Raw genomic sequence first — 115,343 nt, 5'->3', positions numbered from 1 at the left:
CCTAATCAAACACCCCGCCAGTTTTCCTATTGTTCTTAACCTTGCTGGCGCCGCCTCCTATGGACTTTTTATTAGGAATTAGCTTTCCACCTTTGGAGGAACCATTTTTCTTCTTTTCTTCTATAAGCTTTTTCATCATTTCAATGTTTTTATCTGACATTAATGTTCACCCTTTAATATTTATTTTATTCTTTCAGAAAGCGGCATACCACCAACACTGATATTATATAAGGAATATCTTCTTCTGACAACTTATTTTGTTTTATTCCTGACTTGTGAATAAATACTTTCCGGTGGCAGGGACCTCGTGGGTTATAAATAAATTATGTAAAAAACAACTTATAAACAAACTTTCCCTATTAATTTAACTAGGAAATTATTACAATTAGTTTATACCATTAAATGGATATGGGGGTTGATTTTATGGCTATAACTTTTAGAAATTATAAATTATTATGTGACTTTGAACCTGTTAGTGAGTTTCTTCGTCATAACTTTGTTAAGTATCAGCAGAATGGAAATATACAGCAGCCTTATTTTGAGTATGCTCATACTCATCCGTACTTTGATCATAAAATGACTCACAGATTTGGAATATGGGAAGAGAAGGGTGAAATAGTTGCAGTTGCAGCTTATGAAATGCGCTTAGGAGAAACCTTTATGATGACAAAGCTTGGCTATGAATACATGAAGCCTATGATGCTGGAGTATTCTGAAAGAGAGTTGTCTAAAGTAGTTGATGGCAAAAAAAGTCTTGATGTGTGGCTGTTCGACTATGAGACAGAGCTTAGGGAGCACCTTGCAGAAAGAGGCTATAAGAAGGAGTATACTGGAAATATTACAGTATTTAAATATGAAAAGGGCTTTAAGGAATGCAAGCTGCCTGAAGGATTTTCAGTTATATCCTTAGAGGATGAAAATGATTTTAAGAAGATTAATGATGTGCTCTGGAAAGGTTTTGACCACGGAGATGAGCCGGATGATGACTTAGATTGCAGAAGACTTATGCAGAGCGGTCCTCATTTTAGAAAGGATTTAACTACTATTATTAAAGCTCCAAATGGTGAATATGCCTGCTTTGCTGGAATGTGGATGGATGGAGTTAATGACTATGCCTATCTTGAGCCCTTGGCAACAGACCCTAAGTATAGAAGAATGGGGCTTGCAACCATAGCACTTACAGAAGCAATGAAGAAAACTCAAAAATATGGAGCTACCTACTGCTTTGGCGGTAACCGTGAGTTTTATCAGTGCATAGGCTTTGAAGTAGTATGCCATCGTGAAAAATGGAATAAGGTATGGTAAATAGTAAAACAAGAAGCCAAGCGGTATAACACACTGCTTGGCTTTTTTGTGCTGCTATTTGCATGCTTTCCAAAAAGTATCTATAGGGTTTTAATGTGAAACTTAACTTAAAGCCCTATAGATACTGTTATTACTTCCGAAAAATATTATATTTCACAAGCCTTTTGTATATAAAATCTCCTAGGTAAGAGTAAATAACATTATACAAAACAGAAACCAAAAATAGTATAAACAATTGAAGATACAGTGCTCCTGGAAGCTTAGTTCCAAATACAGGTATTCCAATGCCGTAATTCATTATGCTTAGCGTTACTGTAAGAATAATAGAGCTTGAAGCCCAAATTATAGCTTTTTTATTTGTATAGCTGCTGGAGATTCCAAGCGAACATCCGATAGCTCCATTAGTAAATAAAAAGAATAGGCCTTCATGAGTACTTATAATCATAATGAGCATAGCAGCTACAAGATAAGATAAAACACCAGCCTTAGGGTTAATTCTTGCGACTATATAAATTGGAATAGCACTGAATATAGTGAAAAGCACAAATACTTCAGAAAATATAACAGGCAAGGATTGAAATAAGGCTGCCATAATTGCAAATAATGCTCCAATCACAAGGGGTTTGGTATTTGACATAGAATGCCTCCATTAATTAATCCTTAATATTATATGATTTTAAAGCGGAATTTGTTATCACTGCTTAATCCTAAGTTTCTCTTTAAAATGAACCAAAAAATATACTGAACATATACTATTATGAATGTATTAAATTTGGGGGAGTTTCTGAGTGAGACAAATGGAACAATACTCTACTTCTGCTCAGGGCATGGAAGTAAAAACAACTGCCGCTAAAAGAAAAGTAAATCCTGCAGATATTAAACTGCCGCCCGGATATAAAATAGAAGTATTTGCAGAAGAATTAAACACGCCAATAAGCATGATTATTACGGATAAAGGGGAAATGCTTGTTGCCGATGCTGGAGTTACCTCAGGAAATGGTAAGGTTTTACGGCTTACAAAGGATGGTTTTAGGGTAATTGCTGATGGTTTTAATCCTCCTCTTACCGGTATTAATTATTACAATGGAAATATTTATGTGTCTCATCGAGGTAACTAACAGTTACAAAAAAGTTGTAAAAGTTTGTTGAAAACTATAAATTTTTATAACACCTAAGTAATGTTGACAGCCTCCCAAGTTCGTAAAGAGCTTGGAGCGATAGAATAGAATTCTATCCAAAATCCTTTGAATTGCTGGAAGTCCTTAAAGTTAGCTAAACCACAAAGTAAGTATGAAATAGACTAAGCTTGAAGGTTGCGAAAGCAGAAAAAATTAGCTAAATGGCACAGGGTTAAATCCTAAATGCTAAATAACAATAGGTAATCAGCAGCGAAGCTCCGAAAAGGAGAACGTTCAACGACTATCCCGTCAGGGAGTACACTGAAGTCAGTGGAAGTGGAGGACACCTAAGTTGCATTTAAGAATCAAATTCTTATCTGTAACAGGTGATGATATAGTCTACGCTCATATGAAAGTATGAGAAGTTCATAAGCTTTTATACAATGCAAAAGTTCTAATACGTTAAGGATGCCCTAAAAATCCTTAAAGATTAGATATTTTGTGACATCCTTAACGTAAGAGCTTTATTGCATTGTATATAGCTTTGAGAACTGCGTATATCTAACAAATATATGTGAATGAGCATAAAACTTGTAAAAGAATATAAGTATATAATTTATTTTGTGTAGTCCTTTTAGCATCTATTGACTAACCCCTTCTATGCATAATCGAACACTTGTTTGGTTATACTAACTATAGAAGGAGGTGAGAAAATGATAAAGTCCATAAAAATAAGACTGCTTCCTGCAAAGGAACAAGAGTTATTGATGTATAAGTCCTGCGGAGTAGCAAGGTTTGCTTACAACTGGGCACTTGCTAAATGGGAAGAACAGTATAAGCAAGGATTAAAACCTTCAAAGTACAGCTTAAAGAAAGAATTTAACAATACCATAAAGAAAAATCCAAACTACAGCTGGCTTTATGAAGTAAGCGGACAGATAACTGTTCAGGCTTTTGAGGATTTAAATACTGCTTATACAAACTTTTTTAAAGGTTTATCGAAGTATCCTAGATTTAAAACAAAGAAAAGCTCTAGGAAATCCTTTTATGTTAGATATGATGCTGTAAAGTTTAAAGATGGGAAAGTAAATATTGAAAAGGTAGGCAAGGTAAAATATAAAACAAATTATGATATACCTAACTTAGATAAATGTCATAATCCTAGATGCAGTTTTGACGGCAAGTATTGGTATTTAACATTTGGGTATGAAGAAAGCAAAAACCAAGCGGAGCTAAATAAAGATTTAAGTATAGGAATAGATCTAGGCGTAAAGGACTTAGCAGCGGTAAGCTACATGGATAAGCCCATTAAAAACATCAATAAGTCAAAGAAAGTAAGGAAGCTTAAAAAGAAGCTAAAAGGACTGCAAAGAAAGCTATCAAGAAAATATGAAGCAAATAAACAAGGCAATAAATTTGTTAAAACAAACAATATTATTAAACTTGAAAAGACGATAAAACTAATTCATAGAAAGCTTGCTAATATTAGAAATAATCATATTCATCAGGCTACCGCCAATATAGTAAAACTAAAACCTTACAGGGTAGTTATGGAAGACCTAAATGTAAGCGGAATGATGAAGAATAAGCACTTAGCTGAAAAGATAGCAGAGCAGAAATTCTATGAATTTATAAGGCAGATGAAATATAAATGTGAGTTTAATAATATAGAGTTTATACAGGTAGACAGGTTTTATCCTTCCAGCAAGCTATGCTCCTGCTGTGGAGAGAAAAAAGAAAGCTTAAAACTAAAAGATAGAATATTTACCTGTGAAAGTTGTGGTTTAACAATAGACAGAGATAAAAATGCTTCATTAAATCTTGGTAAGTATAAATCGGCATAACTAAAATAGGTTAGTGCAGAGCGTTATGCTGATATGTAGGGTGCGTTGTACCCGAATTTAAGCCCTTGGAGTGTCATACCAAACTAGATTAGACTTTAGTCGAAATAGGATACGTAGAAGAGGGAATACAAAATAAAATTTATATATATTTATATATTTTTATAAGTTTTATGCAACGGCTTTATCACAATAATAAAACCAGATGGCACAAAGGAGGATATAATATCAGGCCTACCAAGCCTTGGGGATCACCATAATAACCAAGTTGTGTTTGGACCGGATGGAAAGATGTATTTTGGGCAAGGGACAGCCACTAACTCAGGTGTTGTAGGATTAGATAATGACTGGTTTAAAAAATATCCCTTTTTCCATGACTATCCTGGAGGCAATATCTATGTAAAGGGACAAAACTTTATAACTGAAAATGTTCAAACAAAAGCACCTAATGATTATGCGTATACAGGCGCATTTTCACCCTTTGGTGTGCCAAATATTGCTAATGAGTTTAAAAAAGGAATTGTAAGAGCGAGTGGAAGCATACTTAGCGCTAACCCTGATGGTTCAAACCTGGAGCTTGTAGCATGGGGGCTTAGAAATCCGTTTAGATTAAAGTTTGATAGATTTAACAGACTCTTTTCCACAAACCATGGGGCTGATGTTAGAGGCAGCCGTCCTATTGACAACTCTCCTGATGAGTTTCAATTGATAATGCCAGGTGCATGGTATGGATGGCCAGATTATACTGGAGGTATGCCGATTACATTGCCAATGTTTAAAGCTGAAGGAAGGCCTCAACCAGAATTTTTGCTTGCAAAGCATCCAATGAAGCCGCCTAAACCTTTTACACTTTTTACTCCTCACGCAGCTATAATGGGCTTTGATTTTAACTATAACAGGGATTTTGGGCCATACGGAGATGTCTTTATAGCTGAATACGGCAGTGAAGCTCCTGAAACGACAGGTGGAAAGCCATTGCCTAGAGTAGGCCATAGAGTTTCAAGAATTAATATGAAGACGGGTACAGTAGATACCTTTGCAATAAATAAGTCAGGCTTTGCTGCATCCTATACAGGCGGTGGCGGATTTGAAAGACCTATTGATGTGGTTTTCGATAAAGCTGGAGCAATGTATGTATTAGATTTTGCTATTAACCCTGAGGGAGAACCGGATGAGTTCGCACCTAATACAGGTGTTATATGGAAGATAACCAGATTATGATTAAAAACTCCAGTATAGATGCTGGAGTTTTTTAACTGCTATTAATTTCAAGCCGCTGACCATCAACTGGAGGATATATAAGTTCCTCTAACCTAACCGTGCCTTTTCCAGAGCAGCTATATCAAATTTCTTCATTTTTAAGAAGGCTTCTGTGATACGGCTTATTTCTTCTGGTGTGCCCTTCGACATCATTTCGTTCATATTGGCAGGTACGATTTGCCAGGATACTCCGAACTGATCTTTTGCCCAGCCGCACTGTTCCGCTTCTGGAACAAAAGAAAGTTTATTCCAATACCTATCAATTTCTTCTTGAGTATCGCACATCACCATAAAGGAAAAGGCCTCATTAAAGGTATAATCCTCACCAAAGCCATGATCCATAGCAATTAATTCAAGGCCGCGAATATTAAATTCTGCATAGTTAACCTTCGCCCTGGTGTCCGATGCTTCACCTTCTCCATAGTAGTTGATAAATCCTTTATTTGAATTATCAAAAACAGAAACATAATAGTTGATAGCCTCTTCAGCCTTGCCACAGGCCACTCCGGAAAATAACAAGGATGGTCTTATCTTTTGCTTAAGCTCTTCAATATTCTCTACTAACATAAGCTGCCAGTTAACCCCAAATCTATCCTGAACCCAAGCATATCTCTTGCTGAAGGGATATTCTCCGAGAGGCATTAATTCTGTTCCATTATTGACTAGTGCAGTATGTAGTCTATCTACTTCTTCTGAAGTGCCGCAAGCTACCATTAAAGATATGGATGGGTTTAATTTAAAATAGGGGCCGGCACTTATTGCAGAGAGTTCAAGATTAGCAAGCTGAAAATCTACAGTCTCAGCATCGCCTGATGGGGTATCCGGAATGATTGTAGTGTTAATTATTTTAGAATTCTCAAACAAGCTGACATACAATTTGGCAGCCTCTACTGCTTCTTTATCAAACCATAAGTATGGAATTATTCTTTGCATAATAAAGTCCTCCTAAAAAATTCATATTAGTATTATTATCCCACAATTCCAGATGAAAAAACACTAAGGAAGCAATACTTAAAACGAGAAAATCCAGTAGGTGTATTTTCGAAGAGAAATTGATAAACTACTATAATTTATTTCCATTAATTGACAATTACGTATATTTTCAGTATAATAATATTAAAGTTGCGTGTAACTTCTAAAACAGAAGGCATGAGCAAAAGGGTTTAGATACCTATAATGCTCGTGCCTTCTGTTTTTTAGCTTAGACTCTTAAATTATTTCTTTGGGGGTGATAAATGTAATATTGGAGCTATTCATATGTAAATTAAATAAAAAAGGAGGATTCCTAATGAAAAGACGTAATCTATTAAAAACATTTTCTGTGGCTTTATCCTTACTCTTAGCAGTACCGGCAATTAATATTCACGCTAATACAACCGATCCAGTGAAACCAGGTTGGAAAGACGAAAAGGCTCAAAGGGGCTGGATTGAAAGTAAAATTCAGCATATGACTCTTGAAGAAAAAGTTGGGCAACTATTTATGATCCATGTTTATGGAAAGACACCAACAGATCCTAATTATGAACAAACGAACTTAAGTAATAACCGTGGTGCAAAAAACTTTGAAGAAGCAATACAAAAGTACCATATAGGTGGTATTATCTACTTTAACTGGTCTGATAATATTGGTACGCCTGTTGATTTTGCACAAGTAAATGCTCTTTCTAATGGAATTGAGAAAATAGCTATGGATCAAAGAATGCCTATCCCACTTCTTATAGCTACAGACCAGGAAGGTGGAATTGTTGCAAGGGTAACTGAGCCTGCAACAGTATTCCCAGGCAACATGGCGTTGGGAGCAACCCGCTCAGCAGATTATGCAACAAAGATGACCAGCATCATGGGCTCAGAATTAAGAAAACTAGGCATAAATTTTGACTTGGCTCCTGTGCTTGATGTTAATATAAATCCTGATAATCCAGTTATCGGTGTTCGCTCCATGTCAGAAAATGCTGGCTTGGTAGCTCAGCTTGGAGCAGCCCAAATAAAGGGTTATCAAAGTCAAAATATTATAGCTAGCGCTAAACACTTCCCTGGTCATGGCGATACTAATACCGATTCACATTATGGTCTTCCAATAATAAATCATGATTTGCAAACACTTAATGAAATCGATTTAAAGCCTTTTAAGGCTGCAATAGCTGCAGGGATAGATTCCATAATGACAGCTCATATAGTTGTACCTGCTCTAGATAACTCCGGACTTCCTGCAACACTTTCAAAACCTATATTGACTGACCTTCTTAGAAACAAGCTCGGATATGAAGGAATTATTATTACAGACAGTCTTGGAATGTCTGGAGCTAATGTAGTGCCAGCTGACAGAGTTGCTGCAGAGGCCTTTTTAGCAGGCGCGGATATATTATTAAATCCCCCAGATGTAGATGTTGCTTACAATGGTGTATTAAATGCAGTAAAGAGCGGAGAAATAACTGAAAAGCGACTTGATGAATCTGTATTTAGAATTCTAAAGGTAAAAATGAAGAGCGGATTATTCAGCGATCCTTATGCAGCCCCTGAAAAGCTTAATCAGATAGGTACTGCAGAAAACTTAAAGTTCGCTGATGAATTGACAGATAAGAGCATAACACTCATTAAAAATGAAAATAGTTTATTGCCACTTAAGCAAGGAACGAAAGTACTAGTAACAGGTCCAGCTACCGGAAATCCAGCTTTACTATCAGACCAACTTACTAGTAAGGGCTTTACAAGCAGTTCCTATCAAACAAGTGCTACTCCAACTACTGCTCAGATTAATACTGCTAAAACAAAGGCAGATGCTGCTGATGTTGTAATTGTTACCACATATTCCTCCAGTTCGACTATAGCTCATAAAGATCTAGTAAATGCTCTGACAGCTGCCGGAAAGACTGTTATAGTTGCAGCTATGAGAAATCCTTATGATTTAAATGCTTTCCCTCAGGTTAATGGATATGTTGCAACCTATGGTAATAAAGCTATCTCAACAAAAGCTCTAGCCAGAGTATTAACCGGTGAAGTTAACCCAACTGGAAAACTTCCCGTAACTATTAGAGGCTTATTTGATTATGGTTTTGGTCTAGGCTATTAGAACATTAAAAAAGGAAGTGTAAGAAGAAATGACTAAATCATCAAAAAGGTTTGTAAGCATTCTTGCAGCAAGTATGATGGTTACAGGCCTAATAAAGTTTAATGTTGCATTAGCTGCAGATAACTCAAATTCCTCGGGTCAGTACAAATTAAGCATTTCACCAACACCTCAACTTGTAAAGCAAAATCCAGGTGGATTTGAAATTACACCGGAAGTTGGATTAGTAAGCAGCGATAAAACGGACTCCTATGCACTGCAAGTAGTAAAGGAAGCACTAAAATCAGCTGGTGTATCGAAAATAGTAGAAAAAAAGGCAGAAGACCCTCAGGTAAGCAACCAAGTTACAGTTTGGGTAGGAGGTCCGTCTGAGATACCTGGCACGGATAAAATCTTAGGAACGCTTGGTATAGAAGGTCCAGATAAACTACCTGCAGAAGGGTATGTACTGGCAGTGGGAAAAGACAGCAATGGTAATAGAGATATAGTTCTGGCGGGGAAAGACAATACAGGTACTTTCTATGCTGCTCAGACCTTAAGACAGATAATAAAGGGCAATACACACAATGTATGGGTACCAAGTGTTGAAGTGCGCGATTATCCAACTATGCCATACAGAGGTTCAATAGAAGGTTTCTACGGTACTCCTTGGTCACACCAAAACAGACTTGACCAGATTGATTTCTATGGAAGAATGAAGATGAATACTTATATATATGCACCAAAGGATGATCCATACCATAGAGAGAAGTGGAGAGAGCCATATCCAGCAGATAAACTGGCTCAGATTCAGGAGCTTGTTAATAAGGCTAAAGAAAATCATGTAGATATTAATTTTGCTATATCTCCAGGGTTAACTGTGAAATTTTCAAGCGATGAGGATTTTCAGGCACTTGTAAACAAAGCGCAGGCAATGTGGGATATAGGAATAAGAACATTTTCCATATTGCTTGATGACATTGACCCTAATCTAAGAGATGCTAAGGATATAGAAAAGTTCGGAAAAGACTCTAATCCATCAGCTGCAGCTCAGGCTTATCTTCTTAACAGATTCCAAAATGAGTTCATCAAAACTCATCCAGGTGCAAACCCACTTGAAACTGTTCCTACAGAGTATTATGTAGCAAAACATACTCCATACCTGGACAGAATGGCTGAACTTACAGACCCTGAGGTTGTATTTATGTGGACTGGACCTGCTGTAGTGCCTGCAACCATAACTGCTGATGAGGCAAAAACTATAAAGGAAGTTATGAAGCATCCGGTTTTAATATGGTACAACTACCCTGTTAATGACTACTGCAGAAACCAATTGTTAATGGGACCTGAACAGGGATTAGACCCTGAGCTTTCTGACAATGGAATAGTAGGTATAATTTCTAATCCTATGAATGAGGCAGAAGCTTCAAAGATTCCTGTTTTCACAATAGGTGATTATAACTGGAACCCAAAGGCATATAATGCTGATGATTCATGGATGAGGGCAATCAAAGATTTCGGCCCTAATGTAGCTGATTCTTTGTTCACCTTCTCTGACAGTGCTAGGTCATCTATAATAAGCAGTCAGGAATCTACTTCATTAAAACCGATTGCTGATGAATTCTTGAACAACTTTAGTAATGCTGATTTAAATTCTCTCAAGAAAACAGCAGCATCTCTTAAAAAGGAATTCGAGAAGATACAAAAGGCACCTTCAGATTTGCGCAATAACTTTGCAAACAAAGGCTTCCTTACTGAGACAGACAACTATCTCACAAAGCTTGAGGCTCTTGGAACTTCAGGGATTGCTGCAACAAATATGATGAATGCATTAGCAAATAAGGATGCAGAGTCTGCTTGGAAGTACAGAAGTGAAGTCGGAAAGGCATACAATAAGGCAAAAGCAATTAACCTGGTTATAGGTTCAAAGGTTATAGTGCCTTTTATAGAAAAAGCTATAAGCGAATATGATAAGACTATAAATATAGGCAAGATAAAAACCTTCTCCACCATTGGAACCTATACAGATTATAATCTTGACAAAATGGTAGATGGTAATAATAATACATGGTACTGGGCAGACAGGAATCCAAATACAGGGGACTACTTTGGAATAGACCTTGGCAAACCCACTGACATATACACTATACACATTTTAATGGGAAAAGATACAAGGGCAAGTGACTATATGAGAAATGCGGTTGTTGAATATTCCCTTGATAATGTTAATTGGACGGCACTAACAGAGAAACAAAGTGTTCCGGATATAACTTTGAACAATATTTCTGTAAAAGCACAATATGTAAGATTAAGATGTGCAGAAGGTTATGGACCGTACTGGATACAGGTAAGAGAATTCTCAGTAGGAACAACTAAGCCAGAGGTGACCTCAACACTTTCATCATTCAACAGCTATTCAAACTATACTGCTGACAGAATGACTGATAATGATGCAAATACATTCTATTGGACAGATAGAGCACAAAATACGGGCGACTATTTTGGAGTTGATCTTGGAGAGGTTAAGGATGTTAAGACTGTAAATATACTGATGGGTTCGCCTTGGGGTGATACAGATTATACTAAAAAGGGTGTTGTTGAATATTCCACCGATAATAGTACGTGGACAGCTTTAATAGAAACTCTCACTCAAAGGGAAATTTCCTTAGAGGGGCTGACTATAAAGGCAAGATATTTAAGGTACAAAGCTTTGCAGGACGACTCAGATTGGTTAAAGGTACGTGAGTTCTCGGTAAACCGCAAAGCTGGAGACATAACCATAAGTGGAACACCTGAAGGAGAAAAAGGTTTCGGAGTACTGAATATCGCAGACCGCAACATTGATACTGCATATAAGGCTGCCAGTGTACCAACATCAGGGGATAAACTTATGCTTGACTTCCCAGCAGCTAAGCATGTAGAGAAAATATTAATTCTCCAGGACTACGCGGCTATCTCCAACGCAGTTGTTGAAGTTAGAGATAGTAGTAACAATGTGGTGCAAATAGGAACTCTCTCAAAAGGATATAACAATCTTACTGTTGGCAAGGACATTAATCAAATTAGTATTAAGTGGGTTGGCAACGGTATAAAGCCTGTTATTTATGAGTTGATTCCAACATCTGAGTAAATTCTAATAGGCTAACAAATATTTAGAGCTCATAGCTTTTTAAGCTATGAGCTTTTGCATTATTTTTCTTTCGAAAAAACAAACTCATAATAATGCCTAACCGCCTCATCTAAAATACTGCTCAAATAAACATTCTCGTCCTCGTGCTCAGCCTTAAGCTTGTTCAGCATCCTAACTGTTGAGCGCCTAAACATAAAGGTTCTCTTAACCTCAAAGCGCTCGCCATCAACTGGAGGAGTTATACCATAAGGCTGCTTCTGAAGAGTTCTGTTATCAATTAATTTTTCTTGAGCCTTTGGCTTAGAAACATTATCACCAAAGCTGAAACTTTTAACAACATCGCCAACCGGTACATTGCCTTCAGAAAATCCATCATCATCTTCTTCATTGCAATCAAAACTAAAAATATTATCATTAGTAGCTTTCTTTTTACTCATAATCAGTTCACCTGCCTTTATTAATCTAATAATATATATGCATTTTCAAGACATATTTACGGTCAAACCCGTATGATTCCTACATATTCTTTTAAATATATAAATATTTCTTCATATATTTATTTGTTTATATAAGTATTTATTTAAATATTTATTTAGCGTAAGCAGTTATAAAAACTAACCAAGTCCTTCAAGCTATGGACTTTTTATTTAATTAAGCTCTTAATTTTATCTTCAAATTCTTTATAGAAGGAAAGTCTAACTTTAGAATAGGATTCCAATTCTTTATAAAGCCTGTGGGATATCAGCTCAGGATTTCGCCCTGCTGCATCCATTATCATTACCAATGTGCAGGAGGTTATGACTTCCTTCATTAAAGACATAATAGGTGTATCGGATTCATCTGTGGTATTAGCTTTAAATATAAATGAAACAAGGCTTCTAACTTCATTATCAATTAACTCATTATTATTTCTAACGCTGAATAGAGTTTGATGATTGTCTTTTTTATCAACATCGGCATCTTGGAGGTCATCGAGAAGTTGAAGAAAGCTCCCGTATGCAAAGGCAAAATGCATTTCCTTTATGTTTAGATTTCCTTTGACCAGAAAAGCGTCTGCAAGAACAGAAGTGCCGCCCTTAAAAAAGCTTATAGGTAGTATTTTATCATAGGCAAGCTGTTCATCCTTATCCTGTTTTATACTTTCAGTCTGGGCTTCCTGAATAAGTCTTAGACTTTCAAAAACCTCAGGGAAACTATCTCTGGAGTATTGGGACTCGATTTGGCCTACAAGAGAAAATACCTTTTCTTCAATAAAGTTTGTGGTCGTTAAAATTTCTCCATTTAAAACTTTAGATAGTCTTTGATTGAATTTTATTTTTTCTTCACTATTAACCTCAGGATTGTCAAGAAAATTATCTGTGTAGGGATACAGCATGCTGTAAGCATAAACAGAAGAAGTCATTTCAAGCGGCAATCCCCAGAAAATTTGAAGACTGTTCATAATCCAGACATTTCGCATGGCTTGAAATATTTCTTCAGACTTTAATTCAGAGTCTTCCATTCTTGCACGTGTAATGAATTCCTGGGCTACTTCAAGATATCCTTGTTCTATAAAAAAATTTAAAAAAGGTCTGTCAAAAACAAGTTTTCTTTTATCCACTTTCAGTATAAAATCAGTAACAATAGCCTTCACCCTTTTCATTTCAGGAGAACTAAAATCAGGCTTGGAGTTTAACTTCTCCTGAAGCTCTGTTTTGTAAGGCTCTAAATCATGTATAAGTTTTTGGGATAATCCTTTGAGTGCTCTTTTATTTCTAATCTTTTTTATAAAGTTTACTTTCTTAAGCTTCTTTAATTGGGACTCATCACTACTTAAATATTCATTTATCGCATAGTTAAGCAGAACTTCAATTGGTATCCTATTCCCGCCCTGACATATATTTATCACTCTTAACCTACCTCATTTCAGCTTCTTATAATTCATTATATCAAGTTTTTAATTTGATAATGAGTAGATATTTTAAAAAGGTGAAGGATGATTACTGTAAGATAGAGGGGAAATTGATTTACTTATAGGCTCAAAACACCAACAATCCGGGGTGAAATTTTCCGAGGTAGATGGTAGTATTAATAGTAATCATTCATCCAAACAAAGAAGTGATTAACTAAAATCTTCTATGTTATACTACTTATGATAATCAACGTTAGGAGAATTAAATATGCAAATATGTTGTACAAAAGATCTTCAACAGGAGCTTGGAATTAGAGCCGAAGCAGGCTTTGTGGAAAATGATTTGTTCTGTTGGAGCGCTCATATAATTACGATTAATCGAAAGAAAGCAGTTGTTGCAGTCAATGACAGCAATAGATTTGGATTTGTGCTCTTTGGACTTAAGGCAAAGGAATTTAAGAATCTAAAGGAGCTTCTTCTTCAAGGGATAAGGAAATGCTTGGCTGATGAAAAAATTAAAGAGGAAGTTATAGAGGAATACTTAAAAGCAGCTGGTGATATGGCTTTTTCTAAGACCAGAGGGCCTAAATATGTAAGCAGATTGAATAAAGCTGTTGAGATGGTAAAAGCATTAAGTGACAGGATAGAACCTGACGAAGTTTATCAAGCTGAAATTGCAAGACTTATAAACGATGACTTTATTAAAACAGATAAGCAATCCGATTATGAGCATCCGCATGATTTATTGATAAGTGATATGGAGGAATTTGCAGGGGACAATATTATCAGCTGCAAGGCCGTTAATTTAAGGGTAAAGCTGAACCTTGGAAGGTACAACGCTTGGAGGAGGATAATAACTCCAATAGATATTACATTTAAAGAGCTTCACTATATAATTCAGACAGCTTTTAATTGGAAGGATCGTCAATTATATAATTTTAATGTATTTGATAAGAGTAGCAAGTGCCTTGCAACTCTTATAAGTAAAAATGAAGAAACCTATAATACCTATACGAAGAGCGAGCTGCTCTTAGATGAAGAAGTCAGGCTTTCAGAATATGCTGATAAGAACCTTAAAATAGTTTATTGCTATGATTACGGTGCTGACTGGAAGCACGAAATTATAATAGAGAATATAATTAATGACTACGATAAAAATTATCCTGTTTGTATAATGGGTGAAGTCAATACGCCTCCAGAAGATGTTGGCGGGATTTTCGGATACATTGAGTTTTTAAAGATAATTTCAAACCCTAAGCATGAGAAATATAATGATACGGATGACTGGTTGCAGAGTCAAGGCTATAGAGAATTTGATATAGATATTATAAATAAAAGGCTTAAAAATATTTTGAGGTTTCCGGTAGTGTTTTAAGCAGTTTGATGCAAAGCTCTTGATTTCAAGGGCTTTGTTTGCTTTCTAATGAAATATGTCAACTTTATTAACGAAATGGGGATTTGGAGAAGGGTTTGGAAAACTATATGTCTTTACTGGAGCTCAGGGCTAAAAGCAATGGCATAGTAGAGCATATATGCAGTTAAGCTTAAGAATATTAATTATAATAAAGTTGTACCATTAAATGGATATGAGGTTTAGTTTTATGAGTGTATAGGCTTTGAAGTAGAATATCTGGCTAAGCTTATAAATATATATGCATAATAAACACAAAAAAGAAACCGGTTAATATTTTTTGTATTATATATTCATTTTGGAAAGTGATGATTGGGCTAGTATAATCATTTTTCATCTATAATAGTAGTTATTTATAGGATATATATCAAATTAGTAATAAAATGATATAAATATACTGAACAAATTAACGATTATTAGGTAAAAAAAGTATTGTCAGAATACTCTGAGTATGATAATATATTTATGTAAAGAGAAACCGGTTTCTGTAAACGTTGCTATTATTAATTTTGATGGGGTGGTATACATGTTAAAAAGGAAAATGGCATTTGCGCTTGCTTGTTTGATGTCTGTTGGCATACTAGCTGGGTGTCAAAAAAATAGTACAGGCACTACAGCAAAACCAGGTGACAATACGCCAAAGACACTTAAAATTTGGTCTTTTACTGATGAAGTTAAGACATATGCTCTTGCTTATCAGAAAGAGCACCCAGAAGTGAAGGTAGAGTATACAATGATACCCATGACAAATGGGGAATTCCAGACAAAACTTAAGAGTACTCTTCAATCAGGAGATGTTCCTGATGTAGTATCACTAGAAATTTCATTTGTAAAAGAATATGTAGAAAGTAGTTTCCTAGCTGACATTTCAGATTTAAGTCCATTAACAAAGGATATGAAAACATATCAATATACACTTGATATAGGAAGTAGTCAAGGAAAATTAAAGGCTCTTTCATATCAGGCTACCCCTGGAGCAATGTTCTACCGCAGAAGCTTGGCTAAGAAATATTTAGGAACTGATGATCCAGTACAAGTTCAAGCTATGGTTTCAGATATGAATAAGTTTAAAGATGTGGCTAAGAAGATTAAAGATGCTTCAAATGGAGACACTTACATGGTTGCATCAACAGGAGATTTTGCAAATCTTTATTTTGCTAACCGTCAGAAGCCATGGGTTGAAAATGATAAGCTTGTTATTGACCCTAAGGTAAATGATCTTCTTGATATGGCTAAGGACTTCAGACAAAATGGTTATGAAGCTCAGGCTACTCAATGGCAGGAGGGCTGGTTTGCTGGAATGAATGATTCCTTAGTAGATCCTGCTACCAAGAAGGCTAAACAAGTATTCTCATACCTGCTTCCAACTTGGGGACTTCCATATGTATTGATGCAAAATGGAATTCCAAAGGATAACGCTGATAAGACTGCGAAGGTTGGTAAGGATACTACCGGCGACTGGGCATGTATCAGTGGACCAATGCCATATTTCTGGGGCGGTACTTATGTAGGTGCTATAAAAAATGCTAAGAACCTTGATACAGCTAAAGACTTCATAAAGTTTATGACTTTAAATGAAACTACTCTTAAGAATTGGGCAACTGGTGTTTATAATAATGCTTACCTTAAGGCAATTGATAATACAATTGGAGATACACTTGGTCAAGGACCAGGAGACTTCGTATCCAGCCAGAAGGTTGTAGACTCAATAGTTTCATCCTTTGATAATTCAGCTGCAAGTAAGTTTATAGGCGGACAGAATTCCTATAAGGCATTCCAAGCCGCAGCTCCATCAATAAATGCAAAGCTTATACAAGCTTCTGATGATGCAATTCAAAGAGCTTTAAATGACCCAATGGCAAACTATGCTTCGGGTAAGGGAACTAAAGAAGAAACGATTAAAGCGTTCAAAGAAGCTGTTAAAAATGCATTACCTGATGTAAAGGTGGAGTAGTAGCTTAAGCAGTAAATAATAAAATCTGCGGTTACTTTATAGCCGCAGATTTTATTAGTAATTTATGATTTAAAATGAAGGGATGTGATTGCAGTGTCAGTGAGCGATGTTAATATAAAGAGACGTAAAGGAAAGCTTGAAAAAAATTATTACGGTTATTTATTTACAGCTCCATTTATAATTGGATTTCTTTTATTCTCCTTTTATCCTCTTATATATACATTTTATTTAAGCATTACAAATACTACTTTGATGAGTGAAACCTCTAAGATTGTCGGCTTGGATAACTTCAAGCAATTATTTGATGACAAATTTTTTATGCAATCATTACTAAATACATGGAAGATATGGCTTATGAACTTTATACCACAGATTGGCATAGCTATGCTTTTATCTATATGGTTTACAAATAATAGATTAAAGATGAAGGGTGTTGGTATTTTTCGTGCTATTTACTATTTGCCAAACCTTTTAATGCCTGCAACAATCGCGGTATTGTTCTTTAATTTTTTCTCAATGTATGGCCCTGTTAATCAGCTTTTTAGTCAATCCACAGATTATTTCAGAAGCGCTGGATGGACGCAAGGAATTGTAATATTTGTGCAGTGGTGGATGTGGTTTGGTTCTACACTTATAGTGTTAATGGCAGGTATGACCTCAATATCGCCTTCCTACTATGAGTCTGCAACGGTGGACGGAGCATCGGCAGCACAGATGTTCACAAAAATAACACTGCCTCTTTTAAAACCAATTCTGGTTTATACCTTAGTTACATCTCTTGTAGGCGGTATGCAAATGTTTGATATACCATACATGCTGACAGATGGACGTGGTTCTCCAAGTGGTTCCATAATGACAATGAACATACTTATGTATATGAAATTCTCCAGTACTAAAGGGCATATTGGAGCCGCCGCAAGCGTAGGGGTTGTTATATTCATAATTACATGTGTATGTGCCTTTGCAATAGTAAGGCTGCTGCGAGACAAGGATCCTGAGGGTACCGGAGTATCCTCAAAAGTAAAAAGCAGAGAGCTTAAGAAGGGGGCTGCAGGAGTATGAATTATACTTTTAAAACGAGATTATTGCGTGTCTTCATCTATATATTTTTAGTGATTCTGGCGGTAATGTGCATATTGCCAATGTGGATTCTGCTAGTAAATGCAACGCGAACAACACCAGAAATACAACAGGGTATAAGCTTAGTGCCTGGTTCGAATTTTGTTGCCAATTGGAGAAACCTTACCAATAGAGGCTTTAGTATAACAAATGGTTTCACAAACAGTGTAACAATCTCTGTAGGTGTTACAGTTCTTTCTGTATATTTCTCAATGATGTTTGCTTATGCAATTCAAGTATATGATTTTTTCTACAAAAAATTCTTGTACGGTTTAGTAATTGTTCTTGTTCTGGTACCAACACAGGTTTCTATTATAGGTTTTTATAGATATATGTCACTGCTTAAACTTACAAATAGTTATATCCCTCTTATAGTACCGGCCATTGCTGCCCCAGGAGCCATATTTCTTGCGGTTCAGTACATGCAGTCGGTGGTTATAAGGGACTTAATTGATGCTGCCAGAATAGATGGCTGTGGTGAGATTGCAATATTCCATAAAATAATGCTTCCTATAGCAAAACCAGGTGCATTTACAATGGGAATATTCGCTTTCGTTGGGTCTTGGAATAACTTCTTTACACCATTTATTATGCTTAATAAAATTGAAAAGTACACACTTCCAATGCTTGTTCAGACCTTGAGAGGGGATACCTATAGAACAGACTACGGAAGTATATATGTTGGCCTTGCTGTATCTATTGTGCCAATAATAATTGTGTATGCTATATTCTCAAAATATATTGTAAGCGGAATCGCTATGGGAGCGGTAAAAGAATAGATTTATGACAGAGAGTAGGTGCTTTTAATGATAAAAAATCCTGTACTGACTGGGTTTCATCCAGATCCCAGTATGATATGTGTTGATGGAACTTTTTATATTGCTAATTCAACCTTTGAATATTTTCCGGGAGTTGCAATTTCAGAGTCAAAGGATTTGGCTAATTGGATAAGTGTCCCTTCGCCGCTAGATAACCTTAATTACCTTAATATGAAGGGCAACCCAAGATCAGGTGGAATTTGGGCTCCATGTCTTACCTATCATGATGGATTGTTCTATCTTGTATTTACAGATGTGAAAACTTGGACTTTTAGTCCTTTCAAGGATACGCATAATTATATTACTACCGCTCCTTCAATTAGAGGGCCTTGGAGTGAACCGGTGTATATAAACAGTTCAGGCTTTGACCCATCCCTCTTTCATGATGAGGATGGAAGAAAATATTTTGTTAACATGGAATGGGATTATAGAAAACAGGACAAGGAGCAATTCAGTGGTATTTTACTTACAGAATTGGATGCTGTAACGCTAAAGCCTATTTCTCAGCCAGTGAAAATATTCAAAGGTTCAGAAAGGGGAATGGTTGAAGGACCTCACCTTTATAAAATTAATGAATATTATTATTTGACAACCGCTGAGGGAGGTACCTCCTATGAACATGCGTTAACTGTAGCTCGTTCAAAGAACATTAATGGACCATATGAGCTGCATCCTGATGCACATTTGGTAAGCTCAATGGGAGCCCCTGATGCATATCTTAAGAAGGCCGGACATGGAAGCATATGTCAGGGTCCTGATGGAAGATGGTGGACAGCATTTCTATGCGGAAGACCTTTAGATGAAAGTATGAGATGTCCTCTTGGCAGGGAAACTTCTATTGCAGAAGTTATATGGAAAAACGACTGGCCTTACCTCAAAGATGGAAGTATGGTACCATCACCAGAATTTGAAGGCTACGGTGAAAAAAACATACAAAAGTTATATGATTATAAGTTTGAAAATGAGGAGTTCAAAGCAGATTTTATGTCTCTGCGTGTTCCTGCACAGTATGACCTGCTTGAAAATGGAAGTCTGAGGCTTTATGGGAGGGAATCCTTATCCTCCACGCATAATCAGAATATGCTTGTAAGGAGACAGACAGACTTTTGCTTTGAGGCTGAAACTTGTGTAAGGCTTTCCTTTGATCATTTTCAAAGGATGGCAGGATTAATTTACAGGTATGACGAGGAAAATCAATTTTATTTGAGAGTTGCTTATGACGAGAAGAAGGGCCAAAAGTGCCTGGGAATCTTGTGTATGGATAAAGGTAATTTCTCTATGCCGCTTGGAGAAGATGAAATACCAGTTGGCGATGGAGATCTATATTTACGCCTCACTGTAAAAAACAGACAGGGTGAATTCTCTTATGCAAAAGAGGATATGAAGTGGAATGTAATTCCTTACACTATTGATACGAGTATCCTGTCAGATGAAAATGCAAATCCAATGGGCTTTACAGGTGCTTTCGTAGGAATGAGCTGTCAGGATTTAGCTGATGCAAGCGCATATGCAGACTTTAGTTACTTTAAATACCAGTTGCTCGATTGAAATGTTATTCTGAGTAGGGTATAATTACCAATATATAAGAGAAAAGAAAACGAGGTAGGAGCAATGGTAACTATTTATGATATTGCTAAATTAGCAGGTTGTTCGCCTGCAACAGTTTCCAAGGCTTTTAATAATTATAGTAGTGTGAAAGAGAGCACATATAAAAAAGTAATGGAAGTATCTGAAAGTCTGGGCTATACCCCAAACACAAATGCCAGAGCATTGACTACAAAGAAGACCTGGCTTATAGGGGTGATTTTTTCTGAGGATACAGGAGCAGGTATAACACATCCTCATTTCAGTGAAATACTGCAGAGCTTTAAGATGAGGAGTTCAGAATATGGGTATGATGTACTGTTTGTAAGTAAACAGATAGGGAATAAGGAAGCTTCCTATCTTGAACACTGTAAGTACAGAGGTTTGGAGGGAGTACTTCTGGCCATGGACAGAAATCATGTTGATGAAGTTCAAAGTGTGATATCCAGTGGTATAAAATGCGTTTCAGTAGAGGATATATATCCTGATGTACCTACTGTAATAGCTGATTACCGTATGGGAACTTTGCAGGCCTTGGAGTATCTGTATTTGCTTGGACATAGGAAAATAGCCCATATAGCATGTCCGCTTACTAGTGTGGCTGGACGTGAAAGATATGGTGCATACTTGGAGTTTTTAAATTCTAAAGGTCTCGAAGTGAATCCAAAGTATATTATAGAAACAGATGTGTTTTCAGCTGAGGAAGGCACCAAGGCTGCTGAGAAGCTTCTTCAACAATGTTGGGATGATTTGCCTACTGCGGTGTTTATAGCCTATGATGATATTGCTTTTTCTGCAATGTCAACTATCCAATCACAGGGCTTCCGTATTCCTGAGGATATATCTGTGGTAGGCTTTGATAATTTAAAATTATCTTGTTATATGTCCCCGGCACTTACCACAGTGCACCAGGATAGGGCAACAATTGGACGAACGGCAGCTGATAGATTAATCCAGCTTATTGAGAATAAGCCTACAGAGGATGCTTTGGATGTTCGTATTCCAACAAAACTTATTGTGCGAAACAGCTGTACGCGTGTATAGCATAAGACAGGTTATATTAACAAGGGAGATATTATTATGAGTTTTTCAAAGAATTTTGTTTGGGGATCTGCAACTTCATCCTATCAAATTGAAGGTGCAGCTTATGAAGAAGGTAGAGGATTAACAGTATGGGACGATTTTTGTAACACTAAGGGAAAGGTGTTTAGCGGCCAAAATGGTGATGTAGCCTGTGATCACTACCATAGATACAAAGAGGACGTTAATCTTATGAAGGAGCTTGGCTTACAAGCCTATAGATTTTCTATTGCATGGTCAAGAATCCTTCCAGAGGGCATCGGTGAGATAAATGAAAAAGGTTTGGATTTTTATGACAAACTGGTAGATGAGCTTTTAGAAAAGGGAATTACTCCTTATGTCACCTTATTCCACTGGGATTTACCCTTTGCACTGCATCGTCTTGGGGGATGGCAGAACCCCGAGAGCCCAAAATGGTTTGCTAATTACGCCAAAATTGTTGCACAAAGACTTGGCGATAGAGTAAAAAACTTTATCACTTTTAATGAACCTCAATGTTTTGTGGGCTTGGGTCATGTAACCGGTGAGCATGCTCCAGGTAATATTATGTCCAGAAAGTCCACTTTAGAGATGGCTCACAACGTTATGCTGGCACATGGGTATGCAGTGCAGGCAATACGAAGCGTAGTTAAGAATGTTAAGGTTGGATATGCCCCAACCAGCAGTGCAGCTTATCCTGTTACCAATTCAAAAGAGGATATTGAGGCAGCAAGAGAGGCATATTTTCAGGTACAGCCAGACCCCCATAATTACTTATGGAGTGTTACATGGTGGAGTGATCCTGTTATGCTTGGAGCCTACCCGGAAGATGGCTTGAAGCTTTATGAAAAAGATTTACCTAAAATAGGGCAGAATGATTTAAACATAATGTCGCAGCCTTTGGATTTTTATGGACAAAACATATACAACGGTTCACCTGTCAGAGCAGGAAAAAATGGCTTTGAGTGGGTTGAACGTCCAATAGGCTACGATAGAACGGCAATAGGCTGGCCAATAACGCCGGAGTCCCTATATTGGGCACCGAAGTTTTTATATGAACGCTATAAAAAGCCCATCATTATCACGGAAAATGGCATGTCCGCTCATGATGTTGTTTCTGTGGATGGAAAGGTACATGATCCTAATAGAATAGATTTTATGTATCGTTATATACGTGAGATGAAAAGAGCTATTGAGGATGGAGTTAATGTTGAAGCATATTTTGCATGGTCTTTAATGGATAACTTTGAATGGGCAAAGGGGTACTCAGAACGTTTTGGAATGGTGTACGTAGACTTTGAAACTCAGAAGAGAACTATTAAGGACTCTGGTTACTGGTATAAGGAATTAATAAATTCTAACGGAGAAATAATAAAGTAGGATGTATAGTATTAGAAAAATGATACTATAATTAAAACTGAATAGTGTATATATTGAAAATAAAATGCTGTGGACATAAGCTCCACAGCATTTTTTATTTACAGTAAAATTAATAATAACAGGTGAATAGTTGTAACTTATGTATTTGCTAAAAAATTCTCATTGATAATATTGACTTATTTTTTAATTAGAATTATAATACTATCATGTTTTATGAACAAAGTTCATAATAATAAAGGAGAGGTAATGTACCTTGATGCTGTGTGATGAAATGATGGACTATATTAATTTATAAGGAGGTAAAAGAATTATGTCAACAGCAAAACAGATTAATAATAGCACCACAACCAGTAACCGTAAGATGTGGCTTATCGCAGCAGTTTATCTTTTAGGACTGTTCATGGGTGCAATTGACACAGGTATAGTAACCCCTGCCAGGACGATTATACAGAACAATCTTATGGTTGATGATAAGACAGGCATATGGATGATAACAATTTATACCTTGGCATACGCATCAAGTATACCGATTATGGGTAAATTAGCTGACAAATTCGGAAGAAAATATGTATATCTTACAGCAATTTTCCTTTTTGGAACGGGCTCCTTGCTCTGTGGTCTTTCACAGAACTTTGGAAGCTTTTCAATGCTTCTAGTTGCACGTGTTGTGCAGGCTATAGGCGGAGGCGGAATAGTTCCAATTGCCACAGCAGAATTTGGTACCACATTTCCACCTGAAAAGCGAGGAATGGCATTAGGACTTGTAGGTGGAGTATACGGGATTGCCAATATATTTGGTTCCTCTGCAGGAAGTGCAATACTAGATATATTTGGTAAGAACAACTGGCAGTTTATATTTTATATAAATGTGCCAATAACAATATTCATCATTATCACCGGTTTATTGGTACTGAGGAATAACAAGAGTGAGAGCGTAAGCAAGATAGATACGATTGGAATTTTGCTTCTTATTTGTATGATATTATCACTGTTATATGGACTTAAGAATATTGATTTCTTCAATTTCAGTGAGAGCATAAAAAGTACATCGGTTTATCCTTTTATTATTACATTTGTAGTACTGCTTCCTTTCTTTGTGTTGGCAGAGAAGAAAGCAGAGGATCCGGTAATGAATCTGGGCTATTTTACAAATCCTCGAATAGTTATAATCTTTTTAATCAGCTTCATTACAGGAATTGTTTTAATGGGTACTATATTCATACCTCAGTTTTCTGAAAATGCTATGAAAATTACTTCAGGAAGTGGTGGATATTTTGTTATAATACTAGGATTGTTTGCAGGAGTGGGTGCTCCAATATCTGGTAGGCTTAGTGATAAATTCGGAGCTAAAAAAGTACTGATTTTTGGCTTTACGATTTCACTGGCTGGATCAGCATTCTTGATATTTGTAACGACTAGATATCCAGGTCTAGCAACTGTAGTAATCAGTCTGATGCTTATAGGTCTTGGAATGGGCTTTACTATAGGTGCTCCTCTAAATTACATGATGCTTGAGAATACCAAAAAAGAAGAATCTAATTCTGCACTGGCTGCTCTTTCCCTAATCAGGTCTATTGGAACAACTATCGCACCTGCAATCATGGTAGGCTTTATTGCACATGCAGGAGGTGCTGTACAAACAAATGAAATGGCACTTTTACCAAAAGAGGTTACTGCACCGCAATTGCCATATGCACAGGAGCTTAATGATAAGTTAAATAAGCTTAAGTCAGATCCTAACATGAAGGATAAGATGGCTGGTTTGGAATTCCCTGACCTTTCTACAATGACAAAAGTAGAAATTAATATGAAGGGTGATGGAAGCACTAAATTGCCTGAGGATTTGATTGAGCTTTTGAAGACTTCTGATGTTACAAATATTACTGAGAGAATCAAAATTCTTTCATCTAGGATGTTCAAAGAGATGACTCCTGATGTTATAGCTAAGATTCAAAATGGCATTCAAAAGGGTATAGATGGTATTCAATCCGGTATACCTGAAATGGATAAAAGCATTGCAGATCTTAAAGCAGGTGCTGAGGGAGTAACTAATGGTATAAATGGAATGAAGAGCGCAGTTGCCGGAATGGATAAAGGTATAACACAGATGAAAAAAGCTATTTCTTCACAGGAAACGGCAATTGTACAGCTTAATGGTTTTTATGATCAGATGGTAAAAATGATGAGCCAAAGTGGACCTCCACAGGGCGCTGTTCCACAGGGGGGTGCTCCTCAAGGTAACCCAACCGGAACCCAGACTGGAGGAAAAATGCCAGCGGTCGTAGGAAACGTGTCAATAGTTGATATGATTCCTCAAGACGTAAAGGCAAAAATGCCTGCAAGTGCACTTGAACAGCTTAAGGATGTTAAAACACCTGCAGATCTCAAGGCTAAGATACAGGAACTTACAAATGCAAAGAAAACCTTGACTGCACAAGTTGACAAACTTACTAAACAGCGTAAAGATATGCTTGCCAAAATTACTGAAACCGAAGGCAAACATAAGGATATGTTGAATGCAATTTCCTCAATAGAGGCAGCTAAAGCTGATATGAATGATACTCTAAACAAGATGACAGTACTTAAAGAGGCTGTACCAAAAAGCTTTGAAGAAGCTAATAACAATTATCTTGCAGAGATAGATAAGCTTTCACCTAAAATCGAGTCGGAGTTCCAGGAAACATTGAATGTGGGCTTCAGACAGATTTATCTAACTACAGGTATTGCTGCTCTGGCGGCACTAATTATTCTGGCGTTTTACAGAAAAAAGGAATACGATGAAGAGTCCAAAGCTATTGCTGAATAAGCAATTCAAGGATAATTATAAAAAATAGGGGAAGAGTAGTAATTTACTCTTGCCCCATTTTTGCATAAAGCATAAAAGCTATGCTGCATCTGGCTGTGCCTTTGAATCAGTATATTGATGTTTCTTTAACATTACTAAACGGGCTATTGGCTGTGCAATACAAGCTTCAACAAAGAAAGAAATAGAGAAGTTAACCTTTCGGCAGGTTTATAGGTGATTAATACTAATTCAACTAGATATCGCGAAAAGAAGATATCTTCTTTTCATGAAATCAATATATATAGTTAAGCTTATTACAAGAGCTTTGAAGATATTTGAAACAGTATTAAGCCCGCCGTATTTTGTATCAAGAACTCCTGATTTCTAATTTGGATATTTATATATTTATCTATAATTTGAAATTAATTACAATGCTCTGTATAATAAGTTATAGGAACAATTGTGATTAACAAGAAACAGATTAAAAGATAGGTTTAACTTAAAAGGAGATTTATTATGGAATATGAAATTATACATTTACCAAAAGACAAATGGAAGGGAACTATAATTCCGATAAGGTACAAAACAGACAAATATTATGATGTTGTAGTAGATAAAACTGATAAAGGATATGCGGTTGAAATAGAAAAGAAAGACTTTGCTGAGCCGGTAACTCATACCCCGGAAGAATATGATTTTCCGGATAAGTTATATGAAGAGCACTTAGAGAATGCTTATGCCTGGGGAGTGCTGGTTAATGATGAGCTAGTGGCTGCAATTGAAACTGATCAAGAATTATGGTCTAATCGTCTAAGAATTACAGAACTTTGGGTAGCAGAAAAATATCAAAGGCAAGGGATAGGACATGCTTTGATTGAAATGGCTAAAGAACAGGCAAGGAGGGAACGCCGCCGAGCTATTATACTGGAAACTCAATCTTGCAATGTTAATGCAATAGATTTTTATCAGCATGAAGGCTTTAGCTTGATTGGTATGGATTCTTGCTGCTACAGGAACAATGATTTGCAAAGAAAAGAAGTAAGGCTAGAATTTGGATGGTTTCCGGAAAAGAAGAAAAGATTAAAGCGTGAAGAAATAGAAATTAGAATGGAAACAGAGGATGATTGGTACAATGTAGAGTTAATGACACAGCATGCATTTTGGAATAAGCATCATCTTGGATGTGACGAACATTACCTTGTGCATAAATTACGCCAGGATAAAGACTATCTTCCAGAGTTAAGCAGAATAGCAGTAAAGGATGGAGAGGTAATAGGATTTATAATGTATTCAAAGGCAAGAGTTGTTGATGGTATAAATACACATGAAATTGTTACCTTTGGACCTCTTTGCGTAGAACCTAAATGGCAGGGATGTGGAGTTGGTGAGCTGCTATTAAGGGAAACAATGAGCATAGCTGCAGATAAAGGGTATAAAGGAATTGTGATTTTTGGAGAACCTGATTATTATCCCCTAATAGGCTTTAAAACCTGTGACAACTTTAATATTACAACAGCTGATGGTAAGAACTTTGATGCATTTATGGGAATTGAACTGGCAGAAGGCAGCATGAAAGATATAAAAGGAAAATTCTTTGAATCGGAAATTTTTGAGAATCTTCCAAAGGAAGAAGTGGAAGAATATAATAAAAAGTTTCCGAAGCTTTCAAAGCTAAGATTTCCGGGACAATGGGACTGATTATAAGGTTAATTGGAAGTTATAGGATATGGTGAGATATAAAGGGGGAAAAATATGGATAATAATACAAATAACAAACTTTTGAAAAATATATTAAAGTCTGCTCTATATACGGCTTTAATTTGGGTAATTTCAATGTACGGAATTTATTCAATTGCAAATTTAGCATTCCCTAATATGTCTGGTGAACAATCAAATACTTGGGTTGTATTGAGTTTCTGCATTGGTATTATTTTTACAATATTCTATTGTACTTTTACCATTATAGATGAAATCAAAAATGTAAAGTAATACATAACATTCTTATATTATGAAGCATTACATGAGGTATTACATAAAGTTAAAAAAATATTGAGAGATGGGGGAAATGTATGGAAAGGCAAGCGTTAAAGGCATTATTAAGAAGTATAAAAGATAATAAATATGCAGTACCAGAGGGGGTAAACCCATATAAGCTATCCTTAGAGTTGATGGATTATATAGGAGATATTGATGGAGAGCTGCGTGATGACTTGGTTTTTGACGTTCTTGTACAATGGATAATGGGGGATGTTCTAACACCTGAAGAAGCACATGACATATTTGTCATAGCATTAGACGAAAAACATATTTTAAATGGATTGGGAGAAATTAACGATACAGTTTTTGGCAGGACTTTTTCCGTTGAAGTGGCTGCATGTATCATCTATAAACACAGAAAGCTTTTATCTGATAGTGATATTTTAAAAGCTTTTAAAACAGTTTTGAAATTTTATAATGAGGACAGGGATGTAAGAGGCTATGTAGAGGGTAAAAGATGGGCTCATGGGGCTGCCCACGGTGCTGATGCTCTGATGGAGCTTGCACAATGTGAGGTAATAGGATATGAAGGACTAAAAGAGATATTAGCTTCAATACATAAAAAAATTAATATAAATTACTACGGATATATTAATAACGAGGATGAGCGTATGATATCGGCTGTTAAGGAAGTTTTGGAAAGAGATATAATTCCTGCAGAAGAAATTGAAGAATGGATCAGAAGCTTTGGTAACATAGAAAAAAAAGGTATAGTTCCTGATTATTTATTTGTTGAATTTAATGTAACTCTTTTCTTAAAAAGCTTATACTTTAGACTTGTTGATAATACTAAGTATGAACAAATAGCAAAAGTAGTTAAAGAGGTACTGAAGAAAACAAGTCGTTTTGGTGAGGAATAATCATAAATCTACTATATAGGCAAGTAATAGATTACAATTTGTAGGGTTGTAGCAGCATAATTTTAGTGTCAGTTAAGTCGTATCTTTCGTTTAAGACGAACCAAAGGGTGCGTTCATTATGAATAATATGGTTTTTTAAATAAATAATTGCTTTTATGTTTTTTCACAATAGTAATATATTATGTGTCAATAAATTTTGAGTAAGAGAATATGTTAATAACAAAACAAAGAGGTCCATTGAGACCTCTTTGATATTTTAATTTCTAATTATCATATCTGTCCTGTTGAAGTATTTGCCTTGCAACTGTCAGACCAATGAGATAAGCAGATGCTTGTGTATTACCATCAACAACAAAAGGAATAATAGAATTATCCGCTACAACTAAATTACTTACCCCGAAAACCTCGCCTCGGAAATTAGTAACTCCATCTGCTGCTGAACGTGCCATTCTAAGAGTGCTCATTTCATGGAAAGTTAGATTAAGATTTTGCCTTATAAAGCTGTCAAGTTTTGCATCATTATCTATTATATCCACTGTAGGCGAAAGAAGCTTATATTTAGGGTCGATAGCACTAAGCTTTGCAGCTATATTCTTAATATATATTCTAAAGGTATCCTTCAATAACTGCATATCAGTAGGATTGTCCAAAAATTCTTCATCGCCAAGTTCAATTTTCAACGGGTCATCCGATTGTATTACTACTCTTCCTCTGCTCCTAGGCTGCACGGGTGATATTCCAACAACCAATACACCATTAGATACGAATGGCTCAATCTGTATTTCTCTAAGTCTTGGATCTGTACCTTGTACAGGACTTGGCAGGAATGCGCCTGCAACTAAATGAGCATTTGGGTCCTTAGGAGGTACAGGAGGATCATTTGGGTTAGTAGAGAAATTAGCTGCAATTATTGTGTGATTAGCAAGATGTCTGCCAACGTTTGGATTGTCATAAATTACAGGGATGTCTGCAGCTCTAAGTTCGTTAGCTGGTCCGATTCCAGAGAGCATCAGAAGCTTAGGGCTCTTAAAGCCTGCGCATACTACAATCCTTTTTCGTGCCTCAGCTATAAAGCAGTGTCCCTCTAGTAAAAATCTTACCCCAGTAGCTGTTCTGTCCGAGAAGAGTATTTGTAATGCAGTAGCCTCAGTAAGTAATCTCAGTCTTCGTCCATTTACTCCAAAGCCTTCACTATCAATTACATCTGGTGAAAGAAATGCTGTTGATGAGCTTTCACGCATGCCATTTGGCATTTGAGTATACTGGTTTCGTGAAAAGGGTCCTATAGGTGTATCCGGATTGTTATAATCTAGTACTTCTCTAAATCCAGTTGCCTGCTCGATTGCCAAAACAATCTTTCTAGCCATAGCTGACGGGTTAACAGGGGCTTGTCTTACATCTAGGCGCCCTCTAAATCCGCGTGCTTCTGGGTTATCTGTCATTCCATTGTATCTTTCCAATTCTTTAAGTCTTTCTGTAGCTTCTTCAGGTGACCAAAGTGGTCCAAGAAGATTTTGCCATCTCCTTAATACAGCGGGTGTAGGCCTCACATACAATTGACGGTTTACTGAGGAGCCACCGCCAAGTAACCTTCCTCCAGTCCAACGGAAGGTTCTGTTATTAACCTCTTCTTGGGGCGTTCCTTCACCTTGCCAAAAATATTGAGGGAAAAATTGAGTTTGCAGCACTGGGGCAAATGTAGAATTACGAATTGGCATATCATTATCGTTATTCTCTCCTGCTTCCAAAAGCAAAACAGAGTTTCTTCTATCGTCAGAAAGTATCTTTGCAGCGACTGCACCAGCGGGGCCTGTCCCAATTACGATATAGTCATAGGTATTACAATTCATAAAGCTCCCTCCTTTAACTAAATTTCTATATCCTTAGCTAGTACATAATATTCCTTAATTAGATAAGAGTGCATGCAATTGAGCTTATTTTTCATTATTTTTATAGTATATTTGACTGGTAAAACTATAGCAAAATAGTCCAAGAATCATAGTATATAGAGAGACAAGATATCTAACAAATATATAGGAAAAGGAGAAAGAAAACATGTCTAATGGATATGATCTTGTAAATGATTTAGCACGTCACATTGGACAAACTGTAACTATTTTTACAACTAGTGGAGGAGAGTCAGGAAGAGGATTCACTTTATTATATTGGGAACAGTAAATATTTTTGATTATCTGTTAAAGTAAACCATTCATTAAAGGCTTGATTGCTTCAGAATATTAAAATATAGTGAACTAAAAAGTAGGTTTAGAAAATCTATATTTCTTCTTTAAATACTGAATAATATGGTGTTTTAAGTGAGAATACTGCCCTGAAGAGAAATATAAGACAATGAAAAGAATGAAGTATACAATGTATAGTTTGTAATTATTAGCAAATAATATAAGAGTATTCTAAAGAATAATATGATTCATCTACACTGGAGGTATTATGGGGAAAATTATTCTATTTGCAATGCTTATTCTTCCTTGGCTTTCTTTGTTTCTTTTAAGTAAGTATTCCATAAAAAGATTTATGCCCGTTGCAATTTTAGGTTCACTTTTGGTGACAATAGTATTTGAAATAGGATACGTATATGAGTGGTGGAAGATTCAGCAAAAGATTACCCCATGGGATGTAATCACAAGTGTTCCATTAGTATATGGGATTTTTCTTGTTGGAACTATCTGGGTATTTCATTTTGCTTATGAAAGGAAATTTGGCATATACATATTTATTAATATATTAGTCGATGGATTCTATTCCTTTATTGCACTTAAAGTGTTGATTAGTATTGGTATTTATAGATTGGTTAATATGGGGAACTTAGGCATTTTTCTAATGATGTTAACTATTGCTGTCATTATATATATTTATCAAAAGTGGCAAGATGGTATTATGAAGATTAGAGAATAATAATGATTTATTTATTAAAATAACCTACTTTAATGGATGGAAATTATGATAATCAGTAATTTTGATGTAGTACCTTTCTTTGGTTTAATACATCATGATTAAAAATCACACTAATACTTCGGTGTGATTTTTAATTTTGCACTCCAAAACAGATCCCTCTGTTAAAATGACTGCTCCTTTTTACTAATTTCTCCAGATGCTCTCCTTCTCCATAAAGATTACATGGTTGATACCTTTTGCTTGACATGCAACCAAAAGGTGTTATATAATAAATATGCGAAACCTCTTGGTTGCGTATTCCTTAGATTAGGAGGTATAGTGGTGAAAGAAAAAACAAAAGATATGCTGCCTGATATTAAGCGAACAATTATTATGGAAGCCCCGATTCAAAAGGTTTGGAATGCTATTGCAACTTCAGATGGATTAGCCGCATGGCTAATGCCAAATAATTTTCAATCGGAGCTAGGATATGAATTTACATTTCAGGGCAAACCAATGGGAAAGTGGGATGGAATCGTAAAATGTAAGGTTATGGAGTTGAATCCTCCAAAACGTCTTGGTTTTACTTGGCTTGGAAACAATATGAACCTATATGTTTACTTTGAGCTTATGGAATTGGAGAAAGAAAAAACACAGTTTACACTGGTACACTCTGGATGGACAGCAGAACATGCTATATTACGTGAAAGAATGTATGAAGGATGGTGTCATCTCACAGACGATTTGCGTGACAAGGTGGGTGATAATAATGGCAGATACTTATCCTAGGCATGATGTATTTCAGGCTATAGCCGACCCTACTCGCCGAGAGATGCTAAAAATTCTTTCGGAAAACGAAATGTCAATTACGTCAATTAGCGGATACTTTCCTATAAGCCGTACAGCAGTTACGAAACATCTTCATGTTTTGGAAGATGCGGGTCTAGTAAGTGAAAAGAGGATTGGGCGTGAAACACGATACTTGCTTCAGCCTGAGCCATTACAGGAGCTTAAAAGATGGCTTTCATACTACGAAAGGTTTTGGGATAATAAGCTTACGGCACTTAAAAGTTTTGTTGAAAATAAAGACACATAAATTCCTTAATGTTTTATATTAACAGCATATTTGAAGTTAAAACTAGGGGATAGGAAAATTAATCTATCTTTAAATTTGAAAGGAGATAAAATTTATGAACCAAGGACAAGAAAAATTTTATGGATTTATTTTGGAAAGAGTACAAGAAGATAAAGTTGAAGAAGCAAAAGCATTGCTTGCAGATAATTTTAGAAAACAAGCAGAAGGTAATTTTACACATGAAGATGCTTTACAATTCGCTCCTAAAATGATTTCTTTATTAAAACCTGAAAAGGTAGAGGAAGTTAAAGCAATTATGAAACAATTTGCTCAAAATATGGGACACTAACATAGCCTAAATTTAAAATCAATTTAAACAGTATATAAATGAAGTTCACAGCCTAAGCCATTGATATTATCTGGCTTAGGCTATTTTTATGCGTAAAAAACTGTATTACAAGTATCAGAGAGCTTAAGCCCCTCCCATGCCCCTTCAACTACATAAAAAGAAAAAGAAAAAGAAAAACAAAAAAATAAAAAACAACAAAAAGAATTTTACATTTCATTAAAAACTTCTTTCAAAGCTGCATATTTATGTTTATCAAATATAATACAAGGACTGATATAGATGTTAAATGCAGACTTTGAAAATTATTTCAATATCTTAAATAAACTAGCCTGTGAGAAAATTCTCTGGAAAGTTCACTATGACACCTGCATTGCAAGCTGCTACCCTGTGACATTTTTAAGGGAAGAGAATCTTCGGGAAAAAACTGTATCCAGGTCGGCTGTTATTGATATACATAAGCTTCAGGAGAAGGGCTTAGACCTTGGAAATTTGCTTTGTGATAACAGAGAAAGAAACATATAGTGAGGGGGAATACCTAAGTGATTCAGGATCCATTGAGCAGGATGCGGATATTGTTATGTTTCTTTATAGAGATGATTATTATGATGCCCAAAACGAGGATGCCAGACTTATAGATATTATTATTGCAAATCATAGAAACGGAGAAACAGGAACCATAAAGGCAAAGTGGTTTGGAAAGTATCAGAAGGTTATGGCATAATAAGTGGTTAAATAGTATTGAAATACATCTCATAAAAATAGGTAAGTATTATAATATGTATTTGACAAACATATGTTCTAGTATTAAAATAAACTCATGGCAAGGAACATATGTTCGTAAAAATGCAAAATACATAAGGTATAAAATGGGGGTAATTGAATGAATTATAATGAAATAGAATCATGTGTAATAAGAGTAAAGTCTGGCAGTGAGGAGGATTTTGCTAAACTAATGAAACAGTTTAGACTTTTTATCTATAAAACTGCCAATAGTTTTAATATTAAAAACTATGATATTGATGACCTGGTACAGCTTGGCAATATTGCCTTAATGAAGGCAGTGCTGAAATACAAAGTAGGCTCGCATACTTTCAGCAGCTATGCATATAATTCTATAAAAAATGAAATTAGATGTGCAGCAAGATCAAACGCTAAAATTGGCAATGAATTAAGTATAAATATGCCTGTACATAACTCTGAGCTTCAGGAGACCGAATTTGTAGACTGCTTGGAGGATCCTAATAATTTTGAAGAAGACATAATCCATAGCGAGAATATTAAAGAATTAAAAGAGGCTATAGAGCTTCTTTCGGATGAGGAAATTGAGTTTGTTGATTTGATTTATTATAAAGGACTTCAACTAACAAAATATGCTGAACATAAAAACTTGAGCTATCAAGAGGCGCTTGCAAGAAAAAGAAAGGTTCTTAAGAAGCTAGGAATATATTTAAGGAAGAGATGATTAAAGAAAATATTTTGACAGTAATATCAAGTTTGATGGCTAGCCAGGTGTGTTTGTAGGCCTTTGAGCTTTTGAACAAGCGGGGGATAGTTACCCCGCTTGCTGATTATTAAGCACCATTTCATGTTCTGAAAGACGATTTCTATTTCAATTTACTTTGCTGCTTAAGTATTCTTTTAAACATTTCTATTTTTTCTTCATTCTCTTCAAAAACTCTCTTAGGTATTACATAGGCAATGTATTTGGTTGCAAAGATCATAAAGGCTGACTTAAGCTCTGTCACCTTAATCACATCAGACCACAAAATCTTATGTTCATTTACTTCACTTACTATTATAAAAAAATCGTTATAGATTTTATAGGTAATGGCCTTCTGTAGAGCGGCGTCCTTTTCAAACCCTTTTTTAATTTTAGAATATATAATAATAGGAGGATAAGCTAAGAGAAACAAGCCTAAGAACAATCTTATAATTGAGCTGTTTCCACTTGAGAACACCGGTGTAATGTAAAGAATCAATAGACCAATGCCTGCTGCTGTCATCATTATTCCCGCGGGTTTGGTATAAAATAATCTGAAGTTTACAGACAGTAATTCTTCCTTTGTTAGAGAAAAATGCAATTGGAGAAGAGACTGATCTTCCTCATTTATTTGTACATTTTGTTTAGTTTCATTATATATTTGAATATCTTTATCTAAAGAAATTTTTCCTAGGTGGTATTTCTTTAGTTTAAGTTTCCTTTTTTCAATCTTCTCTTTAAAGATGCTTCTTAAAAGCTCCAGCTGATTAGCGCTGTTAATACATCTTCTGGGCAGAAGAAAATATTTTACTGGTGAAGTATAAATGACAAAGCAAGGCTTTAGTTCCTTTATCTTAAAAATATCCTTCCAAAGAACAGAGAAGGTACCGTTTGAAGAAGATAATACAAGTTTATCTTCTTCAAATTCAAAGCATTGAGGGACATTTAAAAGTTTGCTTTTGTTAAAGTTGTTTTTCATAGTAAAATAGTTCAGAAGAAAAGGGGCTTGTACAATGAGAGAAAACATAGCAAAGGATATAGTAGTTGGCAGTAAAATAGTTAAAAGACTGGTATCACTTGTCAAGATAGACCCTGCTAACATTGAAATAATAAATAATATTGGGAATATAAACCCAAGCGTTAAGTAATACATCCTTCCTAAAGTCCCGGGATAGCTTTTTGCATAGACATAGGCCTTTAGATCCTTTAAAGTATATGTAACGTTAATCTTAATAGAATTATTCATATTGAAATCCCCCAGTAAAATAAATATTTGCTTTAAATAATTCTGGAACTTATAATGCTATCTGCACCATATTCAATATTAATATTTTTTCGAGTCAAGGGAACAATCTTAAAGTTCCACGGTAATATTTCTTCGTTGTATAGTGATTTTAGGATTTCATCTGCAATAGATGAAACTTTCTTTTTACTCACGAAACGCTTATATTTTATTGCAATAATATACAGAGGAAAGTCTTTGGTTAAATTTAATTTTTTCATGACAACGTAAGCTTTCTTTATTTCCTTATGTCTCATAAATTCATCTTTTATCTTCTCTAATGTTTTAAAAGACAAGTCATTAGGTAAAAATTCGTCTTTTAGATATAGTTTAGCTCTTTCATCAGCGGCCTCTTCGTTTGTATTCATGAAATTTACCGCATAGTCATAATAATTTATCGCTTCGGTTCTGTTGTTATTATAAAGATAATAATTAACAAGGTGGAAACAGCATTTAGGAATGAGTTGTGCATCTTCCTCCATAATAGCTTTAAATATATTAACGCCCTCCTCATCTCCTTTTTGAAGAAGAGTACGAGCCACGTGAAATTTGGATGGAAGATTTTGGTCATCTGCCTTTACTGCTTCTTTGAATACTTCAAGAGCAGCATCAATGCCCTCAAGCTCCTCTATGATAAAGCCCTTATCAAGCCACTGTCTTTCATCCAGAGCTTTTTCTTTCTCCGAAGCTTCTAAGTCCTTTAGTGAGGTTTTTAAATTTGATATGTATTTATAATATTCTTCCCAGCGCTCCTCAGAAAACTTGGCCCATTTTGTACTCATACTACTGAGTATATTTTCGACTTCGTTTTTAAATAGAGTTCTTATTGCGCTTTCATAATAATCTTTGAAAATTGATATCAAATCTCCATTAAACTTTCCTTCCAGTGAAGGTATAACTGCCCCTAATGACTTTGCTCTTTCAGCTATAGAAGGGTGAGTACTACCGGGCAGAGAGCTATAATTCCTTATTCCTTCCAAAAAGCTCTTGAAAACCTCCTCGGGAATTTCTAGATTACCCTTCATTGCTCTTTCCATCATGAAGTATATGTCTTCTATAATCTTTTCATTATTTTTATTTAATTCTGTTATGGTTCTCCAGAAGTAACCGCTGAAAATACCGTCATAAAATTCCATCTTTATTAATGCATTTATTAGAGTTTGTTTGCTTACCACTTCAGCAGCAACCATATCAGCCTCCAGCTCATGGTTTTTGCTTAATTGATAGTATAAGTTGTTAAGGTTAATTAAGTATTTCTTTACTGCTCTTCCAATAGAAGAATTGAATTTCCCTTTTTTGATTAGTTTGTCTAGGTATTTCTTTAAGCCTCTCATTTTCCATGAAATTCTCTGAATGCTTCTGCTGTGCAGTCTACCTAGGTGTCCACACTCGTGAGCTATAACACCCGTAAGCTCTCTTTCGTTTAGTAAAAGCAGCAGAGGTACTCCTATAACCAAGTATCTTTTTTTCCACTTTGCAAATCCAAATCTGGAGCCTTCTCTTATGTACGCGTTGTTACTATAATCCAGAGCTATTACATGTATTTTAGGACACTTGCATTGAGCTCTTATTTCATTTATAGTTTCATAAAGCTTAGGAAACTCTTTTTGATTTATAATTAGTCCTTCAAGCTTATCATCCTTTTGAAAAAATATAGAGAACAAAATCCTTGATAAAAAGAAAAGTATTGCTCCCAATGGTGCTATGAATATTATGGCGGTTATTATAGAGGCTGCCACATCATTTCTTGACTCAAAGGCCGCATCTAGAACTGCGGCGATTATGAATATTACAAATAAGTCCAATAATAACATTCCAGCTACAGTAAGTGAATCTAACGTGCCTAAAAATCTTTCCTTGTATTTTATGCTTCTTTTCATGTTACCCTACCTTCCTGTCAATTAATTTATCTTATATAGTTTATCGAATAATTAAACAATATCTTGATATCATGAAATCGCGATATCTAGTTAAGCCTAAAAGGAAAGGATTTGGAGCATGAATTGGTGGAGAAATCCAGAAGGATGAGACTGATAAGATAGAGAAGGCTTTGAAGAGCTTGGATGATTAATGATATGCATAAGCTATGTATGTTTAATTAGGCTTTTATATATTTTTATAAATAACTATAAAGAAATTTATTTGTAGAACATGTGCTTTGATTCTTTGGAAAATTGTGCTATAATGTGATATGAATTGAAAAAACGTGCCGATAATAGCAAACTCGTCGAAAGGCGGGGACGCAAAGCCTTGGGTCTAATGGATGCAAGTCCTATGATTGCCAGGTTGCCGAAGTATATAAATAGAAAATACCAAGGGCGACGTTTAAACTTAGTCTTCCTTGGTATTTTTTTAGCCTTTATTCATGGCTTTTTAAAATACTCGGCAGATTTAATATATAGATGGAGGTGAGTCTATAGCAATATTATAGGCAAGCAGTTTACACCATTTAAGTGTATTTAATGATGCAAAATTAGAGAATAGAATTAAAAAGCTAGATTTGGAGGCGATTTATATGTTTAGAAATGTATATATAGAAGGTGTAGGAAGCTATCATCCAAAGAGGATAGTTGATAATGAGTATTACACTCAGCATTTTAAGAAATATGGTTTGGAAGAACATGCTGTTGGTTTAATGGAGAAGGTGGGAAGAGAAACAAGAACTCTGGCAGAAGAAAACGAGACAAGCATTACAATGGGCATTGAAGCTGCAAAAAAGGCTATCAAAAAAGCGAAACTTGAGCCTAAGGATATTGATGCAATAATTTCTGTTTCAGATACTCCGGAATATCTTACTCCCTGCTGTGCTTTGATATTAAAAAACAAGCTCCAGGCTAGTAATGTTACAAATGTTTTTGATATAAATAATGATTGTATAGGAATGATTACAGGTATAGATATAGCATCAAGATATTTAAAAACTGATAAGAAATATAAGAGAATTTTAGTAGTTGGATCAATGAACATAAGTCCTTTTGCCAAAGAAGATGATTTAGTTGTTTATGGCTGTATTTCAGATGGAGCAGCTGCTGTAGTTTTAGAGGTAAAAGAAGAGCAGGAGGAAAGAGGAGTTTTAGGCTCAAGAATGTACACTGATGATACCTATAACGAGACAATTAGATTTCCCGCATGCGGCCTGTCAAACATACCTAACAAAGGTATAGATCCTAACGATAAGAAAATGGAATGGAATCCATTTGACTTTGGCTTCCTTTCAGAAAAATGGTCACAATTAATAATTGGACTATTAAAGGAAAATGGATACTCAGAAGAAGATGTTACACATTATTTCATGTCCCAATTTTCAAAGTTTGATTTAGGGCTGACTATGGAAAAATTGGGAGCTTCTATTGACCAGGCAACCTTTGTTGGAAATAAGTACGGATATACAGGTTGTACAAGTCCAATTATGGCATTAGATGATAGATTAAATAAAGAGAAATTCAACAAGGATGAGCTTTCAATTTTTTGTTCAGTAGCAGGTGGTTATACCATGGCTGCACTATTATACAAATGGTAAAAAAGCATATTGAAGTTAAGGAGAATATATATGGAAAAACCCGTAAATATTATAGTTGATTATCAAAAGAGAACTTTGAGATTTGTTTTAATTATTTACTCAATAAGTGCCTTCCTAGCAGGAGGACTGTTTGCATTTATGAAATATGTTGGCTTATACAGTGAAATGAAATGGCCTCCTATTTTAATACTGATAGGCTTGGTTTTTATTGAAGTTATAACCTTTTGGCTTATGTATAAAAACATCATGAAGGACGAGAAGAATTGGAATAGGAAATTAATTGTGCTTAAAGCGGTTATACTTCTGATTTCTTATACTAATTATATGTATATAACTCTTTTAGTTCCATCAAAGGAACTATGGATAAGCGTTTTTTACTTTATAATTCTTGGTGCTATATTTTTAGATACAAAGATGAATATAATATCAATAATAACAAGCATACTATGCCAAATAGCTGTGTTCTTATTAAACCCGCTAGTGCTTCCTGAAAAGCAAGTACTTGTTAGAGAATTGATTATTAGATCTGTAGATATAAGCCTTGTTTCATTTGGTATTTTTATTTTCACCTTATTTTCAGCCAGGCTTCTTAAGGAAGTTGAGGCAAATCAGAGTATGCTTAGCGAAAAAAATAACAGTATATCAATGCTGTTTAATAAGATTTCTGAGTTTTCAAAGTCTATTTTAAGCTCAAGCGATTCATTGACAAGTATTATAGAAGAAGAAAATAGTTCTATGCAGGAAATAGCAGGTACCAGTATGGCTGTCAGCTCTGATGCTAGTGAAATGCTTAATAAATCCCATAGAAGCAGACAAATCCTAAATACTCTACTTGGCATAAATGAAACAGTATCTTCAAAAATTAAAGATACTGAGGTAATTTCAGAAGAACTGATGGAAGCTTCAAATAGCAACGAGAAATCAGTAAAAAATGTTCTGGATATTATGAACGGTGCAATGAAAAGTATAGTCATAACTTCTGAAGCCACTAGAATTCTAAAGGAAAAATCAAGACAGATGGATGAAATACTATCCATGATAGGAGAGATTTCTGACCAGACAAATCTGCTTGCCTTAAATGCCAGCATTGAAGCTGCCAGAGCCGGGGAAGCTGGAAGAGGATTTTCCGTTGTTGCAGATGAAGTAAGAACACTGGCCGAGGATAGCAGAAACTCTTTAGGTGAGGTAAGTGTTATTGTTAATGAATTTAAAGAGAAGACACTTCAGGTAGAAACTCTCATGAAAGACAGTAATGAAAAAATAGAGTTTGGAAATAAGATTTTAAGTGAAACTGTTTCAAGTGTAATAAGCATGTTGGATAAGCAAAAATTATCAGGTGAAAATATCAAGGAAGTCAACCAGTTAATGACTAGCTTATTAGAAGAAACAAATAATGTTGTTGATTTTAACTCCAGTATAGTTGAGACAACGGAAAATACTCTAAACAGATTTGAAACGGTAACTAAATCAGTAAACCAAAGTGCTGCAGTAAGCGAAGAGATTGCTGCAAGCGCAGAAGAATTAAGAAATACTGCCATAGAAATGAATAATTTAATAAAGTAAATAACTTAATTATATGTTGATGGGGCTGCTATCAAAACAGTTTAAACCTATCGCGTGTTATTTAAATTCCGAGAAACTTTCACTGCACAGATAAGACTAATAATTAAAAAATTTATAAAGCCTAAATTTTATAAACTCGTTTCACTCAGTTCTGGGCAATTTAGCTTACTCATTGCCATTCGTTAACTGCCCCTGAAAAGCCATTTAGGATTTTCAGCAGTATAAAATTCTTAACGGCTTTATAAATTTTTTGATTAAAGTCTTATTGCTGCTCGCTCAAATGTTTCTATGAATTTAAATAACACGCTGGGTTTTTCTGTTTTATTAGCAGCCCCTTATATGTGTATATCAAGTTATCTTAGTTTAAGTTTATTGAAAACATAGAATTTATTAATAGTTAATATATTATTAATAGATAATTTAGTTGCACTAATGTACGTATTTGTCTATAATCATGTTGTAAACTTAACATAAAAAGGAAGGTTTAAATATGAAATCAAAAACAATTTTCACTAGATTATTAACAGGCTTTATGGCTGCGGCTTTAATTGTGGCTGTTCCTGCAAAGGCAGTTAGGGCGGATTCGTTTAAGGTTGTAACTGTGGGCGGAGACCTTAATGCTCAGCAGAAGGCGGATATGCTTAAATATTTCGGAGTTGATGAAAAGACTGCAAATATAGTAACGGTTAATATTGATGAGGAGAAAAAGTATTTGGCTGATTCAGTAAGCAACGACAAGATTGGAACAAAGTCCATATCCTGCTCTTATATAGAGCCTACTTCAAGCGGCGGACTAAATGTGTCTGTTAACAATGTGACTTGGGTAGACAGCAATATGATTAAAAATGCTCTTATTACAGCAGGTATAACCAATGCAAACGTAAAAGTATCAGCACCCTTTAAGGTATCTGGTACAGCTGCCTTAACAGGGATTTTAAAAGGCTTTGAAAATAGCAGCAAGGGAGCTAAAATTGATGAAGACAAAAAGAAAACTGCTAATCAGGAGCTTACTACTACAGCTGCCCTAGGAGATATGATAGGAAAAGATCAAGCTTCTAAGGTTATAAATGATATAAAGGCGCAGGTAGTTAAGGATAAGCCTAAGGATGAAGCAGCTATAAAGGAAATAGTTCAAAGTGAGCTGAAAAAATATGATTTAAAATTAAGCAGTGAAGATGTGGATAAAATAACTGCTCTTATGAATAAAATAAACGGACTAAATTTGAATTTTTCAGATATAAAAGATCAGATAGGACAGGTTTCAAATCAGTTAAAGGATGTTTTAACAAGTCCGGAAGCAAAAGGCTTTTTCAGTAAACTTATTGAAGCAATCAAAAGTATTTTTGCAAAAATATTCGGCTAGTATTTTTTATAAGGCAGCCGGTTTATAAAAGTAAGGGGTATTTCCACCAATTTGGTTAGGAAATACCCCTTGTTTTTTAATGCTTATGCTTGTTTTATTATTTCAACTATCATTTCAGCAGATTTTACTAAATCTTCAATAGCTATAAATTCTTCTAAGGTATGAGCTTTTTCCATGCCTACGCTTAAATTAACAGATTTGATGCCATTAGCATTAAGTATGTTCGTGTCACTTCCACCGCCTGTAGAAATAACTTCAGGCTCAATTCCCATGTTAGCAAATACTTTCTCTAAGACCTTCACTATTTCATCATTCTTATCTATGCTGAAAGGATTGTACATCCTAGTAGTTATTATTTCTACTTCCGCACCAAAGTTCGCAGCAGCTTCCTTAAAGGTGTCTACCATATGCTTTGTTTGAATATCTAGCTTGGAGCTGTCTAAGCTTCTGGCTTCAGCTAATATTTCAAGCTCAGGCATAACAATATTTGTTGCTAGACCGCCTTTTATAGTACCTATGTTGGCTGTTGTTTCTTTATCTATCCTTAATAATTTCATCTTTTCTATAGCTCTTGCAGCAACCATAACAGCACTGATGCCTTCTTCAGGTGATACACCTGCATGAGCCGGTTTTCCCTTTATTTTAACTTTTATGCTGTCTTGAGCCGGAGCTTCAACTATTATCTTACCAGGAGCACCGCCTCCATCTAATACAAATGCATAATCTGCATTTATCTTAGAATAGTCTAAATGCTTAGCACCTAATAGGCCTCCTTCTTCCCATATGGAAAATACAACCTGTATATCAGAATGGCTGATATTATTTTCTTTGATTATTTTTATGCCTTCCAGTACAGCAGCTATACCGCCTTTATCATCAGAACCTAATATTGTAGTTCCATCACTTTTGATTATACCTTTAGCTTCATCTATAACAGGATTTATTCCTTCTCCAGGTATAACAGTATCCATATGAGCGCTGAATAAAATAGTTTTTCCCGGCCTGTTTCCCTTTAGGGTGGCTATTATATTACCGGTTTCTCCTCCACATTTTACGCCTGCATCGTCAACGTTTACATCAAAATCTAATTGTTTTAGCTTGTCTACTAAAACTTTAGCTACAGCGCCTTCTTTAGAACTTAAGCTGTCTATTTTTACAAGCTCTACTAATTCCCCAATTACTCTTTCTTTGTTTACCATTGCATAAACCTCCTAATATCTTATGTTCTAAATGATAATTGTCATAATTAATGATAACATACTTAGTCTAGATTAAAGAGAAAAAACTTAGAGCGTACATAAGTTTTTTTACGTACGCTCTAAGTTCTTTTGTTATAAAAAGAAATCCTCGATGTTGATAGCTTTCGTCTCAGTAACCCCTATATATCTAAGAGTCATTTCAGGAGTAGAATGATTAAATATATTCTGTAAAAATTCTATATCATTAAACTCCTTATAGTGGTGATATCCGAAGGTTTTTCTTAGTGTATGGGTGCCGATATCGTCTATACCAAGCTTTTTGCCTATTTCATTTATGGCTTTATAGGCTTGTTTGGAGGTTATAGGCCTCTTTCCACCTTTTTTAGTAGGAAACAGCAGGTCTCCTGGAGACATTCCGTGTATAAACTTATCAATTTCTTCATGAGTTTCAGGAGAGACATCATATTTCAAAAGCTTTCTAGTTCTATCTTCCTTAACTTCAATTTGAGACTTGTTTTTTACATCCCAAACTGTAAGATTTATTATATCAGTAATCTTTAAGCCAGTATTTATAGCTATATCAAAGAGCAAAAAGTCTTTGTATTCTTTCTTTCGCAATTCTGCTCTAAGATTATTAATTAAGTCCATATCCTTTATTGGTTGAACTAATTCCATATTTCTTCACCCTCTCAATGAAAAGCCAATAAAACTTAATGGCTGCCATATCCTTTAATCATATACCATTGAGAAGAATTATACAAATAATTTGTCTAAATGTGTAAGTTAGAAAAATAACTTGCTTTATATAATAAACTATGTTATTATTTGTAGTAGCTTAAATTGATAGTTGATAATGGAACACGATATATTTCAATTAATATTTCCAAGTCATAGTATGAGGATATCGAAATTTTATTAGTGAGTTATTACAATGAGTTTAAGAATAATAAAATTTTGGAGGTACAGTTAAATGACTGGTACAGTAAAATGGTTTAATTCACAAAAAGGATTCGGATTTATTACAGGAGAAGATGGAAAAGATGTTTTCGCTCATTTTTCTCAAATAAAATCAGAAGGTTATAAGTCTCTTGAAGAAGGTCAAAAGGTTTCTTTTGATGTTGCTCAAGGACCAAAAGGACCACAAGCAGAAAATATTACAGCAATCTAATTATTGTATATTTTGCCCCTTGAACAGATACTCTGTTCAAGGGGTTTTTGCTTATTGCTGCAAACATAAAATTTCCGATAACTTAACTCTGAGTTAATTTGTTCTTAACTTTTAAGTAGTATGATGAAAACATAAGGGAGGTGAATATAAATGAAGAACCTAAATATTTGTATAGATATTGATGGGACTATAACTGATGCCTATTATTGGCTTAAGCCTTGTAATGAATACTTCAACACAAATATTACCGAAAGCCAGGTGACAGAATACTATATACATGAGGCCTTAGGAGTAGAACTGGCGGAATATGAAAAGTTTTATGAAAAAAATAAATTTAAGCTGCATGCAGAACAAAAGCTTAGACCTGCTGCAAAGGACGTTATAACAGAGCTTGGCTTATACCATAATATCTATTTTGTAACCGCAAGAGATAAAAGCCTTACAATGCTTACTCACAGGTACTTAAGAAAGAATGGAATACCTTATGACGGCTTGTTTGTTTTAGGAAGTCATTATAAGGTCGATAAAGCCAGAGAATTAAATTGCAGTATATTTATTGAAGATAATTATGATAATGCAATTCAACTTTCTGATGCAGGCTTCAAGGTTATTTTAATTGATACAACCTATAACAGAAGGCCTATAAATGAAAATATTACAAGAGTTCATAACTGGAATCAAATATACGCAATCTTAGAAAAACTGTCATTACAAGAAAAGGCAATGTAATGACAGTTTTTTATATTGTGTGTAATTTTGTTTGTAATCCTATCTAGCCGGCGACCAATCCAACGTATAAAACTTAAATCCACTTAGCACATTAACAGGTACCAGCCTACTTATATCAACGCTCCACACTTCAACGGGTGGGTTATCCTCTCTGCAGCCGGATAGGTAAACAATACTTTTATTGTCAGGAGACCAGGTTACAGGAGTAGAGTAGCAGCTTGCAATGGCTATAGTAGAATCATTTTCGCCCTTTGATCCCGAGAATCTTATTAAGGAATAGTATTTTCCGTGTATAAATTGGGTGGAACTGTAGGCTATTTTAGTTGAATCAGGAGACCAGGTCGGATAATAGTTCTTAGCTTCCGGGCCGCCCGGGATTTTTGATATCTTTCCTGTGGCAAGCTCAAAGGTATAAATTTCAGATATGCTTGCACCCGGTGTTGTGTATAAAACAAATTTTCCATTAGGAGATAACCTTACATTATTTAATGGCCATTCAGTATTTTTGGTTATTTGCACTTCTTTGCTGCCTTCTAAATTATTTCTGTACAGCTGGCTTATATTTTTGCTGTCCTTTGCCTCGTATAAGAGCTCAGTACCGTTTGGGAACCATTGTACATAAGAAGCTCCGGCTCTATTGATTGGCTTATAAGTATGATTTAAAACGTCATAGATTTTAATTTGCTTTTCATCAGAATAAACAATTCTTCGATTGTCAGGAGCCCAGTCTATAAATCCGGGAATAGAAATCTGATCAACTTTTGCTCCTTTATTAGTAACAGGTTCTATAATATTAATAATTCCTGTGCTGTCTATATAAGCTATGCGAGTTTGATCAGGAGACCAGAATATGCGCGAAGTTTCACCTCCATTTTCTACTGCTGCGGCATTAAGGTTTGCTGTATTAGGTTCATAAAGACCAAGATAAGAGTTAACATCATCATTAAGTACAAAAGCAAGCTTTCCAGGTCCAGTAAGGGGAGGGGGTGGAATGATTATGTTCATTCCTGGTGTTATAGAAGGGGTAAGCCCGGGGTTTGCTTTTATGATAACATCAGGCCTTGGTTCGCCGTTTAATACTACATTATATCTTGCAGCAATTTTATAAAGAGTATCTCCCGGTTTTACAGTATAAAAGGGTACCCCTTGTGGAATAGTAAGAATTTGTCCGGGAACTATGTTGTACGGAGACTCAATACCATTTGCAATTAAGATTAGGTTTACAGGAATGCCATAGCTTTGAGCTATAGAATAAACTGAATCACCGGGCTTTACTGCATAGGTAGTTACTCCAGGGGGCATAGATAACTGCTGACCAATATAGATTATATAGGGCGCAGTGATATTATTTGAGTTTATAAGTGAAGCAAGTGGAATATAAAAGCGTTTGGCTATACTACTTAGAGAATCTCCTGAGCGGACTGTATAAAATATTTGCATGAATCTCTCCATAAATATTGATATTAATATATAATATGATTCATAAAGCCATAAGTGTTAATATTGATTAAAGAAATAGGGGACTAAGGAAATGAAAAAGCAGTTTTTCACAGTTAAAGATATTGTAAAAATAACAGGGGTCACCGCGAGAACATTTAGAAAAGCTTCAAACTATTTTATTTTTTAAGGAGATGGATTTATCTCTTAAGGAAATATCAGATATTATGAAGCTGTCAAAAAAGGAACAAATAGAAATGTTAAAAATGCATTATCAAACTTTGCTTTCAAAGCAGCAACGTTTAGGTGTAATTATCAATGCCTTAGAGGACTATGTATCCGGAAAAGACGTATTTAATCTTCTTCTAATAAGGTTCAGGAATTAATAGAAGAATGGAAAAGCTATATGGAACAAAGTATGACTTGTGATAAAGAGCTTTTAGAATGTATTGCTAATAACTATAAGTTTGACAACAGATTTAAAAATTACTTCAATAAATTTAGTAATGAAGATTTTAGTGACTTTGTTTATCAGGAAATTATGTACTATTGTCAAAATATGCAGCAATAACGCATGTCTCATAATAAGCATGCGTTACTGCATTAATTTAAGCTTCAAAATATCCGGATAATCTCATTATTTCATCACCGTCTATTATTGTAGCTTTTTCTATTGAAATACCTGTCCTTTTTAGGTATGCTTGCACTGCATGATAGCCTACAGAATAACCTCCGCAGAAAGGTATACCAATATCATCAGTTTCAGGCATCATTGGGTGCTTTCCAAATATATATTTTCTAACTTCCATAAAGCCCTTAATATCAAGTGCTTTTGAAATTATTCTTCTTGAGCGTTCTAAATCCTCACCTTGTACAGAGGTTACCCATGGGCCGACAAACTCCTCGCCAAACATGATGCCTGCAAAACTTTCAGCCAAGCCTTCAACAGCAAGATACTTTGCAACAGATACATCAGTCATAAAGTTCCATTTTGCATTATGAAAGAGCACATTGTGATGGAACTCATGAGCTATACATGCATTCAGCTTTGAAAGGTTCTTTTCATTTGGGTCAATCATTATCATCATATAGCCAGGTATAGAACCCATACCAGTATAACCTTCTGTCATAGCTAAAAATTCAGGGTTTCCTAAGAAAATTCCTACTACAACTTTTTCAGGTAATGGAATGCAAGCTTTTTCAAAGCGTTCTGCTGCAGCTTCCATAGTGCTTTTGGCATTATTCCATGCATCTGTCTTTTCAAGCTTTTCAAGCATTTCTGCCATCTTTGCATCACGCCCGCATAATTGAATACATCCCAGCGCCTCAGTGGTTTTTGGCATATGCATTATTTCAAACATCTGATTATAGGGTTTCAGTAATTCCCCGCTGAAGAACTCACTTCTCTTATCTTCAGAGAGGCTAAGCATTTCGTTATATAAACTTAAAGTATCTTGTATAATTATCTTCATTAAAATCATCTCCTTATAGTTCAATTAAAACTGTGATATCACTTGTTACAAATTGAATTATAGAGTATGACGCTGCGTTAAAGTCAATACAGAAATTAAAATAACCTCATGTGCTAGTTCAGCTAACTATGCTCCGATATATAAAATATGTTCTAAGAACTATTCACTGCGCAAAGGAATTCTAAGCGAAGGAATAGCCATAAAACTAAGTGTTTTCGTTAAACTCGTACCTCAAACAAACGAACAACACTAAAGTTTTATATCTTTTCCTTCACTAAGAATTTCTAATTGCTCGCTCAATGGTCTTTCTACATATTTTATATATCTATACAGGTTAGTTGAACTAGCACAACACGTTATGTTAATTTATAAGGTTATTTTAGCAGCCTGCTTGATGCCTAAAATTACGTTTGCTTCTTTAAAATGAAGCTCATACACCTCCAGCATGTGGCCGGCTTGAGATATGGTTACTTCATAGTCAGGATGCTTTTTAACAAACTCCTCTTTTAAATCATATATAGTCAAATTGCTTTTTTGAACTAAAGCGTTAATGACTCTGACATGTTCGCTGCTGTCTACGGGAACGGTTGTAAAGGATGTTTTATTATTATTTGAAAACTCGAGGAGCTTGGAACTTCCTTTGAAGGATGCAAAATAAACAACGCCCCTATTTTCAGGATTATAATAAAAGTTTACAATTCGTACATTAGGAATATCATCAACTGAAGTTGCTAAAGCAATATTTTTGGTGCCTTCCATTATTCTATTAAATTCATTTAAAAAATCCATTTTCATTCTCCTTTTGTGATTTATTTATGGTACATTTTTATTTTAACAGGTAACCTTGACAGCAGTATGTCATGGTTATAAGATTAAATAAATTAAAATAAAGGATTGATATAATTTGAAAATTGAAAGGCTGATTTCAATAGTTATGGTATTGCTTGAGCGCAGAAAGATTAGCGCAGTAAAGCTTGCAGAGATGTTTGAAGTAACACCAAGGACTATTTATAGAGATATAGAGACACTAAACTTAGCAGGCATACCTATAATTTCCTACCCGGGCGTTAATGGGGGTGTTGGAATTATGGAGGAATATAAAATTGATAAGAAGCTTTTTACTACATCTGATGTTGCAACGCTTTTAATGGGGCTTGGAAGTATCTCTTCCACAATATCCAATGATGAAATTACTAATACACTTGCAAAGGTAAAAGGTATGATTCCGGCTGAACAGGTCAGGGAGATTGAACTAAAATCCAATCAGATTACTATAGATCTTTCCCCTTGGATTGGAAATAAGAACCTGCAACCTAACCTTGAAAAAATCAAAACAGCGCTTAATGATAAGAAGTTATTGAGCTTTAATTATTCTGATAGAAATAATAATAAAACTAATCGAAAGGTTGAGCCCTATAGACTTGTGTTAAAGGAGTCAAACTGGTATCTGCAAGGCTACTGTGATTCCAGACAGGACTTTCGAATTTTTAAGTTGTCCCGCATCGGAGGGCTTCAAGTTCTTGAGGATGCCTTTACTCCTAGAGAGCTAAGTGATTTAGTTTTAGGTGCCTGGGAACACGTAGAGAAGAGAATTAGTTCAATAAAGCTCTTGGTCCACGAATCTCTGAGAGATAGAATAATTGAATACTGCGAAGAGGAAAATATTGAGGTATACGGAGATAATAAATTGCTTGTGAGCTTTCCTTTTGTAGCAGATGATTTTGGCTACAGCCTTTTGCTAAGCTTTGGAGACAAATGTGAATGTCTTGAACCAGCAAATGTTCGGGAGGAACTTATAAGGAGAACTGAAAGTATGTTGAAGATTTATAGCTCGCATAATGTTTAGAATAAAGACAATGAGTGATATAATATTTATAGAATTTAATTTCAAGCGGAGTGAGAGTTTTAAACTACTCAGTGCTTCGACTAAAAGGAGGCTAAGAAATTATGTGGAAAGAATTTAAACAGTTTGCCATGAAAGGAAACGTGGTTGATTTAGCAGTGGGTGTTGTAATCGGAGGGGCTTTTGGAAAAATAGTTTCATCCTTAGTAAGCGATATTGTAATGCCATTGATAGGGCTTTTAGTTGGAAGGCTTGATTTTACCAACTGGTTTATACCGCTTAAGGCCGGAAATTTTAATACTTTGGAAGAAGCTAAAAAAGCCGGGGTAGCTACTATAAATTATGGAGTATTTTTGAATAACGTTTTGGACTTTTTAATAATTGCTTTTTCAATATTTATAGTAATAAAACAAATAAACCGCTTTACAAGGAAGAAGGAAGCTCCTGAACCTGCTCCTGCTAAAACCAAGTTATGCAAATACTGTTATAGTGAAATACATGTTGATGCCACTAGGTGCCCTCACTGTACTTCTGAAGTAGAGGCTTAGTAAAAACAGTAAGAAAAAAAGAATAAATGAGGCTGTTGAAAATCATAAATTTAATTAACATGTAATGCTATACGGTTATTGTATGCTTAAATTAATACGCAGTTGTAAAATAGAGCGTACTAGAACATTATTGAGAGAAGTGAAAATAATAAATGATTAAAGAAATTGAAACACGTAGAAGCATAAGAAAGTATAATAACAAGCCAGTTGAAAGTGAAAAAATAACTGAGATACTCGAAAGCGGAAGACTTGCTCCATCAGGTAATAACACACAGCCTTGGCGTTATATAGTAGTAAAGTCTGAAAAGATGAGACAAAAAGTAATGGAGGCTTCTCATAATCAAAAATGGATGCTTACGGCTCCTGTTTTTATAGTATGTGTTGCAGATGTACGTTGTAGAATAAAAGAAGATATAGATGTTTATTTGGATGATAATAGTCCACAGGATGAAGTGAAACGAATAATTAGGGATACCTCGATTTCAGCAGGATACATGTTTCTACAGGCTAATAATTCAGGATTAGGAGCCTGCTGGGTTGCTGAGTTTACACAAGAAGAGATTAGGCCAGTTTTAAATATACCTTCTGACAAATATGTAGTTGGAGTTATAACTATTGGCTATCCCGATGAAACTCCTAAAGCTCGTCCAAGAAAGAATCTCGAAGATATAGTACATTATGAATGTTGGTAATATTGAGCATATAAATTAAACATGTTAATTTCAGTTATTCAAATATAGCGAAGCAAAGAGGTCGGTTGACCTCTTTTTATAATGCAATAAAATCAACGATATACTTTAACGTGACCTTAACTTAAAGTAATTTATCCATAGATATCGTGATATCTATATACAGAATTATCCATAGTGATATAATATAATTATTAAATTTTGAAGGAGATAAAAAATGTATAGACCAATTTAATGCGCCTTAAATTTACAGATGATTTTCAAATTAACCTTTCGTAGGTTTTTTTGTCGTGTAATTTTGGAGGTGTATTAAAATTGAATAAAAAGATCAATGTATATTTGATGTACATTATTGTCTTTCTTCAGGGTCTCGTTTTTTATGGGCCTATTGCTACCTTGTACAGGCAAAGCAGAAACTTATCTTTATCAAACATGTTTTTGATAGAATCGGTATCATGGATATTAATGATTATTTTTGAAATTCCATGGGGATGGTTTGCAGATAAGTTTGGCTATAAGAAAACTCTTCTCATCTCAAATTTTTTATTTTTTATATCAAAAATAGTTTTTTATAAAGCAAATTCTTTTGAAATGTTCTTTTTGGAACGAGTATTATTATCCGCCTCTTTAGCTGGAATATCAGGCTGTGATATAGCCCTTTTATATTCATCCGTCAAGCATGAGGAAGGTGAAAAAATATTTGGCAGATATAGTGCTTTTTCAACCGGCGGATATCTAATTGCATCGATTATCTTTTCAATAATTGTAAGACAATCCATGAATAGTACGGTATTTTGGACTATTATTCCTTATGCGGCGGCATCAATATTAACATTGTTTATAAAAGATATTAAAGTGCAGCATGAAGAAAAGCCAAAGCTTAGAGAAAGCTTACTTAAAGCTCTTAAAAACAAAAATATTATATTATTGGTAATTTCTTTCGCATTGATAAATGAGGTAGTTCAGGTAGTAAGTGTATTTCTAAACCAGTCACAATATCTTCGAAGCGGAATAAATATTAAATATTTTGGAATGTTGACTATGATTATGCAGATAGCCAGTCTAATATCAATCAAAGCATATAAGTTCAGCATTAAGCTTGGTAAAAATAGAGTTATTCAGATTTTATATATAACTATCATTATAAGCTGCATGGCACTTGTATTAACGTCTAATGCGGTGCTGACTATATTATCAATAGTTCTTATCTGCGGCAGTGCAGCTATAATTTATCCTATAGTTTTAGATATTGAAAATAAGAATATAGGCAATGCTGACAGGGCCACATTATTATCCGTATTTGCTATGTTTGGAGATCTGACTGCAGCTGGAGTTAACGTTATTATTGGTAAAACGGCTGATATCTCTATGCCATCAGCTTTTACAATTTGTGTAGTTATCTGTGTTTTGGCTTATATACTGTTTCTTATTTATAATTATAAAATTACAAAGGGGTATTCAAATGAAAATTAAGCTTGAAAAATTTAGTTATGAAGACATACTGGAATTAACCTCGTGGATACCAAATAAAGAATTTTTACTTCAGTGGGCAGGGCCGTCATATACTTTGGATTCACTTGAAAACCAATTAAAACATGAGATTGATATGATGTCAGAAGTAGAACCTAAATATATGATGTTTAGTGCGAAATCGGTTGAGGAAAATGAAACAGTAGGGCATATACAATTATTATGGATAGACAAGGCAAACTTGTCTGCACGAATTGGAAGAGTTCTTGTAGGAAAGAATGAACATAGAAGCAGAGGAATAGGTTTAGAAATGGTTAATGCTGCTTTAGATATTGCCTTTAATGAATTAAATTTGCATAGAGTTGATTTAGGGGTATTTGATTTTAACTTGCCTGCAATTGCATGTTATAAAAAGGCAGGCTTTATTGTTGAAGGAAGTCTCAGGGAATGTAGAAAAATGAATGATGAATATTGGTCTTTGCTTAATATGAGTATTCTTGAGAATGAATATAGAAATTTAATAAATTACTAAGGAGAAAACAATGACTTACAGTGAAGTAGAAGAAATATTTTGTTTAACTGAAGATAGAAAGTATAAGTACTTTTTTAATAGGGTAGCTGAGTCGGAGCAGGTTTGCGGACTAAAGGACAAAAATGGATGGATAACTATAAGCGATGATAAAGGTAGAACTCTTATGCCTTTGTGGCCATCTTATGAGTTTGCAAAGTACTGTAAGGAAAATCAGTGGAAGGAAACTGAAATAGAATCAATTGATGTATATGAGTTTTTGGAATACTGGCTTGAAGGAATGAAGCGAGATGGCTGCAGAATACTTGTATTTGCAGATACAAGCTGTGGTGGAATATCTGTTGATGCTTTAGAATTTAAAAATGAGCTGGAAGTTTTTTTGAGCACAAATAGTTCCAATTAATGTGTGCATGTAATTGTAAATAAACTTTTATGAGATTGTAGTGTAACTATAAATAAACTTTCATTGTTTACAAAGATTAAAGGTGATACAGACTTTTCAAAAATATTTCAGGTAAGGATGAAGCATAAAGACGGACATTATATATGGGTGGAAGACTACCTTATACCCGAGTTTGATGAGAATGGTCAACTTATTGCATGTGACTTGGATAATTTAAAACATATTAACGATTCTTTAGGTCATTTAAAGGGAGACAGCCTGATAAAAAGTACCGCAAAGGTTATGCAATTAATATTTGATGATGACGAATATGTAGTTTCAAGAACAGGCGGAGATGAATTTGTTGTTATTATAAAAAATAAATCTTTGCCTGAGATTGAAGACCTTTATCTTAAAATGCGAAGAACTATAAAGGTATTTAACGAAAATAATAAGGATTTACCTATTCAAATATCAATTGGACTAGCTTACTCGGAAACATCAATTTCAAAAATGCATTCAGCAATAGATATTGCTGATAAAGATATGTATAAGAGTAAAAAAAATAGAAAGCAAATAAATATTATATAGAAATAAGGCAAAGCATATTTTATTGCAGAAATATTATTCTCATTAGCTAAGGTGGTTCTTATAATAAATTTCACTAAGATATATTGTAAACCGAAAAAATAGTTTATCATTATGATAGGTGATAATATGAAAATAGGCAAATTTGCACAGGCTAATAATCTAAGCATTGATACAATAAGGCATTATATGGATTTGGGACTTATACTGCCTGAAAAGCAGGGCGGTCAGTATTACTTCGATTCAAGGTGTCAAAAAGCTTTAGAACAAATACTAAACTTAAAAGGTTTAGGCTTTAATCTTAATGAAATTAAAATAATATTCTTTTATGAAAGCTTCGGAAGGCTTACGGACTATGAGGGGTATATTTACTATAGAGAACTATTTATTAATAAGCATAGGAAAGTCTCAGAGGAAATTGAACAGCTCCTGCAAATAAAAGATAAACTTAATACTGAAATTGTGGCTATGTCTAAAAAACCATCTGAGCCAGCTTTTGAAATGGGAATAAATCTTAAGAATCTGGAACTTTTTAAATGCTCAAAATGCGATGGAAGTCTTGTGCTGAAGGACGGCAGCATAAGCAATAATCAGATAATAAACGGCACTCTTAAATGCAGCTGTGGAGAAGAATATATTATAGAATCAGGCATATTAAAGGCAGGTAATCCTGTTGAAACAGCGGCTGTTAGTTTTAATGACAATTATATTTCTGATTATATAAGTTTAACTAATACATCCTATCTTGATAATCTGCATAAAGGATTGGAATGGTCCTCCAGAAAAATAGAAAATTTGAAGCTCAATGAGAAAATACTCCTTGAGCTGGGCACAGGTACGGGATTCTTTCTTAGAAATATTTATAATCAATTGCCTGAGGATTGTGTTTATATTGCGGTGGATCATAATTTGGAGAGGCATAAGTTTTTAAAAAAGCTCATTGAAAGAGCTCCTAATCCTAAGAATATAATTTTTATATGTTCTGATTTTCTTGAGATTCCGATAAAAGAAAGGTCCGTAGATTTTGTTCTTGATATATCAGGTAGCAGCAATTACGGCTTTGAACATGAGGAGTTTCTTTTAAAATCCGTGGATTCTTATGTAAAAGAGGATGCTTATTTACTTGGATCTTTTATTGCATTTAAGAATTTTACCAGCAACAGTTTAATTGAAAGAAAGTATCGGAAGAATTTCCTAATAAAAAATATAAAACAGGAAATTGAAAGTATAAAATACAAGCTTATGGAAGAAAGAACTTCAGACACCGCGGATAAAGGCGGCAGGTATGAAAGCTTTTTTGTGGAAGGGGAAAGGGTATGCAGCTATTCTTTCCTTGGAAAAAGGTAGGGTTAACCCTGCCTTTTAGTGTTTTTTGCTCTAAAAATTTTTAATTTGCCCTATTGATGGAGGGTTAAGACCACAGTTTATAATCAAATTAAAGAAGAATTTGATGGAGGTTTTAATATGAGATCAATAGCATTGATGTTAGAGAATAAAAAGGACTACAAGGAATTTAATAACCTGCTGCTGTATTCTATAGGAAATATTATTTCGGTGTTTGGAACTTGTATCTTTTCTTTCGCTCTGGATTTATATGTACTGAAAATTACAGGTTCATCCTTAAGCTTTGCAATATCTCTAATTTTAGGCACTGTACCTATGATAATAGTAAACCCATTGGCAGGAGTAATTGCAGATAAATTCGATAAAAAGAAGCTTGTAATTTTAATGGATTTATTGAACGGGGCTGTTCTTATAATAGTCTATCTATTAAGTATTGTAAATGGATTGAGACTTGCAATGATTTATATATCTATTCTGCTGCTTACTATATTTACAACTATCTTCAGCGTAACCATGGAAACAGCTAAGCCTAATATTGTATCAGAAAAAATGCTGCTCAATATTAACAGCGTAAGCAAGCTAATAAATTCAATTTCTTCAATTCTTGGACCAGTAATTGGCGGCTTGGTTTTTGCTATATTTGATATAAGAACCTTTATTATTGTAAACAGCATATCTTTTATTTTTTCTGCAGCCTGCGAGTTCTTTATGGATTTTAGGTTTAACGGCAGGTCTTATGATCATGATAAGCAACCGGGAAGAGTTAATTTGTTAGGAGATATTAAGGAAGGCTTTAATTATATATGTTCAAATGAAAATATCAAAAGCTTATTTATTATGTTAATTTCCTTGAACTTTTTCTTGGGCTTTTCAGTCACGGTGCCTTTGCCATACATCATTAACAGCGTTCTTAAATTAAATTCAAGATCCTTTGGAATTATACAAGGTGCATTTCCGGTAGGTATGATTATTGGTGCATTATGTGTTAAAAAAATAAGTGAAAAAACCTCATATACCAGGCTTCTAAAAAAGTTAAGCGTTATTTTATCACTGTCCATGCTTTTAATAGGATTGCCCATACTTTTTAGTAATCTTCAGTTTTTAAGCAGCGTTTATATGGTTTATTACTGCATGGTGATGGTTGTGTTTGGATTTGCTATTGCATTAATCGATATTCCTATTTCATACTTGATGCAGATAACCATACCTGAGAATTTTAGGGGAAGGGTTATGAGTATAGGAATAAGCATTGTAAAGACTTTGCTCCCAGCTGCACTGCTGCTTTCGGGAATACTGCTGAAGCTTATACCTACGTATATCATGCCTATTACTGGAGGTATGATGCTGTTAGTCATTAATATAACATCAGTAAAAAACAGGAATTTTGATTTAAGTAGTGAAAAGCCATAAACAAGAAGGAACCATATGGTTCCTTCAGTCCTCAATATATTTCTTATCTACTTTCCCAAAACAGCTTCAAAGTAATATCTAATAGCCTTATCCAGAATACTGCTCTCCATCGACGCTGGGAGTTTTACCGTAAGGTTGTTTTTGAAGTTTTCTGTTATCAATGAGAGGAATAGAAATTTCTGTTTCTTCGATGGAGGAGTCAGCTGTATCTATAAAATTGAAACAGGTGACTACATTGTAAGTAACCTCCATATTTTGAATAAATCCATTCTCCTCACAGTAATCCTCATCAAAACATAATATTTCATCAGCAGTCTCAGGTGCTGCTTTTTTTCTACCCATATTTAATACACCTGCATTTACTCTTTTAGCAATAAATATGCAAAAGTAAATGGTGTTTGCGGCCAAAGCCGCATAAAATCAGCATATTCTTTTAAATATATAAATATTTCTTCATATATTAATATAAATATTTATTTAAATATTTATATATTTACAGTGAATTTGAGAAAATAATTTGAGTTATAAGCTATTGCAAATGACGCAAAATTTATGTAAGAATAAATATAGAAATTATTATATGCAATGGGAACTAAGTAATATGAACTTGAAAATATTAGTTCTATCATTATAATTAATATATAATGAATTTTTATATTATACGTTTCAATTGTAAACTAAGGAGAACTGTTGATTGAGTATTTAAATACTATACGAAAGGAATGATAAAAATGAAAGAAGTAACAATGTGTCAAAGTTGTGGTTTACCATTTAACGAAGAACACGCACATTTTATAGCAACAGAGCGAGATGGAAGTAAAAGTATTTACTGCACAAATTGCTATAAAGACGGAAAGTTTATTGACCCAAATATATCTATGAAAGAAATGATTGAGATAATTGTACCTGTTTTGGGAAAAGCAATAGGCGAAGAAGAAGCAAGAAACGAAATGACTGCTTTATTACCAACTCTTAAGCGTTGGAGATAATAGTAATCAACGTAAAATTTATACTCAATCTTCTTATACGATATAACAATTAATCTAATTAGAAACAGTGCCTTATATTAAAAGTAATGGTATGCTAACCTACGTCAGGTTGGCATGCCGTTTTTTAAAACTACAAATGAAAGTTTTGTTCAATACTTCTGGAATTACTTTTAAGATGTAAAGCACATAGTATAATTAAGATAACTTCGAAGATTAAAAAGGAATAACTAATATCTATTAGATTGTATTGTTGACACATAATACAATGTTCTATATAATAGAGTTTAAATAAATTAGCCAAATATTCAAGGATAAGGAAAAAGTAACTATTAATTTTTCTGCCAGCGAGCAGGAACAGAGTGGAAGTCCTGCAAGAAAAAAATGGTGAAACGGGCCTTTGAGAAGCTTTCTGAGCAATTGCGAGGAAAAGCCGTTGACTGCGTTAAAGTTTTGAGTGGACTAAGTTTAGTTAATTTGAGTGGTACCGCGGATATACACCCGTCTCTTTATAAAGGAGACAGGTGTTTTTTTATTTATATGACAAACAAGATTAAATTTGGGGGGTTAGAGTATGAAAAAAATGATTGATATCTTAACTGAAATTGTTCAAGATAAGTTTGAACTAATGGGATACGATAGAGAGTATGGAAGAGTCACAGAATCTGACAGGCCTGATATTTGTCAGTTTCAATGCAACGGAGCTTTGTCTGCGGCTAAAAAATATAGAAAAGCACCTATGCAAATAGCAAATTCAGTAGTGGAAGAGCTGAAAAATATTGATATATTTGAAGTTGTTCATATAGTTAAACCTGGTTTCATAAATTTTATATTGAAAGACGGCTTTATTGTTGATTATGTAAGCAAAATGGGAAATGACGAAAGGCTTGGATGTACTGAGGCTTCTAATCCTTTAACTATTATTGTAGATTATGGTGGAGCTAATGTGGCAAAACCACTGCATGTGGGGCATCTTCGTGCCGCAATAATAGGTGAGAGTATAAAGAGAATTTCAGGATTTTTAGGTCATAAAGTAATAGGCGACGTTCATTTAGGCGACTGGGGACTTCAGATTGGTATGGTAATTAGTGAGCTTGGAAGACGTAAAGGTGATCTGCCTTATTTTGATGAAAACTATTATGGAGAATACCCAGAGAAGGCTCCATTTACAATAGATGAACTTGAGGAAATATATCCTGCTGCAAGCAGGCTTGCCAAAAGCAATGAGGAGGCCATGGAAGAAGCTAGAAAAGCAACTTTTGAACTGCAAAACGGCAGAAAAGGCTATATAGCTCTTTGGAAACATATACTTGCAGTTTCAATTAAAGATCTTAAAAGAAATTACAGTGAATTAAATGTGGAATTTGACCTATGGAAGGGTGAAAGTGACAGTCAAAAATATATCGATGAAATGGTTAACTATCTTAAAGACAACAACTTTACTTATGAAAGCGAAGGCGCAACAGTTATCGATGTTTCCAAAGAAGGAGATAATTATACCGTTCCGCCCTTTATACTATTTAAATCTGATGGTGCCACACTCTATAGCACAACAGACTTAGCAACTATTTGGGAGAGGATTAAGAAGTATGACCCTGATCAAATTATATATGTAGTTGATAAGAGACAGGAAATTCACTTTGAGCAGGTATTTAGATGCGCGGTAAAAACAAATATTGCTAGTGAAAAATTAAAATTAAATTTTATAGGCTTCGGAACTATGAATGGCAAGGATGGCAAACCCTTTAAGACAAGAGAGGGCGGAGTTATGAGGCTTCAGGATTTAATAAAAATGATTAAGGATAATGTTAGGACCAAATTAAAGGATAATAAATCCTTGAGTGAGTCTGAGGCAGAAGAAATTTCGAGGAAGGTTGGGTTAGCTGCTCTAAAATATGGAGACCTTTCAAACCAGATCACAAAGGATTATGTATTTGATATAGATAGGTTTTCATCTTTTGAAGGAAAAACTGGACCTTATATACTTTATACCGTTGTGAGGATTAAATCAATTTTAGTTAAGTGTAAAGAGCAAATTAATAAATATGAATTAAGACTTGCTAAGCCATGCAGTGTTATAGAAAGAAACTTAATGCTGACGCTGACTGCTTTCAATGAAACAGTAGAAGGAGCTTTTCAAGATACAGCACCTAATAGAATATGCGAATATATTTACGATTTGGCTAATACGTTTAATAAATTCTATCAGGATAATATAATCGCAAAAGAGGAAGATTTAGAAAAGCAGCTGTCCTGGCTTAAACTTATTACTATTACAAAAGATACCCTGGAAATGGGACTTCAGCTGCTTGGATTAGAAGCTCCTGATAAAATGTAAAAGGGAAATAACTACTAATAAAAACTAATCCCATATATTAAGCATTAAGCCTGATATATGGGATTTAAATTTTTCAGCATAGTCGAATTCTCCTACTTTATCTTACTTAAAAGTATTTTTAAGTCCTTCTTTATTATGATGGCATAGCTGGGAATAGCATATACGAGCATGCCAATTTTAAAGATTTGAGGAATATAGCTTCCAAACAATACTTCAAGACCATCACCTAGATAATAAGCGCCTAGTGCAATTAAAAACAGATTGAGTATATAGAATACCAGGCTTATATTAAGGTTGCTTATTCCCTTAGTCACAAGGAATACAACCAGTGCGGCACCTGCCAAGCCCAGTATTGACATGCCTGTCACTATTAGAGGCGAAGTGCCTGAGCTTGTTAGAATAAACAATGTTGCTTCCAAGAGTTCCCTGAAAAACGTTACGCCTGCTATTACAGATACTCCTCTGCGGCTTAAAGAAACAAAGTTTTCATCAGGATTAATGCTGAAGGTTTTGCTTTTTCTGAGCAGTACCACACTGTAAAGTACCAAACCGGCTAGTATAATACCAAGCAAACCGTCAAATAGTTCACTGGCAGGGCCATTCAAAAGGCTGGTCTGGGAGAATATTACAGATGCTATTACAGTTGCGAGTAATGCACCTAAACTGCCGCCCAGCATGACGCTCTTAGTCATATTGTACATTTTGTTTTTATTGAAATAAACAACTAGTGGAATAATAACAAGGAATATTTCTATACCTTCCCTCAAGCAGATTAATAATGGTGCAAACATAACTATCACCTCACGAAAATTGTTTATAAACTGAGTTTATTACTAGATATATATTTGTGCTATATACTATGACAGCTTTTATATTAGGTGATAGTTATTCTCATTAACACTACAGAAAGCTTATAATATTTATGAATATCCATCAAAGTAAGAGAATGTGCAGTTAAGTTATGGAGCAATATTATTATAGGATTCAGTAATCGCGCTTTATAAATTGGTGCAACATATGAACTATTGCAAACTAAATATTGAGGATAAACTTAATTATAATGTTGAAAATTGAATAGTATGGTATTTAATAAAATGCTTATAATCTACATCTTACATAAAAAAATAATTTTTAGGATAATCTAATTTATACATAATATCTTAGGAGGTTATTCTTATGGCAGACATAAAAAACATAGAATTAGTTTCTTCTGAAATATCAGGTCTTTGGGATTCTTATATAAGTGATAGTTTAGCAATATGTGTTCTTAGCCATTTTCTTAAAACTGTAGAAGATAATGAGACACGAGTTTTATTGCAGCATACTTTGGATTTATCAACTCAACATATTCCAATAATTAAAGACATATTTAATCAGGAAGGATTAACAATTCCTTATGGATTTACTAATGAGGACGTAAATTTGAATGCTCCACGTTTATTCACTGATACCTTCTATGCAGCTTATATTAGTTTTATGGCAAGAGTAGGAATGCACAATTATACTGTTATATTAAACCAAATAGCACGTGCTGATATACGAGATTACTTTTCAAAACGCGTAACTGAATGTGTAGATTTATATAATAAATCTGCTGAGTTAAGATTATCTAAAGGTATCTTTATAAAAGCTCCACGTATAGAAGTACATAAGCAAGTTCAATTTATAGAAAGTCAAAGTTTTATATTTGATATTTTCGGTGAAAAACGCACATTACTTGCAAGAGAGATAACTAATATATTTGCGCTTATTTTTACAAATACAATGGGAATCGCTGTTTGTACAGGCTTTGCTCAGGTCTCCAAAAACAAAGAGGACTCAGAGTATTTTATTAAAGGTAAGCATTTATCTGAGGAAATTAATAAGGAATTAATTGACCTTTTAATAGAGCAGAATATTCCGATTCCAGCAACCTCTGAATCTTTTGTAACTGATTCAACTGAGCCACCATTTTCGGAGAAATTAATGTTATACCATATTATGATGATGTCAACAGTAGGAGTAAATTATAAGGGAATGGCAATGTCACAAAGCATGAGATTAGACTTGGAAGCTAAATATGCTAAATTTATGGCTAAAATTATGAAGTATGTAAAAGATGGTATAACTATTATGAATGAAAACAGGCTTATTGAGCAACCACCGCAAGCTATAAATCATGAAAAATTAGTTAAAAAATAAAAAATTAAATATAGAATAACTTCTTCAAATACCGTATTATTTATAAATTGTTAACTATGTTGTAGACAGTTTTAGTAAATGGATTTTACGGTATTTTTATGTCGCAATTTTATTATAGAACTAAATCGCTAAAAGCGATGGCTGGTGCAGTGATTAAATCAAAGTTTATATGTAAAAAATAAGAAGTGAAGTTTCTTTCTCAAGGAAGCTTCACTTCTCACATTTTACACGCCATTTATAGGAGTGATAAAATGTATCAAAAAATAGACAAAATGATTAAAGATTTAGAAATTCGTGGACGAACACCAAATACCATTAAAAATATGGGGTGGTCCATAAAAAACTTTTCTAAATTCTATAACCAGCCACCTGAACTACTAGGTGAACAGGATATTATCAACTATTTAGATTATTGCATTAATCAGAAGAAATTATGCAGAGGAACTGTAAATGCCATAAATAGTGCATTAAAATTTTTCTATGTTGTGACTCTTGAAGGCAGTTGGAGTGATTTAAGGATTCCTAGGATTAGATACGATAAGAAGTTACCTTCTTATCTGATGAAGGAAGAGGTAAAAGTTTTGTTAGATAATGTCACTTATCTGAAGCATAAAGCAATTTTATCTACAATTTACTCTTCTGGATTAAGAGTCAGCGAAGCTGTCAACCTAAGAATATCTGATATTATGAGCAAGGAAATGAAGATTAGAGTTAGAGCCGGTAAAAGAAATAAAGAACGATATACTTTATTATCTGAAAAAAACTTACTACTATTAAGAGAATACTGGAAAAAGTTTGGACATAAAAGTTATTCTCCAGAAGATTATCTATTTATTTCTAGGCAAACTGGCGAGCAATTAACTAATCGTGGCGTTGAAGCAGCTATGGAAAAAGCAGTAAAGAAAGCAGGATTAAATAGAAAGGCTACGCCTCATACGTTGAGACATTCCTTTGCTACCCATTTAATGAATGATGGAGTAGATTTAGTTACCATTCAAGCTTTAATGGGTCACTCTAACATAAAAACCACATCAATATATTTACATGTTAAGGATTATCAAACACTCAATATTACAAGCCCTTTGGACAGAATGTAGAATCATGAGCACATTACAGGAAGTTATGGTTCTTCATGGAGATAAATATTTAAAGTCTAAAAAGTTGCCTTTAAATATTTATAAAACTTTATCGGCAATTAAGTATTGCAAAACTTCTGCGCTTGGAGGACATGTATATCAATGTGATAACTGCGGACAAATAAAAATTTCATATAACTCATGTAGAAATAGACATTGCCCCAAATGCCAATCTTATGCTAAAGAGCTTTGGGTTTATGAAAGACGTAAGTCTCTTCTTCCAACACATTATTTTCATGTGGTTTTTACTGTGCCAGAAGAATTAAATTCACTAATATTATTTAATCAGAAAGAATTATATTCTGTACTCTTCAAATCTGTTTCTGAAACATTACTAGAGTTAGGCTGCGATAAAAAATATCTCAGAGCAGATATAGGGTTTACAGCATTGTTACATACTTGGGGTCAAAATTTGATGAATCATCCTCATATCCATTGCATTATTCCAGGTGGAGGATTAAGTTTAGACAAAAGTAAATGGATAAAATCTAAAAAGAAGTTTTTCATTCCAGTTAAAGTGCTTTCAAGAAAGTTTAGAGGAAAGTTTTTATACTATGTGAATGAACTTTATTTAAAGAATAAACTAAAGTTTCCATCCAATATTATTGAGTTGGGTTCAAGAGATGTGTTTAATCAGTTTAAAGATTCTTTATATAAGAAAGAATGGATTGTTTACAGTAAGCCACCTTTTGGTGGTGCGGAGCACGTGCTTCAATACCTTAGTAGGTACACTCATAGAGTTGCAATATCTGATAATAGAATAATTAAAGTTGATAATGATACCGTATTATTTAAATGGAGAGATTATAAAGATAACAACAAAGAAAAAGTAATGACTTTGAACCCACAGGAGTTTATTAGGCGATTTACAATGCATATTTTACCTGATAGATTTGTGAAGATTAGGCATTATGGCATCTTAGGCAATAGAAATAAACAATTAAAGTTTAAGCGATGTCTTGAGATATTTAGGCTCAAACCTAAAAAAGACGATAGTCTGTCGTCAGCAGAGCTATTCTTTAAATTAACAGGAATTAAGATTGGAATGTGCAAAGTTTGTGAGAAGGGAAATTTAATAAAAAAAGATAAATTAATGCCTTTAAGATATTCACCACCATAGGAGTTAATAAAAGTGAATACTATCTTAATTAATGGGGAGGGGGAAGCTATTTGCTAACGCACAGAAAATAATATAAATGTAAAGAAAGTATTGGATTATTTTGGTTTAAAGCTGTAAAATTTAACTATAAATGTAAAGAATGAAACTATTAACCCCCATACGGGGCTTTTAGCGACTTCGTTCTAGTAATTGATTGCAATATTGAGGCTCATAAATTAAGACTTGCTATGATTTAACTTATAGTTAGAACTTAAATTATGAGCCAATTTTAACTCTCAACATCGCAATCAAGCCAACTCATATAGTGTAACAATTAAACTAATTAGAAACACCGATTTATATTAAAAATGAAGGTTTTGTTCAACACTTCTAAAATTACTTCTAAGCTGTAAAGCACACAGTATAATTAAGATAACTGAAAAAGCTAAGAAAGAATAACCAATACCTATTAGATTGTAAAGGGGCGCTGCTATTACAAGTCCTAATATTGCAAAGGAGGTAAGAAGTATTTTATAAAAGGAAAACACCCTGCCAATATATTCTTTCTGTATATTCTTTTGAATTATGGTTCGTGAATAAATTCCCTGTATATTTTGAGTTAAGCCTAAGAAAATTAAAGCAATGAAGGTTATTATAAAGCTATGTGAATATCCAAATATAGTATATCCAATTCCAACGGCGGCAGTAGAAAGTATGAATATTGATACTTGATTTTTCTTAGAGAGGACTTTAACTATTAGTGGAACAGAGAGACCGCCAATTGCCAAGGCGTAATCAAAGTAAATAATCCCTTCTGGTTTTATATTTAATAACACATCTGAAACCGCTGTTTTATAAGTCTCATAGAACCTGCCGATTATAGCAAGTACACTTGAAATAATGAACACTGTCTTGACATTAGGGTATTTTAATAAGATCCTATACCCTTCTAACCCGCTTTTAATAATTCCAGCTTTCTTTACCACAGCTTCAGATTTTATGAAGCTGTATTTAATAAATGAAAAAAAGATACTTGCCGCTAAGAAGCTTATAGCATTAATAATAAATAAAATATTGCTGCCATAGAGCTTATATAATATTCCACCGATAGCAGGAGAAAGAAAAACACTTGTTGATTCTAAAAATGAAAAAATTGAGTTTGAGTAGGAGAGTTCTTCTTTTGATACTAACTCAGGAAGTATAGCTGTTTCAGAGCTTACATCGATGTCATTTAGCGATTGTAATAAAAAGGCCAAAATATAAACAAGCCAAAGTCTTTGCTCATTTGCAAAAATGAAAAGAAATGCGAAGACAACACTAGTTAGGTTTGTAATAAAAATTATCCTTTTCTTATTATAAGAATCTGCAATAATACCCGACAAGTACAGCATGGGTATTCTTAAAACTGCTCTTGAAAGCCACATCAAGGCAACAGAACCAACTGACTTTGTGGCACTGTACAGATATACTGTTACACCTATGTTGTAGAGATAATCTCCTATGGAAGAAATAAAACCTCCAACAGTTAATAAGGTAAAGTTTCTGTTCTTTAATAAATACTTATACAAAGCACCATCTCCCCAAAAGTGATGTATAGTTGAGTTGTTTATCTATATCAGTTTACTGGAAAATTCTCGCAAATATAAGACTATATTTTACATTATTTACATGATATAATTAAATTAGGGAGATAAGTAAAAATATATATTGAGAGTAATAAGGGGTTAGAAATAACCCCTATAACTATATAAAATTACGGAGGATACTGAAAAATGAGATTTGATGAGAAGGATGTAGAAGTATTTTTAAGAAAGTGGCAGGATATTTTAAGGCTTAGAGATTGGGATATTAAGTATGAAATGGTTAATAAGGAATGGAGAAAAACAGGTGATATCAAGATTGATATGGATGATAAAAAGGCTGTTTTAATGATAAATAATTATAATCCTAAGCAAACAAACCTGGAAGCAGTGATTATTCATGAGTTATTGCATTTGAAGCTATGGGGAATGGATCAGATGATTGAAGGATTAATATACTCAGTATTTGGACAAGATGAACAGGATCCTAAGTTCAACTTTGCATACGGTCAGTTTATGACATTATTAGAGTCTACCACAGAGGATTTGGCTAAGAGTTTTCTTACTTTGGGAGGAGAAGATAAAGAAATATCCTTTGGAAGAGTTCAGAAGCTTGTGGAGAAAGAATTACAAGGTAATCAGTAATTAAGGAGGTTAATTAATGGTGGTTGAAGTTGAAAACATGGACGAGCATTTTGATAAATGTGCTTCGGATTACGACAGACATTTTTATGAGGATCTTGGTATGTGCGAGTTTTATGATGAAATAGAAAAACAGATTAGTTCTTGTGGAGAACCTAAAAATATTTTGGTTCTTGGATGTGGAACCGGACTAGAGATAGAAAGAATTAAACATTTAGCTGAAGTTACGGCAATTGATATTTCATCTGGTATGCTGGAGGAGTTAAAGAAAAAGAAATTGCATCCTAAAGTAACTTTAAATACTATTTGCAGTTCTTATTTTGATGTTGAGTTTACAGAAAATCAATTTGATTTGGTACTTTCCACATATTCTTTTCATCATTTTACATTACAGCAAAAGTCACAGCTTTATAGAAAAATATATGACTGTTTAAAGGTAAACGGTTATTTTATAAATGGCGATACTGCTTGCAAAGATAAAGAAACTGAAGTTTTTTTGCTTAATAATGCAAAAGAGATATATGAAAAACAGCAAGTTCCTTTTGGAAGTATCCATGTTGATATTCCACTAGCATTAGATACAGAACTTGACCTTCTTCCTGATATAGGATTTAAAAGCATAACAGTAGAAAGAAGATGGAATAAGGCTGCATTAATTAAAGCGGTTAAATAAAAGAAAATGATTTAGTAATGGGGGATAAAAATGGAGCCAACTAAGAGAAATAAATTATTTGTAATTTCAGGAGCGAGCTGCATTGGTAAGTCTACTGCTTGTGAAATTTTGTTTAGAAACGAAAAAGATTATATTGTCATGGAAAGCGATTTACTTTGGTCAGAAAGGTATAATACGCCAGAAAATAATTATAGAGAATATCGAGAATTGTGGATGCGTGTCTGTTACAACATTTCGCAAATAGGTATGCCTGTAGTTTTATGCGGATGTGCAGTGCCTGAACAGTTTGAGGTATGCGATGCTAGAAAATATTTCACTGAGATAATTTATATAGCTGTTGTTGCCGAAAAAGATGTGCTTGTTAAAAGAATGAAATACGGAAGAAATGTGACTGATGAAAATTGGATTAAGAGCTCTGAGCAATTCAATGAATGGTTAAAGAATAATGCTTCAAACACTAATCCTAATATTATATTAGTGGACAATACCCATATGACTCCATTAGAAACTGCAGAGAGAATAGATGAAATAATTAGATTAAATATGGAGGAATGAAAAGTAGAGGAGAATTTTTATGATTAGTGAAATATTTAAGGATACAATGGCAAATATGAAGTGGCCTGAAATACAAAACTTAGCTCTTAAAAATGCAATTGTCCTATTACCAATGGGTGTTATTGAAGAGCATGGTCCGCAATTATGTTTAGGAACAGATATTTATACTTCCCATATATACTGCCTAGCAATAAAGGAAAAACTTGAAGAAAAGGGATATGCAGTTGTTATTGCTCCGCCTTTTTATTGGGGTGTTTGCCAATCAACATCAGGGTTTATAGGTTCCTTCCATATACGAAAAGAGACTGCAAAAGCATTAATCTCAGATATTTTATTGTCATTGTCAGAGTTTGGCTTCAATAATGTTTTTGGTGTTAATGCACATGGAGATATTGAGCATAACATTGCGATTATAGAAGCATTTAGAGAGGCTCATGAAAAGCTGCATATCAATGCTTGTTATGCTTTTGATGAATGGAGATTTTCTCATTTTGGCCTTGAGCTTAACGAACCCTATTTATGTCCTATAAAACCACAAGCAATAAGTGTAAGCAATGCAGAAGTCCCAGATATTCATGGCGGGGATATTGAGACAGCTATGATATACGAGTTCTATCCATCTCTGGTTGATGCTGATAAAGCAAAATCTTTACCTCCCATTGCTTTAGATGACAGCAGTGGTGAGGCATGGCTATTTGGCGGACATATAAAAGAACTTTCATGCCAAGGTTATTTAGGTTCTCCTGCTGATTTTGAGAAAGTTGATGTTCAAAAAAATGTTGATGATTATGCTTATAGAATATCAGAAGCAATATTAGGACGGATAGTGTAAGCGTAATATGAAATTAGAAGGTGATTAGAATAATTTATTCGTTGAAAACAGAGTGGTTATTAAGAAAGGAACTGATAAATGAGAGGGGTATACACAGAAATAATAAAAGATGCTAATTACATAGATGCGTTAAAGAGAGTTCTTAAGTCAATTAATCCAACATTTTCAGAGCAAATACATATTGAACGCTTTCATGATAATGGTGAGGGTGTTGATAGGATATATAATGTTTATAAGATAACAGCAGATAATAAAGTCTATATCTTGAAAAAGTCTGACGACAATGAAATAGGACTTTATGAAAAGTTTTTGGCAAATAAAAACCTGCCTGTGCCAGAGCTTGAAGGCTGGTGTTGCATTAATAAGACAAAGTGGATATTGATGGAATATATTGCTGGATCAGATTTGCGAGTATTTAATAAAAATATGGCCTATGAATGTGCTGACAGCCTTTCCAGTATTTTTAATATGTACTGGCATGAAAAGGATCTTGAAGAACATAAGTTGGACAATCGCTTTGAAAGATACTGGGCAAGAATAAATAAAAGATCAGAATGTCTTATAAATGAACCCAAACTATCTGCTGCATATAAAATTTTCTTAGACAGGCAGCTAGTATGTCCGAGAACTTTATGCAATGGTGATTTTTTGCAGTGCAATGCAATAGAAAGAGATAATAATATTATTCTAATAGACTGGGCATTTGGTGGAGTTATGCCATACTCCCTAGATGTAGCTCGTTTAATATGCCACGGGTCAGAAAAGTTTTTTCCTTTTCCATTTTATATGACTGATGAATATAGAAAGATTTTTCTAAAAGCTGTATACGATAAGCTTTTACGTAAACCTGATTTTAAACAGTTTATATGGGACGTGGTACTTTCAAGTTTAAATGAGTGTATCGAGTTTATAGAAAGAGAATTAAAGGATGAATCTATTGAAAGAGATAATGGGTTTACTTATTATTATAAAAATGCTGAAGCTTTGGCTGATATTATCTTAAGTGGGAAAGAGCAGTTAAAGATTTAGGGTGATCAGATAGACCTTACAGTTAATGATATAGTTGAAAATCATTTTTTAATGATACTAGCTCCATTTCTATTAATTGGTGACTTTCTATCAGATAAATTTAGTAAAGGGGAAAATTAATAACTTTCACCTATGAGAAGGGTTAATTGAAAATATGTAATTGATGGAGGATAGTTTATGAGAAAACAAGTAAAATACTTCTTAATTGGACTTTTTATAATTCTAATAAGCACACCTTTAGGGTATAAAGCAGTTAGTATAGTATATTTTAATAGAAACTTAACAGGTGAGTATGTTCCAATTTTAAATGGATTTATACATTCATTTATGTTAATAGGGACTTTAATTTTTAGTCTGGGATTAGTAAATTTATTAAAAGATAAAAATTAATGGGGGATTTATAATGTTTATAAAACAGGGTGATTTAACTATTAGAAATGCAACTATAGAAGATGCACCCATACTAGGAAAGTGGTGGCGTGATGGAGCTGTTATGGCACATGCAGGCTTTCCAAAGGGACTTAATATTACAGATAATGAAATTGCTGCTCAAGTTACAGATGATACAGATGAAACACGCCGAAGATTAATAATAGAATATTGTAATACACCGATTGGAGAGATGTCTTATTACAATAAAGGCAATGGTATTGCAGAGATAGGAATAAAAATATGTGATTTTCAAAAGCAAGAAAAGGGATATGGAACACGATTTTTAAATATGCTCATTAGTACATTGTTCTATAAGTATGGTTATTCAAAGATTATCTTGGATACAAATTTAAACAATAAGCGAGCACAACATGTTTATGAAAAGCTTGGTTTCCGCAAAGTGAGAGTAAATATGGACTCATGGAAAGATCAACTTGATGAACTTCAATCATCAGTAGATTATGAAATGACAAAAGATGATTTTAAAAGCACGTAAAATATCTCAAACCTGCAATTTGGAATTCTCTTAAGTGCGTTGCTAGTAATGCGTAGCCAAGCCTTATAAATTAATGCATTAAAAGTTTTCATAATTAAGGAGGCACATATGAGTGATAAAACAATTCATGAAATAAATAGAACTTATTGGAATACATATGCTGATGATTGGTTCGGGGTTACAGCATTGCCCCAATATGGCCCTTCTTTTGTTACAGAAGAGGAGCTGAATTTATTTGGGGATGTAAGAGAAGCAAAATTACTTGAAATTGGCTGCGGAAGTGGTCATTCTTTAAAGTATCATGCAGATAACGGCGCTGCTGAATTATGGGGATTGGATATGTCCAGCAAGCAGCTTGAGAATGCTAATAACTATTTAAGAGAAAATAACTATGCAGCAAAGTTAATATGCTCTCCTATGGAAGAGGAATGTGGAATACCAAAAAATTATTTTGATTTTGTATATTCAATTTATGCTATTGGATGGACAACGGACCTTGAAAATACATTCATGAAAATTGCAGCTTATTTAAAAAAGGGTGGAGTTTTTATATTTAGCTGGAAGCACCCTCTGAATAACTGCGTTACTATAGATGAAGACAAGCTTTTATTTGAAAAATCTTATTTTGATGAGGCCTGGTTTACGCAACCGATGCCTGGTGAAAATAAAGCTTTGCTATGCAGTCGCAAAATTTCAACTTATATCAACGCCTTATCAAAAGCAGGATTTATTATTGAAGAAATGGTTGAACAAACTGACAGTAAAACATTAAATGAAGCAGGTGAGGTTTCAGATAGAATAAAAAAAGCAAAGATGCTGCCTTTTTCATTTGTATTTAAAGCTAGGAAACTTTGATACAAGAGAATAAGTACTAGCTGGGAGGGCAAAAACATAATTCATATTTTCCCAAAGTTTGCTTGGCCATATTGGTACTGCACCTATATGTGAAAAAACTATGCTAGATTATAAATAGCATAGTTTTTTAAATAAAGTTCTTCTAGTCTTTTCTCAGCTCATCAGGCTTTTAAGCATTGATATTATACTCATTATAATACTTTAGAGCTTTTCCAATAAATTTAGAAGCACCGCTTCCATATTTATCATCTATTACTTTGGCCATAATAGTCTCCGATAAATACTGCTGAGCTTGATAGCCCCAGTAATTTTCTCCTACTTCTACTTCTAAAGCTTTATGCGTTTTTTGTGACTCATCTACTATTTCAGCAACAATTTGCTGAATCTCCTTTGAAAAAGGATCTTTACTTAAGTCAGCAGTAAGCTTTTTATATAGTGTTTCTATTTTAGGCTCATAGGCCCCCAAATAAGTTTCTAAAGCTCGTCCAATAAACTTAGAAGCACCACTTCCATATTTCTTATCAACTTCTTCTATCCAATCAGGAAATATTAAGTAGAGCCGTACCATAGTATACCAAAAATGCTCTCCCATATCAGTTCCGAAAACTTCATAATCATTTTTCACTGTATTAGTTATTTCACCAGCAATTTGCTGAACTTCCTTAGAAGAAGGATCTTTGCTTAAGTCAGCTGTAAGGTTTTTATATAGTTCTTTTAATTTAGGATGCTTATCATTAAGAAAGTCCTTTTTAAATTCTTCAATTTGCTCTGATTTTGTTAACATCACGCTATTATTCAAATTCTTTTTTACAGCTTCAGCATATTTTTTTATACTTCCATATTCCTCTATAGCCATTTTGGCAAGCTTTGACTCCCCAGCTTTTATCTTTTCAAGCATTTCATCAAATTTATCTACACTTCCAAACTGCCTGATTACTTTATCCATATTTTCTTTCTTAAATTCTTCTAATACATTATAGTAATCACTCATATCAAATTCTTTAAAACTCATTGCATGTTCTCCTTTTAATGTTTTATTAATGAGCTCTACTAAATCATCTAATCTGCTACGTTTTAAAATGAGCAGTTTCTTTTGATTTTCTAGAGCTTCCATTTTATTAAAATGGGGACTAGTCATGATTTCATTAACCTCTTTTAGCGGGATATCAAGTTCTTTGAAAAATAAAATCTGCTGCAAGGTTTCAAGAGCTTCATCGTCATAAAGCCTATAACCTGCCTCTGTAACTGAACTTGGTTTTAATAATCCTATTTCATCATAGTAATGCAGCATGCGCACACTAATTCCTGTTAAATCCGAAACTTGCTTTACTGTTCTCATGACTATACCTCCAACAATAATAAGAGCTGCTAATACCGACTAATGCTCTGCCGGCTATGAGTTTTGTTAATATTATCAAGCTCTATCTTTATGTTACACTATGACATGGTGTCAGAGTCAACAATTTTTATATGATAATTTTATTTAAAATGGTTTGGAATAGATTTGAAGAATATATGTTATTAGGAATTTATAATGTCAGATGGGAGATATAATTATAACAAGTTGAGGATATTCCTGATGACTTATGTAGAGCATTGGACACAATATAAAACCTAAATCATACGGAATATCCTTATTCAGATTTTAATATGAGGATGTATTTTCAGTTGCCTTAAGAGGATTACCCTTCAATATATTTTCTACCTCTTCATATCCAGGCAAAAATGAAAAATTATATCGAGCTGGGAGAGCAAAAACATAATCCTTGTTTTCTCCGAGTTTACTTGGACCTATCGGTGCTGCGCCTATATGAAATTCATCCTTCTGCAGCGAAGTCCACTGTTTTTGAGTAAATACCATAATTGGGATATCCAGTCTTGGATTTTCCATCGTCCACTGAGGATGTCTTATTATGATAAGAGGGCCTGTTTCTACTATTTTTTCACCATTTTGCTGTCCTAACGACAAACCTTCCCAACGATTAGTTAGTATTTTATACCCACTCCAGCTTTCTGGTAAGGTAAAAGTGAAGCCATACTGAATATTATCATATTTAATAGGTTCGTTAACGCTGACTACCTTAACATCCTCCATGATTATTTTTCTCTTAGCCTTTGTAGGATTTTGGCAACCACATAAAAGCATAAAAGCAAATGTGCATATTACAATAACATAAAATGATTTCCTCATAATTTCTCCTTTCACTCGAAATACTGGGTAATTTAGAGCACTCGCTCTGCTGCAAATTACCCGCTGAAGTCCATTTAGGACCTCAGCCTCCTTTCACTCGAAACACTGGGTAATCCAGAGCGCTCATTTCCATTCGCAGATTACCCGTTGAAGCCCATTTAGGGCTCCAACCTCCTTGTGACTTAAAAAGAAGAGTATTACTAAAGTATAAATATTATGAGGATAAGGAAATAAACTTACAAGGGGGTATTGCATAAATTATAATTTGCTTCTACCACATTTTCATTTAAAAAGTTATAACTAAACTTTAATCTGCTACTGAAGCGAACTTTTTCTTTTAGGTTCTCGTGGCTATACCTACCAGAATAATAAGAGAAACAACAATATACTATTGACAAATAAATACAGTTTTAATATAATTATGGTATAAAATGGAAAGCAAAAATATTTACTTTCTAAAGTTAACTTGCAGACGGTTAGTATATCCATGACAAAATATAATGTTCCTAAATTTATAGTATTGTAATCATGCGTTTTTATAACAGAATATAAAGTAGCGTGTTACTTCTATAACAGAAGGCATGAGCAAAAAAGGTTGTTTACCTATTTTGCTCTTTTTTTGTGTCTTAAAATTATTTAACTTAGATATACATAAGGAGGGGATAAGGTAACATTGAGAAAACGTAGGATAAAGGAGGGATATAAAGAACAAATGAACTAATTTGTTTAGTAAAAGGGTATGTTTGATGGGAGGATTTTAGTAATGAATAAAAAGATAAGAACGCTGCTTACTGCTGCTTTAACTGTTATGGTTACGTTAGCCCCAATTGCGACAAAGACCAGAGCTTCTGAAAGCAAGCAGGACAAGAAAGATAAAAAGACAGAGGCAAATGTAAAACTTGGGATTGATAATATAGACAATTATTTAAATTTATTTAAAGACAAAAAGGTAGGACTTATTACTAATCCATCTGGAATAGACAGCAATTTTGAAAGTTCTATAGACGTTTTGAATAAGAAAACAAATCTTACAACACTTTTTGCTGCAGAACATGGTATAAGGGGAAACAGTCAGGATGGAGGAACTGTAGGAAACGAAGTGGATGTTAAGACAGGTCTTCCAGTATATAGTCTTTATGGAAGTACTGTTAAGCCTACCGCTGATATGCTTAAGAATATAGATGTTTTAGCTTATGACATGCAGGATGTAGGTGCTAGATTTTATACATTTATAAACACTATGGCATATGCAATGCAGGCAGCTGCAGAAAATAATAAGACTTTTGTAGTATTCGACAGACCTGACCCTGTTGGAGGCACAGAGGTTCAAGGAACTATACTCGATAAAGCTTATTCATCCTTTGTAGGCATGTTTCCTATACCTCAGCGTTATGGATTGACAGTAGGAGAACTGGCACAATTTATAAACAAGGAATATAAATATAATTGTAATCTAGTTGTAGTTCCTATGACTGGATGGACAAGAGATATGTATTATGATGAAACAGGACTTAAGACTTGGGTGATGCCATCACCTAATATGCCTACTTTGGATACAGCTATAGTTTATACAGGAAACTGTATCTTTGAAGGAACAAATGTGTCCGAGGGAAGAGGAACAACAAGGCCTTTTGAATATATAGGGGCGCCTTGGATTAATTCTATAGATTTGGCAGAAAAGATGAATAGCTTGAAGCTTCCGGGAGTTGAATTTAGGCCTGTATCCTTTACACCAACCTTCTCAAAGTTTGGACCGGTCTATGACTCAAAGGGAAAGGTAAAGACTGCTGCTCAAGCTTGCGGAGGTGTTCAAACCTATGTTGTAGACAGAAATAAATATAACTCAGTGAAAACTGCTCTGGCTATTTTATATACAATAAGAGATATGTATCCTAAGGATTTTCAGTATAGATCTGATAACTATATTGATAAGCTTACCGGAAACAGCTATGTAAGAGAAGGAAAATACACTTTAAAAGAATTATATAAGATGATAGACAAAGAATCCAAAGCATTTAAAGATTTATCTTCTAAATATTATATTTATAAAGATACTGATATGAGCAACAAGCATGACATAAAGGCAAAAGTTAGACTTGGAATAGATAACCTAGAGAAATACATTGATATATTTGATGGGAAAAAAGTTGGCCTTATTACCAATCCATCAGGTATGAACAGCAATTTTGAGAGCACTATAGATGTACTTAATTCAAAAACAAGCTTAACAACACTTTTCGCAGCAGAACATGGAATCAGGGGAAATAGTCAGGCTGGCGGAACTGTAGGCAGTGAGACTGATGTTAAAACTGGACTTCCTGTTTACAGTATTTATGGCAGCACCCTTAAACCTACTCCCGATATGCTTAAAAATGTAGATATTTTAGCTTACGATATGCAGGATGTAGGAGCTAGATTTTATACTTACATTAATACTATGGCTTATGGAATGCAGGCAGCAGCAGAAAATAATAAGACCTTTGTAGTATTTGACAGACCAAATCCAGTAAGCGGAAATGAGTTTCAAGGTAATATTTTGGATATGAAGTATAGCTCATTTGTGGGCATGTATCCTATAATTCAAAGATATGGGCTTACTATAGGCGAGTATGCAAAATATATTAATAAGGAATTTAATATAAACTGCAACCTTGTAGTTATACCGATGAGCGGATGGACAAGGGATATGTATTATGATGAAACCGGACTTAAGACTTGGGTAATGCCATCACCTAATATGCCTACTTTGGATACCGCTATAGTTTATACCGGAAACTGCTTATTTGAAGGTACAAATATATCAGAGGGCAGGGGAACGACAAGACCCTTTGAGTTGATAGGAGCACCTTGGATCAACTCTATTGATTTAGCTGATAAATTAAATAGCTTAAATATACCGGGAGTTAAATTTAGAGCAACAACCTTTACTCCTCAATTTTCAAAGTATTCCTCATCAGATTTGACCTATAATACTACTCCAGGAAAAGCTCAAGCCTGTGGAGGAGTTCAGACTTATGTTGTAGATAGAGATAAGTATAATTCTGTTAAGACAGCTCTTACAATGATATATACTATAAGAGATATGTATCCTGATAAGTTTAAATTCATAAGTTCTATAGATAGACTTGCAGGAGACAGCTATGTAAAGGATGGAACTTATACAATTGAGCAGCTTAACAATATAGTTGATCGTGATTCTGCAAGCTTTAAGGCTGTGGCAGAAAAGTATTTTATTTATCAAAAATAAAGTTAATAAAGCAATAGCGAATTGATAAGAATGAGAGCCGGATATAAATTTATTTGGCTCTCATTTTTCACTGGCGCTTTTAAACTTTACCTATAAGAGCCAGTATGTCATCATTAATTTTTAATAATGTTCTTCCCGGTACTCACCAAAGTATCAACAGCCAGTACAAATTCATTTTTGTTTTCATCAAGCACTTTATCTAAAGCTTCCGCAAAGCAATCAATTTCTTCCTTTGTTACAATGAGCGGCGGTTCAAATTTTATAACACAAGGATTGTTAGCTGCAAAGCCACATAGTATTTTATGATCTTTAAGCATTTTTGAGATTATATTTATCATCATAAATTCTTCCAGCATAGGTAAGTGAAGCTTCTTGAGTCCTCCAAATTCAATACCTATGAAAAGACCTTTTCCTCGAACTTCAGTTATTATCTCATGCTTTTCTTTAAGCTTATTAAGCCTCATAAGTGCATATTCCCCAAGCTCTTTTGCTCTTTCTGGAAGTTTATCCTCTTTAATAACGGTTAAGGTTTCAATTGCTGCTATACAGGCTAAGGTGTTTCCTCCAAATGTAGTAGAAGGAAGCATGGCATTTTTAAGCTTTCCATAAGTAGTATCCCAAATTTCCTGTTTAACAGAAACTGAGCCTACCGGCATTATGCCTCCACTGAGAGATTTTGAGAGACAAAGAATATCGGGAACAATATTAAGCTGTTCATAGCAAAACATGGTGCCGCATCTTCCAAGACCGCTTTGTATTTCGTCTAATATAAGTACTATCTCACTTTCATTGCAAATTTCACGCACAGCTTCAAAGTATCCTTGAGGAGGAAGATTAATTCCTCCTTCACCCTGAATAGGTTCAACTAAAAAAGCGGCAATATTATGCTTTTTAGCAACTTTTATTAAAGCATTTATATCTCCAAAAGGTATTTCTATAAACTGATGTTCAAAATGCAGAAATTTATTTTTGCTATTTGTACCTAAGGCAGAAATAGCACCTAAGGTTTTTCCGTGATATCCATTTGTGCAGTATACAATCTTTCCTTTACCATAGTACATATAAGCAATCTTTAGTGCTTCTTCAACAGTTTCAGCACCGCTGTTGGTAAAAAAACTGACAGGCAGTTTGTCATTGGTTAAAAAGCTTATGTTATTAGCAAGAACACCATTATATACATTTATACTTTGCTGCAAAAGGTTTGGTTTTGAAGAATGATTTTTTACAGCTTCGATAATTCTGGGGTGATTATGCCCAAGGTTTAAGGCTCCAAAGCCTCCCATAAAATCTAAATACTTATTGCCTTCTGTGTCCCATACATTCATACCTAAGGCTTTTTCATAGTGTACAACCATATCGCCTAATTTGAAAAATTCATATAAGGAGTTGCTGAAATTCTTCTCATATAAATTGTTAAGTTCTTCTGAAGATAATTTTTCTATATCCAGTAGATTGATAAACATAAAATTCATCCTTTCACTTAGAAGTATTGGTCAGTCTGAAATCTCTTGCTGCATTTTAAAACTTTATATATATTAAATATAATGCTATAAATAGCTTGTATATTTAATGTCCTATTTATGTGCGTAAGAAATGCACTAATACACTAAAACTTTTGTGTTGCATAGTGATAAAATATTTAAATATTTATGCTATAATTGACATTGTGAAAAAATAAAAGTTTAAGGAGGTAAAAGTCCTAAATGGACTTTTACGGGCAGTCTACGAGCGTGAGCGAGTGAGATTAGACTGCCCCGTGGCGGAGCAAAGTCCTAAATGGACTTTTACGGGCAGTCTACGAGCGTGAGCGAGTGAGATTAGACTGCCCCGTGGCGGAGCAAAGTCCTAAATGGACTTTAGCAGGTAACTTATAAGCGAAGCGAATATCTTAAGCTACCCAGTGCCCGAAGGTAGCGAGTGCTTTAGATTACCCAGTGTTTTTGAGTGAAAGGAGAAACTTAATGAATTCAATATTTAAAAATAAAGAAAGCAAGATTTATTTAGCTTATATAGCTGTATGTATACTTTGGGGATCTACTTACCTGGCTATAAGAATAGGAGTAGGAGAATTTCCGCCCACTTTATTTGCCGGTATAAGATTTTTGTCTGCAGGTGCTTTAATGCTTGCTTTTTCTGTATATAGAGGACTAAAACTTCCTAAGAACTTTTCAGAGGTTATGAAGATTTCAGTAGTTGGACTGTTTCTCTTGTTAGGTGGGAATGGCTGTGTAGTTTGGGCTGAAACTCGTATAAGCTCAGGAGTTGCATCTTTGCTGGTAGCTACAGTTCCTTTGTTTATGGCTCTTATAGAATTAGTTTTACCTGACAGGCCAAGACTTAATTTTAAAGGTTGGACAGGTCTTTTAATAGGTTTTGGAGGAGTTGCTCTTTTGGTTTTTCCAAACTCAAAAGGAAATTCAGCTGATGTTTTTGGAATAGTACTTCTTCTTATAGGTGCTTTTTCCTGGGCTATGGGCTCTGTATATTCCAAAAGCTTTAAGGCAACATCGTCAATTATTCCTAACATAGCGATACAAATGCTTGCCGGGGGATTAGGATTATTTATAGCAGGGACTATTTTTGGAGAACTTCCTAAGCTTCATGTTACTCCAAAAGGCATGGGAGCTATGCTTTATTTAATCATCTTTGGCTCTATTGTAGGCTACAGCTGCTATGTTTATATTTTAGATAAATGGCCGGCTGCAAAGGCTGGAACCTATGCCTATGTTAATCCTCTTGTAGCAGTACTTCTGGGAGCGTTAGTGCTTGGAGAACCTTTATCCTTGGGGGTAATAATGTCTACAGCAGTAATTTTAGGCGGTGTTATCTTAGTGCAAACCTCAAAGACTAAAAATAATAAGAAGTCATAATGATACAGTGAAACAGCTTAATTTTAAAAGATTAAGCTGTTATTTTAATGTTTGAATTTTATGAAAAGTATGTTATTCTATCTGCGTAGACAATAAAATTCAATTATTTTTATACTTTTGTCGAGGTAAATAATTATGGCAAGATTTATGTCAACTTTATCCTTAATCGCTTCTATAGTATATTTGTATACAGGTATTTTAACTTACAGTCTGGATAAGAAATCTAAGGAGTACAGGCTATTTTTATTTTGGAATGTAGCTCTTGAAATATGGACTTTCAAAGCTTAATTTAATAAAGAAGATGAAAAGCAGCTTGTAAATAAAGCTGATACTTTATTGTATACTGCAAAGAACAACGTAAGAAACAGGATTGAATATATTTACTAGAAATAAAATGCAAATATCAGAATCCCCTGAAAGAGTAAAGGTATCTTGATACTTTACCCTATTCAGGGGATTTTTTATCTATTAAATTTTGTTTTTATACTTGTCCAATAATCGGTGTTTTCAAGACCTAGTCTCCAAATTGCTATACCATTTAAATTATAGGAATTAACAAGATCAAGTTTATAGTTAACGCTTTGGTTATTTTCAAACCAAACTGAGTGAGCGATTCCCGAGGTATCTGTATAATTGAAGTAAGGTGATTTGGATGTATCATCCCACATAACAGCAGCCTTATTAGAGGAGGCAAGATTGTATATGCCGTTTATTCCATAAGCTTTTGTACCGTTAGTTGACCAGTCATATCCGTAAGCTGCAACTCCAAGCATTATTTTTTCTTTTGGTATTACTGTAACTGCATATTTTACTACATTCTCCGCCCAACCAATAGAAGCAATCGGGCCTGCAGTTCCGCCTGGATAGTGTTCGTCATAGGTCATTATAGCTATCTGATCAGAGTAGTTTGAAAGAGCTGCATAGTCGTATGCTCCACTCCAGCTGTTTGTTGTACTATCAAAGGTCTTTGCTGGAACTGAAAGTGTTACTGAATAACCTAAGGGCTTTAGCTTATTGTAAAGTTCCTGCACAAAAGTTGTATAGTAGCTTCTGTCATAGTAGAATACACCTTCAAGGTCAACATTTACACCTTTATAGCCATTGGTTTTTATTGCATTTAAAAGATTGTTTTCTAAATTTAATCTATTTGTTTGATTTTCAAGTACTGATTTAGCAATATTACCGTCAAAGTTGTTTTGAAGCATTGCATAGGTTCTAATTCCATTGCTGTTTGCATAAGTTAACTGGTTAGTTGGAACTAATCCTGATATATTTCCAAGACTATCTGTATTATAGGTTTGAGTTGCTATTTCATCTATAGAAGAAGTATTGGCGGCCATTGAGTTATAGGAGGAAGTATCCCCGCTATAATAATAAGTTGTAAAACCTAAAATCTGTTTTTTAGTGGTAGCTGTCGTAGTAGAAGCTTGAAGCGTTACAGCTGAAATATGTGTAGAATTAAGTGATGTACCATAACGATTATAAGCAGCGACATAAAACCAATACTTAGTGTTAGCTGTTAACGCTGACTTTACGAAGCTTGTACTTGTAACAGTTGCAATCTTAGTATAGTTGCTGTCGTTTGTAGTAGCCATATAGACATAATATCCCGAAGCACCGGTTACAGAAGACCATTTCAAGGTTATAGAGCTTGTACTAATATTTGATGCAGTTAAGCCTGATGGAACCGATGGTACTGAATTGTTAGGTTTGGCCATAACATATTGTGTGTTGAAGATAACGATCATAAAAAGTGCGATTAGTGCTGTAATACTCTTTTTGATTCTCATTTGTAACCCTCCTCAAATTTATTTTTTATGTACTACTTTAATATAATAAACTAATTATATGAGATTTTTGTTAACTTTAAAAGCATTCTATAGTCACCAAATTGTAGGATAGAGGTCCTTAAGAAATAGGGACTAAAGCCCCTAAGCGTGTAAGGTTGACTTGATGTAAGTGTAAAATAATGGTATATTAGTTATGTAAGGTCAACATTACAGGAGTGGTATTTAATGAAGAATAAAATAAAACAGTTTCGTGAGCATCTTGGTTTAACACAAGAGCAGCTAGGTCAACTTGTAGGGGTTTCGAGGCAGGCGATTAATGCTATAGAAACAGAAAAGTTTGAACCATCTATTTGGCTGGCTTATGATATTGCTAATGTATTTCATAGTTCTATTGAAGAAGTTTTCCTTTTTGAGGAAAGTGAAAGAAAATCAAGAGCAGAACAAAGCAGAGGTGTTGTTTAAATGGCATTGAGACAAATTAGATTATATGATGATGAAATATTGAGAAAGAAGAGTAAGGGAGTCAAAGTTGTAGACGATAAAATAAGACAAATATTAGATGATATGGCAGAGACAATGTATAATACAGAAAACGGGGGAGGGTTGGCTGCCCCTCAAGTAGGCATATTGAAGCGTCTAGTTGTAATTGATATGGGAGAAGGTCTTATTAAATTAGTGAATCCTAAGATAATTGCTGAGGAAGGAAATCAGGAAGTTATTGAAGGATGCTTAAGTATTCCAAATAAATGGGGAAAGTTAGATAGACCTGAAAAAGTAACTGTTCAGGCATTAAATGAAAATGGAGAAGAAATTATTTTAACTGGCAAAGGAGATTTAGCAAAGTGCTTCTGTCATGAAATAGATCACTTAGATGGAATTCTGTTTACTGATTTTGTTACTGAATATATAGATTAATATAATTATCCTAATAAATTAAGGTACGGAAAAATATTATTTAGATAGAAAAAACTGAGAACACAGAAATTACGAAAAGGTAAATATATAAATATTTATATATTTATAACCTTTTTCAGCTAAAGAATGTGTTCTCAGTTTTTTATTATTAGTTAATTATTATCTATGTCTTTTTTTGAAATAAAATCAAACCACAGTGCACTTATAAGTCCAGATATAAATCCAGCAAATAAAAGCATACTCATTAGAAAATAGGCTAAATCTTTAAAGCCCTCTCTGTGCGTTGTTCTAACTAGTATAAGATTAACTATTGATCCTATTAAGCTCAACACAGACGGTAGGTATTTAGCAAATCGTTTTGTTTTAAAAAGTTTGTGAAACAAATAAGTTATAGAGAAGAAAACTAAAAATATTGCTATAAGTACTAAAATTAATCTTTCCATATAAACTCTCTCCCTTTACTATAAACTTATTTCATAACCATTAACGACGACATCTAATTTTCCTGTTTCAGGATCAATAATCAAACCATGAATTTTTATGTCCTTTGGAATAAGAGGGTGATTTTTTATTAAATTTACACTTTCCTTAACAGACTCTTCAACTGAATCAAAGCCGTGCAGCCATTTTTTTATATCGATTCCAGCGTTGGTCAAAGTGCTTATAACCTCTTTTGAAATGCCTCTCTCCATTGCTTTTTCCATAGTGCTATCTACATTTATACTGCTCATTCCGCAGTCGTGGTGACCGATAACCAAAATCTCATCAGCCTTAAATTCATAAACAGCAACAACAATACTTCTCATAATGCTTCCAAAGGGATGCATTATTGAAGCACCTGCATTTTTAATAAGTTTAACATCTCCATTTTTAAGATTCATAGCTTTTGGAAGAAGCTCTGTTAATCTAGTGTCCATGCAGGATAAGATTACAAGTTTCTTATTAGGCTGCTTGGATGTTATATATTTGTCATATTCTTTATTTTCTACAAAGGAATGATTAAAATCTAATATTTCCTGTAATTTATTCATAGCAACCTCCGAATTTAATTATTTTAATTCATAATAAAGTGTTGCAAACTGATTAAAACGTCTAACGTCTTTAAGTACTAACTCATACTCAAAATCAATTTCTTTAAACAAAGGAATTCCACTGCCTATTATTGTTGGAGCAATTGTAATTATGAATTCATCAATGAGCTTTTCCTTTATAAAATAGTGAAGTAGTTCGCCGCCGCCAACAACCCATATGTTTTTCCCGGGTATTTTTTTAAGCTTATCTGCAAAACTTTTTATATCTTCATTTACAAACTCAACATTTTCATTTTTACCCTTTGAAGTTCTGGAGAAAACATAACACTCTTTGTTCTTATAAGGAAAGTTTTCATTTTCTGCTTCGATGAGCCAATCATAGGTCCTTTTACCCATTAAAATTGTATCCACAGTTTCGTAAAACTCGGAATAGCCATTGTCGCCTTCGCCTTCAACTTTAAAAAGCCATTCTAGTGAGTCATCTTTAGTAGCTATATATCCATCTAAGCTTTCTGCTATAAATAAAACAATCTTTCTTTTATTAGTCATAGTTATATCCTCCAATATTTTTTAGATATATTATAATCAATTATAGCATTTATTTCGCTATTTTTAGATAATTATTATTATTAAATGGTTGACAAATTTATCCTGACAGCATATTATTAATATGTAAATATTTTAAATTATTAAAATATTTTTATGAAAGGAAGTGTGTTTTAATGAGTGCAAATTTAAAGGTGATTGCTTCTTAAAACTAAATATGGGCAAAAATGTGACGTAGGGATAAGTGTATCTTTTATTTGTGTCGTGTTTTTGCAGCTTAGATAACCTTTCATAGATACAGTGTATATGTGACATATTAACACGACTGAATGGTCGTGTTTTTTTATACCGCAGAAACAGCCTGTCTTTAAGGTTGCTTTATGCGGTATTTTTATGTCCATTTTTAAGTTTAGAAAGGAGAGATGTTTTATGAAAAGTGTAGATATAAAAGAAAGAAGCAGTGTAGAGATTTTGGAATTAAAAATAAGAAAATTAAAAAAAATTTGGAGGTTAAAGCCCTAAATTGGCTTTAACGGGTAGTTTGCCAGGCTAAAGTCTATTTAGGACTTTAGCTGGTAACTTATGAGCAAGCGAATGTTTTAAGTTACCCAGTGACCGAAAGGGAACGAGCATGTTTAAACTATCCCGTGTTCCGAGTAAATGGAGGAAATGAATGAATAATATTATTGAACAATATGGTTATACAGATTTTTATAAAGCTCAGGAAGGTAATTTTAATTTAGAAGAAAAGAATTTGATACCTGGAAGAGTTATAGAGGTTCAAAGAGAGACCTATAAAATTGTTACAGACAAGGGTGAAAGTTACGCAAAGCTTAAGGGCTCTATATTTTATAATGATGCTTTCCAAAGCACCTATCCTGCAGTAGGAGATTTTGTGCTTGCATTTCACAACCCTTATGGTGAGGATGTTATATATCATGTGCTTGAAAGGAAGAGCAAGTTTTCAAGACTTGATTCTTTTAATCAGATAGAACAACTTGTTGCTGCTAATTTTGATTATGTTTTTATAATGACTTCTTTAAATCATGACTTTAACATCAAAAGAATAGAAAGATATTTAACTGCTGCATGGGAGAGCGGAGGAACTCCGGTAATTATACTTACAAAAGCAGATTTATGTGAGGATTATGAGGGTTATGTTGAGCAAATAGAGCAGATTGCTTTTGGTGTTTCTATAATTCCAATAAGCTCAGTAACCGGTGAAGGTATGGATAAATTACAGGAATTTATAAAGCCTTCTAAGACTATAGTGTTCCTTGGTTCCTCTGGTGTAGGTAAGTCTAGCCTTGTAAATGCTATTGCAGGGGAAGAAATTATGAAGGTTAATAATATAAGAGAGGATGACAGCAGGGGGCGTCACACAACAACTCATAGAGAACTTATTATGATGGAAAATGGAACTATGATTATTGATACTCCAGGAATGAGAGAACTTGGCATGTGGAATGCTTCAGAGGGTTTGGATACAGTTTTTTCTGATATTGAAAAGCTTTCTGGAAATTGCAGGTTTAGAGACTGCAGCCACGGAAGTGAACCAGGCTGTGCGGTAAAGTCAGCACTGCAAAGCGGAGAGCTTACTAAGGCAAGATGGGAAAGCTATATAAAGCTTAAAAAAGAAATAAGGTTTGCTGAAATGAAGGAAAATGCATCTATAAGAGCGAATGAAAAGGCACGCTGGAAGAGCATATCTAAGGCACAGAAACAGTTTAAGAAGGATGGAAGCTACTATGTATAAGTACGTTAAGTCAAATATAGAGGAAAACAAGGAGTCGTTCAGTTCCTACCTTTCTAGTCTTTCTGGAATTTATGATGAATTTCTAGAGGAGCATATTTTAAATTCAGAAATATATTCTATTTATGTAGATGATGTATACTGCGGATATTTTGGAATTTTTAATAAAACGCTTCTAACACAGTTTTTTATAACTAAAGGATTTTTAAGACATGGACAAAAAATATTTGTTGATATTATAAAAAGTTATGGAATAAAAAATGCCTTTGTTCCTACTTGCGATGAGCTGGTTTTAACTCTAGCGCTAGATAACCATTTAAAAGTTAATCTTCAGGCTTATTTCTTTAAGGAGAGTGGTGAGACGGTTAAACCGCCTAAATATGCAAGAGAATTTCTAAAAAAAGCAACTCTTGAGGATATAGATGAGATTAAGGAAATAACAGGGGACTTTATTGATAAGCATGAAGAAAGAATTAATGAAGGCCAGCTGTATATTCTAAGAGAAGATGGCGAGTTTTTAGGCCTTGGGATTATAGTAGACAACAGAATAATAAAAGGCTGTGCATGCACAGGTATGTTTACGAATGAAAAGTATCGTCAAAAGGGTATTGGAAGAAGTATTATAATGAACTTAATGGATATATGCAGAGAAAAAGGCTTAAAGCCTCTTGCAGGCTGCTGGTACTACAACCATAACAGTAAGAGAACCCTTGAAAGCTCAGGCTATATAAGCACAACGAGGCTTCTTAGAATTGATTTTACTGAGGATGCAGGGGAAGTTTAGAATTAATTATGAAAAGAGGGTTGTCTCAAAACAGCCCTTCAATAATTATAATAATTCAGCATTTATGTAATTTTTTCAAAATATAATATATAGATTTGAAAGAATAAATCTACGGAGGTGCTGTAATGAAAAACTCAAAAAGATATATTTCTCCATCCCTTTTTGGACTTATAGTAATTTGTTTCTTTCTTCCTTTTGTTACAGTTTCTTGTCAGGGACGGCAGATTGCAACTTTAAGTGGAATTGATTTAGCTTTAGGTAAAGCTATAGAAGGACAAAGGATGAATCCAAATACTTTTGCACTCTTAGCATTTATAACAGCAGTAATTGGAATTTTTGCGGGATTTTTAAAGAATATAAAGAACAACATTGTATCATCTATTATCGGAGCAGCAGGATTTGTATGTGTACTGCTTATCAAATCTGACATAAGCAGTATAAAAATAGAATCCCAATATATAAAGCTTCTGAAGATAGAATATAGGATCGGATTAATTCTTGTAGTTATTCTATTTATATGTGTTGTGATTTATAACCTTATTAGTTTTTATTTAAACAGGAATGAGATTAAAGATGAATAATAAAAAATGACTTAGCAGCCGGATTGGCTGCTATATTATTTTATAAACAAATTTCAATTTAATGTTATGGATATAAATGGTATAATAATTGTAATTATATTTGCGGGAGGGTTATTATGGGGAAAATAGTGACTATAGGGGGAGTAACACCACCGGCATCCTTGGATTTCATTGATGAAGAAATTATAAAACTTACGGGTAAAAAACAGCCTAAGATGCTTTATGTTCCTACAGCAGGAGGGGATAACCTTGGTTACTGCGAGCTTTATAGAAGTATTTATGAGGGACGCTTTGGCTGCGAGGTAGACATACTCTTTTTAATAAATGAAACGCCAGCTGAAGATGAAATACGTAAAAAGATATTTTCAGCAGATATTATTTATGTAGGCGGCGGCTCTGTAGTAAAGCTTTTAGAAGTTTTTAAAAGCTTTAATGTTATACCTATGCTTAAAGAGGCTTATAATGAAGGAAAAGTATTTGCAGGTATTAGCGCAGGAGCACTCTGCTGGGGGCTAAACTATTTTGACACGGAATATACTGCAGGCTTTAAGACAATTAAAGGATTTTCAGATTACACTAGAGCTAATTGCATGGGCTTTGTGCCTTTTACAATATGTCCACATTATAATCTTGAAGGCTATAAGGAAAAGATGGATTTGATGACAGAAGATTTTGGACATGTTGGTATAGCTATTGATAACGACTGTGCTGTTCAGTTTGTAGATGGCAGGTATCGTGTAATTGCTACAAGGAAAGAAGCCAATGCATATAGGGTATATAAAAAGGGAGAAGAAATCATACGAGAGGTAATTGCTAAGGAGGCAGACTTCAGAGTATTAGAGGAGTTATATAATTAGGGTAAGTATTAAATGTTATTGACAGGTTATTCACAACAAAAGAATAAAAGTTAGCCTATATGTTATATTGCTTGGCAATTTAAGATATAGGCTTTGCTCTATAAGGGAAAATAGCTCCTATATATTTTTATCGTCTGATAGAGATGTTCAACTTTTAGTAAATCATAGTTTTTATTTCTTTAGCACATAACAATAACTTTATAAGGAGTAGTCTGAGCAGGGATACTTTTGGTTGAAGGTCCGTAAATAACAATTAGATTTCTGTTTCCTGGATATCTGTTAAAAGGCTGATTGTTTTTCAGTATTATTTCAGTTGAGGGAGCAAGATTCAATTTTAAGCTTCCACTACTGCTTACAAGCTGATTGTCAAAGTAGTCAAAAGCAACATTTTGATACTCAGTATCTTTTGCCACAACAATTGCTGGATATTGAGGAGGATAAATAAGAATAGCCGGAGCGTTTGCATCGTAAAATCCAGTTACTGTGTCTCCTTCATTTATAACTTCATAATCTACAAAATAAGTTTCAGGAGATATTACAAAATTTACTGGTCCTTTGTCGCTGCTCTCTATAGACATTAACTTGTAACAACCTGTTGAAGCATCATCTGGACTTTGATTAAAATCCTCAATTTTTGTAACGATACCAGTAACAGCTGCAAATTTTTGTGTATCAATTCTCCATTTATAAGGGCAATAGAAATACATATAAATACTCCTTTTAAAATAATTATTAATCTTACTATTAATAGATTATGATAAATTATAATAATTGTGAGGAGTTTGCTTGATTAAAAAATAAGGAGCTTTCATAAACAAGCTCCTTATTTTTTAAACTTTAAATCTATTTAACTGTGCAGAAATTTTTTGAGAAACATCATTCAAAAGCTTAGAAGAATTAGATACCTCTTCCGCGGAGGAGTTCATTTCTTCAGCTGAGGCTGATATTTCTTCTGAGGATGCTGAAGTTTCCTCTGCAACTGCTGAAGCCGCCTCAACTCTCTTAATGATATCTTCTTTCTTTTCGTCTATTTGCTTTGTAGCTCCATTTATTTGCTCTATTTGAGGAATTATTTCTTCCATGGAAGATACTATGTCTCTAAAAGATGTTATAGAGCCTTCTATGATTGAGGATTGATCCTTGAGCTCTGTGGTTACCGCATCAGTTGTAGTAATTACATCATTTGCTTCTGAGGTAATTTCACTAATAATCCTGTTTATATTTTCTGAGGATACTTTAGACTGCTCGGCAAGCTTTCTTATTTCATCTGCAACTACCGAGAAGCCTCTGCCCGCTTCTCCTGCTCTTGCAGCTTCAATGGCTGCATTAAGTGCAAGAAGGTTTGTTTGGTCAGCTATGCTTTTTATAGCACTGGTGATTTGCTGAATCTGATTAATGTTAGAACCGAGCTTGCCGATCTTGGCGCTGACTCCCTCAAAGGATTGTTCTATATTTTTTATTGAATCAACTAGTGCCTTAAGCTCAGAGTTACTGTTAGCTGCTTTACTGCTTATGAGCTTAGAATTTCCATAAACGTTAACAACTAACTTTGAAATTTTATCAAGGTCATTTCCGAAGTCTTGAATTATTCCGCTTATATTTACTAAATCGGCAGCTTGTTCTGTAGCGCCGTTAGCCACTTCGCCTATAGCTCCTGAGACCTCATAAGAAGTCTTGCTTAATTCTAGTGAAACCTTTGAAAGGGTACCGGACTGTTCTTCTAATTGTGTTGTGTTAGCTTGGATACCTTTAATCATACCTGAAACCTTTAAAAGCATCTCATTAAAACTCTCTCCAAGAATAGAAACCTCGTTTTTTCCACATATCTGAAATTAGAAACCTGTGGCTTAGGTCAGTAAAGAAATGGGGAAGCATAGATATTTGGATTAATAATGCAGGACAGAACTGTCCTCGTGAATTTATGTGGGACACCGATGACGAATATATTGATGCTGTTGTAAATACAAACATAAAAGGTGTTATGTACGGCTCGAAAGTAGCAGTTGAAAATATGCTAAAGCAGGGACACGGACAGGTTTTTAATATGGAAGGATTAGGCTCTAATGATATGATTATTAATAAGACCATTCTATATGGTACTTCAAAACGTGCATTAACTTACTTTACAAAAGGTCTAGCAAAGGAGTTGAAAGATTCTCCCGTGAAGGTAGGAAGATTATCTCCAGGGATGATGCTTACTGAGTTTATAACCAAATCTCCTACAGGAGAGATATCATCAGTTACGAAAGATGATCAGTTTAAAAAAGTGTTCAATATTCTAGCAGATAAGCCTGAAACAGTCGCCAAGTTTTTCGTTCCCAGGATACTCTCTAATACTAAACAAGATGCACATATTGAGTGGCTTACAAATATAAAGTCAGCTAAGAGGTTTATGATGGCGCCTTTTAAAAAGAGAGAGTTGTTGTAAATTATAAAAATGCTGTGAGTTCTAATTTCACAGCATTTTTATTTATAATTCTTCTATCGCACCAAAATTCTTAAGAATTCTAACTCTTTTTACGGCCATATAACCTTTCCAGTTTTTTGTGGCGTTTCTTGCTTCAAGTGTATTTACTCCCCAAGAGAAGTTAGGTGTCCATACACCTTCATCATTAATATTACTAATCCAAAAATCAATATTCATTGGTATATGCTCTTTTAATAAATTATACCATTGAGATTCAGTAGAATCTATAAAGTCAAGTGGCTGAGCCACGTAATTCATATATTCTTCAGGCTTTAAACATATATTGCTTAGTATTCTCTTATTCATTGCCTTGCGGACCTCTTCATTCAAAAGCTCAGAGCCTGTTTTTTCAAGAGCAATAAATAACTTTTGAATACAATAAATATCGTGGTCTCCAACAGCCTTATCACTTTTTAAAAGAGAAATACACCTTTCTGCAATTTCATTTCCAAGAGTTTTCTGCTCATTGTTTCCATATAAAAGCATTGCAGCAGCAACTACAGCACAAGGGTTTGGTGAAAACTCAGTATCAGGGCTGTAATTCCACCAGGGAGCGCGAGGATAGTCTTCTACTTCCTTTGGCACAGCCTCCCAGTAAGATGGGGTATTCTGTTTTGTTTTCATAAAATAATTTAGAAGGTCTAAAAACCATTTCTCAGTTACATCTAGATCGAAATTAAGCATTGTAAAGATTGCTTCTGTTGAAACAATAGCGGAGGACTTTGGAAGTAGCATGTCCGACTCAAAAGCATTTCCAAAGCCTCCGTCAGCATTCTGATATTTTAGCATTTCTTTTAATAACTCATCTTTAGAACCATTGTTCCAAAGAAGCTTCCACTTGGCTACTTCCAGTGGTCTTGCATTTTCGTATATCCATTTTTCCACTTTTTCTAATTGCTCTTTTTTCAGCTTTTCCATAGTTTCACCTCATTTTCTGTTTTTAGTATATAATAAATAAACTTAATTATATTGTAAAAATACGACATTACCTGTTTCTATAAGCAAAAGCTCTTCCTTCGGAAGGTGTCATTGAATGATACTTTTTAAATTCTTTTAAAAGATGAGCCTGATCTGTAAAGTTATATCTAAACACAGCATCTTGTATGCAAAACTTTGGATTGCATACAATGTCCTGCCATAAATATTGATATCTTATAAGCTTCGAAAGCTTTTTTGGAGTTATACCGGTGAACTCTAGAAATAATCTTTCCAGCTGTCTTTGACCCACCGCAGTATAATGTGTAAGTTCTGAGATTTGAAATGTACCTTTTGCCTTTAAAATATAGTAAATGCTGTTCATTACATTATTGTTTTGTCTGCCTAAATTAAGCTTTTTTAGAAGATACTCCTCAGCTGCTGCAACTCTTTCACTAATAAAATGCTTATCAATTAAAATTGGTTCAAGCTGCCTGTGAAAATCTTCAAAATAAGCTTCAACATCAACAAAGGTATTCATAGCATCCCTCATAGAATTGTTCGAAAACAAAGGTACTGCCCAGAAGTAAAATCTTATTGCAAAGCATGAAATTTCTTGTTTAACATTCTGTACTTGAGATGCAAAGGATATATCATTTATTCCGCAGAATAGATTTTCTGTTTTATTATCATCATGGTTTATGTTAAAGATAATATCCATACAGGTATCTGGTGTGACCAAACTAAAATTTGTACATTTTGAAATAGAGTTCAAGCAAGGCTTTGGAGTTCCCCAAAAACAGCGGATATATGGCTTTAGAGCATCGCAGGGCTCTATTTCTGTGTATGTTTCATTATCTTTAAATGGATGAGAGGTTAATGGGCGAAATATATTATTAAGGTTTGGCATAAAACACCTGCCTGAATTTGATTTGTAAATACAATTAATAAAATGTAAATATAATACAAAGTTGTATTTATGTTGTTCATTGTATCACTGTAGAATTTATATTACAAGCATGATAAAACATCAACTAAATTAAGAAGTAATTATTTAGATTTATTATTGACAATATTATCCCTCCTGCTTATAATACCTCTGCCCTAAGATTTGGGCGATTTTGGTTAACCAAATAGCTAATCAAAATTTTGGAAAAGCAAAATAATTATGTATCATTTTGTGACTCCAGAGAAATACAAGGGGCATAAGGATTGATAATCCTTATGTGGCTCAGAGAAATACAAGGGGGTATATTAATGAATTTGAAAATCCTAAAGGCAACCTTTAAAAGAAACTTCATCATGCAGCTAAGAGCTTATCCAAAAGATTTTTTTATTGGAAACACTCTCACTGGAATCTACACAGTTTTATCAGCATTTTTCATGTATCAGCTTTTATTTAAGGGAAATCTTGATGATACCTTTAAAGCTTACTCAGGAACCGGAGATTACATGAGCTATGTAATAGTGGGGACCGCTCTTTATCTTTTCGTAGTCAGAACCTGTCTTAATGTAAGCAGAAGTCTTATAACAGAACTTAGGGAAGGGACACTGGACAGCCTAATGATTGCACCCTTTAACAGGATTCAGTATTTTTGCGGCAATATGCTTCAGCAGACCATAACTACCAGCTTTGAGATTATAGTAATGATAGTTATAAGTTTATTCTTTGGGGCAGACTTTTCTCACATAAATCTTCTTTCCTTTATTATAGGTTTTGTATTTTCTCTGTTTGCTTACTTTTCACTATCCTTGGTATTGGCAGCAGTAATGCTTTATTTTAGAGATACTTATATATCTCAAAATACCTTGTTTGCTCTTATGTTTTTAGTTTGCGGAGTTACCTTTCCGATTGAATATTTGCCAGTACCGCTTCAATATTTAGGAAAGCTCTTACCTGTAACAGCTTCTTTTGACATTATTAGAAACAGCACAATAAGTGGAATAGGTATATTAGAACAGGTAAATTCATTTAGTTATTTGATAATACTTAGTATGATTTACTGTGTTTTGGGTTTTATTCTTCTTAAAAGAGTAGAAAAAATAGCACTTGAAAAAGTATTTGGTTAGGAGGAAAGATATATGTTAATTGCAGAAAATTTAAAGAAGGTTTATGTTCAAAAAACTAAAAAGGGGTTTTTTAAAGCTGAAAAAAGCAGAGTTGAAGCAGTAAGAGGTATCAATTTCAGAATAAATGAGGGGCAGATTGTTGGTCTATTAGGCATAAATGGGGCAGGAAAAACAACAACAATAAAAATGCTTTCAACTCTTTTAACACCTACAGAAGGTAAAATTACTATAGACGGCATAGATGCAGTTAAAAACTCTGCTGAAGTAAAGAAAAAGATAAATATGGTAGCTGGCGGGGAAAGGATGATTTATTGGAGGCTTACTGGAAGGGAAAACCTTTGGTACTACGGACAGTTATATAATATTGAAAATAAAGAATTGGACAGAAGAATAGATTATTTGATGGAACTGGTGGGACTTAAAGAAAGTCAGGATATTCCCGTTGAGAGATATTCAAAGGGGATGAAGCAAAGACTTCAAATTGCAAGAGGCTTGATAAATAATCCAAGCTATATTTTTATGGATGAGCCTACCTTAGGGCTTGATGCTGCTATTGCAAAGGAACTTAGAGAGCATGTAAAGAGAATTGCATATTCCGAAGGTAAGTCCATACTTTTAACCTCTCATTACATGCCTGAGGTTGAAGAGCTTTGCGAATATATTTATATCATGGATAAAGGGCTTATAATTGCAGAGGGAACACCAAAGCAGCTTGCTTTAATGGGCATGGAGGAAAAGACCCTTTGTATGGAAACTTATATTATGAACACAAAGCTTAATGAAGAAATATTTAAGATATGCAGAGGCATTGAGGGATGTAATATAGAGCTGGATGAGAAAAATATGCTGTATACTTTTAAATCTAAGATGGATTTAAGCAATGAGATAGCTAGTCTTTTAATAAAGCATAAAATGCCTATCAAAAGCTTTTACACAAAAGAACCAAAGCTTGAGGATGCTATTATAAAATTATCAAAGGGGGCTTAAAAATGATATATTTTTTAAAGGTTGTAAGAGCTGAAATGGTCAAGCAGCATAAGAATTATTTTCATAATAAATCCATATATATTTCCTTGTTCTTTTGGCCTATGCTTGTTTTCCTGTCAACATATTACGGATATAAGCCTTTTAATATGGATAAGATTAGAAACCATATAACTTACCTAAATAGCTCAAATGTTATTTTATTTGTTCTAATTGGTTATGTTTCTATGAGTTTTTTCAGATCTCTAGTTCAGTCAGCCTGGAGATTTTCCACTGAGAGAATTTTTGGTACCCTTGAACTTATCTATTTAACTCCGGGAAACAGGCTTGCTTTTGTTTTAGGGAATGCCATTTCTTCTGTGTTTGAAAGCGTATGGCTATTTGTAGTGTTTTCTGGAGTTATTTTATATATAAAAGGCAATGCTTTTAATGCTAATATTGCTTCAGCTTTGATTGGAATTATGCTTGTAATAGTACTTTCCCTGCTGTGGGGAATGCTTTTAAATTCACTGTTTTTATATTCTAGAGATACAGGTTTTCTTTTCACTATATTAGAGGAGCCAATGGAAATCTTTGCAGGAATTAAAGTTCCCACAGCAGTATTTCCACTTTGGGCCAAGGGTATAAGTTATGTTTTTCCTTTAACCTATGCTGCTGAGTTATTAAGGAGGGCCCTCCTTAATAATGAAAGTATTTATGATTTAAAAAACTTCATATTAGTCAGCATTATCATAGGAGCCATAATGATGGTAATAACCATATTTTTTCTTAAAACAGGCGAAGCTCATGCTAAGGAAACAGGGAGTATGTCTTTATTTTAAATAAATATGCTATAATAATCCTAAAGTAAGCACTCTAAGATTCCCAGTGTTCCTAGTGAAAGGAAGATATTATGAAGCTTTATGATTACAATGAATTTAATTGGAATATAGAGTTTATATATTCGCCATACTTTGAAATGCTCTGCAGTCTTCACGTAATAACAAAACCAGAGCATCATTTAAGCAGGCTTAATTGGTACAGAGATATAAAGGAAAGAATGGATACAGATTTATATGAAGAGATAATGTATTTTGGAAATAATTACTATGAGTGGCTTACTGTTATGGACTTTAAGAATATTGTTTATAGAGTTAACGACCTGGATATTATTGCTTCGCTAGAATGTATCGCTGAAATGGATATTGTAGAGTTTGTATATATAATTTTACGACAAAGCTTAAGCAGAGAAGAAGTTGAAAAGTGTATCAGAAAAGCTTCCTATAATGGTGATTTTACAAAGATAAGCGAAGTACAGGCAAGGATTTTTAATAATCCAGAAGGCTTTAAGAGAAGATTTATTGCATGTCTTAAAAAATACTATTATCTTTACTTTGAAAGAGAACTCAGATTTATTGAACCTCTTCTTATTAGGAAACTAAAAAAAGAAACAGCATTATGCGAAGATATAGGTCTTAAAGAATACGCTCCAAAGATTCATACGAGAATTGAGACTACGGACAAGGCTTTTCTTTTTCATAAATACACTTTGTTTACTGTACCTTTTACTTCTATAAATAAGGTATATATAACTATAAGCAGCTTTATAGATCCACATCTGCTTATTGATATAGAAGAAGGAAAAAGCCTTCAATTTACTATAAGGGTAAATTTGGAGAAGTCAGCGGAAGAAGTGCCTCTAGACTTGTTTATAACTATGAAATCTTTAGGAGATGAGACAAGGCTTAAAATTTTAAGATGTATTTATAAGAAAGTTAACAGCACTCAAGCTATTGCAAAAGACTTGGCAATGACAGAAGCAGGAGTGTCAAAGCACCTAAAGTTTATGTATGAAGCAGGTATCCTTCGCAAAAAAAGAGAGGGAAATTACATTCATTACATAATTGAAAGAGAAATTATTGATAGAATACCTATGGATATGTATCAGTATTTGGATAGTTAGATTAAAAAAGAGAAGATTCATAGAAATCTTCTCTTTTTACACATCTAATTTTTACATTAACCTTCCATAACCTTAACATAAACACTTCTATTTCTAGGTCCGTCAAACTCGCAGAAGTAAATGCCCTGCCAGGTTCCAAGCTTAAGCTTTCCGTTTTCAATTATCACTGTTACTGAGGAACCGCATAAGGAGGCTTTTATGTGAGCATGTGAGTTTCCTTCAAAGTGTCTATGTTCCTTCCTTTCTGGGAAAACTCTATTCAAGTCTGACAGCATATCAAATACAACATCGGGGTCAGCATTTTCATTTATAGTAACTCCGGCTGTTGTATGAGGGATAAACGCTACAGCAATTCCGTCAGTTATTTTCTTTTTTGATACTTCTTCTTTTACAATAGAAGTAATATTTATAAATTCCTGAGCTTTAGTTGTTTTAACCTTATATTCCATATAAATTCACTCCTTTTTACTATAATATAAAAATATATTTCTAATTCAATAAAGAGATTTTAAAGCTCTTTATTGCAAGCAAAGTTTTCCAATTTTTTAACCACTAATATATCTGCCGGCACCCAATTAAGACTATATAGCTGTTCATTGGTTATCCATCTAGCTTCATTATGAGCGTTTAAATGTATTTCACCTTTGCATATAGTACATATAAAACAGTGCATTGTAAGATGAAAGTCTGGGTAATCATACTCAATGGTAGTTAAATAATTTAATATATTAATATTAACTTCTAATTCTTCTTTAATTTCACGGATAAGGGCTTCCTCCCTTGTTTCTGAAGGTTCTAGTTTTCCTCCCGGGAATTCCCACATATCAATAAATTCACCGTAGCCGCGGCGAGTAACTAAAATTTTATCGTTAAGTTTTATAATGGCTGCAGCTACTTCTATTGTCTTCATACATACCCTCCACAAATTTCCAAAGTAATATATTTATGTTGTGTATTATAGCACTATAGGCTTTTTGCTACAAGTAAGCTGAAAAGCTCTGATTTTATATATATTAAGATAATTAAAAATTTAAGCATATATTATATTCTTGAGTTTTAAAAATAATATCAAAAATACACACATACTTCACAAAAATATGATAATATTATATAAAATGGACAAGGCAGGCTGGTGAAAAAGTTGAAGAAGGAAATGCGTAAAAAAGGTAGATTTAAATTTATATGGGCAGTAATTTTGATTCTGTTTATTGCCTTAGAGGGCAGACTTATATACGTAATGAGTGTTAAAGGCGCGGTGTATAAGAAAATGGCAACAGATCAGTGGACTAAAACCATAGATATAGCTCCTAAAAGGGGAGTTGTTCAGGATAGGAATGGTTTTGTACTTGCAACGAGTGTAGATGTATATAGAGTTGATGCTGATTTAAAGGTACTTAAAACGTATTTATCAAATAAGAATATTCCAGAAGATTTAGCAGTAGGCAATTTATCGAAGGCTCTTGATATGGACATAAATAAGTTGCAAAAAATATTTGACAGCAAGGATAGTAAAGGCGATCCGCTTCAATTCGTATCATTTAAAAGACAGGTAGAGAAAAAATCAGCAGATGCTGTTAAAGGTCTTAAGTACAGCGGCTTAATGCTCTCCCAGGATGAGACCAGAATGTATCCAAACGGAAGCTTTTTATCTCATGTTATTGGACATACTGACGGTGCAGGAAAGGGAATTAATGGAGTAGAACAATATTATGACAAGGAGCTTGAAGGTACTCCAGGTCTTAGAGTACTTGAGGCTGATAGAACAGATAATGAACTGCCTGATACTGAGTCATTTTTAAAACAGCCTATTAATGGAAATGATCTGACCTTAACTATTGATACTAAAATTCAGATGCTTGCTGAAAGGGTAGCTAATGAAACCTTAAAAGAGAATAATGCTAAATCAGTAAGTATAACAATTATGGATCCAAGCAACGGTGAGATTTTAGGAATGGTTAATACTCCAGCTTATGACCCTAATACTCCTAATAAAGCAGGCAAGACAAGTGAGGAAATACAAGAAGCCTGGAAAAATGGTGCTGTAAGCGATATATTTGAGCCAGGATCAATTTTTAAAGTAATAACAGCAGCAGCAGGGCTTCAAACGGGTTCTGTTACAGATAAAGACCGTTTTAACAGTACCGGAAGTATAAAGGTTGCAAATAGAACCTTATACAATGACCAACAAGAGGTTAATGGTATTTTGGACTTGGCAGGAATACTTAGGTTTTCAGATAATGTTGGCTTTATTCAGCTTGGACAGAAGATTGGTAAAGAAAAACTTTATAGCTTTGCTTCAAATGCAGGCTTTGGACAAAAAACCGGTGTTGATCTCCCTGGGGAGAGTACTGGAATAATGAAGCAGCTAAAGGATATTGGACCTGTAGAACTTGCTACTATGTCCTATGGACAAGGAATTGCTCTTACCCAAGTGCAATATCTGGCAGCCTTTAATGCAGTTGCTAACGGTGGTACATGGATAAGGCCTCACGTTATGAAAGAGATTTCTCATCAGGTTGATGATAAAAAAGTTGTGGATAATAAGTATGATAATCTTGGAGAAAAAAGTATTATAGACAGCGATAAGGCAGCTCAGCTCAGAACTTATCTAGAGGAGGTTGTTAATAAGGGAACAGCAACAGCCACTTTTATGGAGGGCTATCATATTGCAGGAAAAACTGGAACAGCAAACAAGGTTAATCCTCAAACAGGAAGATATGAAGAAGGAAAGTATATAGCTTCCTTTGCAGGCATGGCTCCGGCTAATAACCCAAAAGTTACTTTAATAGTTACAGTTAAAGAGCCAAGCCCTGACAAATTCTATGCTGCTCAGACCGCAGTACCTGCAGCACAAAAACTGTTTACAGAGTTATTTACAATATTAAATATTACTCCTGATAGTCAGAAGAAAAATTAAACAGGAATAAAAGGCATTCTTATCAATATAATAAGAATGCTCTTTTTGTATTGTATAAATTTATAATAATAATTAAATCATAAAAAGAAAAATAAGGGAATTTATATAGCTATACTGGTTTTACATATAGTGGAATAATGTTATAATTTAGATAACTGTTTAGTAAAGACAAGCCTTATATCCTGATTCAATGGATATAAGACTTTAAATTAATTAAAGTCATGGGGGGATTAAATAATGAATATAAACTTATTTCATAGTCTAAAAGGAGAAAATATTTATTTTAAGACTTTAGATGTAAACGATGCACAAGAGGTGCATATCTATGCTTCAGACGAAGATGTTTCTCGTTTTATCGGCTGGAGATTAATGAAAGAACTAAAGGAAACTCGAGATTATATAGAGGAAATGATTAGGCGTGAAGCAGCAGGAACTCATTTATATGCTTCTGTAGTGCTTAAATCAACTAATAAAATTATAGGAACTGCAATGATTTTTAACTTTGACAGCAATGCAAACCATGCGGAGATAGGATATGTCTTTGATAAGGATTTTTGGGGAAAAGGTTACGGTACTGAAACAGTTGAACTGATGAATGATTTTTCATTTCAGGTATTAAACCTCCATAAACTATATGCTAATGTAATACAGGCAAATATTGGTTCTGCAAGAGTTCTTCAGAAAAATGGGTTCGAATTAGAGGGAAGACTAAAAGACAATGATTTTATTGAAGGAAGATATTATGACAAGCTAATTTTCGGTAAGGTTGTGCATAGGTAGAAGATTTCTTTGGATATATTGTGATATAAAAGGGGAATGAGAGAAAATGAAACTAGAAATAATAGCTGTTTATGAAAATTTAGATGGATATATCTTAGAGATGGAAAAGGGAAATGCGGACTGTGAAATGTTATGGTATAAATATGCTGTGGAGCCTTATTGGGAAAAAATCAGTCAATGGGCACCATTTGATATGTCCGACCGAAAACCAAAACCAATAAAGGATATTGAAAAGTTAAAAAATCAGATCAAATTATTGAAAAAGATTGATTTAAATGAGCTTGAGAGAAAACTTCTGCAAGTAGTTGAAGCACTTCCGAATTATGATGATGATCCTATAACAATTGCAATCTATCCATTGAATGATGAAAATGCTGTTGTTAAAGAAAAGCAAAACGGTGTATTGGGGGTCAATGTGTTTGGTAATATTTTAATAAATGTTAATCCTTTTTCTACTGGTTATGTAGATTGGATACCTTATGTATTTGCACATGAATATCATCATACTGTATGGGGAAATTACTGGCATGTGATTCATGGAGGACTTACAGGAAAATTTATAGAATCAATATTAATAGATGGACAGGCGGATTTTTTCGCTAAAGGATTTAATGAAGCATTAAATCCAACATGGATTTCTCAAATATCAAGGCAACAAGAGGAAGAATTGTGGAATAAATATTATTCTAAACTGTTAAATGAAACTGACGTTGATTATGTTAAATATATGTTTGGTGATACTGACGCAGGAATACCTTGGTGTGCAGGATACTTTTTCGGGTATAAAATTATTGATTGCTTTAAAAAACGTTACCCCAAAATTAGCGTCAAAGATATGATTGAAATGAATTCAGAAGAAATCTTTACAATGAGCAATTATGGTATTGAACTTTGTAATTAGATAGCATAGCTAATGTTTTTTAAGATATTTGTTAAATAAATAGAAAAACATTGATTTTCAAGGCTCTACATAAATTTAAGCATAATTGAATAAAGATATATAGAAACAGCGCATATAAAGGATGTGAATATAAAATGATAACATGTAAAAATCTCTTTGAAAATAAGAATCTAGAGATTGTTGAATCTAGAGGTGATGTTAAGGTTCTTGAGTATAAGAAGGACTTAAGCGTGGATGCTGCAAGTGCTATAAATGCATACTTTGCTTCAGAAATGAATATTAGAAAAAGACAGGTTCTGATTGAATTAAAAGGTAATGCTTATACAATTAGCGCTGGAGCAATGCAATGGACAGCTGGAGCTGTAAGTATGGCTGCAGATGTTAAAGGACTAGGTGATTTGTTTGGAAAAGCATTATCATCCAAGATGACAAAGGAATCTGCTATTAAACCCAAATATCAAGGAACAGGCATGCTTATGCTGGAACCTACCTATAAGCATATACTTCTAGAAGAGGTTTCAGACTGGGGTGGAATAGTACTGGATGACGGACTCTTCCTTGCCTGTGAATCAAGGATACAGCAAAAGGTTGTAACAAGAACCAATCTTTCTTCTGCAGTGCTTGGAAATGAAGGGTTATTTAATCTATGTCTTAAGGGTTCCGGAATTGCTGTACTTGAAAGCCCTGTACCAAGAAATGAACTTATAGAATTTGTGCTCCAAAATGATGAAGTTAGAATTGATGGAAATTATGCTATTGCATGGTCTGATACACTTGATTTTAGAGTTGAAAAATCCAGTAAGAGTCTCATTGGCTCTGCAGTTTCAGGTGAAGGATTAGTTAATGTATACCGGGGAACAGGAAGGATATTAATGGCTCCTGTGAGATAGACAGAGTTATTTTAAAGATATAACATGAAGTAAAAATTAATAAATGCATCTGCTCACCCTTTATGGGTGATTTTTTTATGTTTTTATATAAGAGTAAGGTATATAATATATTTATGGATTATTTGTAAAATAAAAGAATTAAGATCTTATGGGTAAGATGCTAATCAACTGGCCTAATTTGAAAAATCAGTACGGATAAATATAAAATATAACACTAAAAGTTAAAGGGAGTGATATGAATGATTAGACTTCTTGTACAAGCTGATAAGGAAATTATTATGGAGTATCTTGATAGAAATGAAATTGAAACATCTTTTTTATATGCAAATGTAGTGGAATTTGGAGTAGATAACAGAAAAGACATAAGAAGATGTGCAGATTATTACGGCTTTTTCAAGAATGATATTTTAAAAGGAATCTTGCCTTTTTATAATCTTGGAAGCTGTATTCCTCATTATGAAGACGTAGAAGCTGTACCTTTATTTGCGGATATTATGAAGGAGAAAAACTTTGAATTTTTAATTGGTATGCAAAAGGTTGTAAAGCCTTTGTATGAACTGATTAAAGATTATAAAGAAATTCAGGCCTATAATGAAAGTTCTTACTTTATAAATAACAATTTTAAACTCTTTATATTGGATGAAGTAAATTTTATAGAGGCTGACAAAGTAGTAACAGAAAAGGTTGTTGATTTTGTTATGGATGCCAAAGTATACGGATTTAAACAAAATACAACCAAGGAAGATATCAAGAAAACTTTATCTCAAAGAGGTGAAGAAGAGGAATTTATTATAGCTGAAAAGAATGGGATAATGGTGTCTCAGGCCTGTGTTCAAACATATACTCCTAAAATAAATCAGATTGGCAGTGTTTACACTCCTGAGAGTGAAAGAGGAAAGGGCTATTGTAAAGCAGTAGTCTCAGAACTATGCAGAAGGATTATTGATAAAGGCAAGGTACCCACGCTTTCTGTTAGAAAAAATAATACTCCTGCAGTAAAAGCATATACTGCATTGGGATTTGAACATTACGATGACTATCTACTTATTAGAGTTAAATAAGAAAGGATTTACATATGAATGATTTTGAAAACATACTTAACTATTATAAAAATGAGCTGAAGTGGAACCCGCCTTTTGCAGAAACTCTTTCTAAATATTCTCCTGAGGCTCTTAAAGGATATTTACTTATGCGTGAATCAGTTCAGAGGGGGCATTTACCCCAAAAGACTAGAGAACTGATTTTTACTCTTTTAGATAGCTTGGATGATGAAACAAGTGGTGCTAAATCACATGCCATAGCTGCTGTAGAAGCAGGATTAACTATGGAAGAATTGGTAGAGGCATTTGTTATTGTTACAATCGTAAAGGGAATAAATGTACTTTGTAAATCTGGTATAGAGGCAATTGAGGCGGCAGAAAAAAGGTTAGAAGATATGAACCTGGAGGCCCCCAAAAAGCCCGTCAAACGATTTTCAATGATAGTAGCTGTACATTTATTTTTAATCAAAGATAACAAAATATTGCTGCTGAGACGATTTAATACTGGGTATGGAGACGGCTGCTACAGTGTAGCTGCAGGACATGTTGATGGAGATGAAACTATCATTAATGCCATGATAAGAGAGGCAAAAGAAGAGATAAATATTGATATAGAAGATAGCAAGCTTGAAATAGTACAAGTTATGCATCGAAAGTGTGAAGACCATGAAAGAGTTGACTATTTCCTTGCCTGTAAGGAATGGACAGGTGATGTTTCAAATAACGAACCTCACAAGTGTGATGATTTAGCTTGGTTTGATATAAGTGCTTTGCCTGATAATATGGTGGACTATGTAAAAGGAGCAATAAATAATTATATAAATAATGTTTCGTTTTCTCAGGTTGGATGGTAAATTTTCAGTTGTTTGGTACAGAATTATTACAATTATTTTTGGTATAGAATAGGATACTTGCCGCTGATAACATATAAGTATAGATAAACGGCTGTTATATCTTATTAAAATATCAGGAGGCGAGATTATGAAGTATATTAGCAAAGAATTAATTGACTGGGCAGTTAACAAAATAGACACTGAATATAAGGATGATGTAAGTCTTCTTATTGGGCACAAGCATTGGAAGATAGAACCGGATGGAGAAGAAATAGCATTTAACTTCTTTATACCTGAAACAGAGTACGGTTATAGACTGGCAAAGACATTTATAATTGAAGATATAGGTTACGATTTATTTCCTATGTCTTGGGAGAGAGTAGAAGGACTGGCTAATCTTAATGAAAGTATTGTTACATGCCTTGCTGATGGATTTATCCTATATGCACGAAGCGAGGAAGATAGGCAGAGATTTATTGAACTTCAGAATAAGTTTAATGACAACTTGAAGAATAATGCTTTTACCTATAAAAAAGGCTTAGAAAAGATTAACGTTGCCATGGAACTATATAAGAATATGATTTTTGAAGAATCATTAAGCTTAGTGCGTAAAGCAAGCGGATATATTGCAGCATACCTGTCAGAGGCTGTTGCTTATGTTAATGAAGCTTATTTTAAGAGAGGCCCTGAGAACCAGATTGAAGTGTTAAGCAGTATGAAGAATATTCCTGAAAAATTTCTTGCTCTTTATCAAGGAATTATAGAGGCAAAAAATCTAAAGGAAACAAAAGAATTATGTTATGAAATAATTGCTGTAACTCGCGAATTTTTTATGGAAAGAAAGCCGCAAACAGTTACTAAAACAAGAGAATATAATTTCGAAGACTTAGCTGCATGGTATGAGGAAGGAAGATATACTTTTAGAAGGATATATTATTATTGCGATAAAAAAGATGTTTTCAATGCCTTTGCTTGGGGATACAATTTTCAGCAGGAGTTCGATTCTATTAAAGAGGAATTCGGGCTTAAGACTATGGATCTTATGGGTATTTTTGATTATGAAAACCTGATGGGGTTCCGTAAATGTGCAGAGGAAATCGAAGAATATATCGTATCTGTAATTAAGAGTAATGAAGTTAAAATAAGAGAGTATTCAAGTCTTGAAGAATTTTTGAAGGTAAATAGATAAAAAGGAGCTATAAGTAATGAAATATGTTAATGCTTCTGATATACTGCCCGATAAACTTCTTAAAGAAATACAAAAGTACGTGGAAGGAGAGGCGCTTTATATACCTTCTATATCAGAACGTAAAAAATGGGGAGAAGGTTCTGGTGCAAGAAGCTATTATGAACACCGAAATGAAGAGATAAGATGCAAGTTTTCAGAACATGTTTCTATGGAAGACCTATCGGAGGAATATTCACTTGCTGTGGAAACAATCCGAAAGATTGTGTATAAATAGAAGATTTGCTGTGGATATCTTTATAATTATTCTTCTTCCTATAGTTTGAAGGGGTGAATCATGAAAAAGTATGCACTATTAGCAGGTACTGCAGCTATGATTTTTGTTATTAGCGGATGTACAAATAATAAAAATACTAATAAAACTGTAAGTCACGAATCTAAGGTTTATACAAGCACTAATAAGGACGAAAAAGAAGACAAAGAGTTGGGAACATTATACCAGGAAAAAAATAATTTAAAAAAGCCTGATATTGAAGAAGCGAGAAATTTTAAAACATCACTTAAAAATGGAAGTATAATAATGGTTTCAAAAGAAAGTAAAGAGGCTGAAGTTTACAATATAGAAGTGATGGATAAATTTCTAGCTTCCTTTAATAGCGGTAAAGAAGCTTATGTGCGTGTTATTAAAGGAAGTATTAAAGCGGACGGCACGTTTTTAGTTAATAAACTTGAAGAGTATGAAACTGATGGAAAAATTATTAAGGATACAGTATACGATGCCTATGATGATAAGAATAAATTCATTAAAGGAAAGCCGATATATTGTCCTAAAATGGTAAAGACTTATTCTGATAATGGCATAAGATATGCTATTCTTGAAAATAAAGATACTCCTGATAATATGGGGGCAACTGTAATTAGTTTTGATAAAAATAGTATAAAATAATTTAAGTCAGTGGAAAAGGAATCAATTTATGAAAGTTATATTTTTAGATATTGACGGCGTCCTTAATTCAGAAGAATTTTTTAGGAATAATCCTGATAAAATAATCGATAGAAATAGTGTGAGAATTTTAAAAAGTATAATTGATAAGACTAGCGCGGTTATTGTCATGTCTTCCGGATGGAAATTATGGTTTGATGATAATATGATGCCAGTTCACAAATATTCTCAATGTCTATATGATATCTTAACTGAGTCTGACATAAAGCTATTTGGAAAAACTCCTGATTTCACTACAGAAGAAATTAGAGAAAAGAAAACCTTCAGTCTTGTAAAGGCAAAGGAAATTAGCGCATGGTTAAGCGAGCATGAAAATGCCTCAAAATATGTTGTATTAGATGATTTGGATTTAGGGGATGAGGAAATCAAGCAGCATCTAGTAAGAACAAACCCTATATACGGGATTACTGAAACTGATGCAAAGATGGTAATTAATATGATGGGAATTGAGCTGTGAAGTTAAAATACAAGAGATAAATTAGAAATAATAGCTATAATAATTTGGTGGGGAGAAATTTACATGAAAAACTTAGGAACAAAAAGAATAGAGACTAAAAGACTTATATTAAGAAGGTTTGAATTAACAGATGCTGATGCTATGTATCAAAATTGGGCAAGTGATGATAAAGTAACCAAATTTTTGACCTGGCCAACCCATAAGGATATAGAGATAAGCCGTAAAGTAATTGAAATGTGGGTAAGTGACTATTCAGAGGATAAAAACTACCAGTGGTGTATTGAACTTAAAAGTATTGGAGAAGCCATTGGAAGCATTGGTGTAGTTGACTATAAAGAAAATATAGAGGCTGTGGAAATTGGTTATTGTATTGGAAGCAAGTATTGGGGACAGGGAATAACAACTGAAGCGCTTAAAGCTTTAATAGAATTTTTCTTCGAGGAAGTAGGAGTTAATCGTATAGAGGCAAGGCATGATCCTGCAAATGGGAACTCAGGTAAGGTTATGCAAAAGTGCGGTTTAAAATACGAAGGAACAAGAATAAAAGCTGATAGAAATAATTCTGGAATTTGTGATGTAGCTATGTATGGAATAATTAATCCTAGGCTATGAGAGGGGTAAAATCTTATGGACAATATAACAATCAGCAGACCAAATACTGAAGAAGCGGAATTGATTAATGAGTTCTTTAAAATAGTACTTATAGATACCTTTAAAAGAAATGGTATTGAAGACTTAGCTGATACATTGGCAGAAGAAATTAAAGATAAAAGAAAATGTCTTAATGAGGACATAGAAAGCAATGGAAGAGACAGATACTTTCTTATAGCTAAAGATAATGATAAGATAGTAGGCTCAATTGAATATGGACCTTCAAATGATTTAATATATTCCTGCACTAACGGTGAGTTAAAGGATTTAGTTGAGATAGGAACAGTTTTTGTGCATCCTGATTATCAGAATAAGGAAATTGGCAGCAAAATGTTAAATGAAATTTTTCAAAGGTTAAGAGAAGAAGGAATAGAGGAATTTTGTTTTGACAGCGGGTATAAAAAAGCACAAAAGACTTGGTCAAAAATGTTTGGTAGCCCCGAGTACCATTTAAAGGACTTCTGGGGAAAAGGCGCTGATCATATGGTGTGGAGAATAAAAGTTCAGGATGTATTAAAGTAAAAATAATTTGGAAAATGATGTTGACTTTGACGTCGTGGCGTACTTTATACTTCTTATTAAGGAGGGAGGATAAGTATGGAGCTTGTTACTATCAGTGAGGTTTCAAGGAACTTTGAGGTGTCTACCAGGACTCTTAGATATTATGAGCAGATTGGGCTTCTTAAAAGCACCAAAAAAGAGGGATATGCTTATAGAGTTTACGATGAAAAAGCTATTATTTGTCTGCAGCAAATAATTATCTTAAGAAAGCTGCATATTCCTTTAAAGCAAATAGCCGATATACTGGAGAATGAGAGTGCAGCAGCGGCTATTAATATATTCAGGAAGAATATAAACGAACTGGAGGATAGGATAAATGCATTATCCACCATAAAGGAAATATTGAATAGGCTTATTAAGGAACTGGAAAGAAACCAAGATATAAGAGTACACCTTGATTTATTAAGCAATGATTCCATACTTAAGGTAATTGACTCCTTATCCTTATCAAATTTTGATTTTAAGGAGGAAAAGTCCGTGGAAGAATTAAGTAAGGCATCAAAAAAATTAGAGACTATTAGTAATGTAAGGATTATTCATTTGCCGCCTTTTACAGTTGCAGCAAGTCATTACATTGGAGAAAACCCTGAGGACAATGCAGGAAAACAGCTGGAGAAATTTATAAAGGAAAGTAATTTATATGAAATTAAGCCAGATGCAAGAGTATTTGGTTTTAATCATCCTAACCCATCTAATGACAGGCCTTTTTATGGATATGAGCTATGGGTTACAATTCCCGAGGATTTAGAAGTACCTGAAAATATGCAGAAGAAGCATTTCGATGGGGGTTTATATGCAGCTCATATGATTACTATGGGAAACTTTCATGAATGGCAGTGGTTAAATAATTGGGTTACAACTAATAACCCTAAATATGAAGCAAATATGCTTAATGATAATGGTGAATTTATGTATGGACTTCTTGAAGAACATCTTAACTACGTTTATAATGCACATCATAATTGGCCGGAAAGTGACGAGCATCAATTGGATTTACTGTTTCCTGTAAAAGTTAAATAAAAACAATAAATTAAAAGTTATCCCCACACCATATTTTAGTGTGGGGATAATTTATTTATATTGCTTTAACTTTGTTAACTAAACTTCCTATTTTTTCAACATAACACTCTATAACATCTCCATCACTCAAAAGCTTTGGAGGATTGAAGCCAAAGCCTACACCGCTTGGAGTTCCTGTTGAAATTACATCTCCGGGTTTTAAAGTAAATCCTTGAGATAGATCGCTTATAATATAAGGAATATCAAAAATAAGTTTGTTTGTATTTGAATTCTGTCTTAACTCTCCATTTACAAAACTCTTAATATCTAGTCTTACAGGAAGAGGAAGATGGCTTTTATGTACAAGGCAAGGTCCCATTGGGCAGAAAGTATCAAGGCTTTTAGCTTTAAACCACTGCTTATGTCTAACTTGAAGATCTCTTGCAGACACATCGTTAATTATAGTATAGCCGAAGATATAGTCCTCAGCTTCCTCAGGTTTTATATTAATTCCTTCCTTTCCAATAACAATAGCCAATTCAACCTCGTAGTCAACCTGCTTAGTTACCACGGAGTAAAACTTAATATCATCTCCATGCGCAATAACAGCATCAGCTGACTTGGTAAAATATATTGGATCTTCCGGAACAAACTTATCTGAAATTTTTGTTGCACCAAGCTCTTTTGCATGGTCTTCATAATTTTTTCCTAAACACAAAATGTTTCTTCTTGGATGAGGAATAGGAGCCAAAAGTTTAACTTCTTTTAATGGAATATAATGAGTAGGAGCTTCATTAACGGCATCCATGCTAAAGTTTTCAATTAAGTCAAACATTGAGTTGAATTGAGTTAAAGGTATAATTCCTTGAATGGTTAGTAAACCAACACTTTCCTTGTCGTTGTATTTATAAGTAATAAATTTCATTTTACAGCCCACCTTTTTAAGATTACTAATAAACTTAATTTTATAACTTTATTATAACTTTTCGTGTATAGCTTTACAATTTATTGTTTCCATTAGATTCCTCATTTTTTTCTACCTAATCTTTATTATTATGTGGAATAATAAACAATACATTAACTTACATACGACAAAAGGAGGCAATAGTATGAGCAAAGGATTAAAAACAGCATTAATTGTAATAGCTGTAATAGCTGTTATTTTGTTTCCTTTGATAGGAAGTTATAATAGCATGGTTAATCTTGAACAGGCAGTTAATCAGTCACAGTCAAATATAGATACACAGCTTCAAAGAAGGTCAGATTTAATACCAAATCTTGTTTCAACGGTAAAAGGTTATGCAGCGCAGGAAAAGGATATATTTACAGCTGTAGCAGATGCAAGGTCAAGACTTGCTGGTGCTCAGACAGTTCAAGATAGGGCAAACGCAGACAGTCAGCTTTCATCCTCGCTTTCAAGACTTTTGGCATTAGTAGAAAATTACCCTAATCTAAAATCAGACCAGAATTTTAGAGATTTAAGTGTATCCTTAGAAGGAACAGAAAACAGAATTAACATAGCAAGGCAGGATTATAACAATGCAGTAGGTGCATATAACAGTACAATAAGGAGATTTCCAAATTCAATAATTTCAGGTTTATTCAGGTTTAATGAAAAACCTTACTATAAAGCTTCTGCAGGAGCACAGGAAGTTCCTAAGGTTGACTTTACACCTACTAAGTAATTATGAGAAGAAAAAAAGTTTTATATAGAAAAACTTCATTATTTATGGTTTTAGCATTAGCCTTATTTTTGCCCTTAATATTTACACGTGTTAGCGCTGAACCTAAATTTCCTGAACCTACTGACTTGAAATATGTTAATGATTATACCTCAACATTGGATGAACAAACAAAACAGTATATAATTTCTGTTGGAAGAGAACTTGAAGAAAAAACAGGTGCTCAAGAGGTTGTAGTAATTATAAATTCCCTTCAAGGAAATGATATTGCAGCTTATTCAAATGAACTCTTTAGAACTTGGGGAATAGGGCAAAAGGGAAAAAATAATGGATTATTGATTCTTGTAGCAATGCAGGATAGGCAGTGGAGAGTTGAAGTGGGAACTTCGCTTGAAGGAGCCATACCGGATATATATTCTGCGAGGGTAATGGACAGCATTGCCGCACCAAGGTTTAAAGAAGGAAACTATTCTGAAGGTATTAGAGAGGCTTATGCTTCCTTTGCAGATACTATTGCAAAGGAATATAACGTAACCCTAGAAAAAAATCAGCCAGTAAATATGCCGAATCAGGTAAATGTTGAGGTAAATAGAACTACAACAAGAGTTGGAGGATTTATAATTTTAGCACTTGTAGTGTTTGATTTTATTTTCAATAGAGGCAGAATCACTTTATTATTTATTAGTATGCTCTTCTGGTCTGGACGAGGCGGGAGGGGAGGTAGAAATAATGGAGGTTTCGGCGGCGGAGGCGGCTTTGGAGGTATGGGAGGCGGTTCCTCCAGTGGCGGCGGGTCTTCCGGCAGATGGTAAAATAATTATACGTTTATTATTAAACACTGATAGAGATAGTTATGCTCTATCAGTGTTTGTAATTGCTTTATAAATATAAAATATGAAAGAGTTAACGATTTTCATCATATAGATAACTAATAGTATTTAAACGACTTGCAGTTTTTAAGGTGGTGAATGATATAAATATATTTCTATATACGTTAATTCTTTTATTGATTTGCTTACTGTGCTTTTACTTTACATGCACTGTTGAAATAAATATAGTACGAGGACTTACAATAAATTTATGCTGTTTTATGCTTGCAGTATTATTTAGGAATTATATTCTATTTTATATGAGCTTATTAGTTTTGCTAATAATATCCTATAGGCATTATAACAAATATAAATTTAGAATAGATGTTAAGAAATTATTTGAAATATTTCGGCTAAATCTAATAAATATTTATATTTCTACCTATGCTTTATATAAATTAATATATTATAATCCATTAAGAGATAGTACATTAAGATATATATCAGCTATGAATATTTTCATTATAGAAATTACCCCAGTTTTATACATGACAGTGGTATACTGTATTGCACTGATATTAGTGCTTTCGGTTTATAATCATCTATCAGCAAATATTAGAAGCGACATACATATTACAATGATTAAAACCATAGTAGCAGTTATTTCTGTTGTACTGCTTATAATTATAGTAAATGCAGTCATTTTCTTTATAATACATAACTATCCTCAAAATCAGTATAATGCAATTTTTGATGGAAACTTTCTTAAGGATGGTATCAAATCTAATTACAAACTGCCAAAGGCGTTTCCAGACTGCTTATGGTTTAGTGCAACTACCTTTTTTACTGTAGGGTACGGAGATATGAATCCTATAGGTAATATAATGTATTTAATTTCAGTAATGGAGATGATAAGTGCCTATATACTTGGAATAATAATGGTGCCTATTCTGCTATTTAAGGTACCAAATAGACATTGGAAAGAATAAAAAGTAAAGCTAAAAAATGAACTGTCCCAAAATGTTTTTTAATTATTTTGGGACAGTTCATTTTAATTAAGGGTGGAAGGTTTAGTAGATAAAAGCAGTTTTAATGCAGATAGCTTAATTAAGCACCTTGATTGCCATTATTGCTGTTACTATTATTATTATTATTATTATTATTATTATTATTATTATTATTATTGTTTTGCTGATCTTGATTGTTTTGAGGACGATTAAAATTACCTCTTATCTTTTGCATAACTGCATCAGCTTGTGCTTGTGTTATAACTTTATCAGTAACAAGTTTATTTAAAGCACTGCTCTCCTGATCATTTCTTCTGTTTTGTCTGTTCTGCCCATTATTTTGTCCGTTTTGAGCATTGCCTTGATTATTGTTCTGTGAATTACCTTGTCCATTACTTTGGGAACCATTTTGATTATTTTGATTATTATTCTGTTGTTTGTTTTGACCTCCAAAATTCTGCATGTTCTCAGTAAGAGCAGCAACTATTTTATCAGCCTGCTCCTGAGTTATGGTCTTATCCTCTACAAGTGACTTTATATTGTCTGCCATCCTTTGTTTAAATTGATCTAAGTTAGGAGCTGTACCATTTTGACGCCTTGAACCATTATTACTAGAATTACCAGCTTGTTTTGAAGCTGCATTTGCTGTAGTATTTTTATTTTGGCAGCCTGCAAATACTGTTATTGGTAAACTTACAGCTAATAAAAGGGCTGCAGTCTTGTTTGTAAAGCTGTATTTTTTGTTCATTGTAAATATCCTCCTTTAATAAGAAACATGGTTATTAATTAAACTCTCAAGAATTATATTAAGCTAGGTTTGTGACAGCTATGTGTCAGGAATTTTAAATTTTGTTTACAAATCAGGTTTGCAGTTTTCTAAAATAAAAAGCTTGCATCTAACCTTACGTTAGGTTGTATATTATATTTGGTGCTGGTGTTTTAACAATATAATAGACCTAGCACAAATTTACTATAACAATAAGGAGTCTAAATTAAAAATGAGAAACTATGTGATAAAAACATTAGCATATAATAAACAAGTTCGAATTTTATTTGTAAAAAATACTGAAATGCTTAAAAAGATTTGTGATAATAAAAATATGGGCAGGCTTTTAAAAATAGCCCTGGGTAAAACTGTTTCTATTACAAGTCTAATTTCTGCAATTTTAAAAGATAATCAGAGAATCAGTATAAAAGTTAATACCAGCAGTAAAAACTGCAAGATATTTGCAGATGCTGATGCATTAGGCAATATCCGAGGATATATCAGTGATGAGTTATTAAAGCTTCCATTAGCAGAAGCTAATAATATGTCTCTGGAGCAATTAATAGGGGATAAAGGATATTTGCAAGTAATGAAGGATTTAGGAATGAACAGTATATTTACAGGAATCACAGAAATGCCCTATGGAAATATTGTTGATGATTTTTCTTATTACTTTAAACAAAGTGAACAAATTCCTTCGTTATTTTCTTTAAATATTGTTTTAGATGAAAACAATGAGATAATTTCAAGCAGGGGAATATTAGCTCAGTTACTTCCGGGAGCTTCTATTGATATCATTGAAGATATTAAAAATATAATTAACGACAATCAATTGCTTTTATCTAATCCAAATAGTAATATAGCTTTTAAAGAAGTACCCAATTTATTATTTAAAGATGTAGATATTATGGGAATTCATCCTATTCAGTTCTTTTGCGGATGTTCTAAAGATATTTTTTATCCAATGCTCTATTCATTAAATAAAGAAGAGCTGATTCATTCATATGAGAACAATAAAGCTATTGAAATTGTATGTAATGTGTGTGGGAAAAAATATAGCTTTAATAAGGATGAAATCAAAAGAATTATATGATTGAAAGAGAGGTTATTTCAGTGTGTAATGAGACTTGGAAGGTTGGAGAATTATCAAGACTTACAGGGATAACTATAAGAACGCTGCATCATTATGATGAGATAGGACTTCTGTCACCCTCAGGTCATACTGATTCAGGACACAGATTATATTCAGAATCGGACATCGTAAAGCTTCAGCAAATTATGTCACTTAAGCAGTTAGGTTTTGCACTTGATGAGATTAAACAAATGTTTGAACGGTCTGATTATAATCCTCAGCAGGTTATAAAAATGCAGATAGAACGTTTAGATGAGGAAATTAGGATTAAAAAAGAGCTTAGAAGCCAGATGAAGGAGCTTGAAGAAGTATTTGATACAGTTCACAAGCCAAGTTCAGAGCAGTTTATAAAGGCGATTCAATTAATAATAAACCAAAAAAAATATTTTACTGAGGAACAGCGCAGTAAACTTAAAATCCAATATGAAAAGTTTAAAAGTAATGAGATGGAAGCTTTGACCAGTGATTGGAATCAGCTGTTAACATCTTTTCAATCAGAAATGGAAAAAGGAACATCACCGGATAATCCTTTTGTTCAGGAACTAGCCCAAAAGTGGCAGGAAGGAATTAATATGTTTGCTCAAGGTGACACTGATATTGTTCAAGCTGCTGAGAACTATTATAGGGATAATCCCCTTGCAGCAAAAGAGAATGGAATGAGCAGAGAACTGTATGAGTATATTAATAAAGCAATAATAAGCTCTTCTAATTTAAACGGCTGTCTCAAAACAACTTAAACCTACTGCGTGGTATTTGAATTCTAGGAAACGTTCGCTTCGCAGATAAGACTAATAATTAAAAAATTTATAAATCCTAAATCTTATAAACTCACTTTGCTCAGTTCGGGGCAGTTTAGCTTACTCATTGCCATTCGTAAACTGCCCCTGAAAAGCCATTTAGGCTTTTCAGCAATATAAGATTCTTAACGGATTTATAAATTTTTTAATTAAAGTCTTATTACTGCTTACTCAAATGTTTCTACGTATTCAAATACCACGCTAAGTTTAGTTGTTTTGAGACAG

At 33.9% G+C, this 115,343-nt stretch carries 116 protein-coding genes, 1 pseudogene, 1 riboswitch and 1 other annotated feature; of the genes and pseudogenes, 86 read left to right on the top strand and 31 right to left on the bottom strand.

The window, feature by feature from the left end; genetic code table 11:
- Nucleotide 1 precedes the first annotated feature (1 nt).
- Nucleotides 2–160, bottom strand: a complete 159-nt coding sequence (locus tag JK636_RS00580) for a hypothetical protein (protein ID WP_202746893.1) — start codon at nt 158–160, stop codon at nt 2–4.
- A 263-nt stretch (nt 161–423) separates the two neighbouring features.
- Between JK636_RS00580 and JK636_RS00575 the strand changes: the two genes are divergently transcribed.
- Nucleotides 424–1,305: a GNAT family N-acetyltransferase gene (locus tag JK636_RS00575; protein WP_202746892.1), complete on the top strand. Its 882-nt coding sequence runs from the start codon at nt 424–426 to the stop codon at nt 1,303–1,305.
- 130 nt (nt 1,306–1,435) lie between these two features.
- On the opposite strand, the gene JK636_RS00570 is transcribed toward JK636_RS00575, so the two are convergent.
- The gene (locus JK636_RS00570; RefSeq protein WP_202746891.1) at nt 1,436–1,942 is read right to left on the bottom strand and encodes a YybS family protein; all 507 of its coding nucleotides are present in this window, start codon (nt 1,940–1,942) and stop codon (nt 1,436–1,438) included.
- 151 nt (nt 1,943–2,093) lie between these two features.
- On the opposite strand from JK636_RS00570, the gene JK636_RS00565 reads away from it, so the two are divergent.
- The 3 genes from JK636_RS00565 to JK636_RS00555 all read left to right on the top strand — a co-directional run bounded on the left by JK636_RS00565 (nt 2,094) and on the right by JK636_RS00555 (nt 5,485).
- The gene (locus tag JK636_RS00565) at nt 2,094–2,423 is read left to right on the top strand and encodes a PQQ-dependent sugar dehydrogenase family protein (protein ID WP_202746890.1); all 330 of its coding nucleotides are present in this window, start codon (nt 2,094–2,096) and stop codon (nt 2,421–2,423) included.
- Nucleotides 2,424–3,136: 713 nt separating this feature from the next.
- Entirely contained in the window at nt 3,137–4,267 is a 1,131-nt protein-coding gene (locus tag JK636_RS00560; RefSeq protein WP_202746889.1) for an RNA-guided endonuclease InsQ/TnpB family protein, read from the top strand.
- Between the two features lie 288 nt (nt 4,268–4,555).
- Nucleotides 4,556–5,485: a PQQ-dependent sugar dehydrogenase gene (locus tag JK636_RS00555; protein ID WP_202746888.1), complete on the top strand. Its 930-nt coding sequence runs from the start codon at nt 4,556–4,558 to the stop codon at nt 5,483–5,485.
- Nucleotides 5,486–5,572: 87 nt separating this feature from the next.
- On the opposite strand, the gene JK636_RS00550 is transcribed toward JK636_RS00555, so the two are convergent.
- On the bottom strand, nt 5,573–6,457 hold the full coding sequence (locus JK636_RS00550) for a VOC family protein (RefSeq protein ID WP_202746887.1): 885 nt from the start codon (nt 6,455–6,457) through the stop codon (nt 5,573–5,575).
- 355 nt (nt 6,458–6,812) lie between these two features.
- On the opposite strand from JK636_RS00550, the gene JK636_RS00545 reads away from it, so the two are divergent.
- Complete coding sequence (locus JK636_RS00545) at nt 6,813–8,594, top strand: glycoside hydrolase family 3 protein (RefSeq protein WP_202746886.1); 1,782 nt, start codon at nt 6,813–6,815, stop codon at nt 8,592–8,594.
- A 28-nt stretch (nt 8,595–8,622) separates the two neighbouring features.
- Nucleotides 8,623–11,700, top strand: a complete 3,078-nt coding sequence (locus JK636_RS00540; protein ID WP_202746885.1) for a glycoside hydrolase family 84 protein — start codon at nt 8,623–8,625, stop codon at nt 11,698–11,700.
- 59 nt (nt 11,701–11,759) lie between these two features.
- On the opposite strand, the gene JK636_RS00535 is transcribed toward JK636_RS00540, so the two are convergent.
- Nucleotides 11,760–12,137, bottom strand: a complete 378-nt coding sequence (locus JK636_RS00535; protein WP_202746884.1) for a hypothetical protein — start codon at nt 12,135–12,137, stop codon at nt 11,760–11,762.
- Nucleotides 12,138–12,343: 206 nt separating this feature from the next.
- Complete coding sequence (locus JK636_RS00530; RefSeq protein ID WP_202746883.1) at nt 12,344–13,588, bottom strand: hypothetical protein; 1,245 nt, start codon at nt 13,586–13,588, stop codon at nt 12,344–12,346.
- 271 nt (nt 13,589–13,859) lie between these two features.
- Here JK636_RS00530 and JK636_RS00525 point away from each other — a divergent pair, with 271 nt between their 5' ends.
- The 11 genes from JK636_RS00525 (at nt 13,860) to JK636_RS00470 (ending at nt 28,598) form a co-directional block, all read left to right on the top strand.
- Nucleotides 13,860–14,966: a plasmid pRiA4b ORF-3 family protein gene (locus tag JK636_RS00525; RefSeq protein ID WP_202746882.1), complete on the top strand. Its 1,107-nt coding sequence runs from the start codon at nt 13,860–13,862 to the stop codon at nt 14,964–14,966.
- Between the two features lie 562 nt (nt 14,967–15,528).
- Nucleotides 15,529–16,956, top strand: a complete 1,428-nt coding sequence (locus JK636_RS00520) for an ABC transporter substrate-binding protein (RefSeq protein ID WP_202746881.1) — start codon at nt 15,529–15,531, stop codon at nt 16,954–16,956.
- 93 nt (nt 16,957–17,049) lie between these two features.
- Nucleotides 17,050–18,018, top strand: coding sequence for a carbohydrate ABC transporter permease (locus tag JK636_RS00515; RefSeq protein ID WP_338025707.1), 969 nt, complete (start codon nt 17,050–17,052; stop codon nt 18,016–18,018).
- A complete protein-coding gene (locus tag JK636_RS00510; protein WP_202746880.1) occupies nt 18,015–18,854 on the top strand; it encodes a carbohydrate ABC transporter permease in 840 nt (279 codons plus the stop codon). The genes JK636_RS00515 and JK636_RS00510 overlap by 4 nt, the downstream gene beginning before the upstream one ends.
- Before the next feature lie 27 nt (nt 18,855–18,881).
- A complete protein-coding gene (locus tag JK636_RS00505) occupies nt 18,882–20,441 on the top strand; it encodes a glycoside hydrolase family 43 protein (RefSeq protein ID WP_202746879.1) in 1,560 nt (519 codons plus the stop codon).
- 63 nt (nt 20,442–20,504) lie between these two features.
- Nucleotides 20,505–21,521 (top strand): LacI family DNA-binding transcriptional regulator, encoded by a 1,017-nt coding sequence (locus JK636_RS00500; protein WP_202746878.1) that lies wholly within the window; start codon nt 20,505–20,507, stop codon nt 21,519–21,521.
- Nucleotides 21,522–21,557: 36 nt separating this feature from the next.
- Nucleotides 21,558–22,916 carry a GH1 family beta-glucosidase gene (locus JK636_RS00495; protein WP_202746877.1) on the top strand — a complete coding sequence of 453 codons (1,359 nt, stop codon included), beginning with the start codon at nt 21,558–21,560 and terminating at the stop codon, nt 22,914–22,916.
- Nucleotides 22,917–23,226: 310 nt separating this feature from the next.
- Nucleotides 23,227–25,722, top strand: coding sequence for an MFS transporter (locus JK636_RS00490; protein WP_338025706.1), 2,496 nt, complete (start codon nt 23,227–23,229; stop codon nt 25,720–25,722).
- A 495-nt stretch (nt 25,723–26,217) separates the two neighbouring features.
- Nucleotides 26,218–27,399, top strand: a complete 1,182-nt coding sequence (locus JK636_RS23470) for a GNAT family N-acetyltransferase (RefSeq protein ID WP_243428081.1) — start codon at nt 26,218–26,220, stop codon at nt 27,397–27,399.
- A 54-nt stretch (nt 27,400–27,453) separates the two neighbouring features.
- Nucleotides 27,454–27,690 carry a hypothetical protein gene (locus JK636_RS00475; RefSeq protein WP_202746876.1) on the top strand — a complete coding sequence of 79 codons (237 nt, stop codon included), beginning with the start codon at nt 27,454–27,456 and terminating at the stop codon, nt 27,688–27,690.
- Between the two features lie 80 nt (nt 27,691–27,770).
- On the top strand, nt 27,771–28,598 hold the full coding sequence (locus JK636_RS00470) for a DUF2785 domain-containing protein (protein WP_202746875.1): 828 nt from the start codon (nt 27,771–27,773) through the stop codon (nt 28,596–28,598).
- 263 nt (nt 28,599–28,861) lie between these two features.
- On the opposite strand, the gene JK636_RS00465 is transcribed toward JK636_RS00470, so the two are convergent.
- Nucleotides 28,862–30,448 (bottom strand): GMC family oxidoreductase, encoded by a 1,587-nt coding sequence (locus JK636_RS00465; RefSeq protein ID WP_202746874.1) that lies wholly within the window; start codon nt 30,446–30,448, stop codon nt 28,862–28,864.
- Between the two features lie 205 nt (nt 30,449–30,653).
- On the opposite strand from JK636_RS00465, the gene JK636_RS23750 reads away from it, so the two are divergent.
- The 8 genes and pseudogenes from JK636_RS23750 to JK636_RS00430 all read left to right on the top strand — a co-directional run bounded on the left by JK636_RS23750 (nt 30,654) and on the right by JK636_RS00430 (nt 34,376).
- Nucleotides 30,654–30,776 (top strand): hypothetical protein, encoded by a 123-nt coding sequence (locus JK636_RS23750; RefSeq protein WP_274601579.1) that lies wholly within the window; start codon nt 30,654–30,656, stop codon nt 30,774–30,776.
- A 270-nt stretch (nt 30,777–31,046) separates the two neighbouring features.
- A complete protein-coding gene (locus tag JK636_RS00460; RefSeq protein ID WP_202746873.1) occupies nt 31,047–31,511 on the top strand; it encodes a hypothetical protein in 465 nt (154 codons plus the stop codon).
- Nucleotides 31,512–31,832: 321 nt separating this feature from the next.
- Complete coding sequence (locus JK636_RS00455; RefSeq protein WP_202746872.1) at nt 31,833–32,279, top strand: SRPBCC domain-containing protein; 447 nt, start codon at nt 31,833–31,835, stop codon at nt 32,277–32,279.
- Entirely contained in the window at nt 32,260–32,586 is a 327-nt protein-coding gene (locus JK636_RS00450; protein ID WP_202746871.1) for an ArsR/SmtB family transcription factor, read from the top strand. Before JK636_RS00455 ends, JK636_RS00450 begins: the two co-directional genes overlap by 20 nt.
- A gap of 94 nt (nt 32,587–32,680) precedes the next feature.
- Nucleotides 32,681–32,914, top strand: a complete 234-nt coding sequence (locus JK636_RS00445) for a hypothetical protein (RefSeq protein ID WP_202746870.1) — start codon at nt 32,681–32,683, stop codon at nt 32,912–32,914.
- A gap of 279 nt (nt 32,915–33,193) precedes the next feature.
- A complete protein-coding gene (locus tag JK636_RS00440; protein WP_202746869.1) occupies nt 33,194–33,436 on the top strand; it encodes a hypothetical protein in 243 nt (80 codons plus the stop codon).
- A gap of 13 nt (nt 33,437–33,449) precedes the next feature.
- Nucleotides 33,450–33,635 (top strand): annotated as a pseudogene (locus tag JK636_RS00435) (DnaB-like helicase C-terminal domain-containing protein); the annotation flags it as partial.
- A 159-nt stretch (nt 33,636–33,794) separates the two neighbouring features.
- The gene (locus JK636_RS00430) at nt 33,795–34,376 is read left to right on the top strand and encodes a sigma-70 family RNA polymerase sigma factor (RefSeq protein WP_202746868.1); all 582 of its coding nucleotides are present in this window, start codon (nt 33,795–33,797) and stop codon (nt 34,374–34,376) included.
- Between the two features lie 142 nt (nt 34,377–34,518).
- Here the strand turns inward: JK636_RS00430 and JK636_RS00425 are convergent, their stop codons facing one another.
- Both JK636_RS00425 and JK636_RS00420 read right to left on the bottom strand, forming a co-directional pair.
- Nucleotides 34,519–35,640, bottom strand: coding sequence for a YcxB family protein (locus JK636_RS00425; protein ID WP_202746867.1), 1,122 nt, complete (start codon nt 35,638–35,640; stop codon nt 34,519–34,521).
- Nucleotides 35,641–35,672: 32 nt separating this feature from the next.
- Nucleotides 35,673–37,556: a M48 family metallopeptidase gene (locus JK636_RS00420; RefSeq protein WP_202746866.1), complete on the bottom strand. Its 1,884-nt coding sequence runs from the start codon at nt 37,554–37,556 to the stop codon at nt 35,673–35,675.
- A gap of 327 nt (nt 37,557–37,883) precedes the next feature.
- Nucleotides 37,884–37,970: riboswitch (cyclic di-GMP riboswitch) on the top strand.
- Between the two features lie 221 nt (nt 37,971–38,191).
- Between JK636_RS00420 and JK636_RS00415 the strand changes: the two genes are divergently transcribed.
- The 3 genes from JK636_RS00415 to JK636_RS00405 all read left to right on the top strand — a co-directional run bounded on the left by JK636_RS00415 (nt 38,192) and on the right by JK636_RS00405 (nt 42,122).
- Complete coding sequence (locus tag JK636_RS00415; protein WP_202746865.1) at nt 38,192–39,196, top strand: 3-oxoacyl-[acyl-carrier-protein] synthase III C-terminal domain-containing protein; 1,005 nt, start codon at nt 38,192–38,194, stop codon at nt 39,194–39,196.
- Nucleotides 39,197–39,226: 30 nt separating this feature from the next.
- On the top strand, nt 39,227–40,759 hold the full coding sequence (locus JK636_RS00410) for a methyl-accepting chemotaxis protein (protein WP_202746864.1): 1,533 nt from the start codon (nt 39,227–39,229) through the stop codon (nt 40,757–40,759).
- Between the two features lie 490 nt (nt 40,760–41,249).
- Nucleotides 41,250–42,122 (top strand): DUF1002 domain-containing protein, encoded by an 873-nt coding sequence (locus JK636_RS00405; protein ID WP_202746863.1) that lies wholly within the window; start codon nt 41,250–41,252, stop codon nt 42,120–42,122.
- Nucleotides 42,123–42,205: 83 nt separating this feature from the next.
- Here the strand turns inward: JK636_RS00405 and JK636_RS00400 are convergent, their stop codons facing one another.
- Nucleotides 42,206–43,321 (bottom strand): M20/M25/M40 family metallo-hydrolase, encoded by a 1,116-nt coding sequence (locus JK636_RS00400; RefSeq protein ID WP_202746862.1) that lies wholly within the window; start codon nt 43,319–43,321, stop codon nt 42,206–42,208.
- Nucleotides 43,322–43,453: 132 nt separating this feature from the next.
- Nucleotides 43,454–43,996 carry a tyrosine-type recombinase/integrase gene (locus JK636_RS00395; RefSeq protein ID WP_202746861.1) on the bottom strand — a complete coding sequence of 181 codons (543 nt, stop codon included), beginning with the start codon at nt 43,994–43,996 and terminating at the stop codon, nt 43,454–43,456.
- A gap of 295 nt (nt 43,997–44,291) precedes the next feature.
- On the opposite strand from JK636_RS00395, the gene JK636_RS00390 reads away from it, so the two are divergent.
- The gene (locus tag JK636_RS00390; RefSeq protein ID WP_202746860.1) at nt 44,292–44,489 is read left to right on the top strand and encodes a cold-shock protein; all 198 of its coding nucleotides are present in this window, start codon (nt 44,292–44,294) and stop codon (nt 44,487–44,489) included.
- Between the two features lie 150 nt (nt 44,490–44,639).
- Nucleotides 44,640–45,218 (top strand): 5' nucleotidase, NT5C type, encoded by a 579-nt coding sequence (locus JK636_RS00385; protein ID WP_202746859.1) that lies wholly within the window; start codon nt 44,640–44,642, stop codon nt 45,216–45,218.
- A 39-nt stretch (nt 45,219–45,257) separates the two neighbouring features.
- On the opposite strand, the gene JK636_RS00380 is transcribed toward JK636_RS00385, so the two are convergent.
- On the bottom strand, nt 45,258–46,658 hold the full coding sequence (locus JK636_RS00380) for a LysM peptidoglycan-binding domain-containing protein (protein WP_202746858.1): 1,401 nt from the start codon (nt 46,656–46,658) through the stop codon (nt 45,258–45,260).
- A gap of 224 nt (nt 46,659–46,882) precedes the next feature.
- Between JK636_RS00380 and JK636_RS23465 the strand changes: the two genes are divergently transcribed.
- The gene (locus tag JK636_RS23465; protein ID WP_243428080.1) at nt 46,883–47,041 is read left to right on the top strand and encodes a hypothetical protein; all 159 of its coding nucleotides are present in this window, start codon (nt 46,883–46,885) and stop codon (nt 47,039–47,041) included.
- 20 nt (nt 47,042–47,061) lie between these two features.
- Nucleotides 47,062–47,226, top strand: a complete 165-nt coding sequence (locus tag JK636_RS23460) for a TipAS antibiotic-recognition domain-containing protein (protein WP_243428079.1) — start codon at nt 47,062–47,064, stop codon at nt 47,224–47,226.
- A 37-nt stretch (nt 47,227–47,263) separates the two neighbouring features.
- Here JK636_RS23460 and JK636_RS00370 read toward each other — a convergent pair whose 3' ends face one another.
- Nucleotides 47,264–48,127, bottom strand: a complete 864-nt coding sequence (locus JK636_RS00370; protein WP_202746857.1) for a DUF2268 domain-containing putative Zn-dependent protease — start codon at nt 48,125–48,127, stop codon at nt 47,264–47,266.
- Nucleotides 48,128–48,493: 366 nt separating this feature from the next.
- Nucleotides 48,494–48,916 (bottom strand): pyridoxamine 5'-phosphate oxidase family protein, encoded by a 423-nt coding sequence (locus JK636_RS00365; protein ID WP_202746856.1) that lies wholly within the window; start codon nt 48,914–48,916, stop codon nt 48,494–48,496.
- 115 nt (nt 48,917–49,031) lie between these two features.
- Here JK636_RS00365 and JK636_RS00360 point away from each other — a divergent pair, with 115 nt between their 5' ends.
- The 9 genes from JK636_RS00360 to JK636_RS00320 all read left to right on the top strand — a co-directional run bounded on the left by JK636_RS00360 (nt 49,032) and on the right by JK636_RS00320 (nt 56,930).
- A complete protein-coding gene (locus tag JK636_RS00360; protein WP_202746855.1) occupies nt 49,032–49,973 on the top strand; it encodes a helix-turn-helix transcriptional regulator in 942 nt (313 codons plus the stop codon).
- A 101-nt stretch (nt 49,974–50,074) separates the two neighbouring features.
- Nucleotides 50,075–50,518 (top strand): large conductance mechanosensitive channel protein MscL, encoded by a 444-nt coding sequence (gene mscL, locus JK636_RS00355; protein WP_202746854.1) that lies wholly within the window; start codon nt 50,075–50,077, stop codon nt 50,516–50,518.
- Between the two features lie 152 nt (nt 50,519–50,670).
- Complete coding sequence (locus tag JK636_RS00350; RefSeq protein WP_202746853.1) at nt 50,671–51,210, top strand: nitroreductase family protein; 540 nt, start codon at nt 50,671–50,673, stop codon at nt 51,208–51,210.
- Nucleotides 51,211–51,522: 312 nt separating this feature from the next.
- A complete protein-coding gene (locus JK636_RS00345; RefSeq protein ID WP_202746852.1) occupies nt 51,523–52,680 on the top strand; it encodes an MFS transporter in 1,158 nt (385 codons plus the stop codon).
- A complete protein-coding gene (locus JK636_RS00340) occupies nt 52,670–53,209 on the top strand; it encodes a GNAT family N-acetyltransferase (RefSeq protein ID WP_202746851.1) in 540 nt (179 codons plus the stop codon). Before JK636_RS00345 ends, JK636_RS00340 begins: the two co-directional genes overlap by 11 nt.
- 10 nt (nt 53,210–53,219) lie before the next feature.
- The gene (locus tag JK636_RS00335; RefSeq protein ID WP_202746850.1) at nt 53,220–53,609 is read left to right on the top strand and encodes a DUF2750 domain-containing protein; all 390 of its coding nucleotides are present in this window, start codon (nt 53,220–53,222) and stop codon (nt 53,607–53,609) included.
- A 63-nt stretch (nt 53,610–53,672) separates the two neighbouring features.
- Nucleotides 53,673–54,179, top strand: a complete 507-nt coding sequence (locus JK636_RS00330) for a sensor domain-containing diguanylate cyclase (protein WP_274601578.1) — start codon at nt 53,673–53,675, stop codon at nt 54,177–54,179.
- A 126-nt stretch (nt 54,180–54,305) separates the two neighbouring features.
- Nucleotides 54,306–55,523 carry a MerR family transcriptional regulator gene (locus tag JK636_RS00325; protein ID WP_202746848.1) on the top strand — a complete coding sequence of 406 codons (1,218 nt, stop codon included), beginning with the start codon at nt 54,306–54,308 and terminating at the stop codon, nt 55,521–55,523.
- A 117-nt stretch (nt 55,524–55,640) separates the two neighbouring features.
- A complete protein-coding gene (locus tag JK636_RS00320; RefSeq protein WP_202746847.1) occupies nt 55,641–56,930 on the top strand; it encodes an MFS transporter in 1,290 nt (429 codons plus the stop codon).
- A gap of 87 nt (nt 56,931–57,017) precedes the next feature.
- On the opposite strand, the gene JK636_RS00315 is transcribed toward JK636_RS00320, so the two are convergent.
- Nucleotides 57,018–57,272 (bottom strand): hypothetical protein, encoded by a 255-nt coding sequence (locus tag JK636_RS00315; protein ID WP_202746846.1) that lies wholly within the window; start codon nt 57,270–57,272, stop codon nt 57,018–57,020.
- A gap of 389 nt (nt 57,273–57,661) precedes the next feature.
- Between JK636_RS00315 and JK636_RS00310 the strand changes: the two genes are divergently transcribed.
- Both JK636_RS00310 and argS read left to right on the top strand, forming a co-directional pair.
- A complete protein-coding gene (locus JK636_RS00310; protein ID WP_202746845.1) occupies nt 57,662–57,919 on the top strand; it encodes a zinc ribbon domain-containing protein in 258 nt (85 codons plus the stop codon).
- A 299-nt stretch (nt 57,920–58,218) separates the two neighbouring features.
- Nucleotides 58,219–58,428 (top strand) — a binding site (T-box leader).
- 62 nt (nt 58,429–58,490) lie between these two features.
- Nucleotides 58,491–60,254 carry an arginine--tRNA ligase gene (gene argS / locus JK636_RS00305; RefSeq protein WP_202746844.1) on the top strand — a complete coding sequence of 588 codons (1,764 nt, stop codon included), beginning with the start codon at nt 58,491–58,493 and terminating at the stop codon, nt 60,252–60,254.
- A 92-nt stretch (nt 60,255–60,346) separates the two neighbouring features.
- Here argS and JK636_RS00300 read toward each other — a convergent pair whose 3' ends face one another.
- Complete coding sequence (locus JK636_RS00300; RefSeq protein ID WP_202746843.1) at nt 60,347–61,045, bottom strand: FTR1 family protein; 699 nt, start codon at nt 61,043–61,045, stop codon at nt 60,347–60,349.
- Between the two features lie 385 nt (nt 61,046–61,430).
- Between JK636_RS00300 and JK636_RS00295 the strand changes: the two genes are divergently transcribed.
- The 3 genes from JK636_RS00295 (at nt 61,431) to JK636_RS00285 (ending at nt 64,691) form a co-directional block, all read left to right on the top strand.
- The gene (locus tag JK636_RS00295; RefSeq protein ID WP_202746842.1) at nt 61,431–62,435 is read left to right on the top strand and encodes a DUF3231 family protein; all 1,005 of its coding nucleotides are present in this window, start codon (nt 61,431–61,433) and stop codon (nt 62,433–62,435) included.
- A gap of 251 nt (nt 62,436–62,686) precedes the next feature.
- Nucleotides 62,687–63,532 carry a site-specific tyrosine recombinase/integron integrase gene (gene xerA, locus JK636_RS00290; RefSeq protein WP_202746841.1) on the top strand — a complete coding sequence of 282 codons (846 nt, stop codon included), beginning with the start codon at nt 62,687–62,689 and terminating at the stop codon, nt 63,530–63,532.
- 4 nt (nt 63,533–63,536) lie between these two features.
- Complete coding sequence (locus JK636_RS00285) at nt 63,537–64,691, top strand: IS91 family transposase (protein ID WP_202746840.1); 1,155 nt, start codon at nt 63,537–63,539, stop codon at nt 64,689–64,691.
- A gap of 341 nt (nt 64,692–65,032) precedes the next feature.
- On the opposite strand, the gene JK636_RS00280 is transcribed toward JK636_RS00285, so the two are convergent.
- Nucleotides 65,033–66,238 (bottom strand): MFS transporter, encoded by a 1,206-nt coding sequence (locus tag JK636_RS00280; RefSeq protein ID WP_202746839.1) that lies wholly within the window; start codon nt 66,236–66,238, stop codon nt 65,033–65,035.
- A gap of 204 nt (nt 66,239–66,442) precedes the next feature.
- On the opposite strand from JK636_RS00280, the gene JK636_RS00275 reads away from it, so the two are divergent.
- The 8 genes from JK636_RS00275 (at nt 66,443) to JK636_RS00240 (ending at nt 71,764) form a co-directional block, all read left to right on the top strand.
- Nucleotides 66,443–66,895 (top strand): hypothetical protein, encoded by a 453-nt coding sequence (locus JK636_RS00275; protein WP_202746838.1) that lies wholly within the window; start codon nt 66,443–66,445, stop codon nt 66,893–66,895.
- Between the two features lie 16 nt (nt 66,896–66,911).
- The gene (locus tag JK636_RS00270; protein ID WP_202746837.1) at nt 66,912–67,565 is read left to right on the top strand and encodes a class I SAM-dependent methyltransferase; all 654 of its coding nucleotides are present in this window, start codon (nt 66,912–66,914) and stop codon (nt 67,563–67,565) included.
- A 30-nt stretch (nt 67,566–67,595) separates the two neighbouring features.
- Complete coding sequence (locus tag JK636_RS00265) at nt 67,596–68,120, top strand: hypothetical protein (protein ID WP_202746836.1); 525 nt, start codon at nt 67,596–67,598, stop codon at nt 68,118–68,120.
- Nucleotides 68,121–68,139: 19 nt separating this feature from the next.
- Nucleotides 68,140–68,952 (top strand): creatininase family protein, encoded by an 813-nt coding sequence (locus JK636_RS00260; RefSeq protein ID WP_202746835.1) that lies wholly within the window; start codon nt 68,140–68,142, stop codon nt 68,950–68,952.
- Between the two features lie 78 nt (nt 68,953–69,030).
- Nucleotides 69,031–69,981, top strand: coding sequence for a phosphotransferase (locus tag JK636_RS00255; protein WP_202746834.1), 951 nt, complete (start codon nt 69,031–69,033; stop codon nt 69,979–69,981).
- A gap of 177 nt (nt 69,982–70,158) precedes the next feature.
- Nucleotides 70,159–70,371, top strand: coding sequence for a hypothetical protein (locus JK636_RS00250; RefSeq protein WP_202746833.1), 213 nt, complete (start codon nt 70,159–70,161; stop codon nt 70,369–70,371).
- Between the two features lie 13 nt (nt 70,372–70,384).
- Complete coding sequence (locus tag JK636_RS00245; RefSeq protein WP_202746832.1) at nt 70,385–70,909, top strand: GNAT family N-acetyltransferase; 525 nt, start codon at nt 70,385–70,387, stop codon at nt 70,907–70,909.
- Nucleotides 70,910–71,017: 108 nt separating this feature from the next.
- A complete protein-coding gene (locus JK636_RS00240; protein WP_202746831.1) occupies nt 71,018–71,764 on the top strand; it encodes a class I SAM-dependent methyltransferase in 747 nt (248 codons plus the stop codon).
- Nucleotides 71,765–71,933: 169 nt separating this feature from the next.
- On the opposite strand, the gene JK636_RS00235 is transcribed toward JK636_RS00240, so the two are convergent.
- On the bottom strand, nt 71,934–73,103 hold the full coding sequence (locus JK636_RS00235; protein ID WP_202746830.1) for a MerR family transcriptional regulator: 1,170 nt from the start codon (nt 73,101–73,103) through the stop codon (nt 71,934–71,936).
- Between the two features lie 306 nt (nt 73,104–73,409).
- Nucleotides 73,410–73,955, bottom strand: a complete 546-nt coding sequence (locus JK636_RS00230; RefSeq protein ID WP_202746829.1) for a hypothetical protein — start codon at nt 73,953–73,955, stop codon at nt 73,410–73,412.
- A gap of 763 nt (nt 73,956–74,718) precedes the next feature.
- Between JK636_RS00230 and JK636_RS00225 the strand changes: the two genes are divergently transcribed.
- Entirely contained in the window at nt 74,719–77,202 is a 2,484-nt protein-coding gene (locus JK636_RS00225) for an exo-beta-N-acetylmuramidase NamZ family protein (RefSeq protein WP_243428078.1), read from the top strand.
- Nucleotides 77,203–77,315: 113 nt separating this feature from the next.
- On the opposite strand, the gene JK636_RS00220 is transcribed toward JK636_RS00225, so the two are convergent.
- Nucleotides 77,316–78,665: an aspartate aminotransferase family protein gene (locus JK636_RS00220; protein ID WP_202746828.1), complete on the bottom strand. Its 1,350-nt coding sequence runs from the start codon at nt 78,663–78,665 to the stop codon at nt 77,316–77,318.
- Nucleotides 78,666–79,163: 498 nt separating this feature from the next.
- Here JK636_RS00220 and JK636_RS00215 point away from each other — a divergent pair, with 498 nt between their 5' ends.
- Together JK636_RS00215 and JK636_RS00210 are read left to right on the top strand one after the other, a co-directional pair.
- Nucleotides 79,164–80,072 carry an EamA family transporter gene (locus JK636_RS00215; RefSeq protein WP_207751670.1) on the top strand — a complete coding sequence of 303 codons (909 nt, stop codon included), beginning with the start codon at nt 79,164–79,166 and terminating at the stop codon, nt 80,070–80,072.
- Nucleotides 80,073–80,207: 135 nt separating this feature from the next.
- On the top strand, nt 80,208–80,360 hold the full coding sequence (locus tag JK636_RS00210) for a hypothetical protein (protein WP_202746827.1): 153 nt from the start codon (nt 80,208–80,210) through the stop codon (nt 80,358–80,360).
- A 173-nt stretch (nt 80,361–80,533) separates the two neighbouring features.
- Here JK636_RS00210 and JK636_RS00205 read toward each other — a convergent pair whose 3' ends face one another.
- On the bottom strand, nt 80,534–81,862 hold the full coding sequence (locus tag JK636_RS00205; RefSeq protein WP_202746826.1) for a glycosyl hydrolase family 18 protein: 1,329 nt from the start codon (nt 81,860–81,862) through the stop codon (nt 80,534–80,536).
- A gap of 225 nt (nt 81,863–82,087) precedes the next feature.
- Here JK636_RS00205 and JK636_RS00200 point away from each other — a divergent pair, with 225 nt between their 5' ends.
- Together JK636_RS00200 and def are read left to right on the top strand one after the other, a co-directional pair.
- The gene (locus JK636_RS00200) at nt 82,088–82,324 is read left to right on the top strand and encodes a helix-turn-helix transcriptional regulator (RefSeq protein WP_202746825.1); all 237 of its coding nucleotides are present in this window, start codon (nt 82,088–82,090) and stop codon (nt 82,322–82,324) included.
- Nucleotides 82,325–82,777: a peptide deformylase gene (def, locus tag JK636_RS00195; RefSeq protein ID WP_202746824.1), complete on the top strand. Its 453-nt coding sequence runs from the start codon at nt 82,325–82,327 to the stop codon at nt 82,775–82,777. It begins immediately after the preceding gene.
- Nucleotides 82,778–82,929: 152 nt separating this feature from the next.
- On the opposite strand, the gene JK636_RS00190 is transcribed toward def, so the two are convergent.
- From JK636_RS00190 to JK636_RS00180, 3 genes are read right to left on the bottom strand one after another with little or no spacing between them, the layout of a single operon-like run.
- Nucleotides 82,930–83,220 carry a hypothetical protein gene (locus JK636_RS00190; RefSeq protein WP_202746823.1) on the bottom strand — a complete coding sequence of 97 codons (291 nt, stop codon included), beginning with the start codon at nt 83,218–83,220 and terminating at the stop codon, nt 82,930–82,932.
- A gap of 18 nt (nt 83,221–83,238) precedes the next feature.
- Nucleotides 83,239–83,808, bottom strand: coding sequence for a beta-class carbonic anhydrase (locus JK636_RS00185; RefSeq protein ID WP_202746822.1), 570 nt, complete (start codon nt 83,806–83,808; stop codon nt 83,239–83,241).
- 18 nt (nt 83,809–83,826) lie between these two features.
- On the bottom strand, nt 83,827–84,357 hold the full coding sequence (locus JK636_RS00180; protein ID WP_202746821.1) for a dihydrofolate reductase family protein: 531 nt from the start codon (nt 84,355–84,357) through the stop codon (nt 83,827–83,829).
- Between the two features lie 670 nt (nt 84,358–85,027).
- Here JK636_RS00180 and rsgA point away from each other — a divergent pair.
- From rsgA to JK636_RS00160, 4 genes are all read left to right on the top strand, one after another.
- Nucleotides 85,028–86,110 (top strand): ribosome small subunit-dependent GTPase A, encoded by a 1,083-nt coding sequence (gene rsgA / locus JK636_RS00175; protein ID WP_202746820.1) that lies wholly within the window; start codon nt 85,028–85,030, stop codon nt 86,108–86,110.
- The gene (locus tag JK636_RS00170; RefSeq protein ID WP_202746819.1) at nt 86,103–86,891 is read left to right on the top strand and encodes a GNAT family N-acetyltransferase; all 789 of its coding nucleotides are present in this window, start codon (nt 86,103–86,105) and stop codon (nt 86,889–86,891) included. The genes rsgA and JK636_RS00170 overlap by 8 nt, the downstream gene beginning before the upstream one ends.
- Before the next feature lie 125 nt (nt 86,892–87,016).
- The gene (locus JK636_RS00165) at nt 87,017–87,472 is read left to right on the top strand and encodes a hypothetical protein (RefSeq protein WP_202746818.1); all 456 of its coding nucleotides are present in this window, start codon (nt 87,017–87,019) and stop codon (nt 87,470–87,472) included.
- Nucleotides 87,473–87,588: 116 nt separating this feature from the next.
- On the top strand, nt 87,589–88,329 hold the full coding sequence (locus JK636_RS00160) for a Type 1 glutamine amidotransferase-like domain-containing protein (RefSeq protein ID WP_202746817.1): 741 nt from the start codon (nt 87,589–87,591) through the stop codon (nt 88,327–88,329).
- A 179-nt stretch (nt 88,330–88,508) separates the two neighbouring features.
- Here JK636_RS00160 and JK636_RS00155 read toward each other — a convergent pair whose 3' ends face one another.
- Nucleotides 88,509–89,036, bottom strand: a complete 528-nt coding sequence (locus tag JK636_RS00155) for a hypothetical protein (protein ID WP_202746816.1) — start codon at nt 89,034–89,036, stop codon at nt 88,509–88,511.
- A 123-nt stretch (nt 89,037–89,159) separates the two neighbouring features.
- Nucleotides 89,160–90,107, bottom strand: coding sequence for a methyl-accepting chemotaxis protein (locus tag JK636_RS00150; protein ID WP_202746815.1), 948 nt, complete (start codon nt 90,105–90,107; stop codon nt 89,160–89,162).
- A 44-nt stretch (nt 90,108–90,151) separates the two neighbouring features.
- Here JK636_RS00150 and JK636_RS00145 point away from each other — a divergent pair, with 44 nt between their 5' ends.
- Nucleotides 90,152–90,757 carry an SDR family oxidoreductase gene (locus JK636_RS00145; RefSeq protein WP_338025718.1) on the top strand — a complete coding sequence of 202 codons (606 nt, stop codon included), beginning with the start codon at nt 90,152–90,154 and terminating at the stop codon, nt 90,755–90,757.
- A gap of 42 nt (nt 90,758–90,799) precedes the next feature.
- On the opposite strand, the gene JK636_RS00140 is transcribed toward JK636_RS00145, so the two are convergent.
- Nucleotides 90,800–91,714, bottom strand: a complete 915-nt coding sequence (locus tag JK636_RS00140) for a hypothetical protein (protein WP_202746814.1) — start codon at nt 91,712–91,714, stop codon at nt 90,800–90,802.
- 67 nt (nt 91,715–91,781) lie between these two features.
- Nucleotides 91,782–92,621: a helix-turn-helix domain-containing protein gene (locus JK636_RS00135; protein WP_202746813.1), complete on the bottom strand. Its 840-nt coding sequence runs from the start codon at nt 92,619–92,621 to the stop codon at nt 91,782–91,784.
- 347 nt (nt 92,622–92,968) lie between these two features.
- On the opposite strand from JK636_RS00135, the gene JK636_RS00130 reads away from it, so the two are divergent.
- From JK636_RS00130 to JK636_RS00115, 4 genes are all read left to right on the top strand, one after another.
- On the top strand, nt 92,969–93,781 hold the full coding sequence (locus JK636_RS00130) for an ABC transporter permease (RefSeq protein ID WP_202746812.1): 813 nt from the start codon (nt 92,969–92,971) through the stop codon (nt 93,779–93,781).
- Nucleotides 93,782–93,793: 12 nt separating this feature from the next.
- A complete protein-coding gene (locus JK636_RS00125; RefSeq protein ID WP_202746811.1) occupies nt 93,794–94,768 on the top strand; it encodes an ABC transporter ATP-binding protein in 975 nt (324 codons plus the stop codon).
- A gap of 2 nt (nt 94,769–94,770) precedes the next feature.
- Nucleotides 94,771–95,586, top strand: a complete 816-nt coding sequence (locus JK636_RS00120; RefSeq protein ID WP_202746810.1) for an ABC transporter permease — start codon at nt 94,771–94,773, stop codon at nt 95,584–95,586.
- Nucleotides 95,587–95,657: 71 nt separating this feature from the next.
- Complete coding sequence (locus JK636_RS00115; RefSeq protein ID WP_202746809.1) at nt 95,658–96,707, top strand: ArsR/SmtB family transcription factor; 1,050 nt, start codon at nt 95,658–95,660, stop codon at nt 96,705–96,707.
- 56 nt (nt 96,708–96,763) lie between these two features.
- Here the strand turns inward: JK636_RS00115 and JK636_RS00110 are convergent, their stop codons facing one another.
- Both JK636_RS00110 and JK636_RS00105 read right to left on the bottom strand, forming a co-directional pair.
- The gene (locus JK636_RS00110; RefSeq protein ID WP_202746808.1) at nt 96,764–97,156 is read right to left on the bottom strand and encodes a secondary thiamine-phosphate synthase enzyme YjbQ; all 393 of its coding nucleotides are present in this window, start codon (nt 97,154–97,156) and stop codon (nt 96,764–96,766) included.
- 59 nt (nt 97,157–97,215) lie between these two features.
- Nucleotides 97,216–97,617: a (deoxy)nucleoside triphosphate pyrophosphohydrolase gene (locus JK636_RS00105; RefSeq protein WP_202746807.1), complete on the bottom strand. Its 402-nt coding sequence runs from the start codon at nt 97,615–97,617 to the stop codon at nt 97,216–97,218.
- 231 nt (nt 97,618–97,848) lie between these two features.
- Between JK636_RS00105 and JK636_RS00100 the strand changes: the two genes are divergently transcribed.
- The 13 genes from JK636_RS00100 to JK636_RS00040 all read left to right on the top strand — a co-directional run bounded on the left by JK636_RS00100 (nt 97,849) and on the right by JK636_RS00040 (nt 108,946).
- A complete protein-coding gene (locus JK636_RS00100) occupies nt 97,849–99,624 on the top strand; it encodes a penicillin-binding transpeptidase domain-containing protein (RefSeq protein ID WP_243428077.1) in 1,776 nt (591 codons plus the stop codon).
- A 237-nt stretch (nt 99,625–99,861) separates the two neighbouring features.
- Nucleotides 99,862–100,404 (top strand): GNAT family N-acetyltransferase, encoded by a 543-nt coding sequence (locus tag JK636_RS00095; RefSeq protein WP_202746806.1) that lies wholly within the window; start codon nt 99,862–99,864, stop codon nt 100,402–100,404.
- Between the two features lie 46 nt (nt 100,405–100,450).
- Nucleotides 100,451–101,305, top strand: a complete 855-nt coding sequence (locus JK636_RS00090; RefSeq protein WP_202746805.1) for a DUF2268 domain-containing putative Zn-dependent protease — start codon at nt 100,451–100,453, stop codon at nt 101,303–101,305.
- Nucleotides 101,306–101,439: 134 nt separating this feature from the next.
- Nucleotides 101,440–102,195 carry an AIM24 family protein gene (locus tag JK636_RS00085; protein ID WP_202746804.1) on the top strand — a complete coding sequence of 252 codons (756 nt, stop codon included), beginning with the start codon at nt 101,440–101,442 and terminating at the stop codon, nt 102,193–102,195.
- Between the two features lie 239 nt (nt 102,196–102,434).
- A complete protein-coding gene (locus JK636_RS00080) occupies nt 102,435–103,256 on the top strand; it encodes a GNAT family N-acetyltransferase (RefSeq protein WP_202746803.1) in 822 nt (273 codons plus the stop codon).
- Nucleotides 103,257–103,270: 14 nt separating this feature from the next.
- Nucleotides 103,271–104,089 carry an NUDIX domain-containing protein gene (locus JK636_RS00075; protein WP_202746802.1) on the top strand — a complete coding sequence of 273 codons (819 nt, stop codon included), beginning with the start codon at nt 103,271–103,273 and terminating at the stop codon, nt 104,087–104,089.
- A 127-nt stretch (nt 104,090–104,216) separates the two neighbouring features.
- Nucleotides 104,217–105,257 (top strand): hypothetical protein, encoded by a 1,041-nt coding sequence (locus JK636_RS00070; protein ID WP_202746801.1) that lies wholly within the window; start codon nt 104,217–104,219, stop codon nt 105,255–105,257.
- A gap of 16 nt (nt 105,258–105,273) precedes the next feature.
- Nucleotides 105,274–105,531, top strand: coding sequence for a CD3324 family protein (locus JK636_RS00065; protein WP_202746800.1), 258 nt, complete (start codon nt 105,274–105,276; stop codon nt 105,529–105,531).
- Nucleotides 105,532–105,591: 60 nt separating this feature from the next.
- Nucleotides 105,592–106,200: a DUF4362 domain-containing protein gene (locus JK636_RS00060; protein WP_202746799.1), complete on the top strand. Its 609-nt coding sequence runs from the start codon at nt 105,592–105,594 to the stop codon at nt 106,198–106,200.
- A 28-nt stretch (nt 106,201–106,228) separates the two neighbouring features.
- Entirely contained in the window at nt 106,229–106,714 is a 486-nt protein-coding gene (locus JK636_RS00055; RefSeq protein WP_202746798.1) for an HAD domain-containing protein, read from the top strand.
- A 63-nt stretch (nt 106,715–106,777) separates the two neighbouring features.
- Nucleotides 106,778–107,326 (top strand): GNAT family N-acetyltransferase, encoded by a 549-nt coding sequence (locus tag JK636_RS00050; protein WP_202746797.1) that lies wholly within the window; start codon nt 106,778–106,780, stop codon nt 107,324–107,326.
- A 15-nt stretch (nt 107,327–107,341) separates the two neighbouring features.
- The gene (locus JK636_RS00045; RefSeq protein ID WP_202746796.1) at nt 107,342–107,887 is read left to right on the top strand and encodes a GNAT family N-acetyltransferase; all 546 of its coding nucleotides are present in this window, start codon (nt 107,342–107,344) and stop codon (nt 107,885–107,887) included.
- Nucleotides 107,888–107,962: 75 nt separating this feature from the next.
- Nucleotides 107,963–108,946 (top strand): MerR family transcriptional regulator, encoded by a 984-nt coding sequence (locus JK636_RS00040; protein ID WP_202746795.1) that lies wholly within the window; start codon nt 107,963–107,965, stop codon nt 108,944–108,946.
- Nucleotides 108,947–109,001: 55 nt separating this feature from the next.
- On the opposite strand, the gene JK636_RS00035 is transcribed toward JK636_RS00040, so the two are convergent.
- The gene (locus JK636_RS00035; RefSeq protein WP_202746794.1) at nt 109,002–109,850 is read right to left on the bottom strand and encodes a fumarylacetoacetate hydrolase family protein; all 849 of its coding nucleotides are present in this window, start codon (nt 109,848–109,850) and stop codon (nt 109,002–109,004) included.
- Nucleotides 109,851–110,034: 184 nt separating this feature from the next.
- Here JK636_RS00035 and JK636_RS00030 point away from each other — a divergent pair, with 184 nt between their 5' ends.
- The 3 genes from JK636_RS00030 (at nt 110,035) to JK636_RS00020 (ending at nt 112,405) form a co-directional block, all read left to right on the top strand.
- A complete protein-coding gene (locus JK636_RS00030; RefSeq protein WP_202746793.1) occupies nt 110,035–110,610 on the top strand; it encodes a LemA family protein in 576 nt (191 codons plus the stop codon).
- A 2-nt stretch (nt 110,611–110,612) separates the two neighbouring features.
- Nucleotides 110,613–111,419 (top strand): TPM domain-containing protein, encoded by an 807-nt coding sequence (locus JK636_RS00025; RefSeq protein WP_202746792.1) that lies wholly within the window; start codon nt 110,613–110,615, stop codon nt 111,417–111,419.
- A gap of 506 nt (nt 111,420–111,925) precedes the next feature.
- On the top strand, nt 111,926–112,405 hold the full coding sequence (locus JK636_RS00020) for a two pore domain potassium channel family protein (RefSeq protein ID WP_202746791.1): 480 nt from the start codon (nt 111,926–111,928) through the stop codon (nt 112,403–112,405).
- Nucleotides 112,406–112,523: 118 nt separating this feature from the next.
- Here the strand turns inward: JK636_RS00020 and JK636_RS00015 are convergent, their stop codons facing one another.
- Entirely contained in the window at nt 112,524–113,171 is a 648-nt protein-coding gene (locus tag JK636_RS00015; protein WP_202746790.1) for a hypothetical protein, read from the bottom strand.
- A 250-nt stretch (nt 113,172–113,421) separates the two neighbouring features.
- Between JK636_RS00015 and JK636_RS00010 the strand changes: the two genes are divergently transcribed.
- Nucleotides 113,422–114,282: an Hsp33 family molecular chaperone HslO gene (locus JK636_RS00010; protein WP_202746789.1), complete on the top strand. Its 861-nt coding sequence runs from the start codon at nt 113,422–113,424 to the stop codon at nt 114,280–114,282.
- A 20-nt stretch (nt 114,283–114,302) separates the two neighbouring features.
- The gene (locus JK636_RS00005) at nt 114,303–115,058 is read left to right on the top strand and encodes a MerR family transcriptional regulator (RefSeq protein WP_202746788.1); all 756 of its coding nucleotides are present in this window, start codon (nt 114,303–114,305) and stop codon (nt 115,056–115,058) included.
- Nucleotides 115,059–115,343 lie beyond the last annotated feature (285 nt).

Origin of the sequence: Clostridium rhizosphaerae, assembly GCF_016765585.1 — a bacterium.
Classification (GTDB): domain Bacteria; phylum Bacillota; class Clostridia; order Clostridiales; family Clostridiaceae; genus Clostridium_AT; species Clostridium_AT rhizosphaerae.
This window is presented reverse-complemented; position numbering and strand designations above follow the sequence as displayed.

Excerpts from the sequence above, each read along its gene's own strand:
- JK636_RS00215 (WP_207751670.1), top strand. The coding sequence starts at position 79,164 with ATGAATTCAATATTTAAAAATAAAGAAAGCAAGATTTATTTAGCTTAT.
- JK636_RS00265 (WP_202746836.1), top strand. The coding sequence starts at position 67,596 with ATGGAGCCAACTAAGAGAAATAAATTATTTGTAATTTCAGGAGCGAGC.
- JK636_RS00490 (WP_338025706.1), top strand. The coding sequence starts at position 23,227 with ATGTCAACAGCAAAACAGATTAATAATAGCACCACAACCAGTAACCGT.
- JK636_RS00315 (WP_202746846.1), bottom strand. The coding sequence starts at position 57,272 with ATGGGTAGAAAAAAAGCAGCACCTGAGACTGCTGATGAAATATTATGT.
- JK636_RS00050 (WP_202746797.1), top strand. The coding sequence starts at position 106,778 with ATGAAAAACTTAGGAACAAAAAGAATAGAGACTAAAAGACTTATATTA.
- JK636_RS00410 (WP_202746864.1), top strand. The coding sequence starts at position 39,227 with ATGGAAAAACCCGTAAATATTATAGTTGATTATCAAAAGAGAACTTTG.
- JK636_RS00380 (WP_202746858.1), bottom strand. The coding sequence starts at position 46,658 with ATGCAAATATTTTATACAGTCCGCTCAGGAGATTCTCTAAGTAGTATA.
- JK636_RS00010 (WP_202746789.1), top strand. The coding sequence starts at position 113,422 with ATGAGAAACTATGTGATAAAAACATTAGCATATAATAAACAAGTTCGA.
- JK636_RS00060 (WP_202746799.1), top strand. The coding sequence starts at position 105,592 with ATGAAAAAGTATGCACTATTAGCAGGTACTGCAGCTATGATTTTTGTT.
- JK636_RS00525 (WP_202746882.1), top strand. The coding sequence starts at position 13,860 with ATGCAAATATGTTGTACAAAAGATCTTCAACAGGAGCTTGGAATTAGA.
- JK636_RS00275 (WP_202746838.1), top strand. The coding sequence starts at position 66,443 with ATGAGATTTGATGAGAAGGATGTAGAAGTATTTTTAAGAAAGTGGCAG.
- JK636_RS00545 (WP_202746886.1), top strand. The coding sequence starts at position 6,813 with ATGAAAAGACGTAATCTATTAAAAACATTTTCTGTGGCTTTATCCTTA.
- JK636_RS00230 (WP_202746829.1), bottom strand. The coding sequence starts at position 73,955 with ATGAGGAAATCATTTTATGTTATTGTAATATGCACATTTGCTTTTATG.
- JK636_RS00135 (WP_202746813.1), bottom strand. The coding sequence starts at position 92,621 with ATGCCAAACCTTAATAATATATTTCGCCCATTAACCTCTCATCCATTT.
- JK636_RS00025 (WP_202746792.1), top strand. The coding sequence starts at position 110,613 with ATGAGAAGAAAAAAAGTTTTATATAGAAAAACTTCATTATTTATGGTT.
- JK636_RS00125 (WP_202746811.1), top strand. The coding sequence starts at position 93,794 with ATGTTAATTGCAGAAAATTTAAAGAAGGTTTATGTTCAAAAAACTAAA.
- JK636_RS00070 (WP_202746801.1), top strand. The coding sequence starts at position 104,217 with ATGAAGTATATTAGCAAAGAATTAATTGACTGGGCAGTTAACAAAATA.
- argS (WP_202746844.1), top strand. The coding sequence starts at position 58,491 with ATGAAAAAAATGATTGATATCTTAACTGAAATTGTTCAAGATAAGTTT.
- JK636_RS00235 (WP_202746830.1), bottom strand. The coding sequence starts at position 73,103 with ATGAGAACAGTAAAGCAAGTTTCGGATTTAACAGGAATTAGTGTGCGC.
- JK636_RS00160 (WP_202746817.1), top strand. The coding sequence starts at position 87,589 with ATGGGGAAAATAGTGACTATAGGGGGAGTAACACCACCGGCATCCTTG.
- JK636_RS00110 (WP_202746808.1), bottom strand. The coding sequence starts at position 97,156 with ATGGAATATAAGGTTAAAACAACTAAAGCTCAGGAATTTATAAATATT.
- JK636_RS00205 (WP_202746826.1), bottom strand. The coding sequence starts at position 81,862 with ATGAGAATCAAAAAGAGTATTACAGCACTAATCGCACTTTTTATGATC.
- JK636_RS00165 (WP_202746818.1), top strand. The coding sequence starts at position 87,017 with ATGAAAAACTCAAAAAGATATATTTCTCCATCCCTTTTTGGACTTATA.
- def (WP_202746824.1), top strand. The coding sequence starts at position 82,325 with ATGGCATTGAGACAAATTAGATTATATGATGATGAAATATTGAGAAAG.
- JK636_RS00095 (WP_202746806.1), top strand. The coding sequence starts at position 99,862 with ATGAATATAAACTTATTTCATAGTCTAAAAGGAGAAAATATTTATTTT.
- JK636_RS00200 (WP_202746825.1), top strand. The coding sequence starts at position 82,088 with ATGAAGAATAAAATAAAACAGTTTCGTGAGCATCTTGGTTTAACACAA.
- JK636_RS00520 (WP_202746881.1), top strand. The coding sequence starts at position 15,529 with ATGTTAAAAAGGAAAATGGCATTTGCGCTTGCTTGTTTGATGTCTGTT.
- JK636_RS00155 (WP_202746816.1), bottom strand. The coding sequence starts at position 89,036 with ATGTATTTCTATTGCCCTTATAAATGGAGAATTGATACACAAAAATTT.
- JK636_RS00285 (WP_202746840.1), top strand. The coding sequence starts at position 63,537 with ATGAGCACATTACAGGAAGTTATGGTTCTTCATGGAGATAAATATTTA.
- JK636_RS00420 (WP_202746866.1), bottom strand. The coding sequence starts at position 37,556 with ATGAAAAGAAGCATAAAATACAAGGAAAGATTTTTAGGCACGTTAGAT.
- JK636_RS00560 (WP_202746889.1), top strand. The coding sequence starts at position 3,137 with ATGATAAAGTCCATAAAAATAAGACTGCTTCCTGCAAAGGAACAAGAG.
- JK636_RS00365 (WP_202746856.1), bottom strand. The coding sequence starts at position 48,916 with ATGGATTTTTTAAATGAATTTAATAGAATAATGGAAGGCACCAAAAAT.
- JK636_RS00030 (WP_202746793.1), top strand. The coding sequence starts at position 110,035 with ATGAGCAAAGGATTAAAAACAGCATTAATTGTAATAGCTGTAATAGCT.
- JK636_RS00400 (WP_202746862.1), bottom strand. The coding sequence starts at position 43,321 with ATGGTAAACAAAGAAAGAGTAATTGGGGAATTAGTAGAGCTTGTAAAA.
- JK636_RS00225 (WP_243428078.1), top strand. The coding sequence starts at position 74,719 with ATGAATAAAAAGATAAGAACGCTGCTTACTGCTGCTTTAACTGTTATG.
- JK636_RS00040 (WP_202746795.1), top strand. The coding sequence starts at position 107,963 with ATGGAGCTTGTTACTATCAGTGAGGTTTCAAGGAACTTTGAGGTGTCT.
- JK636_RS00385 (WP_202746859.1), top strand. The coding sequence starts at position 44,640 with ATGAAGAACCTAAATATTTGTATAGATATTGATGGGACTATAACTGAT.
- JK636_RS00170 (WP_202746819.1), top strand. The coding sequence starts at position 86,103 with ATGTATAAGTACGTTAAGTCAAATATAGAGGAAAACAAGGAGTCGTTC.
- JK636_RS00035 (WP_202746794.1), bottom strand. The coding sequence starts at position 109,850 with ATGAAATTTATTACTTATAAATACAACGACAAGGAAAGTGTTGGTTTA.
- JK636_RS23465 (WP_243428080.1), top strand. The coding sequence starts at position 46,883 with ATGAAGCTGTCAAAAAAGGAACAAATAGAAATGTTAAAAATGCATTAT.
- JK636_RS00310 (WP_202746845.1), top strand. The coding sequence starts at position 57,662 with ATGAAAGAAGTAACAATGTGTCAAAGTTGTGGTTTACCATTTAACGAA.
- JK636_RS00505 (WP_202746879.1), top strand. The coding sequence starts at position 18,882 with ATGATAAAAAATCCTGTACTGACTGGGTTTCATCCAGATCCCAGTATG.
- JK636_RS00250 (WP_202746833.1), top strand. The coding sequence starts at position 70,159 with ATGAGAAAACAAGTAAAATACTTCTTAATTGGACTTTTTATAATTCTA.
- JK636_RS00105 (WP_202746807.1), bottom strand. The coding sequence starts at position 97,617 with ATGAAGACAATAGAAGTAGCTGCAGCCATTATAAAACTTAACGATAAA.
- JK636_RS00475 (WP_202746876.1), top strand. The coding sequence starts at position 27,454 with ATGGATAATAATACAAATAACAAACTTTTGAAAAATATATTAAAGTCT.
- JK636_RS00120 (WP_202746810.1), top strand. The coding sequence starts at position 94,771 with ATGATATATTTTTTAAAGGTTGTAAGAGCTGAAATGGTCAAGCAGCAT.
- JK636_RS00395 (WP_202746861.1), bottom strand. The coding sequence starts at position 43,996 with ATGGAATTAGTTCAACCAATAAAGGATATGGACTTAATTAATAATCTT.
- JK636_RS00185 (WP_202746822.1), bottom strand. The coding sequence starts at position 83,808 with ATGAATAAATTACAGGAAATATTAGATTTTAATCATTCCTTTGTAGAA.
- JK636_RS00115 (WP_202746809.1), top strand. The coding sequence starts at position 95,658 with ATGAAGCTTTATGATTACAATGAATTTAATTGGAATATAGAGTTTATA.
- JK636_RS00450 (WP_202746871.1), top strand. The coding sequence starts at position 32,260 with ATGGCAGATACTTATCCTAGGCATGATGTATTTCAGGCTATAGCCGAC.
- JK636_RS00130 (WP_202746812.1), top strand. The coding sequence starts at position 92,969 with ATGAATTTGAAAATCCTAAAGGCAACCTTTAAAAGAAACTTCATCATG.
- JK636_RS00540 (WP_202746885.1), top strand. The coding sequence starts at position 8,623 with ATGACTAAATCATCAAAAAGGTTTGTAAGCATTCTTGCAGCAAGTATG.
- JK636_RS00140 (WP_202746814.1), bottom strand. The coding sequence starts at position 91,714 with ATGGAAAAGCTGAAAAAAGAGCAATTAGAAAAAGTGGAAAAATGGATA.
- JK636_RS00415 (WP_202746865.1), top strand. The coding sequence starts at position 38,192 with ATGTTTAGAAATGTATATATAGAAGGTGTAGGAAGCTATCATCCAAAG.
- JK636_RS00045 (WP_202746796.1), top strand. The coding sequence starts at position 107,342 with ATGGACAATATAACAATCAGCAGACCAAATACTGAAGAAGCGGAATTG.
- JK636_RS23460 (WP_243428079.1), top strand. The coding sequence starts at position 47,062 with ATGGAACAAAGTATGACTTGTGATAAAGAGCTTTTAGAATGTATTGCT.
- JK636_RS00535 (WP_202746884.1), bottom strand. The coding sequence starts at position 12,137 with ATGAGTAAAAAGAAAGCTACTAATGATAATATTTTTAGTTTTGATTGC.
- JK636_RS00445 (WP_202746870.1), top strand. The coding sequence starts at position 32,681 with ATGAACCAAGGACAAGAAAAATTTTATGGATTTATTTTGGAAAGAGTA.
- JK636_RS00500 (WP_202746878.1), top strand. The coding sequence starts at position 20,505 with ATGGTAACTATTTATGATATTGCTAAATTAGCAGGTTGTTCGCCTGCA.
- JK636_RS00405 (WP_202746863.1), top strand. The coding sequence starts at position 41,250 with ATGAAATCAAAAACAATTTTCACTAGATTATTAACAGGCTTTATGGCT.
- JK636_RS00210 (WP_202746827.1), top strand. The coding sequence starts at position 80,208 with ATGGCAAGATTTATGTCAACTTTATCCTTAATCGCTTCTATAGTATAT.
- JK636_RS00570 (WP_202746891.1), bottom strand. The coding sequence starts at position 1,942 with ATGTCAAATACCAAACCCCTTGTGATTGGAGCATTATTTGCAATTATG.
- JK636_RS00180 (WP_202746821.1), bottom strand. The coding sequence starts at position 84,357 with ATGACTAATAAAAGAAAGATTGTTTTATTTATAGCAGAAAGCTTAGAT.
- JK636_RS00055 (WP_202746798.1), top strand. The coding sequence starts at position 106,229 with ATGAAAGTTATATTTTTAGATATTGACGGCGTCCTTAATTCAGAAGAA.
- JK636_RS00335 (WP_202746850.1), top strand. The coding sequence starts at position 53,220 with ATGACTTACAGTGAAGTAGAAGAAATATTTTGTTTAACTGAAGATAGA.
- JK636_RS00320 (WP_202746847.1), top strand. The coding sequence starts at position 55,641 with ATGAGATCAATAGCATTGATGTTAGAGAATAAAAAGGACTACAAGGAA.
- JK636_RS00465 (WP_202746874.1), bottom strand. The coding sequence starts at position 30,448 with ATGAATTGTAATACCTATGACTATATCGTAATTGGGACAGGCCCCGCT.
- JK636_RS00440 (WP_202746869.1), top strand. The coding sequence starts at position 33,194 with ATGTTAAATGCAGACTTTGAAAATTATTTCAATATCTTAAATAAACTA.
- JK636_RS00340 (WP_202746851.1), top strand. The coding sequence starts at position 52,670 with ATGAAAATTAAGCTTGAAAAATTTAGTTATGAAGACATACTGGAATTA.
- JK636_RS00575 (WP_202746892.1), top strand. The coding sequence starts at position 424 with ATGGCTATAACTTTTAGAAATTATAAATTATTATGTGACTTTGAACCT.
- JK636_RS00470 (WP_202746875.1), top strand. The coding sequence starts at position 27,771 with ATGGAAAGGCAAGCGTTAAAGGCATTATTAAGAAGTATAAAAGATAAT.
- JK636_RS00300 (WP_202746843.1), bottom strand. The coding sequence starts at position 61,045 with ATGTTTGCACCATTATTAATCTGCTTGAGGGAAGGTATAGAAATATTC.
- JK636_RS00085 (WP_202746804.1), top strand. The coding sequence starts at position 101,440 with ATGATAACATGTAAAAATCTCTTTGAAAATAAGAATCTAGAGATTGTT.
- JK636_RS00015 (WP_202746790.1), bottom strand. The coding sequence starts at position 113,171 with ATGAACAAAAAATACAGCTTTACAAACAAGACTGCAGCCCTTTTATTA.
- JK636_RS00295 (WP_202746842.1), top strand. The coding sequence starts at position 61,431 with ATGGCAGACATAAAAAACATAGAATTAGTTTCTTCTGAAATATCAGGT.
- JK636_RS00255 (WP_202746834.1), top strand. The coding sequence starts at position 69,031 with ATGAGAGGGGTATACACAGAAATAATAAAAGATGCTAATTACATAGAT.
- JK636_RS00425 (WP_202746867.1), bottom strand. The coding sequence starts at position 35,640 with ATGAATAATTCTATTAAGATTAACGTTACATATACTTTAAAGGATCTA.
- JK636_RS00065 (WP_202746800.1), top strand. The coding sequence starts at position 105,274 with ATGAAATATGTTAATGCTTCTGATATACTGCCCGATAAACTTCTTAAA.
- JK636_RS00270 (WP_202746837.1), top strand. The coding sequence starts at position 66,912 with ATGGTGGTTGAAGTTGAAAACATGGACGAGCATTTTGATAAATGTGCT.
- JK636_RS00495 (WP_202746877.1), top strand. The coding sequence starts at position 21,558 with ATGAGTTTTTCAAAGAATTTTGTTTGGGGATCTGCAACTTCATCCTAT.
- JK636_RS00550 (WP_202746887.1), bottom strand. The coding sequence starts at position 6,457 with ATGCAAAGAATAATTCCATACTTATGGTTTGATAAAGAAGCAGTAGAG.
- JK636_RS00460 (WP_202746873.1), top strand. The coding sequence starts at position 31,047 with ATGGGGAAAATTATTCTATTTGCAATGCTTATTCTTCCTTGGCTTTCT.
- JK636_RS00260 (WP_202746835.1), top strand. The coding sequence starts at position 68,140 with ATGATTAGTGAAATATTTAAGGATACAATGGCAAATATGAAGTGGCCT.
- JK636_RS00075 (WP_202746802.1), top strand. The coding sequence starts at position 103,271 with ATGAATGATTTTGAAAACATACTTAACTATTATAAAAATGAGCTGAAG.
- JK636_RS00430 (WP_202746868.1), top strand. The coding sequence starts at position 33,795 with ATGAATTATAATGAAATAGAATCATGTGTAATAAGAGTAAAGTCTGGC.
- JK636_RS23750 (WP_274601579.1), top strand. The coding sequence starts at position 30,654 with ATGTCTAATGGATATGATCTTGTAAATGATTTAGCACGTCACATTGGA.
- JK636_RS00150 (WP_202746815.1), bottom strand. The coding sequence starts at position 90,107 with ATGCTTTTAAAGGTTTCAGGTATGATTAAAGGTATCCAAGCTAACACA.
- JK636_RS00240 (WP_202746831.1), top strand. The coding sequence starts at position 71,018 with ATGAGTGATAAAACAATTCATGAAATAAATAGAACTTATTGGAATACA.
- JK636_RS00325 (WP_202746848.1), top strand. The coding sequence starts at position 54,306 with ATGAAAATAGGCAAATTTGCACAGGCTAATAATCTAAGCATTGATACA.
- JK636_RS00020 (WP_202746791.1), top strand. The coding sequence starts at position 111,926 with ATGAATATTTTCATTATAGAAATTACCCCAGTTTTATACATGACAGTG.
- JK636_RS23470 (WP_243428081.1), top strand. The coding sequence starts at position 26,218 with ATGGAATATGAAATTATACATTTACCAAAAGACAAATGGAAGGGAACT.
- JK636_RS00190 (WP_202746823.1), bottom strand. The coding sequence starts at position 83,220 with ATGGAAAGATTAATTTTAGTACTTATAGCAATATTTTTAGTTTTCTTC.
- mscL (WP_202746854.1), top strand. The coding sequence starts at position 50,075 with ATGTGGAAAGAATTTAAACAGTTTGCCATGAAAGGAAACGTGGTTGAT.
- JK636_RS00245 (WP_202746832.1), top strand. The coding sequence starts at position 70,385 with ATGTTTATAAAACAGGGTGATTTAACTATTAGAAATGCAACTATAGAA.
- JK636_RS00350 (WP_202746853.1), top strand. The coding sequence starts at position 50,671 with ATGATTAAAGAAATTGAAACACGTAGAAGCATAAGAAAGTATAATAAC.
- JK636_RS00390 (WP_202746860.1), top strand. The coding sequence starts at position 44,292 with ATGACTGGTACAGTAAAATGGTTTAATTCACAAAAAGGATTCGGATTT.
- xerA (WP_202746841.1), top strand. The coding sequence starts at position 62,687 with ATGTATCAAAAAATAGACAAAATGATTAAAGATTTAGAAATTCGTGGA.
- JK636_RS00555 (WP_202746888.1), top strand. The coding sequence starts at position 4,556 with ATGTATTTTGGGCAAGGGACAGCCACTAACTCAGGTGTTGTAGGATTA.
- JK636_RS00090 (WP_202746805.1), top strand. The coding sequence starts at position 100,451 with ATGAAACTAGAAATAATAGCTGTTTATGAAAATTTAGATGGATATATC.
- rsgA (WP_202746820.1), top strand. The coding sequence starts at position 85,028 with ATGAATAATATTATTGAACAATATGGTTATACAGATTTTTATAAAGCT.
- JK636_RS00580 (WP_202746893.1), bottom strand. The coding sequence starts at position 160 with ATGTCAGATAAAAACATTGAAATGATGAAAAAGCTTATAGAAGAAAAG.
- JK636_RS00220 (WP_202746828.1), bottom strand. The coding sequence starts at position 78,665 with ATGTTTATCAATCTACTGGATATAGAAAAATTATCTTCAGAAGAACTT.
- JK636_RS00370 (WP_202746857.1), bottom strand. The coding sequence starts at position 48,127 with ATGAAGATAATTATACAAGATACTTTAAGTTTATATAACGAAATGCTT.
- JK636_RS00080 (WP_202746803.1), top strand. The coding sequence starts at position 102,435 with ATGATTAGACTTCTTGTACAAGCTGATAAGGAAATTATTATGGAGTAT.
- JK636_RS00510 (WP_202746880.1), top strand. The coding sequence starts at position 18,015 with ATGAATTATACTTTTAAAACGAGATTATTGCGTGTCTTCATCTATATA.